At 72.6% G+C, this 111,759-nt stretch carries 102 protein-coding genes and 1 riboswitch (1 of these 103 only partly in view); of the genes, 59 read left to right on the forward strand and 43 right to left on the reverse strand.

What is annotated here, in order from left to right; all coding sequences use genetic code 11:
- The first annotated feature begins 104 nt into the window (after positions 1–104).
- On the forward strand, positions 105–3,062 hold the full coding sequence (locus tag ACFC1X_RS20355; protein ID WP_376355542.1) for a hypothetical protein: 2,958 nt from the start codon (positions 105–107) through the stop codon (positions 3,060–3,062).
- On the opposite strand, the gene ACFC1X_RS20360 is transcribed toward ACFC1X_RS20355, so the two are convergent.
- Positions 2,998–3,996 carry a recombinase family protein gene (locus ACFC1X_RS20360; RefSeq protein WP_376355544.1) on the reverse strand — a complete coding sequence of 333 codons (999 nt, stop codon included), beginning with the start codon at positions 3,994–3,996 and terminating at the stop codon, positions 2,998–3,000. The genes ACFC1X_RS20355 and ACFC1X_RS20360 overlap by 65 nt on opposite strands.
- 84 nt (positions 3,997–4,080) lie before the next feature.
- A complete protein-coding gene (locus ACFC1X_RS20365; protein WP_376355546.1) occupies positions 4,081–4,503 on the reverse strand; it encodes a secondary thiamine-phosphate synthase enzyme YjbQ in 423 nt (140 codons plus the stop codon).
- Between the two features lie 55 nt (positions 4,504–4,558).
- Here ACFC1X_RS20365 and ACFC1X_RS20370 point away from each other — a divergent pair, with 55 nt between their 5' ends.
- Complete coding sequence (locus ACFC1X_RS20370) at positions 4,559–5,638, forward strand: NAD(P)-binding domain-containing protein (RefSeq protein WP_376355548.1); 1,080 nt, start codon at positions 4,559–4,561, stop codon at positions 5,636–5,638.
- A 12-nt stretch (positions 5,639–5,650) separates the two neighbouring features.
- Here ACFC1X_RS20370 and mltG read toward each other — a convergent pair whose 3' ends face one another.
- Together mltG and ACFC1X_RS20380 are read right to left on the reverse strand one after the other, a co-directional pair.
- Positions 5,651–6,403, reverse strand: coding sequence for an endolytic transglycosylase MltG (gene mltG / locus ACFC1X_RS20375; protein WP_376355904.1), 753 nt, complete (start codon positions 6,401–6,403; stop codon positions 5,651–5,653).
- 202 nt (positions 6,404–6,605) lie between these two features.
- Entirely contained in the window at positions 6,606–8,408 is a 1,803-nt protein-coding gene (locus ACFC1X_RS20380; RefSeq protein ID WP_376355550.1) for an ABC transporter ATP-binding protein, read from the reverse strand.
- 120 nt (positions 8,409–8,528) lie between these two features.
- On the opposite strand from ACFC1X_RS20380, the gene ACFC1X_RS20385 reads away from it, so the two are divergent.
- A complete protein-coding gene (locus tag ACFC1X_RS20385; RefSeq protein ID WP_376355552.1) occupies positions 8,529–8,996 on the forward strand; it encodes a MarR family winged helix-turn-helix transcriptional regulator in 468 nt (155 codons plus the stop codon).
- 17 nt (positions 8,997–9,013) lie between these two features.
- Here ACFC1X_RS20385 and ACFC1X_RS20390 read toward each other — a convergent pair whose 3' ends face one another.
- Entirely contained in the window at positions 9,014–9,769 is a 756-nt protein-coding gene (locus ACFC1X_RS20390) for a L,D-transpeptidase family protein (RefSeq protein ID WP_376355554.1), read from the reverse strand.
- A 194-nt stretch (positions 9,770–9,963) separates the two neighbouring features.
- Here ACFC1X_RS20390 and ACFC1X_RS20395 point away from each other — a divergent pair, with 194 nt between their 5' ends.
- The 4 genes from ACFC1X_RS20395 to ACFC1X_RS20410 all read left to right on the forward strand — a co-directional run bounded on the left by ACFC1X_RS20395 (position 9,964) and on the right by ACFC1X_RS20410 (position 14,871).
- On the forward strand, positions 9,964–11,853 hold the full coding sequence (locus tag ACFC1X_RS20395; protein WP_376355556.1) for an ABC transporter ATP-binding protein: 1,890 nt from the start codon (positions 9,964–9,966) through the stop codon (positions 11,851–11,853).
- Complete coding sequence (locus ACFC1X_RS20400; protein WP_376355558.1) at positions 11,850–13,631, forward strand: ABC transporter ATP-binding protein; 1,782 nt, start codon at positions 11,850–11,852, stop codon at positions 13,629–13,631. The genes ACFC1X_RS20395 and ACFC1X_RS20400 overlap by 4 nt, the downstream gene beginning before the upstream one ends.
- Before the next feature lie 436 nt (positions 13,632–14,067).
- Positions 14,068–14,538, forward strand: coding sequence for a DUF5709 domain-containing protein (locus ACFC1X_RS20405; protein WP_161328255.1), 471 nt, complete (start codon positions 14,068–14,070; stop codon positions 14,536–14,538).
- Positions 14,539–14,601: 63 nt separating this feature from the next.
- Complete coding sequence (locus ACFC1X_RS20410) at positions 14,602–14,871, forward strand: type B 50S ribosomal protein L31 (protein ID WP_376355560.1); 270 nt, start codon at positions 14,602–14,604, stop codon at positions 14,869–14,871.
- A 20-nt stretch (positions 14,872–14,891) separates the two neighbouring features.
- Here ACFC1X_RS20410 and ACFC1X_RS20415 read toward each other — a convergent pair whose 3' ends face one another.
- Positions 14,892–15,686 carry a metal-dependent hydrolase gene (locus ACFC1X_RS20415; RefSeq protein WP_352153590.1) on the reverse strand — a complete coding sequence of 265 codons (795 nt, stop codon included), beginning with the start codon at positions 15,684–15,686 and terminating at the stop codon, positions 14,892–14,894.
- Between the two features lie 145 nt (positions 15,687–15,831).
- Between ACFC1X_RS20415 and ACFC1X_RS20420 the strand changes: the two genes are divergently transcribed.
- Together ACFC1X_RS20420 and ACFC1X_RS20425 are read left to right on the forward strand one after the other, a co-directional pair.
- Positions 15,832–18,345, forward strand: a complete 2,514-nt coding sequence (locus ACFC1X_RS20420) for a DEAD/DEAH box helicase (RefSeq protein ID WP_376355562.1) — start codon at positions 15,832–15,834, stop codon at positions 18,343–18,345.
- A 19-nt stretch (positions 18,346–18,364) separates the two neighbouring features.
- Complete coding sequence (locus ACFC1X_RS20425; protein ID WP_234957471.1) at positions 18,365–19,231, forward strand: acyl-CoA thioesterase II; 867 nt, start codon at positions 18,365–18,367, stop codon at positions 19,229–19,231.
- A 21-nt stretch (positions 19,232–19,252) separates the two neighbouring features.
- Here ACFC1X_RS20425 and ACFC1X_RS20430 read toward each other — a convergent pair whose 3' ends face one another.
- Both ACFC1X_RS20430 and ACFC1X_RS20435 read right to left on the reverse strand, forming a co-directional pair.
- Entirely contained in the window at positions 19,253–20,176 is a 924-nt protein-coding gene (locus tag ACFC1X_RS20430) for a DUF6397 family protein (RefSeq protein ID WP_376355564.1), read from the reverse strand.
- Positions 20,177–20,315: 139 nt separating this feature from the next.
- Positions 20,316–20,729: a roadblock/LC7 domain-containing protein gene (locus ACFC1X_RS20435; RefSeq protein WP_122620844.1), complete on the reverse strand. Its 414-nt coding sequence runs from the start codon at positions 20,727–20,729 to the stop codon at positions 20,316–20,318.
- A gap of 108 nt (positions 20,730–20,837) precedes the next feature.
- Here ACFC1X_RS20435 and ACFC1X_RS20440 point away from each other — a divergent pair, with 108 nt between their 5' ends.
- Positions 20,838–21,266 (forward strand): PPOX class F420-dependent oxidoreductase, encoded by a 429-nt coding sequence (locus ACFC1X_RS20440; protein WP_161328261.1) that lies wholly within the window; start codon positions 20,838–20,840, stop codon positions 21,264–21,266.
- 6 nt (positions 21,267–21,272) lie between these two features.
- Here ACFC1X_RS20440 and ACFC1X_RS20445 read toward each other — a convergent pair whose 3' ends face one another.
- The 5 genes from ACFC1X_RS20445 to ACFC1X_RS20465 all read right to left on the reverse strand — a co-directional run bounded on the left by ACFC1X_RS20445 (position 21,273) and on the right by ACFC1X_RS20465 (position 26,340).
- Positions 21,273–21,986, reverse strand: a complete 714-nt coding sequence (locus tag ACFC1X_RS20445) for an ATP/GTP-binding protein (RefSeq protein ID WP_376355567.1) — start codon at positions 21,984–21,986, stop codon at positions 21,273–21,275.
- Positions 21,987–22,049: 63 nt separating this feature from the next.
- Positions 22,050–22,463 carry a DUF742 domain-containing protein gene (locus ACFC1X_RS20450; protein ID WP_376355569.1) on the reverse strand — a complete coding sequence of 138 codons (414 nt, stop codon included), beginning with the start codon at positions 22,461–22,463 and terminating at the stop codon, positions 22,050–22,052.
- 18 nt (positions 22,464–22,481) lie between these two features.
- Complete coding sequence (locus tag ACFC1X_RS20455; protein ID WP_161328264.1) at positions 22,482–22,919, reverse strand: roadblock/LC7 domain-containing protein; 438 nt, start codon at positions 22,917–22,919, stop codon at positions 22,482–22,484.
- Complete coding sequence (locus ACFC1X_RS20460; protein WP_376355571.1) at positions 22,916–25,504, reverse strand: nitrate- and nitrite sensing domain-containing protein; 2,589 nt, start codon at positions 25,502–25,504, stop codon at positions 22,916–22,918. The genes ACFC1X_RS20455 and ACFC1X_RS20460 overlap by 4 nt, the downstream gene beginning before the upstream one ends.
- Positions 25,505–25,566: 62 nt before the next feature.
- The gene (locus tag ACFC1X_RS20465; protein ID WP_376355573.1) at positions 25,567–26,340 is read right to left on the reverse strand and encodes an MHYT domain-containing protein; all 774 of its coding nucleotides are present in this window, start codon (positions 26,338–26,340) and stop codon (positions 25,567–25,569) included.
- 152 nt (positions 26,341–26,492) lie between these two features.
- On the opposite strand from ACFC1X_RS20465, the gene ACFC1X_RS20470 reads away from it, so the two are divergent.
- Complete coding sequence (locus ACFC1X_RS20470) at positions 26,493–27,092, forward strand: class I SAM-dependent methyltransferase (RefSeq protein ID WP_376355576.1); 600 nt, start codon at positions 26,493–26,495, stop codon at positions 27,090–27,092.
- A 72-nt stretch (positions 27,093–27,164) separates the two neighbouring features.
- Here ACFC1X_RS20470 and ACFC1X_RS20475 read toward each other — a convergent pair whose 3' ends face one another.
- A complete protein-coding gene (locus ACFC1X_RS20475; RefSeq protein ID WP_376355578.1) occupies positions 27,165–28,061 on the reverse strand; it encodes an oxygenase MpaB family protein in 897 nt (298 codons plus the stop codon).
- 97 nt (positions 28,062–28,158) lie between these two features.
- Between ACFC1X_RS20475 and ACFC1X_RS20480 the strand changes: the two genes are divergently transcribed.
- The 3 genes from ACFC1X_RS20480 to ACFC1X_RS20490 all read left to right on the forward strand — a co-directional run bounded on the left by ACFC1X_RS20480 (position 28,159) and on the right by ACFC1X_RS20490 (position 31,029).
- The gene (locus ACFC1X_RS20480; RefSeq protein WP_376355580.1) at positions 28,159–28,455 is read left to right on the forward strand and encodes a hypothetical protein; all 297 of its coding nucleotides are present in this window, start codon (positions 28,159–28,161) and stop codon (positions 28,453–28,455) included.
- 141 nt (positions 28,456–28,596) lie between these two features.
- Positions 28,597–29,511, forward strand: coding sequence for a hypothetical protein (locus ACFC1X_RS20485; protein WP_376355582.1), 915 nt, complete (start codon positions 28,597–28,599; stop codon positions 29,509–29,511).
- 144 nt (positions 29,512–29,655) lie between these two features.
- Positions 29,656–31,029: a tannase/feruloyl esterase family alpha/beta hydrolase gene (locus ACFC1X_RS20490; protein ID WP_376355584.1), complete on the forward strand. Its 1,374-nt coding sequence runs from the start codon at positions 29,656–29,658 to the stop codon at positions 31,027–31,029.
- Between the two features lie 25 nt (positions 31,030–31,054).
- Here the strand turns inward: ACFC1X_RS20490 and ACFC1X_RS20495 are convergent, their stop codons facing one another.
- Entirely contained in the window at positions 31,055–31,237 is a 183-nt protein-coding gene (locus ACFC1X_RS20495; RefSeq protein ID WP_122620855.1) for a hypothetical protein, read from the reverse strand.
- A 296-nt stretch (positions 31,238–31,533) separates the two neighbouring features.
- Here ACFC1X_RS20495 and ACFC1X_RS20500 point away from each other — a divergent pair, with 296 nt between their 5' ends.
- A complete protein-coding gene (locus ACFC1X_RS20500) occupies positions 31,534–34,410 on the forward strand; it encodes a DEAD/DEAH box helicase (protein WP_376355586.1) in 2,877 nt (958 codons plus the stop codon).
- The gene (locus ACFC1X_RS20505) at positions 34,407–35,675 is read left to right on the forward strand and encodes an SWF or SNF family helicase (RefSeq protein WP_376355588.1); all 1,269 of its coding nucleotides are present in this window, start codon (positions 34,407–34,409) and stop codon (positions 35,673–35,675) included. Before ACFC1X_RS20500 ends, ACFC1X_RS20505 begins: the two co-directional genes overlap by 4 nt.
- Before the next feature lie 112 nt (positions 35,676–35,787).
- Here the strand turns inward: ACFC1X_RS20505 and xylA are convergent, their stop codons facing one another.
- On the reverse strand, positions 35,788–36,951 hold the full coding sequence (xylA, locus tag ACFC1X_RS20510; RefSeq protein WP_376355590.1) for a xylose isomerase: 1,164 nt from the start codon (positions 36,949–36,951) through the stop codon (positions 35,788–35,790).
- Positions 36,952–37,097: 146 nt separating this feature from the next.
- Here xylA and xylB point away from each other — a divergent pair, with 146 nt between their 5' ends.
- The 6 genes from xylB (at position 37,098) to ACFC1X_RS20540 (ending at position 45,006) form a co-directional block, all read left to right on the forward strand.
- Positions 37,098–38,543 (forward strand): xylulokinase, encoded by a 1,446-nt coding sequence (gene xylB, locus ACFC1X_RS20515; RefSeq protein WP_376355592.1) that lies wholly within the window; start codon positions 37,098–37,100, stop codon positions 38,541–38,543.
- A 45-nt stretch (positions 38,544–38,588) separates the two neighbouring features.
- Positions 38,589–39,797 carry an ROK family protein gene (locus ACFC1X_RS20520; protein WP_376355594.1) on the forward strand — a complete coding sequence of 403 codons (1,209 nt, stop codon included), beginning with the start codon at positions 38,589–38,591 and terminating at the stop codon, positions 39,795–39,797.
- A gap of 284 nt (positions 39,798–40,081) precedes the next feature.
- A complete protein-coding gene (locus ACFC1X_RS20525) occupies positions 40,082–40,714 on the forward strand; it encodes an N-acetylmuramoyl-L-alanine amidase (protein ID WP_376355596.1) in 633 nt (210 codons plus the stop codon).
- Between the two features lie 45 nt (positions 40,715–40,759).
- On the forward strand, positions 40,760–42,055 hold the full coding sequence (locus tag ACFC1X_RS20530) for a GAF domain-containing protein (protein ID WP_376355598.1): 1,296 nt from the start codon (positions 40,760–40,762) through the stop codon (positions 42,053–42,055).
- Between the two features lie 96 nt (positions 42,056–42,151).
- Positions 42,152–43,675 (forward strand): aldehyde dehydrogenase family protein, encoded by a 1,524-nt coding sequence (locus tag ACFC1X_RS20535; RefSeq protein WP_376355600.1) that lies wholly within the window; start codon positions 42,152–42,154, stop codon positions 43,673–43,675.
- 110 nt (positions 43,676–43,785) lie between these two features.
- Complete coding sequence (locus ACFC1X_RS20540; RefSeq protein ID WP_376355602.1) at positions 43,786–45,006, forward strand: metallophosphoesterase; 1,221 nt, start codon at positions 43,786–43,788, stop codon at positions 45,004–45,006.
- A gap of 42 nt (positions 45,007–45,048) precedes the next feature.
- Here the strand turns inward: ACFC1X_RS20540 and ACFC1X_RS20545 are convergent, their stop codons facing one another.
- Both ACFC1X_RS20545 and ACFC1X_RS20550 read right to left on the reverse strand, forming a co-directional pair.
- Entirely contained in the window at positions 45,049–45,183 is a 135-nt protein-coding gene (locus ACFC1X_RS20545; RefSeq protein ID WP_376355604.1) for a hypothetical protein, read from the reverse strand.
- A 35-nt stretch (positions 45,184–45,218) separates the two neighbouring features.
- Positions 45,219–45,962, reverse strand: coding sequence for a YqjF family protein (locus tag ACFC1X_RS20550; protein ID WP_376355606.1), 744 nt, complete (start codon positions 45,960–45,962; stop codon positions 45,219–45,221).
- Positions 45,963–46,074: 112 nt separating this feature from the next.
- On the opposite strand from ACFC1X_RS20550, the gene ACFC1X_RS20555 reads away from it, so the two are divergent.
- From ACFC1X_RS20555 to ACFC1X_RS20600, 10 genes are all read left to right on the forward strand, one after another.
- A complete protein-coding gene (locus ACFC1X_RS20555) occupies positions 46,075–47,160 on the forward strand; it encodes a MerR family transcriptional regulator (RefSeq protein WP_376355607.1) in 1,086 nt (361 codons plus the stop codon).
- 109 nt (positions 47,161–47,269) lie between these two features.
- A complete protein-coding gene (locus ACFC1X_RS20560; RefSeq protein WP_376355609.1) occupies positions 47,270–48,124 on the forward strand; it encodes a DUF4132 domain-containing protein in 855 nt (284 codons plus the stop codon).
- Positions 48,121–53,226, forward strand: coding sequence for a hypothetical protein (locus ACFC1X_RS20565; protein WP_376355611.1), 5,106 nt, complete (start codon positions 48,121–48,123; stop codon positions 53,224–53,226). The genes ACFC1X_RS20560 and ACFC1X_RS20565 overlap by 4 nt, the downstream gene beginning before the upstream one ends.
- Before the next feature lie 146 nt (positions 53,227–53,372).
- Positions 53,373–54,542, forward strand: a complete 1,170-nt coding sequence (locus ACFC1X_RS20570) for an AAA family ATPase (protein WP_376355906.1) — start codon at positions 53,373–53,375, stop codon at positions 54,540–54,542.
- Positions 54,543–54,547: 5 nt separating this feature from the next.
- Complete coding sequence (locus tag ACFC1X_RS20575; RefSeq protein ID WP_376355613.1) at positions 54,548–58,255, forward strand: DUF5682 family protein; 3,708 nt, start codon at positions 54,548–54,550, stop codon at positions 58,253–58,255.
- Positions 58,252–60,129: a hypothetical protein gene (locus ACFC1X_RS20580; protein ID WP_376355615.1), complete on the forward strand. Its 1,878-nt coding sequence runs from the start codon at positions 58,252–58,254 to the stop codon at positions 60,127–60,129. The genes ACFC1X_RS20575 and ACFC1X_RS20580 overlap by 4 nt, the downstream gene beginning before the upstream one ends.
- A 96-nt stretch (positions 60,130–60,225) precedes the next feature.
- Positions 60,226–61,251, forward strand: a complete 1,026-nt coding sequence (locus ACFC1X_RS20585) for a LacI family DNA-binding transcriptional regulator (RefSeq protein WP_376355617.1) — start codon at positions 60,226–60,228, stop codon at positions 61,249–61,251.
- Positions 61,252–61,489: 238 nt separating this feature from the next.
- Positions 61,490–62,638 (forward strand): cellulose binding domain-containing protein, encoded by a 1,149-nt coding sequence (locus ACFC1X_RS20590; RefSeq protein ID WP_376355619.1) that lies wholly within the window; start codon positions 61,490–61,492, stop codon positions 62,636–62,638.
- A 148-nt stretch (positions 62,639–62,786) separates the two neighbouring features.
- Positions 62,787–63,878: a lytic polysaccharide monooxygenase gene (locus tag ACFC1X_RS20595; RefSeq protein ID WP_376355621.1), complete on the forward strand. Its 1,092-nt coding sequence runs from the start codon at positions 62,787–62,789 to the stop codon at positions 63,876–63,878.
- A 112-nt stretch (positions 63,879–63,990) separates the two neighbouring features.
- Positions 63,991–64,380: a luciferase family protein gene (locus ACFC1X_RS20600; RefSeq protein ID WP_376355623.1), complete on the forward strand. Its 390-nt coding sequence runs from the start codon at positions 63,991–63,993 to the stop codon at positions 64,378–64,380.
- A gap of 51 nt (positions 64,381–64,431) precedes the next feature.
- Here the strand turns inward: ACFC1X_RS20600 and ACFC1X_RS20605 are convergent, their stop codons facing one another.
- Both ACFC1X_RS20605 and ACFC1X_RS20610 read right to left on the reverse strand, forming a co-directional pair.
- Entirely contained in the window at positions 64,432–66,024 is a 1,593-nt protein-coding gene (locus ACFC1X_RS20605) for an MFS transporter (RefSeq protein WP_376355625.1), read from the reverse strand.
- 129 nt (positions 66,025–66,153) lie between these two features.
- Positions 66,154–66,627, reverse strand: a complete 474-nt coding sequence (locus ACFC1X_RS20610; RefSeq protein ID WP_376355627.1) for a MarR family winged helix-turn-helix transcriptional regulator — start codon at positions 66,625–66,627, stop codon at positions 66,154–66,156.
- 109 nt (positions 66,628–66,736) lie between these two features.
- On the opposite strand from ACFC1X_RS20610, the gene ACFC1X_RS20615 reads away from it, so the two are divergent.
- Positions 66,737–67,105, forward strand: a complete 369-nt coding sequence (locus ACFC1X_RS20615) for a DUF779 domain-containing protein (protein WP_376355629.1) — start codon at positions 66,737–66,739, stop codon at positions 67,103–67,105.
- A gap of 24 nt (positions 67,106–67,129) precedes the next feature.
- On the opposite strand, the gene ACFC1X_RS20620 is transcribed toward ACFC1X_RS20615, so the two are convergent.
- From ACFC1X_RS20620 to ACFC1X_RS20645, 6 genes are all read right to left on the reverse strand, one after another.
- A complete protein-coding gene (locus tag ACFC1X_RS20620; RefSeq protein ID WP_376355631.1) occupies positions 67,130–67,324 on the reverse strand; it encodes a hypothetical protein in 195 nt (64 codons plus the stop codon).
- Positions 67,325–67,440: 116 nt separating this feature from the next.
- On the reverse strand, positions 67,441–68,304 hold the full coding sequence (locus ACFC1X_RS20625) for a phosphatidylinositol-specific phospholipase C/glycerophosphodiester phosphodiesterase family protein (protein ID WP_376355633.1): 864 nt from the start codon (positions 68,302–68,304) through the stop codon (positions 67,441–67,443).
- A gap of 184 nt (positions 68,305–68,488) precedes the next feature.
- Positions 68,489–69,577: an acyl-CoA dehydrogenase family protein gene (locus tag ACFC1X_RS20630; protein WP_376355635.1), complete on the reverse strand. Its 1,089-nt coding sequence runs from the start codon at positions 69,575–69,577 to the stop codon at positions 68,489–68,491.
- Entirely contained in the window at positions 69,574–70,755 is a 1,182-nt protein-coding gene (locus ACFC1X_RS20635) for an acyl-CoA dehydrogenase family protein (protein WP_376355637.1), read from the reverse strand. The genes ACFC1X_RS20630 and ACFC1X_RS20635 overlap by 4 nt, the downstream gene beginning before the upstream one ends.
- Positions 70,752–71,732 (reverse strand): NADPH:quinone oxidoreductase family protein, encoded by a 981-nt coding sequence (locus tag ACFC1X_RS20640; protein WP_376355639.1) that lies wholly within the window; start codon positions 71,730–71,732, stop codon positions 70,752–70,754. The genes ACFC1X_RS20635 and ACFC1X_RS20640 overlap by 4 nt, the downstream gene beginning before the upstream one ends.
- Positions 71,733–71,857: 125 nt before the next feature.
- Complete coding sequence (locus ACFC1X_RS20645) at positions 71,858–72,433, reverse strand: helix-turn-helix domain-containing protein (protein ID WP_376355641.1); 576 nt, start codon at positions 72,431–72,433, stop codon at positions 71,858–71,860.
- Positions 72,434–72,510: 77 nt separating this feature from the next.
- On the opposite strand from ACFC1X_RS20645, the gene ACFC1X_RS20650 reads away from it, so the two are divergent.
- From ACFC1X_RS20650 to ACFC1X_RS20670, 5 genes are all read left to right on the forward strand, one after another.
- Positions 72,511–73,476, forward strand: a complete 966-nt coding sequence (locus ACFC1X_RS20650; protein ID WP_376355643.1) for an NAD(P)/FAD-dependent oxidoreductase — start codon at positions 72,511–72,513, stop codon at positions 73,474–73,476.
- A 322-nt stretch (positions 73,477–73,798) separates the two neighbouring features.
- On the forward strand, positions 73,799–75,337 hold the full coding sequence (locus ACFC1X_RS20655; RefSeq protein WP_376355645.1) for an ATP-dependent DNA ligase: 1,539 nt from the start codon (positions 73,799–73,801) through the stop codon (positions 75,335–75,337).
- Positions 75,334–75,795, forward strand: coding sequence for an NUDIX domain-containing protein (locus tag ACFC1X_RS20660; RefSeq protein WP_376355647.1), 462 nt, complete (start codon positions 75,334–75,336; stop codon positions 75,793–75,795). Before ACFC1X_RS20655 ends, ACFC1X_RS20660 begins: the two co-directional genes overlap by 4 nt.
- Positions 75,796–75,904: 109 nt before the next feature.
- Complete coding sequence (locus ACFC1X_RS20665) at positions 75,905–77,290, forward strand: NADP-dependent succinic semialdehyde dehydrogenase (RefSeq protein ID WP_376355649.1); 1,386 nt, start codon at positions 75,905–75,907, stop codon at positions 77,288–77,290.
- A gap of 25 nt (positions 77,291–77,315) precedes the next feature.
- On the forward strand, positions 77,316–77,552 hold the full coding sequence (locus tag ACFC1X_RS20670) for a DUF6213 family protein (protein WP_064726681.1): 237 nt from the start codon (positions 77,316–77,318) through the stop codon (positions 77,550–77,552).
- 96 nt (positions 77,553–77,648) lie between these two features.
- Here ACFC1X_RS20670 and ACFC1X_RS20675 read toward each other — a convergent pair whose 3' ends face one another.
- Entirely contained in the window at positions 77,649–78,875 is a 1,227-nt protein-coding gene (locus ACFC1X_RS20675; RefSeq protein WP_376355651.1) for an acyl-CoA dehydrogenase family protein, read from the reverse strand.
- A gap of 169 nt (positions 78,876–79,044) precedes the next feature.
- Here ACFC1X_RS20675 and ACFC1X_RS20680 point away from each other — a divergent pair, with 169 nt between their 5' ends.
- On the forward strand, positions 79,045–79,701 hold the full coding sequence (locus tag ACFC1X_RS20680; protein ID WP_122620889.1) for a TetR family transcriptional regulator: 657 nt from the start codon (positions 79,045–79,047) through the stop codon (positions 79,699–79,701).
- A 39-nt stretch (positions 79,702–79,740) separates the two neighbouring features.
- Here ACFC1X_RS20680 and def read toward each other — a convergent pair whose 3' ends face one another.
- A complete protein-coding gene (gene def, locus ACFC1X_RS20685) occupies positions 79,741–80,280 on the reverse strand; it encodes a peptide deformylase (protein WP_376355653.1) in 540 nt (179 codons plus the stop codon).
- Between the two features lie 169 nt (positions 80,281–80,449).
- Between def and ACFC1X_RS20690 the strand changes: the two genes are divergently transcribed.
- The 5 genes from ACFC1X_RS20690 (at position 80,450) to ACFC1X_RS20710 (ending at position 85,007) form a co-directional block, all read left to right on the forward strand.
- The gene (locus tag ACFC1X_RS20690) at positions 80,450–81,688 is read left to right on the forward strand and encodes a MurT ligase domain-containing protein (protein ID WP_376355655.1); all 1,239 of its coding nucleotides are present in this window, start codon (positions 80,450–80,452) and stop codon (positions 81,686–81,688) included.
- Between the two features lie 23 nt (positions 81,689–81,711).
- On the forward strand, positions 81,712–82,440 hold the full coding sequence (locus ACFC1X_RS20695; protein WP_376355657.1) for a type 1 glutamine amidotransferase: 729 nt from the start codon (positions 81,712–81,714) through the stop codon (positions 82,438–82,440).
- Positions 82,441–82,606: 166 nt separating this feature from the next.
- Positions 82,607–83,632 carry a 6-phosphofructokinase gene (locus tag ACFC1X_RS20700; protein ID WP_376355659.1) on the forward strand — a complete coding sequence of 342 codons (1,026 nt, stop codon included), beginning with the start codon at positions 82,607–82,609 and terminating at the stop codon, positions 83,630–83,632.
- 162 nt (positions 83,633–83,794) lie between these two features.
- A complete protein-coding gene (locus ACFC1X_RS20705) occupies positions 83,795–84,745 on the forward strand; it encodes a cytochrome c oxidase assembly protein (protein ID WP_376355661.1) in 951 nt (316 codons plus the stop codon).
- A gap of 91 nt (positions 84,746–84,836) precedes the next feature.
- A complete protein-coding gene (locus ACFC1X_RS20710) occupies positions 84,837–85,007 on the forward strand; it encodes a hypothetical protein (RefSeq protein WP_107291848.1) in 171 nt (56 codons plus the stop codon).
- A 21-nt stretch (positions 85,008–85,028) separates the two neighbouring features.
- Here ACFC1X_RS20710 and ACFC1X_RS20715 read toward each other — a convergent pair whose 3' ends face one another.
- From ACFC1X_RS20715 to ACFC1X_RS20730, 4 genes are read right to left on the reverse strand one after another with little or no spacing between them, the layout of a single operon-like run.
- Positions 85,029–86,234, reverse strand: a complete 1,206-nt coding sequence (locus ACFC1X_RS20715; RefSeq protein WP_376355908.1) for a sensor histidine kinase — start codon at positions 86,232–86,234, stop codon at positions 85,029–85,031.
- A gap of 8 nt (positions 86,235–86,242) precedes the next feature.
- Positions 86,243–88,042 (reverse strand): cation acetate symporter, encoded by a 1,800-nt coding sequence (locus ACFC1X_RS20720; protein WP_376355663.1) that lies wholly within the window; start codon positions 88,040–88,042, stop codon positions 86,243–86,245.
- On the reverse strand, positions 88,039–88,398 hold the full coding sequence (locus ACFC1X_RS20725; RefSeq protein WP_376355910.1) for a hypothetical protein: 360 nt from the start codon (positions 88,396–88,398) through the stop codon (positions 88,039–88,041). Before ACFC1X_RS20725 ends, ACFC1X_RS20720 begins: the two co-directional genes overlap by 4 nt.
- 2 nt (positions 88,399–88,400) lie before the next feature.
- Positions 88,401–89,159 (reverse strand): LytTR family DNA-binding domain-containing protein, encoded by a 759-nt coding sequence (locus tag ACFC1X_RS20730; protein ID WP_122620897.1) that lies wholly within the window; start codon positions 89,157–89,159, stop codon positions 88,401–88,403.
- Between the two features lie 77 nt (positions 89,160–89,236).
- Here ACFC1X_RS20730 and ACFC1X_RS20735 point away from each other — a divergent pair, with 77 nt between their 5' ends.
- The 3 genes from ACFC1X_RS20735 (at position 89,237) to rocD (ending at position 91,920) form a co-directional block, all read left to right on the forward strand.
- Positions 89,237–89,740 (forward strand): Lrp/AsnC family transcriptional regulator, encoded by a 504-nt coding sequence (locus tag ACFC1X_RS20735; protein WP_122620898.1) that lies wholly within the window; start codon positions 89,237–89,239, stop codon positions 89,738–89,740.
- A 123-nt stretch (positions 89,741–89,863) separates the two neighbouring features.
- Positions 89,864–90,703 (forward strand): dimethylargininase, encoded by an 840-nt coding sequence (gene ddaH, locus ACFC1X_RS20740; protein ID WP_376355666.1) that lies wholly within the window; start codon positions 89,864–89,866, stop codon positions 90,701–90,703.
- On the forward strand, positions 90,700–91,920 hold the full coding sequence (gene rocD / locus ACFC1X_RS20745; RefSeq protein ID WP_376355668.1) for an ornithine--oxo-acid transaminase: 1,221 nt from the start codon (positions 90,700–90,702) through the stop codon (positions 91,918–91,920). The genes ddaH and rocD overlap by 4 nt, the downstream gene beginning before the upstream one ends.
- 56 nt (positions 91,921–91,976) lie before the next feature.
- Here rocD and ACFC1X_RS20750 read toward each other — a convergent pair whose 3' ends face one another.
- Positions 91,977–92,432 carry an RpiB/LacA/LacB family sugar-phosphate isomerase gene (locus ACFC1X_RS20750; protein WP_376355669.1) on the reverse strand — a complete coding sequence of 152 codons (456 nt, stop codon included), beginning with the start codon at positions 92,430–92,432 and terminating at the stop codon, positions 91,977–91,979.
- 141 nt (positions 92,433–92,573) lie between these two features.
- Here ACFC1X_RS20750 and proP point away from each other — a divergent pair, with 141 nt between their 5' ends.
- From proP to ACFC1X_RS20765, 3 genes are all read left to right on the forward strand, one after another.
- Complete coding sequence (gene proP / locus ACFC1X_RS20755; RefSeq protein WP_376355670.1) at positions 92,574–94,088, forward strand: glycine betaine/L-proline transporter ProP; 1,515 nt, start codon at positions 92,574–92,576, stop codon at positions 94,086–94,088.
- Positions 94,089–94,227: 139 nt separating this feature from the next.
- Positions 94,228–94,950, forward strand: a complete 723-nt coding sequence (locus ACFC1X_RS20760) for a 1-acyl-sn-glycerol-3-phosphate acyltransferase (protein WP_307010103.1) — start codon at positions 94,228–94,230, stop codon at positions 94,948–94,950.
- An 88-nt stretch (positions 94,951–95,038) separates the two neighbouring features.
- Positions 95,039–96,073, forward strand: coding sequence for an NAD-dependent epimerase/dehydratase family protein (locus ACFC1X_RS20765; RefSeq protein ID WP_376355673.1), 1,035 nt, complete (start codon positions 95,039–95,041; stop codon positions 96,071–96,073).
- A gap of 57 nt (positions 96,074–96,130) precedes the next feature.
- Here the strand turns inward: ACFC1X_RS20765 and ACFC1X_RS20770 are convergent, their stop codons facing one another.
- The 8 genes from ACFC1X_RS20770 to ACFC1X_RS20805 form a co-directional block, all read right to left on the reverse strand.
- Positions 96,131–97,744, reverse strand: coding sequence for an alpha/beta hydrolase (locus ACFC1X_RS20770; protein ID WP_376355675.1), 1,614 nt, complete (start codon positions 97,742–97,744; stop codon positions 96,131–96,133).
- 116 nt (positions 97,745–97,860) lie between these two features.
- Entirely contained in the window at positions 97,861–98,637 is a 777-nt protein-coding gene (locus ACFC1X_RS20775) for an urease accessory protein UreD (RefSeq protein WP_376355677.1), read from the reverse strand.
- Complete coding sequence (gene ureG, locus ACFC1X_RS20780; protein WP_376355679.1) at positions 98,625–99,302, reverse strand: urease accessory protein UreG; 678 nt, start codon at positions 99,300–99,302, stop codon at positions 98,625–98,627. Before ureG ends, ACFC1X_RS20775 begins: the two co-directional genes overlap by 13 nt.
- A 171-nt stretch (positions 99,303–99,473) precedes the next feature.
- Complete coding sequence (locus ACFC1X_RS20785) at positions 99,474–100,148, reverse strand: urease accessory protein UreF (protein WP_376355681.1); 675 nt, start codon at positions 100,146–100,148, stop codon at positions 99,474–99,476.
- An 8-nt stretch (positions 100,149–100,156) separates the two neighbouring features.
- Positions 100,157–101,878 (reverse strand): urease subunit alpha, encoded by a 1,722-nt coding sequence (locus ACFC1X_RS20790; protein ID WP_376355683.1) that lies wholly within the window; start codon positions 101,876–101,878, stop codon positions 100,157–100,159.
- The gene (locus ACFC1X_RS20795) at positions 101,871–102,182 is read right to left on the reverse strand and encodes an urease subunit beta (protein ID WP_376355685.1); all 312 of its coding nucleotides are present in this window, start codon (positions 102,180–102,182) and stop codon (positions 101,871–101,873) included. Before ACFC1X_RS20795 ends, ACFC1X_RS20790 begins: the two co-directional genes overlap by 8 nt.
- Positions 102,183–102,196: 14 nt before the next feature.
- Positions 102,197–102,499, reverse strand: a complete 303-nt coding sequence (locus ACFC1X_RS20800) for an urease subunit gamma (protein WP_064726706.1) — start codon at positions 102,497–102,499, stop codon at positions 102,197–102,199.
- A gap of 266 nt (positions 102,500–102,765) precedes the next feature.
- A complete protein-coding gene (locus ACFC1X_RS20805; RefSeq protein WP_376355687.1) occupies positions 102,766–103,047 on the reverse strand; it encodes a type II toxin-antitoxin system Phd/YefM family antitoxin in 282 nt (93 codons plus the stop codon).
- 114 nt (positions 103,048–103,161) lie between these two features.
- Between ACFC1X_RS20805 and ACFC1X_RS20810 the strand changes: the two genes are divergently transcribed.
- The 4 genes from ACFC1X_RS20810 (at position 103,162) to ACFC1X_RS20825 (ending at position 105,577) form a co-directional block, all read left to right on the forward strand.
- Positions 103,162–103,530: a VOC family protein gene (locus ACFC1X_RS20810; protein WP_376355689.1), complete on the forward strand. Its 369-nt coding sequence runs from the start codon at positions 103,162–103,164 to the stop codon at positions 103,528–103,530.
- Positions 103,531–103,632: 102 nt separating this feature from the next.
- The gene (locus tag ACFC1X_RS20815; RefSeq protein ID WP_376355691.1) at positions 103,633–104,268 is read left to right on the forward strand and encodes an ATP-dependent Clp protease proteolytic subunit; all 636 of its coding nucleotides are present in this window, start codon (positions 103,633–103,635) and stop codon (positions 104,266–104,268) included.
- Positions 104,269–104,275: 7 nt separating this feature from the next.
- Entirely contained in the window at positions 104,276–104,584 is a 309-nt protein-coding gene (locus tag ACFC1X_RS20820; RefSeq protein WP_376355693.1) for a hypothetical protein, read from the forward strand.
- Between the two features lie 368 nt (positions 104,585–104,952).
- Positions 104,953–105,100, forward strand: a riboswitch (cyclic di-AMP (ydaO/yuaA leader).
- A 3-nt stretch (positions 105,101–105,103) separates the two neighbouring features.
- Positions 105,104–105,577 (forward strand): C40 family peptidase, encoded by a 474-nt coding sequence (locus ACFC1X_RS20825; RefSeq protein ID WP_376355695.1) that lies wholly within the window; start codon positions 105,104–105,106, stop codon positions 105,575–105,577.
- A 43-nt stretch (positions 105,578–105,620) separates the two neighbouring features.
- On the opposite strand, the gene ACFC1X_RS20830 is transcribed toward ACFC1X_RS20825, so the two are convergent.
- On the reverse strand, positions 105,621–106,127 hold the full coding sequence (locus ACFC1X_RS20830; RefSeq protein ID WP_376355696.1) for an ATP-binding protein: 507 nt from the start codon (positions 106,125–106,127) through the stop codon (positions 105,621–105,623).
- Positions 106,128–106,341: 214 nt separating this feature from the next.
- Between ACFC1X_RS20830 and ACFC1X_RS20835 the strand changes: the two genes are divergently transcribed.
- On the forward strand, positions 106,342–107,202 hold the full coding sequence (locus ACFC1X_RS20835) for a helix-turn-helix transcriptional regulator (RefSeq protein ID WP_125490862.1): 861 nt from the start codon (positions 106,342–106,344) through the stop codon (positions 107,200–107,202).
- A gap of 21 nt (positions 107,203–107,223) precedes the next feature.
- Positions 107,224–107,454, forward strand: coding sequence for a DUF397 domain-containing protein (locus ACFC1X_RS20840; RefSeq protein WP_376355912.1), 231 nt, complete (start codon positions 107,224–107,226; stop codon positions 107,452–107,454).
- A gap of 45 nt (positions 107,455–107,499) precedes the next feature.
- Here ACFC1X_RS20840 and ACFC1X_RS20845 read toward each other — a convergent pair whose 3' ends face one another.
- Positions 107,500–108,627 (reverse strand): 8-amino-7-oxononanoate synthase, encoded by a 1,128-nt coding sequence (locus ACFC1X_RS20845; RefSeq protein ID WP_376355698.1) that lies wholly within the window; start codon positions 108,625–108,627, stop codon positions 107,500–107,502.
- A gap of 150 nt (positions 108,628–108,777) precedes the next feature.
- Between ACFC1X_RS20845 and bioB the strand changes: the two genes are divergently transcribed.
- The 3 genes in view from bioB to bioD are tightly spaced (at most 1 nt apart) and all read left to right on the forward strand, a layout consistent with a single transcriptional unit that may run on beyond the window.
- Positions 108,778–109,983 (forward strand): biotin synthase BioB, encoded by a 1,206-nt coding sequence (gene bioB, locus ACFC1X_RS20850; RefSeq protein ID WP_376355700.1) that lies wholly within the window; start codon positions 108,778–108,780, stop codon positions 109,981–109,983.
- Entirely contained in the window at positions 109,976–111,262 is a 1,287-nt protein-coding gene (locus tag ACFC1X_RS20855) for an adenosylmethionine--8-amino-7-oxononanoate transaminase (protein WP_376355702.1), read from the forward strand. Before bioB ends, ACFC1X_RS20855 begins: the two co-directional genes overlap by 8 nt.
- A gap of 1 nt (position 111,263) precedes the next feature.
- Positions 111,264–111,759: the 5' portion of a dethiobiotin synthase gene (gene bioD / locus ACFC1X_RS20860; protein WP_376355704.1), read on the forward strand. Its footprint extends 221 nt past the window's final position; 496 of the gene's 717 nt are visible here — the first part of the coding sequence; its start codon is at positions 111,264–111,266; its stop codon lies off the right edge, out of view.

Here is a 111,759-nt window from a genome sequence, read left to right on the forward strand (position 1 = left end):
AACAAGGACCTCGACAATCCTCATTCTTGCTGGTCAGAGGCACTTTCTGCTTTCCTGCCCGTCTGCCGGACAGCCCGCTTGATGAAAGCGCGAGGCTAGCCAGCGTGCGCAGCCTGCTGGCTGATCCGGCCCATCCTGAGCGCGTTCTTCCTCAGCTGGCCGGCACGGCAATGTGGCTGGCCGCCCTGCGACCGGATGTGACCGATTGGCTGGTGGATACTGATCCCGAGGTATTAATGCAGGCTGACCTGCAGGATTTCACCGATCCTGTACGAGCACAGGTCGCCGAGAAGATCGTGTCGAGGCTTGCCTCGGCTCTGGCTCCGGCGCCGCGCCTCCGTTCCGGCTATGCAGGCTTGCTTCTCCCAGGTCTGGCGTCGCAGCTTGCCAAGTTGCTGGGAAGCGACGAGCCGGCTTGGCGCCAGCAGGAGGTTGCTTTGATCATCCAGGCGACCGGACTGAGGGAACTCGACGGATCTCTTGTGGATCTGCTCGAGGAGTCCGTCACTGGCCGGGAGCGAGAGGAATACGACGATCACGTCCGTACCGCAGAGTGGGCCGGCCGTGCCCTGTGTGGGACTGAGGAAGCGGCCCTCCTGGAACGGGTCAAGCGCCTCGCAACCGACGCCGCCTGCCCGTGGCCGGTGCGGGCTGAGCTGCTACCTGTGCTGTGGCCGCGGCACGTGGACATGGCCTGGCTACTGGAGACGATCGCCGAGGCGGACCGGATGCCGCATAGCCCCATGGGCCGACGGTTCGTGGCCATGCTGGCGCGTCGCACCGCGGCCGGTGAGTGCGGCATCGACGACCTGGATGCGTGGGCCGCGTCCCTTCCCTCCGCTGCGCACGGTGATCCAAGGGTGCGGCGTATGCTCAGCAGCGCCGCGTGGGCTGCTGTCACCACCAGCGCCATCGGCTCTGCCACATGGCAGTCCGGCGGACGGTTGCTGCAGGCGCAGTGGTCCGCCAACTCGGCGCTGCACGGGGTCAGCCCTGAAGAGATCTCGGCGCTGGAGCCGCAGCGACGCCGACACCTGGTCAAGGACCTGCTGCAGGACATTGACTCCGGCCACATGGTGGCAAAACGCCTTCACGACACGGGCCTGCTTAGTGCGGACGATTTCGAGTGGTGGCTGGAGGATCTGCGCAGTACCGATGCGCAGCAGACGACCAGCGTGCCGGCGTTCTTCGCGGTGTATGCGCTGGCTAACACGGTCGATGACGAAGGCGCCGCGAGCGTCATGGCCGCGGCAGAAGCGGCGGAGCCGCGATGGCACGCTTTGGCAGAGCGGTTCACGGCGTCCCGTACCGAGCGGGTTGTGCCCGTTCACGAGGATGCGCGCAACAGCGGATCATGGTCCGCCGATCAGGTGCTGGCGGAGCGGCAATTTGCTTGCATGGTGCAGGGCCTGCAGCATCCTGTGCAGGGGACCCGCTCGTCGGATCCCATTCCAGCTTGGGCGGCACTGACGCCCGCGCAGCACCACATTGTGGCCGAACGAGCCTTGTCATTCTTGTCATCCGGCCCGGACGCTGAGGACGAGGTGAACGCCAGCCTCATCGAAGGCGCCTGCCGCCTGATCACAGCCGTCGACAAGGGCTGGCTCGACCGTGTCCCGGCGGACCACTGGCTGGCATGGCTACCCGGCCTCTGGAACCTGCCCGGCGGCTACACAGTCGTCTCCCAGGCACTTGAACGGGCAACCGCGCATAATGAGGCCGCCACTGTCGACTTCCTCATCCGCAACATGCACCAGGACGCCGCCATTGTCGCCTTCCATCAGCGGCGCATCAAGAGCACGGAGCTCAGCTCCCAAGCCCTGGCGCGCCTGAGCAACGGTGTCTACCCCGCACATACGCTCAGCGGCCTTTTCGACATCGCTGCTACGACGCTGCCTTCTCCCACCGCAGAGTTGGCCCATACTCTCCTGCAGGCAAACGCGCTCACGCCCCCTGAACGAGGCGTCGGCGAGTCGATCCACCGAGACACTGCGGTGACAGCCGGCAGCCGCCTTGCCGCATGCCCCATGACTCCAATACAGTTCGGCGGCCTGCTGACCGTCTTCGAAAACGACCACGCTCTCTCGCGGGACATCATCTACCAGGCCCATCACAACGCCTCCGACGCGTGGTCGACCCTCACCGCGTCCCAGCGCGGGCAGCTCTACCTTTGGGCGTACCAAGCCCTGCCACGGAAACCGGTCGCCTCCGGACGCGTAGTGCGCAGCGATCCCGCCGAGGAGTTCTCCTCCCAGATCCTGCGCCCGCTGACCGAGCATGCCTCGATCGAGCACGCCACGATCCTGGAGGAGCTCGCAGACAAGACCGGCAGCGTGTGGCTGCGCGCCGAAGCTGTCGACATGCGGAACACCATGCGCGCCCAGGAGTGGCGACCGCCATCCGTAGCAGAAGTACGCGAGATGCTGACCAACCCCTCGCGCCGGATCATCGCGTCCAGAGAGCAACTCGCCTGGGTCACGGCCGAAGTCCTGGACGACATCGGCAAGAGCTTGCGTGCCGACCGCGCCCTGCGCGCCCAACTGTGGCACCGCCAGCGCAGAGACAACGTCTGGGTTGGGTATGTGCCGGCAGAAGAACGAGAGGTGTCGACCTGGCTCGCCCGGGAGATACAGCGCAGATTGCGGGAGCGAGCCGCCGTGCTGCGTGAGGTAGAGATCAACCCGCGCCTGGGTGACACACCTGGCGACATCCCCGACCTCCTGGTCGAAGCCCGCACCACCAGTGGCCAATCGCTGACAGTACCTGGCGAGGTGAAGTGCAGCTGGCACAACGAAGTCGTCACCGCCATCGCCGACCAACTCGGCTGGCGTTACCTGAAAGGCCCACTGGGGTCAGCAGGCGTATACATCGCTGTCTACTTCGGCGGCAATGCCTGGAGCGACGACGACAGCCGCCAAGCCAAGTCGGCTCGTAACACACCCGAGCGGCTCCGTAGAGACCTCCACCAACATGCGGCAACGCTAACCGACTGCGGCATCACCGCCCATGTATGCGTGCTCGACGCCTCACTAGACCACGGACCCAACACAGCGGATCCGTAAGGGGCGTGGCCGCTGGAGCGGGTTCCGGGGTGCGAAGACGCTGCCCTTCACATCCGCCATAAGCGCTGTAGTCGGCACGTGTGCGTCTGGCAAGCAAGGAGCCATTTCTCTTGGAGATCGTGTCCTGGTCGATCACCGGCTTGCCCTGGTGCATCAAGTAGCCCAGTGCCGCCTCGGAAAGGAGGATGTTCTTCAGACTCGTCGGCTGCCAGGGGTGGCCGCCTGCCGGCTTCCCGTACATGACGGCCAAGTGGTCGGCGGGCGAACGCTCCCCCACTCGGCTCAGGCGTGCGGCTTCACTACTGGGTGTGATGTTCTCCGGGTCGGCCAGAATGCGGCGGGCGACTGTTCGGATGACAGTCGAGGCCTGGGGATGCAGGGCGACGTGATCGATCTTGCCGCCCATTACGGTCCGTATGTACTGGAATCCGTAGGAGGGCTTTCCCTTCGGGCGTCCCGCTGCCCGCGTCTTCTGCGTAGCGCTGCGGTTTCGGCGCTGGATGGCCCGCAGTTCCATCTGCGCACCCCATGCCTCCATGGTGAAGCGGTTCTCGTCGACCTGGTCGTCCAGGTCCCAAGGACCGTCGTGGCCGTAGGTGACGAGCAGCTTCCCCTCGTCACGCATCTTGTAGCCGGTATTCAGGCAGTCCACGACGTTGCGACCGAGCCGGTCCACGGCTGCAGCCACCAACCCGTCGTACGGGCCCCTCTCATCGCGAAGCCAGGGGCCCAGTTTGGGCCGGGTCATCGGGTCGGTGGCACCCGAGACTTCCCAGTCGTCGGCCCAGCCGATGATGTGCCCCCCGACAGACTCGGCGACGGTCAGCACGTCCTCGCGCTGCCGTTCCGGAGACGACGTGGCGAGCTTCATCCGCGACAGCCGTCGCACGCCGAGCAGGCACTTCCCGCATCCGTCGTAGGGGCGTTCGATCATGTTCAGGTCCGTACCGCGCAAGACTTCTCCGTTCCGAGCACGCAAGGTACGGAGAATCGGCGGCCACACCCAGGACGATCTTGCTCAGCCCAGGAAGCTCAGTCGAACCTGACGGTTGACATTGTCTTTATTGGTGTCCACCAGGCACACCGACTGCCAGGTTCCCAGTTCCAGGCGGCCGTCGATCACCGGCAGGGTCGCGTGCGGGGGTACAAAGGCGGGCAGGACGTGGTCGCGGCCGTGGCCCGGGCTGCCGTGGCGGTGCTGCCAGCGGTCGTCGGCCGGGAGCAGGGTGTGCAGTGCGGCGAGCAGGTCGTCGTCGCTGCCGGCGCCGGTCTCGATGATCGCGATCCCGGCGGTGGCGTGCGGCACGAAGACGTTGAGGAGGCCGTCGCGGCCGGCCGCCGCCTCGCGCAGGAAGGACTCGCAGTCACCGGTGATGTCGGCGACCCGCTCCGCCGAGCCGGTGGCGAGGTTCAGGACGCGGGTGGTGAAGGCATCTGACATGGCACCATCCTGACACCGCGGGAAGATCCGCACCCTCGGCGCCGTTGGTAGAAGCGTGAACTACACGCGCGAGGTCGAGGTCGTCGTCATCGGGGCCGGTCAGGCGGGACTCGCCGCGGCCTATCACCTGCGGCGCACCGGCTTCGAGCCGGAACGCGACTTCGTGGTGCTGGACCACGCTCCCGGCCCCGGGGGCGCCTGGCAGTTCCGCTGGCCGTCACTGACGTACGGCAAGGTGCACGGCATGCACTCGCTGCCGGGCATGGAGCTGACCGGCGCGGATCCGGCGCGGCCGTCCGCCGAGGTGGTGGGCGGGTACTTCGCCGACTACGAGCGGACCTTCGACCTGCGGGTACGGCGGCCCGTCGACGTCCGTGCGGTGCGCGAGGGGACGGGCGGGCGGCTGCTCGTGGAGACCTCGGCCGGGTCCTGGTCCACGCGGGCCCTGATCAACGCGACCGGCACCTGGGACCGGCCCTTCTGGCCGCGCTACCCCGGGCAGGAGACCTTCCGGGGACGGCAGCTGCACACCGCGCACTACGCGGGCCCCGAGGAGTTCGCCGGGCAGCGCGTGGTCGTGGTGGGCGGGGGCGCCTCGGGGACGCAGCATCTGCTGGAGATCGCCCCGTACGCCGCTTCCACCACCTGGGTGACCAGGCGGCCCCCGGTCTTCCGCGAGGGGCCCTTCGACGAGGACGCGGGCCGGGCGGCGGTGGCGCTCGTGGAGGAACGGGTGCGGCAGGGGCTGCCGCCGAAGAGCGTGGTGTCGGTGACGGGGCTGCCGCTGAACGACGCGATCCGGGCCGGGCTGGAGTCGGGTGTGCTGGACCGGCAGCCCATGTTCGACCGGATCACGCCCGAGGGGATCGAGTGGGGCGACGGGCGGCGCGTGGCCGTGGACGTCATCCTGTGGGCGACCGGGTTCCGGCCCGCCATCGATCATCTGCGGCCGCTGCGGCTGCGGGAGGCGGGCGGCGGCATCCGGGTCGAGGGGACGCGCGCGGTCGCCGATCCGCGGGTCCACCTCGTCGGCTACGGGCCGTCGGCCAGCACCATCGGCGCCAACCGGGCGGGACGCTCGGCCGTGCGGGACATCAGGCGACTGCTGGCCGAGGAGGCGCCGGTGGCCGCGTGACGCCCCGCCCGGTCACCCGGCCCCTGCCGCCTTCGAGGCGCTCTCCCGGGCGCGGTTGAACTCGGCGACGCTGCGCTGGTGTTCGGCGTAGTCGGCGGTGAAGCGGGTGTCGCCCGGCTTGACCGTGACGAAGTACAGCCAGTCCCCGGGGGTCGGATTGATCGCGGCGGTCATCGCGACGTCGCCCGGGTTGGCGATGGGCGTGGGCGGCAGGCCCATGCGCTGGTACGAGTTGTAGGGGCTGTCGATCCGGGTGTCCTTGGTGGTGGTGTCCAGCGTGGAACGGCCCAGGGCGTAGTTGATGGTGGAGTCCATCTGGAGCGGCATCCCGCGTTCCAGCCGGTTGAAGACCACCCGGGCCACCTTGCCCATGTCCTCCTTGGCGGCGGCCTCCGCCTGCACGATGCTGGCGATGGTGACGGCCTGATAGACGTTCAGCGCGTTGCGCTGGGCGCCCGCGGCGACCGGCGCGCCGGTGAACTTCTCGTTCGCCGCGTCGACCATGGCCTCCAGCAGCTTCTCCGGCGTCGGGGACTCACCGAGCGGATAGGTGGCCGGGAAGAGATAGCCCTCGGGATTTCCCTCGGCGTCGTTCGGCAGCTTGAGATCGGCCTTGGCCAGGGACTTCTTGGTGGTGCCCGCGGGCAGCTCGAGCGTCTTGTCGACGGCCGCGTAGACCTGCGTGGCCCGCCAGCCCTCGGGGATCACGAGGGAGGTGGGGCGGGACTCGCCCTCCTCGTCCGTAGTCAGCAGTGGCACCGCCACGGCGGTGGCGGCCACGACGGCGCCGGCCGCGATCAGGGCGACACGGCCCCGGCGCGTCAGCCGAATCGTCCTCCTCGGGCTCCTCGGGCTCCTCGGTCTCCTGGTGCTGCTGGCGCTCCTCGCGCGCCTCGCGCTTCGTCGCGGAGTGTTCGTCTGCATGCGGGCACGGTAACCCTGATTTGCGTACAAACCCGGCATATCGTCATCTTGTCGGCTCCAGTCGGGCGTCTCTGCGGACCAGGGCCGCGTAGCGTCCGTCCCGCTCCAGGAGTTCCTCGTGCGTGCCCTGTTCGGCCAAGCGCCCGGAGTCGAGGACGACGATGCGGTCGGCGTCCCGGACGGTGGACAGGCGGTGGGCGATGGTGACCGTGGTGCGGTTGGCGGAGAGCGCGTCGATGGCGTCCTGCACGGCGGCCTCGGTACGGGTGTCCAGCGCGCTGGTCGCCTCGTCGAGGACCAGAACGGGCGGGTCGCGCAGGATGGTGCGGGCGATGGCCAGGCGCTGCTTCTCCCCGCCGGAGAAGCGGTGGCCGCGCTCGCCGACCACCGTGTCGTAGCCGTCGGGCAGGGCGGCGATGTGGTCGTGGATCTGGGCCGCCCGCGCGGCCGCCTCCATTTCGGCGTCGGTGGCGTCCGGCTTGGCGAAGCGCAGGTTCTCGGCGACCGAGGCGTGGAAGAGGTACGTCTCCTGCGAGACCACGCCGATTCCCCGGGCGAGGGTGTCGAAGTCCAGGTCGCGCACGTCGACCCCGTCGAGCGTGACCCGGCCGTCCGTCGCGTCGTACAGGCGCGGCACCAGGTGGCCGAGGGTGGACTTGCCGGCGCCGGTCGGGCCGACGACCGCGAGGCTGCTGCCCGCAGGGACGGTGATGTCAATGCCGTCGAGGACTGCGGAGCCCTTGCCGTCGTAGCGGAACCCGACGTCCTCGAAGCGGACCTCGCCCTTGATGTGGTCGAGGTGGACCGGCTCGTCGCGTTCGGTGATGTCGATCGGCAGGTCGAGGTACTCGAAGATGCGCTGGAAGAGCGCGAGCGAGGCCTGGATCTGGACACCGGTCGACAGCAGGCTCACGGCCGGACGGAACAGGCCCTGCTGGAGCGAGACGAAGGCGACGATCGTGCCGAGGGAGACCTCCGGCCCGCCCAACTGGAGGGCGATGCCGGCGGTCCAGTAGATGACGGCCGGCATGGCGGCCATGACGATCGTGATGACGGCCATCCGCCAGCGGCCCGCCATGTTCGACCGCACTTCGAGGTCGACCAGCCCCTCGGACTCGTCCGCGAAGGCGCGGGTGAGCGAGTCCGAGCGGCCCATGGTGCGGCCGAGCAGGATGCCGCTGACGGAGAGCGACTCGGTGACCGTGGCGGCCATCGCGGCCATCTGCTTCTGGCGCCGGGTGGTGATCTTCCGGCGCTCCTTGCCGACGCGGCGGCTGATCCACACGAACACCGGGAGCAGGAGCAGCGAGACGACGGTGAGGCGCCAGTCGAGGACGACCATGGCGGCGACGGTGGCGACCACGCTGGTGAGGTTGGAGACCAGGGAGGTCGCCGTGGAGGTGACGGTCGCCTGCATGCCGCCGATGTCGTTGGCGATGCGGGACTGGACCTCGCCCGTGCGGGTGCGGGTGAAGAAGGCGAGGGACATCTGCTGGAGCCGGCCGTAGACGGTGGTGCGCAGGTCGTGCATGACGCGCTGGCCCACGGTCGTGGAGATCAGCGTCTGCAGTACGCCGAAGACGCTGGTGAGGACGGCGCCGAGGATCATGCCGAGGGCGAGCAGGCTCAGCAGGCCGGTGCGCCCCTCGGGGATCGCGACATCCAGGATCTCCTTCAGGAGGAAGGGCGTGGCGACCGAGACGAGCGAGGCGGCGCCGACCAGCAGTCCGACGACCGCGAGACGGCCCCGGTAGGGGCGGAACAGCTTCAGGATGCGTCGCACCTGCCGAGGCTGTTCCTCGGCGTCGGCGGGTGCGGTCCAGGCGGACGCGCGGTCGGGTTGCATGGGCTCCTACGGGGGTGTCGGCAGTGGAGGGCCGGCGGATCCCTCGGATCGCCGGCGTTGCGGAGCATAGGGCATTGTTACCTATACTCACAATGAATATCGTCCTGATATTGTTCCCGCATGACCGCCCCCGATCCCGACGGCCTGCTCGCCGAGCAGTTGCTGCGGCTCACCCGCCGGGTGCACCGCATCCAGAAGCGCCACCTGGAGCACCGTGCCCTCGGCATCACGCCGGCCCAGTCCCGACTGCTGCGCACCCTGGCGCACTACGGCTCGCCGCCGCGCATGGCCGACCTGGCCGAGCGCCTTGAGGTGGTGCCCCGGGCCGTGACGACGCTGGTCGACGGGCTGGAGGCGGCCGGGAAGGTGCGCCGTGCCCCGGATCCGGCCAATCGCCGGGTCATCCGGATCGAGCTCACCGACGAGGGACGCACGGCCCTGAGCGAACTGCGCGGCGCCCGCCGCTCGGCCGCGGAGGAGATCCTCGCGCCGCTGTCGGACGAGCAACGCGCGGTGCTCGGCGGTCTGCTGGACACACTGGTCGACGGCCCCGGCTGCGGACCGGACCGGGGCGCCGCCCGGAGCTGAGGCGTTCCCGGGCCCTGTCAGGCCTTCAGGCGAGCCTTGTCCCCCATCACCACCACGGGACGTGCGTCCGGATCCAGCGTGCGCAGCAGGTACTCCATCGCCGGCTTGGGCAGGCTGACACAGGCCGACGTGCCGCTCCCGTGGTCCATGTGCAGCCAGATCCCGCCGCCCTTGGACGCGCCCTGGGGACGGGTCGGATCGTTCGGCGAGGTGCCCTTGACGCGGTTGTAGTCGATGGCGATGACGTAGTCGAAGTCGTGCCAGTACGGCTTCGCCCACCACCGCGGCGCCGCGAAGGACGCGGAACGGGTGTACGGCAGCCCGGTACCCGGGGCGGGATCCGGGTCGGGGAGCACTCCGCCGGCGTCGCTCAGGGTGAAGACGCCTACGGGGCTGCGCTTGTCGTTCTCGCGGTGGTCGGTCGTCCACCCCTTCGTGCCGTTGTGCGCGGCCCAACTGCGGGCGCGGTGCCAGGCGGAGCCCTGCTTCGTGTAGAGCACCACGGTGGCGTCGGCCGAGTCCGGGCCGTCGCCGTACACCGCCACGACCTGCCGGGAACCGGCCGGCACCAGCCGCTGGTACCGGTCGCCGACGCCGGGGAGCCGCGTCGGGTCGGCCGTGGCACTCGCGTGCCCGGCCCCGTCGGCCGGTCCGCTCCCCCGGGCGTCCGCGCCGCCCCCGGAGGGGCCGCCGCAGCCGGCCAGCGCCGCCGCCGTCAGGGATCCCATTGCCGCCATCGCGACCGCCGTACGCCGTGCGCCACCACTTCCCATCGGTCCATGGTCGCACTCGCGTCCACAACCCCGTCCCCAACGCCCGGCGCGAGTACGGCGGAAGCAGCCTGATCCGTGCCCCACCGCGGAAAACCGCTTGATTTTGGGCATGCCGCGACGCGAACCTTTCACGGTTTGCAGCCTCTCGATGCCGTGTGGCAACGGCACCCCCTGACACGAGCCACTGGGACGTCATGCAGATCCAAGACCTTCCGTATCCCGACCCGGGCGTGCCGGACGCACGCTCGGGCTCCCGCTTCCTGTGGTGGCTGTTCCGCAACCAGCTGGGCGGCCAACTCAGGTCACTGGCCTGGGGCCTGCTGCACTTCGCCTCCGTCTCCGCCCTGCCCTTCTGCGTCGGGCTCGCCATCCAGGCCGTCGTCGACCGGTCCGGCACCCGGCTCGCCCTCGCGGGCGGCCTCATGGCACTGTGCTGTGCCGGCAACGCGCTCGGCGACACCTTCCTGCACCGCGCCGCCGTCACCAACTGGATCACCTCAGCGGCCAGAGTCCAGCAACTGCTCGCCCGCAAGGCCGCACTGCTCGGTTCGGCACTGACCCGGCGCGTCGCGGCCGGCGAGGTCGTAGCCGTGTCCACCGGCGATGTCGAGAAGATCGGCTGGTTCGTGGAGGCCGTCTCCCGCTTCACCGCGGCCGCGCTCACCATCGTGCTGGTCTGCGTGGCGCTGGTCGTCTACCAGCCGGCGCTCGGCGTCGTCGTGATCGTGGGCCTGCCGGTGCTGGCCCTCGCGGTACTGCCCCTCCTGCCCCGGGCCACTCAGCGGGCCGACGTCCAGCGCGAGAAGGCCGGCCGGGCCACCGAACTCGCCTCCGACACCGTTGCCGGCCTGCGTGTGCTGCGCGGCATCGGCGGCGAGGCACTCTTCCTCGACCGCTACCGGAGCGCCTCCCAGGAGGTGCGCCACGCGGCCGTGCGCAGCGCACGCATGTGGTCCCTGATCTCCGCGATCCAGGTGCTGCTGCCGGGCCTGCTGCTGATCGCGGTGGTCTGGCACGGCGTCCACCTGGCCCGCGAGGGCCGCATCGGCATCGGCGAACTCGTCACCGTCTACAGCTCCGTCATGCTCCTCACCTACCCGCTGCGGCACTTCGAGGAGATCGCCATGGCGTACTCCTTCTCCAAGCCCTCGGCCAGGCGGGCCGCCCGGGTGCTGGCGCTGGAACGGGTCACGGACACCGCGGGCACGCGCACCGCCGAGATCCCGACCGGCGATCTGTACGACCCGGCCACCGGTCTCCTCGCCCCGTCGGGAAGGTTCACCGCCGTGGTGTGCGGCGACCCGGACACGGCCGGACGCCTGGCGGAACGACTCGGCGGACACCCCTCGGAGGAGGGCACATCGGCCCTGCTGGGCGGGGTGCCGCTCGACGAGCTGCCCCTCGGATCCGCGCGCACGGCCGTGCTGGTGCAGGACAAGGACCCGGTGCTGCTCTCCGGCACCCTCCGCGAACTGCTCGACGTACCCGCCTCCGGCGCGGTGAGCGCGGGGGACGCGCTGGCCGCCGCCCAGTGCGGCGACGTGCTGGCCGCGCTCGCGCAGGGCTCGCTCGATGTGGAGGACCCCCTGGACGCTCGCATCACCGAGCGGGGCCGCTCGCTGTCGGGCGGCCAGCGCCAGCGGCTCGCACTGGCCCGGTCCCTGATCACGGACCCGGAGGCGCTCGTCCTGGACGAACCGACCTCCGCCGTCGACTCGCACACCGAGGCGCGGATCGCGGAGGGCGTACGAGAGCTGCGCGCGGGGCGCACCACGGTGGTGTTCACCTCGTCGCCACTGCTGCTGGACCGCGCGGACCGGACCGTGTTCCTGCACGAGGGCGAGGTCGCCGCGACCGGCACGCACCGGGACCTGCTGCACACCGAGCCGCGGTACCGGGCGGTGGTGACCCGCGAGACCGACGAGGAGACCACGGCCCGCACGGACGTGCCTCCGGTCGGCGGGCGCACGGCCGGCGGCCGCCCGGCGAAGACCCCGGACGACGACGTCCTGGGCGAGGACGACGTACTGCGCCGGGACGGCGACGTACTGCACCGACTGGAAGAGATCGAGGAGACGGCATGATCGGCGTCGCACCACCGTCGTACGACCCGGCGGCCCCCACGACGGCGAACACCCTCCCCGTCGGCGCGCCCGCGACCGTCCGCGCCTACACGGGCGAACTGCTGCGCCGGCACCGCCGGGCGTTCCTGCTCCTCGTCACCGTCAACACCGTCGCCGTGATCGCCTCGATGGCGGGCCCCTACCTGCTGGGCGGGCTCGTGGAACGGGTGTCGGACGGCGCCCGCGAGCTGCATCTCGGCCTCACGGCCACGTTCTTCGTGCTCGCGCTCGCCGTGCAGGCGCTGTTCGTGCGCGAGGTGCGGCTGCGCGGGGCCATGCTCGGCGAACGGATGCTGGCCGATCTGCGCGAGGACTTCCTCGTGCGGTCGGTCGGCCTGCCGCCCGGCGTGCTGGAACGGGCCGGTACCGGGGATCTGCTCTCCCGGATCACCACGGACATCGACCGGCTCGCCAACGCCATGCGCGAGGCGGTGCCCCAGCTGGCGATCGGCGCCGTGTGGGTGGTGCTGCTGCTCGGCGGACTGGTGGTCACCGCTCCGCCGCTGGCACCGGTGGTGCTGATCGCGGTGCCGCTTCTGGTGATCGGCTGCCGCTGGTACTTCCGGCGGGCGCCCTCCGCCTACCGGTCCGAGGCCGCCGGGTACGCCGCGGTGGCCGCCGCGCTCGCCGAGACGGTGGACGCCGGACGCACCGTCGAGTCGCACCGTCTGGACGCCCGGCGCATCGAGCTGTCGGAGCAGCGGATCAGGGAGTGGACGGCCTGGGAGCGCTACACGCTCTGGCTGCGGTCGGTGCTCTTCCCGGTCATCAACGTCACCCATGTGACCGTGCTCGCCTCCGTCCTGCTGATCGGCGGTGTGTTCGTGCTGCAGGGCTGGATCGGGGTCGGTCAGATGACCACGGCCGCCCTGATCGCGCAGATGCTGGTCGACCCGGTCGGCCTCATCCTGCGCTGGTACGACGAGCTCCAGGTGGCCCAGGTCTCCCTGGCCCGGCTGGTGGGCGTGCGGGACATCGAGCCGGACGCCGGTGACGGCGCCCTGTCCCCCGAGGGACGGGACGTGCACGCCGACCGCGTGCACTTCGGCTACGTCGAGGGCGTGGACGTCCTGCGCAAGGTGTCGCTGGAGGTCGCCCCCGGTACACGGCTCGCCCTGGTCGGGCCCTCGGGCGCCGGCAAGTCCACACTGGGCAGGCTGCTCGCCGGCATCTACGGTCCGCGTGACGGCCGGATCACCCTGGGTGGCGCCGAGCTGTCCCGGATGTCCGCGGAGCGGGTCCGCTCCCACGTCGCCCTTGTCAACCAGGAGCACCACGTCTTCGTGGGCTCCCTGCGCGACAACCTCCGGCTGGCCAGGACCGGTGCCACCGACGCCGAGCTGTGGGCGGCGCTGGGCGCGGTCGACGCGGACGACTGGTCCCGCGCACTCGACGACGGCCTGGACACCGAGGTCGGCTCGGGCGGCTTCGCTCTCACTCCCGCGCAGGCCCAGCAGATCGCCCTGGCCCGGCTGGTGCTGGCCGACCCGCACACCCTGGTGCTGGACGAGGCGACGTCGCTGCTCGACCCGCGGGCCGCACGTCATCTCGAACGGTCCCTGGCCCGGGTCCTGGACGGTCGCACGGTGATCGCGATCGCCCACCGGCTGCACACCGCACACGACGCGGACGTCATCGCCGTGGTCGAGAACGGCAGGATCAGCGAGCTTGGCAGCCACGACGAGCTGGTAGCGGCGGACGGGGCCTACGCGGCACTGTGGCGGTCCTGGCACGGGTGAGCCCGGGGCGCCCTCCGGGGGTGGGGGCGGAATTCGGGATCGGGTTCGGGTGCGGTCGGGCACGGACATCGCTCCGGCCCGGTCGGCCCCTGCCGGTGCCGGACGGCAGCCCATCGGTGCCGGACGCCAGTCCATCGGCCCTGGACCGCAGCTCACCCGTGCCGGACCACGCGGCCGCGGGCCGGCCCGGAGCGAGGGTGGCGGACGGGGCGGCGATGTGACGAGGAACGGGGGGGACAGGGAGGGCGGGCACCCTGGCGGGGCCCGTGCCGTTGCGCGGTCCCGAACCGGAGTGGAAGGCTGGGGGTAGGCACCGGCTCGAGGTGAGCCCGGGGACCGTGCGGTTCCGCGACGGGCGAGGCTTGTGCCCCGTGCAGCGGCGGCCCGCCGCGGTGCGCGGCGAGAAGGGGCCGGTCCCCACCCCCTGGAGGTACCCGTGAACAGCGCCGACGGATGGGGAGACGACGTCTACCAGCCGGACGGATCCGAGCAGCGGGAGGACACCGGGCTGCTCGACAGCGAGGACACGCTCGAGAACGACGGTGTGGGCGATCCCCTCGATCGCGGCTGGTCCCCGCCGGAGCGCCCCTGGGCGGTGGAGCACACCGGCGTGACGGCAGCCGAACGTCACGAGGGCGAGACCCTCGACCAGCGGCTCGCCGAGGAGCGGCCCGACGTGCTCGCACCCGAGGGCGACGGGCTGGGGGACGCCGACGGCACCGACGGAGAACTGCTGGACGGCGAGGTGGGCGCCGACCGTTCCGGCCGGCTCGTGGCACCTGACGAGGGGGCGCACGAGGACGAGGAGCCGGCGCTGGTGGCCCTGGACGTGGGCATCGACGGCGCGGCCGCCTCCGCCGAGGAGGCCGCGATGCACGTCGTCGACGAGGACTCGCTGCCCGGCTGACACCACCCGGGGCGGCACATCCGCGTCGTCCGCTCCATGATCCGCGCGGTACGAGGAGCAGCCATGCAGCAGGACAAGCACCCCGAGTACCGGCCCGTGGTCTTCCGCGACCGCAGTGCCGGATACGCCTTCCTCACCCGGTCCACCGCGACCAGCGACCAGACCATCGCGTGGGACGACGGCGAGACCTACCCGGTGGTGGAGGTGGAGATCTCCTCGGAGAGCCACCCCTTCTACACGGGCAAGGCGCGAACGGTGGACTCGGAGGGGCGGGTGGCCCGCTTCGAGCGGCGTTACGGCGACGAGGGGCCAGGCGCCGGGGCCTCCGGCTGAGGTGACAGGGCCCGCTTGCCTCAGATGAAGTTGAGGGCCGACGCGCAGCCCACTCCCCCGAGCAGCATGAACGCCGGCATGAGCACCTTCAGCTCCACCCAGCTCCCCGCCCGGAATCGCATGGGCTTCGGCGGCCCGATCGGGTACCAGCGCTTCCGGCCCACCGGTATCGGCCAGAGTATGGGGCAGCCCGAGACGGTCAGCGCGTCCCCGATGTCGTGCACCAGCGCGCCGAGGACGACCGGCAGCCCCAGCCACAGGTACTCCTGGCCAGGCGCGGTGAACAGCCAGTCCGCGCCACCGTCCGGCTTGTCCAGTATCCCGGCGATGATCCACGCGCTCGTCCCGGCCAGCAGCCAGACCAGCACGTCGCTGCTGGATCCCCGGGTGGCCCGCCACAGCAGACCCTCGATGGCCAGCACCATGTGCACGAAGAGGATCGCCAGGACCGCCCAGCGGCCACCCGTGATGGCCAGCACCGACGTGCCCGCGCCGATCAGGACGGCCCACAGCCAGGTGTGCGTGAGCGTGCGGTGACCGCCCGAGCGACGCGGATCGGCCGGCTTCTTCGTGGCCTTGTAGACGGCATACGACAACTTGTCCACGATCTCGCACAGCCCCCGGGAGAGCGGCCCGAAGGCCCGGGAGATGGTGGCCGCCTTGTGGTCGAGGTCCGGGGCCAGCGCCGCGCCCGCACAGATCAGGGCCCCGGCGAGCAGCACCGGCCAGGGCATCGGGTGTCCCGCGGCGGCGGCCGCCGCCCCGACGCCGAGCCATGCCGCGGCTCCCGAGAGTGAGTGTGCTGGTCCCATCATCGCCGTTGCCCGCCCCATTCCTCGTGTGCCGCTGTGCAGTTGTCCGGGTCCACTGATGCCTCGTCGGCGACCCAGCGTAGCGTTCGTGATCTTCATGCGGACAGCCGATTCCCCCATCGCGACGCGGGGCAGGCAAGATGGGGGCGTGACCCTCATCGATCAGCTGCCGCGGACCGCCGACCCCGATGCCCTGTACGAAGCCTTCGAGGCGTGGGCCCAGGAGCGCGGTCTCACGCTCTACCCCCATCAGGAGGAGGCGCTGATCGAGGTGGTCTCCGGGGCGAACGTGATCGTCTCGACGCCCACCGGCTCCGGCAAGAGCATGATCGCGGCGGGCGCCCACTTCGCGGCGCTGGCGCGGGACGAGGTCACCTTCTACACGGCTCCGATCAAGGCGCTGGTGTCGGAGAAGTTCTTCGAGCTGTGCAAGATCTTCGGTACCGAGAACGTCGGCATGCTGACCGGCGACGCGTCCGTGAACGCGGACGCGCCCGTCATCTGCTGCACCGCCGAGGTCCTGGCGTCGATCGCGCTGCGTGACGGGAAGCACGCGGACATCGGCCAGGTCGTCATGGACGAGTTCCACTTCTACGCGGAGCCGGACCGCGGCTGGGCCTGGCAGATTCCGCTGCTGGAACTGGAGCAGGCCCAGTTCGTCCTGATGTCGGCGACCCTCGGCGACGTCTCCTTCTTCGAGAAGGACCTGGCCCGCCGCACCGGCCGGCCCACCGCGGTGGTCCGCTCGGCCACCCGCCCGGTGCCGCTCTCCTACGAGTACCGCTACACCCCGCTGACCGAGACGCTCACCGATCTGCTGGCCGCCCGGCAGGCGCCCGTCTACATCGTGCACTTCACGCAGGCGCAGGCCGTGGAGCGGGCGCAGGCGCTGATGAGCATCAACATGTGCACGCGTGAGGAGAAGGAACGGATCGCCGACCTGATCGGCAACTTCCGCTTCACCACGAAGTTCGGCCGCAATCTCTCCCGCTACGTCCGGCACGGCATCGGCGTCCACCACGCCGGCATGCTGCCCAAGTACCGGCGGCTGGTGGAGAAGCTCGCGCAGGCCGGCCTGCTGAAGGTGATCTGCGGGACGGACACCCTGGGCGTGGGCGTCAACGTCCCCATCCGGACGGTGCTGTTCACGGCGCTGACCAAGTACGACGGCACCCGGGTGCGCACGCTGCGGGCCCGGGAGTTCCACCAGATCGCGGGCCGGGCGGGCCGTGCCGGGTTCGACACGGAGGGTTTCGTCGTCGCCCAGGCGCCGGAGCACGTCGTCGAGAACGAGAAGGCGCTCGCCAAGGCCGGTGAGGACCCGAAGAAGCGGCGGAAGGTCGTCCGCAAAAAGGCTCCCGAGGGCTTCGTGGCCTGGTCGGAGAGCACGTTCGACAAGCTCATCGGCTCCGATCCGGAGCCGCTGATGTCCCGGTTCCGGGTCACGCACACCATGCTGCTGTCGGTGATCGCCCGCCCGGGAGACGCCTTCGCCGCGATGCGGCACCTGCTGGAGGACAACCACGAGCCGCGCAAGCAGCAGCTGAGGCACATCCGGCGGGCCATCGCCATCTACCGCTCGCTGCTGGACGGCGGCATCGTCGAGAAGCTCGACCGGCCGGACGCGGAGGGGCGCGACGTGCGCCTCACGGTGGACCTGCAGCAGGACTTCGCGCTGAACCAGCCGCTGTCCACGTTCGCCCTGGCGGCCTTCGAGCTGCTGGACCCGGAATCGCCGTCGTACGCGCTGGACATGGTGTCCGTCGTGGAGTCCACGTTGGACGACCCGCGGCAGATCCTCGCCGCCCAGCAGAACAAGGCGCGCGGTGAGGCCGTGGCCGCGATGAAGGCCGACGGTGTCGAGTACGAGGAGCGCATGGAGCGCCTCCAGGACATCACGTACCCGAAGCCGCTGGAGGAGCTGCTCTTCCACGCCTACGACACGTACCGCAGGAGCCACCCCTGGGTCGGTGACCATCCGCTGTCGCCCAAGTCGGTCATCCGTGACATGTACGAGCGGGCGCTGACGTTCACGGAGCTGGTCTCCCACTACGAACTGGCCCGCACCGAGGGCATCGTGCTGCGCTACCTGGCGAGCGCCTACAAGGCCCTCGACCACACCGTCCCGGACGACCTGAAGTCCGAGGACCTGCAGGACCTCATCGAGTGGCTCGGCGAGATGGTGCGCCAGGTCGACTCCAGCCTGCTGGACGAGTGGGAACAACTCGCCAACCCGGAGGAGATGACCGCCGAGGAGGCGCAGGAGAAGGCCGATCAGGTGCGGCCGGTCACCGCCAATGCGCGGGCCTTCCGGGTGCTGGTCCGCAATGCCATGTTCCGCCGGGTCGAACTCGCCGCCCTCGACCATGTCGACGAGCTGGGCGAGATGGACGCCGAGGCGGGCTGGGACGCGGACGCGTGGGGCGAGGCGATGGACAAGTACTGGGACGAGTACGACGACCTCGGCACCGGTCCCGACGCCCGCGGCCCCAAGCTGCTGGTGATCGAGGAGGAGCCGCAGAACGGTCTGTGGCGCGTGCGGCAGATCTTCGACGACCCGAACGACGACCACGACTGGGGCATCAGCGCTCAGGTCGACCTCACGGCCTCCGACGCGGAGGGCCGGGCTGTCGTCAGCGTCACCGATGTCGGCCAGCTGTGAGCACAGGAGAAACCCACCGATGACGAATCCGGCCGAGAGCCTCGTCGCCCTGCTCGACCTGGAGCAGATCGAGGTCAACATCTTCCGTGGCCGCAGCCCCGAGGAGTCGCTGCAGCGGGTCTTCGGCGGACAGGTGGCCGGCCAGGCGCTGGTCGCGGCCGGCCGCACCACGGACGGCGACCGCCCGGTGCACTCGCTGCACGCGTACTTCCTGCGTCCTGGACGTCCGGGCGTGCCGATCGTGTACCAGGTCGAACGGGACAGGGACGGACGGTCCTTCACGACCCGTCGGGTCACCGCCGTACAGCAGGGCCGCACGATCTTCACGCTCACCGCCTCCTTTCACAAGCCTGAACAGGGGAGTTTCGAGCACCAGCTGCCACCGGCCCGCGAGGTCCCGCACCCGGAGTCGCTGCCGACGGTGGCCGACGAGGTGCGGGAGCACCTGGGCGCGCTGCCCGAGCAGTTGGAGCGGATGGCCCGCCGTCAGCCCTTCGACATCCGCTACGTCGACCGCCTGCGCTGGAGCGCCGAGGAGGTCAAGGGCGCCGAGCCGCGCAGTGCGGTGTGGATGCGGGCGGTCGGGCCGCTCGGCGACGACCCGCTCGTGCACACCTGCGCACTGACCTACGCCAGCGACATGACCCTGCTGGACGCCGTACGCATCCCGGTGGAACCGCTGTGGGGTCCCAGGGGCTTCGACATGGCGTCGCTGGACCACGCCATGTGGTTCCACCGGCCGTTCCGCGCGGACGAGTGGTTCCTGTACGACCAGGAGTCCCCGATCGCGACCGGCGGCCGGGGCCTGGCGCGCGGGCGGATCTACGACACCGAGGGACGCATGCTGGTGTCCGTCGTCCAGGAGGGGCTCTTCCGGGCCCTCTAGGTCATCGGGCGGGCCATGGGGTCACGCGTCTCTGCGCCACAGCCTGCCGAGGAGACCACGCAGCCGCCCGGGCTCCTCAGTGTCGTCCGGCGTGGACTCCGGTCCCGGCGGGACCGGAGCGGCGCGCAGAGCCGGGCCGGGCGCGGGGCGCTGGTCGCGGGCGGCTGCCACCGCGTCCGCCAGGTCCGCGCGCAACCAGTCGATCTCGTCCGGGTCCGCCGCCGTCATGATCTCCTCGGCGAGCTGTGCGGCGGGGGAACCGGGCGAGCCGTTGGCCGGCCGCACGGGGTGGAACCGGCGCAGGTACGAGCGCTCGTAGGGATCCCTGACGACCCCGGCGACCTCGACCGCGTCGAGCAGCGACGCCACGGCCGCCGCCCGGGCCCAGGGGTCGTCGGCCTGGCGGAGCAGGAATCCCAGGTGCCGCCCCCTCCAGTTGCGGGGGCGCAGGTCCAGCCCCTCCACCAGCTGGCCCCGCAGCCCCTCGGGTGTGCGGCCCTTGAGCAGTGAGGCGTTGCGCTCGTCGGCGGCGAACTGCCGCAGTTCGTCGGCGAGGTACAGCCAGACGACGGCTCGATACCGGTTGACGTAGAACTTGACGGGGACCAGCAGCCCCAGCCGTGCGAGGCGGGTGAACCGGGCCTTGGTCACGTCCATGAGGGCCGCGCCCTCCGTGGTCCCCACGGTCCGGACGCCCGCCCTCAAGGTCTCGGGGAAACCGTCCGCCGCCCGGATCCGCTCGATCTCGTCGCGGGTGACGCGCCCGCCGCCTCCTCCGTCGTCGGGTACGGTGCGGATGCGGCCGAGGTGGACGGCGAGGTCGAACTCGCCGCGCTTGAGGCCCAGTACTCGTGCCGCGCGCCCCGGCGCGAGAGGGGCGTCGCGGGTACTGCCGGTCTGCTCGGTGGCCGCTGAGAATTCGCGCGTGACGGTGTTGCTGGACATGCTCGTCTCCCCCGTGGAGTGTTCGGCCGGCACCGTGCGTGCCCGCCTGACACGAAAAACCGTAGCCGCTGCGACGGCATCCGCGTCCGGCCTGTGGAAAACTCCGCCGCCCACCCCACGACGGCATTGAATATGCAGGTCAGAGGTCTGTGGGCGATATTCGTCCCGGCTGCCGTGCGTCGACGTCGAGGTGCTCGCCGACCCGGTTCACGAGCAGCGTCATCTCGTACGCGATCTGCCCGATGTCGACCTCGGCCCCGCTGAGCACGCACAGGCAGCTGCCCGAGCCCGCCGCCGTCACGAACAGCACGGCGTCGTCGAACTCGACCATCGTCTGCCGCACCTGACCGGCACCGAAGTGCCGACCCGAGCCCTTGGCCAGGCTGTGCAGCCCGGACGAGACGGCCGCGAGGTGTTCGGCGTCCTCGCGTCGCAGTCCCGTACTGGCTCCGGTCACCAGCCCGTCGTTGGACAGGACCAGCGCGTGCCGGACGTGCTCGACGCGCGCGGTCAGGTCGTCCAGCAGCCAGCCGAGTCCCTGGTTCTGCACCATTGATCCGAACTCCCCGTGTCGTCCCCGTATGCCTTGCCTCCCCCTGGCCGGGGGATCTGTCCGCCAGCCTTCCCCACGCCCGTGCTCCGGGCAAGGAGGATGGGGTGCATGGCACAGAAGATGACCGATGAGGAATGGCGGGCGTTCGTCTCGGACGGCACCCGCACCGGAAAGCTCTCGACCGTCCGGGCGGACGGCAGTCCGCATGTGGCGCCGATCTGGTTCCTGCTGGACGGGGACGACATCGTGTTCAACACCGGCAAGGACACGGTGAAGGGGCGCAATCTGGCCCGCGACGGACGGATCGCCCTGTGCGTGGACGACGACCGGCCGCCGTTCCACTTCGTGGTGCTGCAGGGACGTGCCCGGATCTCGGAAGACCTCGACGAACTCCGGCACTGGGCCGGCCGCATCGGGGCGCGGTACATGGGTGAGGAACGCGCCGAGGAGTTCGGGGCGCGCAACGGCGTCCCGGGCGAACTCCTCGTCCGTGTAGCCGTGGACAAGGTCCTCGCCCAGAAGTCCGTCGCGGACTGAGGCACGTCAGCGCACGGAGTCGAGCAGCCGGGCGGTGTGCATCCGCCCGGCGTACTCGACGAGCCGGATCAGGACCTCCTTGCCCGAGTCGCGGTCCCGGGCGTCGCACAGCACCACGGGCGTTCCGGAGTCCAGGTCGAGGGCGCGCAGTACGTCCTGGGCCTCGTGTCGGCGTGCTCCGGTGAAGCAGTTGACCGCCACCACGAACGGGATGTGCCGGTGCTCGAAGTAGTCGACCGCCGGGAAGCAGTCCGCCAGCCGCCGGGTGTCCGCGAGGACGACGGCCCCGAGCGCGCCCTGCGACAACTCGTCCCAGAGGAACCAGAAGCGGTCCTGCCCCGGTGTGCCGAAGAGGTAGAGGGAGAGGCCGGACCGGATGGTGATGCGCCCGAAGTCCATCGCGACGGTGGTGGTGACCTTGCGGTCGATGCCGCCGGTGTCGTCCACCAACCGACCGGCCTCGCTGAGCAGTTCTTCCGTGCGCAGCGGCCTGATCTCGCTGACCGCGCCCACCAGGGTGGTCTTGCCCACGCCGAACCCTCCGGCGACAAGGATCTTCAGCGCCAGCGCGGCCGACTCGCCGTCCGTGGCGTCGGAGTGTGCGGTGTGCGCGGTGTGTCCGGCATGTTCGGCGTGTTCGGCGTGTTCGGCGTGTTCGGCGTGTTCGGCGTGTTCGGCGTGTTCGGCGTGTTCGGCGTGTTCGGCGTGTTCGGAGACCATTGATCACTTCTCTCGGTCCGGGTGGTCGTACGCGTGCGTGCCGGTCATGGTCTTCGGCCTTCTCTACAGTGCGCGCAGTCCGTCGATCACTTCGCGCAGAATCCGTTCGTCGGGCAACTGGGCGGGCGGCACCGGACGGCTGACGGTCACACAGCCCAGTTCCACCAGGTCCCCGAGGAGCACCCTGACGACGCCGACCGGGAGGTCGGCGTCCGCCGCGAGTTCGGCGACCGACTGGGTCTCGGTGCGGCACAGCTCGATCAGGGTCCGGTGTTCCGGTCCGAGCACGGTGGCGTCGCTGCCCGGCGCGCCCGGGACCCGCGTCACGAGGGCGATGAGGTCGAACCGCACGCCCGTGGGTCCGGGCCGGGTGCGTCCGCCGGTCATCGCGTAGGGGCGGACCAGGGGCCCCGCCTCGTTGTCGTACCACTGGCTGCCCGGCCGTTCCCGGCCGCCGTCCGTGCTCTCGTCGGTCATCCGTGCGGCCCTTCCGGGTCATCCGCCGAAGGGTGGCCGTGCGGCGGCGCGCGGCGCGGTGTGGAGGTGCTCGCCGACGCGTCTGACCAGCCGCGCCATCTCGTAGGCCACCAGGCCGATGTCGGCGCTCACGGCGGTGAGTACGGCCAGGCAGGAGCCGTCGCCCGCGGCGGCCACGAACAGGAAGCCGTCGTCCATCTCGACCATGGTCTGGCGCACGCCCCCGGCGCCGAAGTGCCGGCCCGCGCCCTTGGCCAGGCTGTGGAAACCGGAGGCGACCGCGGCCAGGTGTTCGGCGTCCTCCCGCCCGAGGCCGGCCGACGCGCCCACGGCGAGCCCGTCGTTCGACAGCACGACGGCATGCCGTACTTCGTGTACGCAGCCGACGAGGTCGTCCAGCAGCCAGTCGAGTTCGCGGGTCCGCCGGGCGGTCCCCGTGCCGGGGTCGTGGATCATGCGAGGTCTCCTTCGCTGCTGTGGCCGGCCTGCGGGGCCGGCTGCTCCGCGTGGCCGGGCCGGCGTCCACCGCCGCGCGTCCAGCCGTCGCGGTAGGCGGTCATGCGGTCCCGCACCACTTCGGGCGTGCGCTCTTCGTCTCCGCGCGCCTGGGGCGGCTGTGCGGGTTCTGCGGGGCGCCCGTCCCGCAGTTGGGGTGCGAGGCTGGCCTGGCGTACCCGCCGGGGCAGGTTGTCGGACTCCTCGGCCGGGTCCGGTGTGCCGACGCGGTCGCCATAGCCATCGCCGTCAGTGGAGTCGGCGGAGTCTTCGGGGACGTCAGGGGATCGGTGAAGTCGCAAGGCGGGGGCTCCTGGGGGCCGGTTCGGCGCCGCCGTCTCCACAGTCACCGGTGCGGCGGACGTCAGTGCCGGACGCCCGGACGGTGCGGGCACGGTCTCCCGGTGTGCGGCGGCGTGCGGCACGCGCGCGTACAGGCGATCCGCGGGTGGGGCCGCCTCGTGTGCCGCCCCTGGGGAGCGTTCCGCGGTTCCGCTGTGCAGGAGCACGGTGGGCAACAGGACGACGGCGGTGGTACCGCCGTAGGGCGAGGTCTTGAGGTGGACCTTGATGTCCTGCCGGGCGGCGAGCCGGCTGACGACGAACAGGCCGAGCCGATCGCTGTCGAACAGGTCGAGTGCCTCGGAGCGGGTGATGCGGTGGTTGGCCTCGGCGAGGGTGTCCTTGCCCATGCCGAGGCCGCGGTCCTCGACTTCGATCGCGTAGCCGTTGCCGACGGGTTCTCCGGTGACACGCACGCGCGTGTGGGGCGGGGAGAACTGCGCGGCGTTCTCGATGATCTCGGCCAAGAGGTGCGTGAGGTCAGCGACGGCCGCGCCGACGACGAACGCCTCGGGGAGCTGTCGTACCTCCACGCGTGCGTAGTCCTCCACTTCGGAGACGGCCGCACGGACCACGTCGGTGAGGGAGACCGGCATGCGCCAGGCCCGTCCGGGCGCCGCGCCGGAGAGGATGATCAGGCTCTCGGCGTGGCGCCGCATGCGGGTGGTGAGGTGGTCGAGGCGGAAGAGGTCGCTCAGTTCGTTCGGGTCGTCGGAGCGGCGTTCCATGCTGTCCAGGAGGCTCAGTTGGCGGTGGACGAGGACCTGGCTGCGGCGGGCGAGGTTCACGAAGACGCCGGAGATGCCACTGGCGAGTTCGGCGCGCTCCACCGCGGCCCGCAGCGCCGCCCGGTGCACGGTGCCCAGGGCTTCGGCGACCTGGCCGGCCTCGTCCTCGGCGGCCGGTTCGGGTGGCGCCTCGGACCGGATGTCGATCTCCTCCCCCGCGCGCAGTCTGCGCATGGCTTCCGGGAGCTTGTGCCGGGCGATCTCCAGGGCGCTGTTGCGCAGGCTCACCAGCTCGACCACCAGGCCACGGCCGATGCGGACGGAGATGACGAGCGACGCGACGACGGCGAGAAGTCCGAGGAGGACCGCGGCCCCGGCCGGGGTGAGCGCACCGCGGGTGAACGGATCGGCCCGGTCGGCCACTCCGCGCGCGGCGTCCTGCTCGATCGTCCGCATGCCGTCACGCACGCGCGCGTGGGCCCCGTCCCAGGCGGCGCGGGGTGCCGCCGCCTCGACCGGGCGGTCCTGCGCCGAGGGGTCCAGCAGGCCGTCCTCGGTCCGCCCCACGGTCGTGTAGGCGGCGTCGCGGGCGAGGTCCTGCCAGGCCGCGCGTTCGGAGCCGCGCAGGTCGGCGACGGCGGACTCGGTGAGACTCCGTCGCGTGTCGACGGCGCCGGTGAACAGCCGCAGCCGCTCGCCGTCGAGGCCGCCGGCGAGGCGGGCGGCGGCGAGCAGGGCGTTCTCCTGGGCCAGCGCCTCGCCCGCGCGGGCGAACTCGACCAGCACGCGCCCGTCGGAGCCCAGATCCGCGTCCTGGATTCCGCTCAGCGCGCCGCCCACCCGGAAGGCGGCCGAGATGGCCGTCGTGTACCGGCGGTAGGTCTCCTCCCAGTCGGTGCGGCGGTCCAGGACGGCGGTGCGCAGCGGTTCCAGCCGTTCGGCGCCGGTCACGAACGCGTCGAGCCGCCCTGCCACTCCGGCGGGCAGTTCCTCACCGTCGGCGACCGTGTGGCGGTCGCCGAGCCGCAGCTTCGCCACGGCGCGGTCGGTGCGCTCGGACAGTTCCCGGTAGTCGGCGTCCGGCACCGCCGACGGGTCGGTGGCGTGGCGCACGGCCGCGAGGCGCTCGGCCTGCAGGGCGGCCACGGCCGCGCCGACGGGGGCCCGGACGCCGGCGTCCACGCGCTGCACCTGCCGCAGCCGGGAGATGTCCTGAGCGGTGGTGACGGTGGCGTACCCCCACAGGGCCAGCAGGGAGACGACGGGCACCATCAGCAGGCAGACGATCCTGGCGCGCACGGTGCGGGGCTGGACGCGCCCGCGCCACTCGCGCGTGGCGGCCGTTTCGGGTGCCTCACCCGTGGGCTCCGCCGGGCCCTCGTCGGCGGGTGGTCCGGCGTGCGCGCGACGTCCGCGCGCGGGTCGCCGGGACGGCGTGTCGGCGCCGTTTGCGGGGGTCGTACGGGGTGTACGCATGGCCTCCTCGCTCGGGACGGGGGTCGGGACGTGGTCGCCGGGCCGTTGGCGCGGGTCCGCCGTCACCGGGCGGTGCTGCCGACGGGGCGGCGGGCCGCGGCGGACGCGTCGCGTTCCCCCGCCGTCGGTGACAGCGCGACGAAGGCCGAGGTCAGAAAGAGGTAGGACCCGAGGCCGACGGCGAGGGGGAAGATGAACTGCATCGCCGTGGCCCCGGGGAGCGTCTCGCCCGAGGGGGTGACCCGCAGGCTCACCGCGAACATGCCGGTGTAGTGCATGCTGCTCACCGCCGCCCCCATGATCAGTGAGGCAACGGTGACCGCGAGGGGCGACCTGATGTTGAGCGCGGCCCAGAGTGCCGCGGTGGCCGCGGCGACGGCGATGAGGACGGAGAGTGCGACGCGTACCGGGTCGTAGCTCACGGCTCCGTGCAGGCGCACGGCCGCCATGCCCAGATAGTGCATGCTCGCAACGCCGATCCCCGTGGTGAGTCCGCCGAGCAGGAGTGCCCGCGCGCGGTCGCGGCCGTAGCCGACCGCGAAGACGCCGGCGCAGACGACGAGCATCGCGACGAGCAGACTGGCGAGGGTGAGCGGCACGTCGTAGCGGATGTCGGTGCCGCTGACCCGGAAGCCGAGCATGGCGACGAAGTGCATCGTCCAGATGCCCGTGCCGATGGCCGAGGCCGCGGTCAGCAGCCAGTTGCGGCGCGAGCGCCCGGTGGTGGCGAGGGCGCGCACGGTGCAGCGCAGTCCGAGGGCCGCGCCGGTGCAGGCCATCGCGTACGACAGCACCGGGGTCAGCCAGCCGAGGGCGGCGTGGTCCAGGTGTCCCATGACCCCGGGACGCTAGTACCGGGAAGGGCGCACAACGGGGGCGCGTTTCGAAAGGTGTTGCTATCTGACACAGAGAAGCGATGGAACGATCGCGTCACGCTCGAACGTGTGCGCCTCGGCATCCCCCGCGCGTTTGGGGAATCATGCGGACCATGAGCGACGACCACACGCACGTCCAGGAGTTCTTCGGCGCCCGCGCGGCCGACTGGGACAGCCGGTTCCCCGACGACGGGCCCGCCTACGCGGCCGCGGTGGCCGAGCTGGGGTTGCGGGAGGGTGACCGGGTGCTCGACGCGGGCTGCGGCACCGGACGTGCCCTGCCGCCGCTGCGGGCGGCCGTGGGGCCGTCGGGGCTGGTCCTCGGGGCCGATCTGACACCTGCCATGCTCCAGGCCGCCGTACGGGCCGGGAGGGACCGTGACGGACGGTTGCTGCTGACCGATGTCGCCGCGCTGCCGTTGCGCTCGCGGTCGCTCGACGCCGTGTTCGCGGCGGGCCTCATCGCGCACCTCCCCCAGCCCGGCGGGAACCTGCGGGAACTGGCGCGCGTCGTGCGTCCCGGCGGAGTGCTGGCGCTGTTCCATCCGATCGGCCGGGCGGCGCTCGCGGCACGGCAGGGGCGGCGGATCACGCCGGACGACCTGCGCGCGCAGGCCAACCTGCGGCCGCTGCTGGCCGGTTCGGGGTGGCGCATGACGTCGTACGCCGACGAGGACGACCGCTTCCTGGCCCTGGCCGTGCGCGAGAGCTGAAGGTCCCCGCGCACGCCCGCGGCCTCCGGAGCCTCCCGGGCCGGCCTCGGCTCGCTGCGTGAGACGTTCGGCTCACTCGGCGGACGACGTGTCGATCTGGCGGACCGGGCAGCCCCGCACGCCGGGGACCGGGCGGGTGCCCGGCTCGGTCAGCAGGTAGCCCTTCGGGTAGCCCTTGATCTCCCGGTTCTGCCGGGCGTGGTGCGGGGCGCGCCGCGGGGGCATCAGCCGGACGGCGCGCCCGCGCAGCCGCACCGCGCGGCGCACGATCGCACGCGTGGTGGGGCTCGGCGGGGTGTACCGGAAGGCGCGCAGCAGGGGCTCGTCGAGCAGGGCGAGTGTCCCGGCGCGCAGGAGGGGCGCGAGGGGGCGCGGATACCAGGAGGCCATGAGGTCGAGGGTGGCGTCGGAGACCCGGCGGGCGCTCTCGTCCCAGGCGAAGTGGGCCGCCTCGTAGGCGTCGAGACAGTCTTCGAACTCCTCGTAGGACCCGGGGATGTCCTGGATTCCCATGTGCCGTCCCAGCGTGCGGTAGTGGACGGCGGAGGCGACGGTCTCGTGCCGCGACATCCTGCGCCATGCGTAGGCGTCGATCCAGCGTTTGGGAGTCACGACGAACGTGCACAGGACGTACCGCATGTCGTCGTTGCGGATGTCGTAGCTGCGGTGCATCCGGTTGATGCTGCGGATGGCGGTGCGGCCCTGCTCGCTGCCGAAACCGTGCTCGATGACGGCGTCGAGCAGCAGTGCCGTGTCGTCGTACCGCTTCTGCGTCCGGTCGGTGAACTCCGCCGTCTCGACCAGCAGCCGCCCGATGCTCGGCACGGCGTACGTGCGGAAGAGGGCCAGCTCCAGGGCACGGGTGAAGTCCCAGGGGAACTCGTAGGCCGAGGACAGCCGGTAGATCTCGGAGGCGTCCTCGTGGGGGTCCATACGCCGGATCTCCGCCAGCCGTTGGAAGCGCTTCACCGTGGCCGTCCCCTTCTGCCGCCGAGGCTTCAACTCTACGTTGAGTAGCAGGAGATGCACGATCGGCCATAGTGATCGGCAGGGGAGGGTGGTCCGCTTGTTCAGCAGGATCCGCGAAACTTGGGACAGATCTCGCGCCGCCCGGCGCACGGAGGGCAAGGCGGGAGGGGAACCGAGGTCGCACAATCTGTTCGAGGCCGCGGCCGCGTACGTCTCCGCGTGTGCGGACGACGATCAGGACCGGATCGACGAGGCGGCGGGGTGGGTGTCGCCGGAGGCTCTGTCGTTCGGGGTGAACGAGCTGGCGTGCCGCGCCGTGGTCGCGCTCGCGCGGGAGCGCGACCAGTCGCCGCGGGACGTCGCCCGCGCGCTCCTGGGGCTGCCCGCGACCTGACCGTCGTATCCCCGCGACGCGTGGTCGATTCGCCCCCGTCCAGCCGGAAAACTGCAGCTCGGGTGCGTCTGGGAGTCGTGACAAGGCATTCCCGGGCGCACTAGGGTGCGCGCCATTGGACGAACCGATGGGGAGGCTGGGATGGCCGGGACGGATGAGGACGCCGTCGCCGCCGCGGACGATGCGCTCTATGTGCTCACGGCGGTGCTGCTGACGCCGGCGAAGTTTCCGAGCGTGCTGGGCGACGACTACCCGGAGGCGTGCGCCGCGCTCGGTCTCCCGCCACTGGCCGACGGCTACGGACTGGTGCTCGGCCAGGACGGTGACGGTGCCCGGTGGACCGTCGTCGTCGACGACGTGTCGCTGGTGGCCGTCGCCGTGGCCTCCTGGGACTGCGGCATGGAGTACGACCTGTCGCCGGACGAGCGCACGGTCGTCGCGGCGCTGCCCGGCTGGCCCCTGGCGGTCGCCGTGGCGGCACCCGGCGTACCGGCGCCGCACGACCCCGGGCCCGAGACCGCCGACCAGCCCGCGCTGTGCCCGCCGGACACCACGGTGTGGGGGCCCGCCCAGCGGCGTCTGGGGGCCGACGAGATCGCCCTGCAGTGGGCGCAGTGGCGGGAGCAGATCGACGACGCGGAGTTCCCGACGGCGGGCGGCGGCGGTACCTCGTCCGACGCGCCTTCCGACGGCGTGGCGGCCGAAGCGAGCACCGGGGAGGTCACGCGCGACGACGCGCCGGTCTCGACCGGCGTCGCGGACGGCGAGGACGACGCGGCGGCCTCGGGGCACGGCGGAGTCCGGAGGGTGCTCGCGGAGGCGCGCTCCTACGTCGACACGCCCCCGCCGCTCGGCCGGGTCCGGTCGTCGTTCGCGCCGGGGGACGCGCGGACGCTGCGGGCCGACGGCCCCGGCTGGTCGCTTGTCGCCCGGACCGACGACATCGCCTTCATCCTGCTCGACGAGGAACCCGGTGAGGTCCTGCCGGTGGGCCGGGGGCCGTCGCTGCCCGGCCTCCTGGAAGCCCTCGACAAGATGGCCGTACGTCCGAGCTGACCAGGGGCGCCTGGGTCCCGACTGTCTTCAACCGCCATGACCGGCCTCCTCTCCATGTGGCTCCAGCCCATGGAAGGGGTCGTGGCGGGCCCCCACCATGGGGCAGCCCTCGACCTCACTCCCCCGTCGCGTCCGGAGGCCCTGATGCGTCTGCCCCGTGGTGTCCCGTTCCTCGCCGCCGTCCTGACGGCCGTCACGCTCACCGGACCGGCTCCCGCGGCCGCCGCCGCGGCGGAGACGGGCGGACACTGTGCCCGGCTGGAGCGCGTGCGGGTGCCGGGCGCCGCCCTGCAGCGCGGCGCCTGCCTGGACGATCTGACCACCACCGGGCTGGCGGGCACCCGGTACACCGACCTGGCCGACCAGGCCGGACTGACGGCCGCCGGCACCAGGACGCCGTCCGGCGTTCCGGGCATCCAGGTCGACGGGTACTTCCCGGACTCCTCCCGCTTCAACACGACGCACGGCTGGCGGCACGACGCGCAGTTCGTGATCCGGCTGCCGGACCACTGGAACGGTGGCCTGGTCGTGACGGGAGCGCCCGGGAACCGCAAGCAGTACGCCACGGACAAGGCGATCTCCGACCGGGTCCTCGCGCAGGGGTACGCGTACGCCGCCACCGACAAGGGGAACAGCGGAACCGACTTCTACCGGGACGGCGTCCGTCCCGGAGACGCGGTCGCCGAATGGAATGCGCGCACCACCGAGCTGACCCGGGCCGCCCGGCGGGTGGCGGCCCAGCGCTACGGCCACGCGCCACGTCGCACGTACATCACCGGCATCTCCAACGGCGGCTATCTCACCCGCTGGCAGCTGGAGAACCACCCCGGGCTCTACGACGGCGGCGTGGACTGGGAGGGAGCCCTGTGGACGGCGGACGGGCCCAGCCTGCTCACCTCGCTGCCGACCGCGGTCGCCCGGACGCTCGGGTCGGCCCGGGACGAGGACCTGTACGCGGCCGGGTTCGCCCGTGGCTCCGAGTTTCTGTGGCCGTACCACGAGAACGCCTACTGGGGCGTGACGCAGAAGATCTACCGGGCCGAGTTCGATCCGGCGTACGACCCGCGCTGCCCGGGCCCCTCGGCAGGATCCTCCTTGGAGGAGATTCTCGCGCCGTGCGCCTCCGACGCCGCCTATGACTACGCCGCACGTCCTGCCTCCGTCCATCGCGCGGTGGCCCGGGTGGCACTGACCGGACGCATCGGGAAGCCGTTGATCACGCTGCACGGCGATCTGGACGCGCTGCTGCCCAAGGCCGCCGACTCCGACGTGTACGCGCGCATGATCGACCGGCGCGGGCGAGGCGTGCTGCACCGCTACTACACGGTCCGGGGCGGGACCCATGTCGACGGGCTGTACGACACGTATCCCGACCGGCTGCGGCCGATCCTGCCCTGCTTCCGGTCGGCCTTCGACGCCCTGACCGCGTGGGTGGAGCGGGGCACGCCGCCGCCCGCGGACCACACGGTCGGCGAGCCCGCGGACGGCGACGTGATCGACTCCTGCCCCTTGCGCTAGCCGGGCACGCAGCGGCGCCGGCGCGTCAACGCCCTATCTCCCTGCGCGTGGTCCGACGCAGCCTGCGCCGCTGGGAGGGGTCCAGGGTGAGGTAAGCGGCGGCCGGGACTCCCAGAACTATCAGCAGGGCGGCCCACCAGGGCAGCCAGATCAGCAGGATGAGCCCGACCGCCACACCCCCTGCTGCGACCTTGGCGTTCTTCGACATGGTGTCGCCTCCTTCGCGGCCACTGCCGCTCTCTGTCCTGAAAACGGGCCCGCGCTCCCGGCGGTTCCGTACCGCGACCCTGAGACGTCCCTGAGTCCGGACCCCGACAACCCTGAGAGACCCGTCGGCGTATCCGCCCGCTCGTCGGCGCATCCATCCGTCCATCCGGGGAGAGAACACCTCTCCACTTGAATAGTGACCCATGCCACAGCTCATCCACACCCCGTGACCTCAGGAGTGGTGTACAGTCGGCCGCCGCATACTGGCTAGTCAAATTTGAGGAATACATCATCACCGTGCAGACCGCCCTCCCGGAAACCCCTTCCGAGATCTCCGCACTCGTCGGCTGCTGTGCTGTCTTCCTGCCCGGTGAACCCGGCCGCACCGGCGCCGTGGCGTTCTGGCGGCCCGACGGCGCCGCACCCGGAAGCGCCCCGCCGGGCGGCCGGGAGAACCCGACCGCCGAGGACCTCACCGTCGTCCTGCCCGACGGCGACGCTGTGGGACGGGTGAGCGTGCCCGCGGTGGTGCTGCCGCTCCGGGCGGCCCTGCCGGTCCTCACGCGCGCGCGTACCTCCGCGCACGCCCACCGGTCGTCGGTGTTCTGGGGCGCCGTCACCGTCGAGGCACTGCACCTGGTCGCGCGCGGGCTGCTGCTGCCCGGCCTGTCCACGGCCGACCACGATGCCTGGCGGGCCGGCCCGCTGGGCGCGGAGGAGACCGAGCGGGTCCGCCACCTCGCCGCCGCCATGCCGCCGGAGGCGCACGCGGTCCCGGTCGACGACACCGAACCGCCGCGGCTTCACGACCCGGAACGGCTGGTACGCGCCTTCCTGGACGCCGTGGCGGACACGCTGCCCCGCTCCCCCGCCGCCGCACTGGTGACGGCCGGGCCCGCCTACGCCTCGCGGGAACCGCGGCGGATGCCCGAACTGCGCGAGTGGGCCGCCGATGTCGCGGCGGGACACGACGCGGGTGTACGGCTGTCGTTGCGCGTGGAGGTGCGGGGCCTGTCGGCCGCCGCTCCCGCGGAGGAGAAGCCGGCGTTCCGGGCGGTGCTCCAGGTGCACAGCGTCAGCGACCCCGCGCTCGTCGCCGACACCGCCGAGGTGTGGGCCGGCACCGTGGGTGAGGCGTTCGGCACGCGCGCGCGTATGGACGCCCTGCTCGCCCTGCGCCGTGCGGCACGGGCCTGGCCGGCGCTCACACCACTGCTGTCGGCCGCGGTGCCGGACGCCGTCGAGCTCGCGGACGCGGACGTGACCGAGTTGCTCGGCACGGGGTCCCGGGCACTCGCGGGCGCGGGGGTCGACGTGCACTGGCCGAGGGAGCTGGCCCGCGATCTGACCGCACGCGCGGAGGTCGGACCGCCGGACGACGAGCGGGCGCCCCTTGCGGCCGTCGCAGAGGGCGGCTCTTCGTTGCTGTCCGCCGACGCGCTGCTCGCCTTCAACTGGACGTTCGCCCTGGGCGACAAGAGCCTCACGCGCGAGGAGCTGGACCTGCTCGCCGAGGCCGGCCGGCCGCTCGTGCGCCTGCGCGACCAGTGGGTGCTGGTCGACCCCGGGGAGGTCCACCGCGCCCGCGCCCGGCAGGACCACAAGGTCGCGCCGGTGGACGCGCTCGCGGCCGTTCTGACCGGCTCGACGGACGTCGACGGACACCGCGTCGAGGTGCGCCCCACGGGCTGGCTGGCGGCGCTGCGGGAGCGGCTGGCCGACCCCGAGGCGCAGGAGGCGGTCCCGCAACCCGCCGCCCTCGACGCCACGCTGCGCGACTACCAGCGGCGAGGGCTCAACTGGCTGGTCCGCATGACGTCACTGGGCCTCGGCTGCTGCCTCGCCGACGACATGGGCCTCGGCAAGACCATCACGCTGATCGCCCTGCACCTGCACCGGCAGACCGACCCGGCCGCCGCCGGACCCACCCTGGTGGTCTGCCCGACCTCCCTGATGGGCAACTGGCAGCGGGAGATCGAGCGGTTCGCGCCCGGCACACCGGTTCGCTGCTTCCACGGCACCCGACGTGACCTGAACGGCCTCGCGGACGGCGAGTTCGTGCTGACCACCTACGGGACCATGCGCCTGGACACCGAACGTCTCTCCGCCGTGCCGTGGGGCATGGTCGTGGCGGACGAGGCCCAGCACGTGAAGAACCCGTACTCGGAGACCGCGCGCCAACTGCGTTCCCTCGGCGCACGCGCGCGTGTGGCGCTCACCGGCACTCCGGTGGAGAACAACCTCTCGGAGTTGTGGGCCATTCTCGACTGGGCCACGCCGGGCCTGCTGGGCCGGCTCGGCACCTTCCGCCGTCAGTACGCCCAGGCCGTCGAGAGCGGCGAGGACCCTGCCGCGGCGGAGCGACTCGCCCGGCTCGTACGGCCCTTCCTCCTGCGACGCCGCAAGTCGGATCCGGGGATCGCACCGGAGCTGCCGCCGAAGACCGAGACCGACCGTCCCGTGTCGCTGACGGCGGAACAGACGGGCCTGTACGAGGCGGTGGTGCGCGAGGCGCTCGCGGAGATCGCCGGGGCCGACAGCATGGCGCGACGCGGCATGATCGTGAAACTGCTGACGAGCCTCAAGCAGATCTGCAACCACCCGGCGCAGTTCCTCAAGGAGGACCGGCCGCGGATCGGGGGCCGCTCGGGGAAGCTGGAACTGCTCGACGAGTTGCTCGACACGATCCTCGCCGAGGAGGCGAGCGTGCTGCTCTTCACGCAGTACGTGCAGATGGCCCGTCTCCTCGAACGGCACCTGGCCACTCGCGGCGTGGCGTCGCTGTTCCTGCACGGCGGCACGTCCGTCACGGCACGCGAGTCGATGGTCCGCCGGTTCCAGGACGGGGAGGTGCCGGTCTTCCTGCTGTCGCTGAAGGCGGCGGGCACCGGGCTCAACCTCACACGCGCGGAGCACGTCGTGCATTACGACCGCTGGTGGAATCCGGCGGTCGAAGCGCAGGCCACCGACCGCGCCTACCGCATCGGCCAGACCCGCCCCGTGCAGGTGCACCGGCTGGTCGCCGAGGGGACGATCGAGGACCGCATCGCCGCCCTGCTGCACCGCAAGCGGGAACTCGCCGACGCGGTACTGGGCACGGGCGAGGCGGCGTTCACGGAGCTGACGGACGCGCAACTGGCCGACCTGGTCGAACTGCGAGGGGGTACCCGATGACCCGGTACGACGACGACACGGAACGGACGTTCACCGCGCTGCCGCCCGCGCACGGACGGGGCTTCGCCCAGACCTGGTGGGGCCTGGCCTGGCTGAAGGCGCTGGAGGACGCGGCGATGGACGCGGCCCAGGTGAAGGCGGGCCGCCGTCTCGCACGCGCGGGAGCGGTCGGCGCCGTGTCGGTGCGGCCGGGGCGCATCACGGCCGTCGTCCAGGACCGCGATGGCACGGCACATCGGGCCGACGTCCTGCTGGAGCAGCTGTCCGACGCACAGTGGGATCGTTTTGTCGACATGGCGATCGAACGCTCCGGGCATGTCGCGGCACTGCTGGACCGGGACATGCCTCCGCACCTCGTGGAGGACGCGGCGACCGCCGGCATCGATCTGCTGCCCGGCATGGGCGACTTGGAGCCGGAGTGCGACTGCGGCGCCTGGGACCACTGCGGGCACACCGCCGCCCTCTGCTACCAGGTGGCCAGGCTGCTGGACCAGGACCCGTTCGTCCTGCTGCTGATCCGAGGCCGCACGCAAGGCGCCCTGCTCGAAGCACTCCAGGCGCAGGGCAGCGCACCCGCGCGGGAGTCCGCGTCCCGCAGGGAGGGCGTGGACGCCGGCGAGGCGTACGCGGCGGGGGACGTACTGCCTCCGCTGCCCGCGCCACCCGGACTCGGGGACGGCCCCGGCGTGCCGCCGTCCCTGGACACCGAGACGCCACCCCCGTACGGCGTCGATCCGTCCGCCGTGTCCTATCTGGCCTCCAGGGCGGCCGCGGACGCACACCGTCTGCTCGCCGAAGCCCTGCGCGGCGGGCACGAGCAGCAGGCCGCGGGCAGGGAGGCGACGGCGTCGCAGGACGCGGTACGACTGGCGGCGGGCGAGCCCGGACCCGACGTGCTGCACCGCCTCGGCGAGGGTTCGGGGCGCACCCCGGAGGCGCTGGCCGTCGCCGTAGGCGCGTGGCGGCTCGGCGGCGTGACCGCCCTGTCCGTGCTCGAGGAGGAGTGGGCGCCGGAGGGCGAGGCGCTCGCACGCGCGCGTGCCGCGCTGGAGTCGGCCTGGGAGGACGAAGAACGACCGTCGCTGCGGGCCCGGGCCAACCGGTGGACCGTCGTCGGGGAACCGCGGCAGCTCCGCCTGGACCACGACGGCCGTTGGTGGCCGTACCGCAAGGAGCGCGGTCGCTGGGTGCCCGTGGGCGGGCCGGTCCAGGACCCGGCGACGGCGCTGGCCTCGGCCGCCCTGGGGACGGTGGACCAACCCTGACGTCCCGGCCCCCGCGCGGCGGCGCGCTTCCCGCGTGAGGGCTCCGGCCTCCTTCCGGCACACGGAAGGAGGCCGGAGCCGCCCCGTCCGCGACGGGCCCCTCCGTGGCGCCTCAGCGGGCGCCGAGGAGGTGATCCATGGCGAGCTGGTCGAGGTGCTCGAACGCCATACCGCGCGCGGCGGCCGCGTCCACGTCGAAGGTGTCGTACGCGGTCGGGTCGGCCAGCAGTGCCGCCAGGCCGTCCTCGGCGGTCGGGCGGGCCAGCTCGTCCAGGCGGGCCGCGGCCAGGGCCTCCCGCACCTGCGGGTCGGCGCGGAAGGAGGCCGCGCGGTCCTTGAGGATCAGGTAGTTGCGCATGCAGCCGGCCGCGGACGCCCACACGCCGTCGAGGTCCTCGGTGCGGGGCGGCTTGAAGTCGAAGTGCCGCGGGCCCGCGTATCCGGCCCGCTCCAGCAGGTCGACGAGCCAGAACGCCGCCCGCAGGTCGCCCGCGCCGAACCGCAGGTCCTGGTCGTACTTGATGCCGGACTGGCCGTTGAGGTCGATGTGGAACAGCTTGCCCGCCCACAGCGCCTGCGCGATCCCGTGCGGGAAGTTCAGGCCCGCCATCTGCTCGTGGCCGACCTCCGGGTTGACGCCGTACAGCTCCGGCCGCTCGAGGCGCTCGATGAACGCCAGCGCGTGGCCCACCGTCGGCAGCAGGATGTCACCGCGCGGCTCGTTGGGCTTCGGTTCGATCGCGAACCTCAGGTCGTAGCCCTGCTCGGTGACGTACTCGCCCAGCAGGTCGAAGGCCTCCTTCATCCGATCCAGGGCGTCCCGTACGTCCTTGGCCGCACCGGACTCCGCGCCCTCCCGGCCGCCCCAGGCGACGTACACGCTCGCGCCCAGCTCGACCGCGAGGTCGATGTTGCGGATCGTCTTGCGCAGGGCGTACCGGCGCACGTCCCGGTCGTTCGCCGTGAAGGCGCCGTCCTTGAACACCGGGTGCGTGAACAGGTTCGTCGTCGCCATCGGCACCTTCATGCCGGTGGCGTCCAGGGCCTGCCGGAAGCGCTTGACGTGCGCCTCCCGCTCCGAGTCGCTCGACCCGAACGGGATCAGGTCGTCGTCGTGGAACGTGACGCCGTGGGCGCCCAGCTCGGCCAGACGACGCACCGATTCCGCCGGGTCCAGGGCGTGCCGGGTGGCGTCGCCGAACGGATCACGGCCCTGCCAGCCGACCGTCCACAAACCGAACGTGAACCTGTCCTCGGGAGTGGGCTGGTAGTTCATTCCGCGGCTCCTCACTCGCTGCCGATCACTCGCTGCAGACTATTTCGTCATGGCGCTTTACAAATTAGTATGCACACACGGTCCTGGGAAGGGACAAGGTGTGCCAGTGCCCGAAGCAGTGCAGTCCGGGAAGAGGGAGTAGACCGATGTCAGCAGCCGAGGGTCCGCTCGTCGTCGGTGTGGACACATCCACTCAGTCCACGAAGGCGCTGGTCGTCGACGCGGCCACCGGCCAGGTCGTCGCGAGCGGCCAGGCCCCCCACACCGTGTCCTCCGGAGCCGGCCGTGAGAGCGATCCGCGCCAGTGGTGGGACGCGCTGGGTGAGGCGCTGCGCCAGTGCGGCGACGCCGCCCGCGAGGCCGCCGCGGTGTCGATCGGCGGGCAGCAGCACGGGCTCGTCACCCTGGACGCCCAGGGCGAGCCGGTGCGCCCGGCGCTGTTGTGGAACGACGTGCGTTCCGCCCCGCAGGCCCGGCGTCTGATCGAGGGGCTGGGCGGGCCCAAGTCCTGGGCGGAGCGCACGGGCAGCGTGCCGAGCGCGTCCTTCACGGTCACCAAGTGGGCCTGGCTGGCCGAACACGAGCCGGACGCGGCCCGCGCGGTGAAGGCCGTACGCCTCCCGCACGACTACCTCACGGAGCGGCTCACCGGCGAGGGGACCACCGACCGGGGCGACGCGTCCGGCACCGGCTGGTGGGCGTCCGGCACGGAGGCGTACGACGAGGACATCCTCGCGCGCGTGGGCCTCGACCCGGCGCTGCTGCCCCGGGTGGTCCGGCCCGGCGAGGTGGCCGGCACCGTCCGCGACGGCCACGGCCTGCCGTTCACGAAGGGCACCCTGGTCGCCGCGGGCACCGGTGACAACGCGGCCGCCGCTCTGGGACTCGGGCTCCGTCCCGGTGTGCCGGTGATGAGCCTCGGCACGTCCGGCACCGTGTACGCCGTCTCGCGGCGGCGCCCCGCGGACCCGACCGGCACGGTGGCGGGTTTCGCCGACGCGCGCGGCGACTGGCTGCCGCTCGCCTGCACCCTGAACTGCACGCTCGCCGTGGACCGCGTGGCGACCCTGCTGGGCCTGGACCGGGAGGCAGTCGAACCCGGCACCGAGGCGACGCTCCTGCCCTTCCTGGACGGCGAACGCACCCCCAACCTCCCGCACGCCTCCGGCCTCCTGCACGGACTGCGGCACGACACGACCGCCGGTCAGCTGCTCCAGTCCGCGTACGACGGTGCGGTCCACTCGCTGCTCAACGCCCTCGACCTGGTGCTCGACGCCGACGCCGACCCGTCGGCGCCGCTGCTCCTGATCGGCGGCGGTGCGCGTGGGGGCGCCTGGCAGGAGACGGTACGGCGGCTGTCGGGGCGTCCCGTCCAGATCCCCGAGGCGAAGGAACTGGTCGCGCTCGGCGCCGCGGCACAGGCCGCCGGCCTGCTGACCGGCGAGGACGCCGCCGCGGTCGCCCGGCGCTGGAACACGGCGGCCGGACCGGTGCTCGACGCCGTGGAGCGGGACGAGGCGACGCTGGCGAGGATCACCGGGGTACTCTCCGACGCGGCACCGCTGCTGGAGCGGTCCACGGATTCCCGCTGAGGACGCGGTGACCCGGGCGACGACCGACCGAGGAATGACGGAGGCATGACCGCACCGCCGCACGAAGCCGAACCGGCCCGGCACGGGCGCACGCTTCCGGACACCCAGCAGGGGATGCGCCGCCGGAATCTCGCCCGGGTGATGCACACCGTCAGCGCGGAGGGACCGCTGTCCCGGGCCGCCGTCGCCTCTCGGATCGGGCTGACACGCGCGGCGGTCTCGACCCTAGTCGACGAACTCATCCGCTCCGGCCTGCTCGAAGAGCTGGGTCCCGAGCGGCCGGGCCGGGTGGGGCGGCCCGGGTCGGCGCTCGCCGTCAGCGCGCGGGGCCCGGCGGGCATCGGCGCGGAGGTCGGCGTCGACCATCTCGCGGTCTGCGCGGTCGATCTGCGCGGCCAGGTGCGGTCTCGTGCCGTGCGGTACGGCAGCAACCGGGACAGCTCCATCGAGCCGGTGGTCGAGCGGCTCACCGCTCTGGTGCGGCAGGTCGTCACGGAGGCCGAGTCCGAAGGGCTGTGGCCGGCCGGGCTGGCGGTGGCCGTGCCGGGTCTCGTGGCGCGCGACGGCCGCACCGTCGTACGCGCCCCGAACCTGGACTGGCACGACGCCGACCTCGGCGCGCTGCTGCCCGCGGACCTGCCGCTGACCGTGGACAACGAGGCCAACTTCGGGGCGCTCGCCGAACTCTGGCTCGGCGACGGGACGCCCCGGGACTTCCTGCACGTCTCGGCCGAGATCGGTATCGGCGCGGGCGTGGTCTTCGACGGACGGCTGCTGCGCGGTACGCGCGGATTCGCGGGCGAGTTGGGTCATGTGCCGGTCCGGCCCGACGGCCCGGAGTGCCCCTGCGGCGGGCGCGGGTGCCTGGAGCAGTACGCGGGTGAGAAGGCGGTGCTGCGCGCCGCCGGCGTGGAGCCGGGCGAGGACCGTGTCGGGCTGCTCGCCGGACGGGCCGCGGAGGGCGACGAGGACGTGCGGCGCGCCCTGCGCGAGGCGGGCACGGCGCTCGGCATCGCGCTGACCGGCGCGGTCAACCTGCTGGATCCCGAGAGCGTGGTGCTGGGCGGCGCGCTGGCCGGACTCGCGCCCTGGCTGCTGCCGTCGTTGCGCGACGAACTGGCCCGGCGCACGGCCGGACCCGCCTGCCCGGTCTCGGTGTCGGACCTGGGACCGCAGGGGCCGCTGCTCGGCGCGGCGCACTCGGTGGTGCGGGCGGTCCTGGACGACCCGGCGGTGGTGGCGGAGCGCGCCTGAGCCGTTCAGGGGCTCGGCGAGGGGTCCACTCACGCCTCTCTTTCACTCGATCGAGTGAGCGTGATGTCCACAAGGCGGTGGCCGTCCACGGAACGGCGCGGCGTTCTTCTGCGCAATCCCCGTCCCCCGTACGGTGATTGCGCGGACGCACCCCGCAGGCAGGGTGGACGGACCGTCGGCGTTGCCCTCCTCGGCAGGGCCGGACTTCTCCTCAGCATGACCGAACAGCTGAGCACCCACTCCCCCCACCGGGCTCCAGGGCCCACCGAAGAAAGGGCAGTCCCATGGACAGGGAAAGGACAGCTCCGGTTCCGACCAGGCGGCGGATTCTGATGGGCGCCGCGCTCGCCACCGTCCCGTTCACCCTGCTCTCCGGTACGCCGGCCGCCGCGCGGGCCCGGGCGGTCGACTACCCCTCCGCCGAGTGGCAGCCCGCGACGACGTCCAACTACAGTCGGTCCAGCAGGCCCACGGCCTATCCCGTCGACTACGTGGTCATCCACGTCACGCAGGAGACGTACGCCGACACCCTCTCCATCTTCCGCGACCCCGAGAGGCAGGTCTCCGCGCACTACGTCGTCCGGTCCGCCGACGGACACGTGGCGCAGTGCGTCCGTGAGGTGGACATCGCCTGGCACGCGGGCAACTGGGACTACAACACCCGCAGCATCGGCATCGAACACGAGGGGTGGGTGGACCAGCCGGCGTACTTCACGGACGCGATGTACGAGCAGTCGGCCCGGCTCACCGCGGCGATCTGCACCACGTACGGCATCCCCATGGACCGCACGCACATCATCGCGCACCACGAGGTTCCCGGCAGCGACCACACGGACCCGGGGCCGAACTGGGACTGGACCCGCTACATCAGACTGGTCAACCTGGCCTCAGCCCCGGCGGATCCCACGTCGCGCTGATCCGGCTGGTCGAAGAGGTTGTCCGCGCGTATCGGCGGAGTGACGATGTCTCCCATCCCATCACTGTCCGGGGAGGCCGAGTTGACTGATTCATGGCTGGCTCTGGAACCGGGGGCCGACCCCGCCGAACGTGCCCGGACGCTGCGCCGCGCGCACGAGACGTTCACCGCGGCGGGCACGGTGTCGCGACCCGTGCGCGCCGTGGTGGCGGAGTCCTGGCGGCGGTCGGTCCGGGCGGGGGTGGGGCCGGACGGCACGGCGAGCGTGGAGCTGATGGACGGCGACCTCGGTGCCTACCGTGCCGAGCATCCGCTGGCGCGCGTGATGCCGCTGGTCCGGGAGCTCCTGGGCACCTTCGCCGCCGACGGCGAGCATCTGCTCGCCGTGTGCGACGCGCACGGCAGACTGCTCTGGGTGGAGGGGCATCCGGCCACTCGGCGGCGCGCGGGACGGATGAACTTCGTGCCGGGTGCGCGGTGGGCGGAGTCGGCGGTCGGGACGAACGCGCCGGGCACGGCGATATCCGTCGGCCGTCCGGTCCAGGTCTTCACGGCGGAGCACTTCATACGCCGGGTGCAGCCGTGGACGTGCGCGGCGGCCCCGGTGCACGATCCGCGCACCGGGCGGGTGCTGGGCGCCGTGGACATCACCGGCGGGGACGGGCTGGCGCACCCGCACAGCCTGGGCTTCGTACAGGCGGTGGCGCGTGCCGCCGAGTCACAGCTGGCCCTGCTCGCTCCGGAGACACCCGCGGGCGAGGCCGCCGAGCTGACCGCGCTGGGCCGTGACGAGGCTCTGCTGAGCGCGGACGGCCGCAGGGTCCGGCTGAGCCGACGGCACAGCGAGATCGTCGTGCTGCTGGCCCAGCATCCGGAGGGCCTGACCGGCGACGAGTTGCTGTGCGCGCTGTACGAGGACGAGACGGTACCGCCGGTGACCCTGCGGGCCGAGCTGGCCCGGCTGCGCGGCATCGTGGGGCCCGGCCGGCTGGCGTCCCGGCCGTACCGGCTCACGATGCCCGTGGAGTCCGACGCCGCCGTCGTCGAGCGTCGGCTGCGGGCGGGTGCGGTCACCGGGGCGGCGACGGCGTACGCCGGTCCGCTGCTGCCCGGGTCCCAGGCCCCGGCGGTGGTGCGGCTCCGGCGCCGCCTCGCCGACGGGCTGCGGGCCGCGCTGATCGCCCGCCGCGATCCCGACCTGCTGGCCGACTGGGCGCACGCACCGTGGGGTGAGGACGATCTCGACGTCTGGCGCGCGCTCGCCACGGTCCGGCCCACGGCGGCGACCCGGTCCCGGCTCGCCGCGCTGGAGTCGGAACTGACGGCGCCGGGCCGGTGGTGACCGTCGTCCACGCAACGTGTCTGCAACGTCCCGCTGCCTAGCCTCACGCGCAGAGCTGTCCAACGGCGGGCAGCGCTCGACGAGGAGGCAATCAGGATGACCCGTTACACGGCGCCCGGCACCGAGGGCGCGATCGTCTCCTACCAGTCGCGCTACGACCACTTCATCGGCGGCGAGTACGCACCTCCGGCCCGCGGGCATTACTTCGAGAACCCGTCCCCGGTGAACGGTCAGCCGTTCACGGAGATCGCGCGGGGAACGGCGGAGGACGTGGAGCGGGCGCTCGACGCGGCACACGAGGCCGCCCCGGGCTGGGGCCGCACCTCGGTGACCGAGCGTTCCGACATCCTGCTGAAGATCGCCGACCGCATGGAGGCGAACCTGGAGCGTCTGGCGGTCGCCGAGAGCTGGGAGAACGGCAAGCCGGTGCGCGAGACGCTGGCGGCCGACATCCCGCTGGCCATCGACCACTTCCGCTACTTCGCCGGAGCGGTCCGCGCCCAGGAGGGCTCGCTCAGCGAGATCGACGACGACACCGTGGCGTACCACTTCCACGAGCCACTCGGTGTCGTCGCCCAGATCATCCCGTGGAACTTCCCGATCCTGATGGCGGCCTGGAAGCTCGCTCCCGCGCTCGCGGCCGGGAACGCGGTGGTGCTCAAGCCCGCCGAGCAGACCCCGGCGTCGATCCACTACTGGCTGAGCCTGGTCGCCGACCTGCTGCCGCCCGGTGTCCTCAACGTCGTCAACGGCTTCGGCGTGGAGGCGGGCAAACCGCTCGCGTCCAGTCCTCGGGTGGCGAAGGTGGCGTTCACCGGGGAGACCACCACCGGGCGGCTGATCATGCAGTACGCCTCGGAGAACATCAAGCCGGTCACGCTGGAGCTGGGCGGCAAGTCGCCGAACATCTTCTTCGACGACGTCTGGGCGCGGGACGACGACTTCCGCGACAAGGCGCTCGAGGGCTTCACGATGTTCGCGCTCAACCAGGGCGAAGTCTGCACCTGCCCGTCCCGGGCCCTGATCCAGCGCGGCAACTACGCCGAGTTCATGGAGGCCGCCGTCGCCCGCACTCAGTCGATCAAGCCGGGGCACCCGCTGGACACGGACACGATGATCGGCGCGCAGGCCTCCAACGACCAGTTGGAGAAGATCCTGTCCTACCTGGACGTCGGCCGGCAGGAGGGCGCCAAGGTACTCACCGGTGGCGAGCGCATCGAGCACGACGGCGAGCTGAAGGGCGGCTACTACGTCCAGCCGACCATCTTCGAGGGCCACAACCGCATGCGGATCTTCCAGGAGGAGATCTTCGGCCCGGTCGTGTCGGTCACGTCCTTCGACGACTTCGACGACGCGATCAAGACCGCCAACGACACGCTGTACGGCCTCGGCGCCGGGGTGTGGACCCGCGACATGAACACCGCCTACCGCGCGGGACGCGCGATCCAGGCGGGACGCGTGTGGACCAACTGCTACCACGCGTACCCGGCACACGCCGCCTTCGGCGGGTACAAGCAGTCGGGCATCGGCCGGGAGAACCACAAGATGATGCTGGAGCACTACCAGCAGACGAAGAACCTTCTTTGCTCCTACAGCCCTCGGAAGCTGGGCTTCTTCTAGAGCCTCAAAGCGGGTTCCTGACGTGCGGTGCCCCTCACCGCCGGTCCGGCCTGCCCGAGGGCGACCGGATACAGTGCGCGGGACGGCCGCCTTGGTCAGAGAGGGGCAGCGTGACCGACGCCAGCGACACCCGACCCGCCGACAGCGAAGCGCAAGCTACGCGGCAGAGCCGACTGCACCGCCTGATGCGCTACCTCCCCCTGGTCGCCCCCGTACTCCTGTGGGCCGTGCCCTGCTGGGTGCTCCTGTACGCCGGGCAGCACTGGCCGCTGTCCGTCACGCTGATCGCCAGCGCGCTGTTCGTGCTCGGTCTCGTCGGGATGCCGCTCGCGATGGCGCGCGGCCACGGCCGACGTCAGCAGGACCGGGCGGCGATCGTCGGAGACACCCTGCTGGGCGCCGGCTGGGTTCTGTTCACGTGGTCCGTCCTGCTCGGCGTCCTCCTGCGGCTCGCCCTGGCCGTGGCGGGCGTAGGCGAGGGTCAGGATCGGGCGCGCATCGTCACTTGGGCCGTCCTCGGCACAACCGCCGTGCTCCTCGCCTGGGGGTACGTCGAGGCCCGCCGCGTGCCACGCGTGCGCCGTCTCGACGTGCGACTCCCCCGGCTGGGAGCCGGGTTGGACGGCACTCGCGTCGCCCTCATCACCGACACCCACTACGGTCCACTCGATCGCGCCCGCTGGTCGGCACGGGTGTGCGAGACGGTGAACACCCTGGAAGCCGACCTGGTCTGCCACACCGGCGACATCGCGGACGGCACGGCCGAACGCCGCCGCGCCCAGGCCGCCCCGCTCGGAACCGTCCGGGCCACCCATGCTCGCGTCTACGTCACCGGCAACCACGAGTACTACAGCGAGGCCCAGGGCTGGGTCGACCTGATGGATGAGCTGGGCTGGGAGCCTCTGCGCAACCGCCATGTGCTGCTCGAACGCGGAGGCGACACCCTCGTGGTCGCCGGCGTGGACGACGTCACCGCCGAGTCCTCCGGCCTGGCGGGCCACCGCGCCCACCTCGCCGGGGCCTTGGACGGCGCCGACCCCGAGCTTCCCGTCCTGCTCCTGGCACACCAGCCCAAGTTCGTCGACCGGGCGGCAGCCGCCGGCATCGACCTCCAGCTCTCCGGCCACACCCACGGCGGCCAGATATGGCCCTTCCACCATCTCGTCCGCCTCGACCAGCCCGCCCTCGCCGGCCTCAGCGAGCACGGCTCCCGCACGCTCCTCTACACCAGCCGCGGCACCGGTTTCTGGGGCCCGCCGTTCCGCGTCTTCGCCCCCAGCGAGATCACCCTGCTGGTGCTCCGTTCCCCGGGCCCGCCCACGTCGACGTAGGACTCAGTAGGGGATGCACACGGGCACACGGGCTTCCAGGGTTCAGGCCGGTTGCCCGGAGGCCGGTGGGACGATGCCGCGCGCGTCCGGGTCGAGCCAGGAGAACGTGGTGGTCGTGCCGAAGGTGGCGAAGTCGACGCCCATCAGGTCCTGCATGCGCGAAGCGGTCGTTGGCATGGGCGCACCCTAGGAGCGAGCTGTCGCGGCGTGCATCACCCTTTCGCCGCGAGGGCGGGGCGACCGAGGCGGACGGGGACGCCGGGCGAGTACAGGACGCTCACCGGGGCACCGGTGGGGGCCTCGATCCCGGCGCCCGCGACCAGGTCCTCGTCACATGTGACGAGCTGGGCTCGGTGCAGAGGCCAGCGGGGATGGTGGTTGGGCAGGTACGCCGCCCCGCCGAAGAACATGTTGTGCATGCCCCAGCGGGCGGTGAGGAAGTGCTCCAGGGCGGTCGGCTCGTGGATGCGTTCGCCGGGCCGTACGGTGATGCGGCTGTAGGCGCCGCGCGGCCCGGGCCAGCGGCGGGAGCTGGTGTAGGTCACGGTGTCGCCGACGGTGCGGACGCTCATGCGGGACCACAGGTAGGGCAGCCGGAAACCGACGCGCCCCATCACCACCGGGATCAGCCGCGAAGCGTCCATCGACCGGAAGACCACGCCACGGCGGCCATGGGCGTCGACGCTGTACAGGCGGACGTTGGTCTCCGGGAACGAGCCGAAGTAGGGAACCCCGGGCAGCCGGAACCAGCCGACCCTGTGCATCCGGAAGGCGACCAGCCCGACGTACGTGAGCCCCTCGTGCGTGTCGGGGACGGTGCCGCGCGGCATGAGTCCCGCCACGTCGGCGGGGTCCACGGCCCAGTGGACGAAGGCGAGGTCGAGCCACTCCTGGGTGAGGAGTGGCATGCGTATCGGTGCGGGGGCGTCGGGGGTGACGGCGCTGGGCTTCTGCACGGCGCAAGAATGGCAGACGCGAGGGCGCGTCCTCCGAGGGGTCCGGTGCCTCCGGGTCGGGATTGACCCTCGACCTGGTCAAGGGCCCAGAGTTCCGGACGTGGAGAGCGAGATGCGCAGCATTGGGGAGATGGCCCGCGACAGCGGACTGGGCGTGAGCGCCCTGCGGTTCTACGACCGCGCCGGTGTGCTGGTGCCCGCCTGGGTGGATCCGGTGAGCGGCTATCGCTGGTACGCGCCGGGGCAGCTGGACGAGGCCCGGCTGCTGGCGCGGCTGCGGCGGGCCGGGATGCCGTTGGCGGACGTCCGGCTGGTGCTGGCCGGCTGGTCCGGCTCGGACACGGACCTCGTGCGCGGGCTCCTCCAGGCGCACGTGCGCCGGCTCGAACGAGGGCTGGCCGATGCGCGCAGCGAGTTCTCCGCACTCCGAGTCCTGCTCGACCAGAGGGAGAATCCCATGACCGCTTCGCCCCGTACCGACGCCGTCCGGCTGTCCGTCCCCGCCGACGGACTGGCCGCCGCGCTCGACGCGGTCCGTTTCGCCGTCGGCGCCGACCCCGAGCTGCCGATGCTCGGCGGGGTCCTGTTCGACGTGGAGGGCGACACGCTCCACGTCGTGGCCACCGACCGGTACCGAATGGCCGTCGCGCGTACGACTGCCACCGGGCACGGCGGGCCGCGTGACCAGGTCATCGTGCCCGCACCGCTCGTGGACGCCATGCGCGCCCTGCTGGGCGGCGACGAGCCCGTCCACCTGGGTGTGGAGGGTGACCGTGTGACGCTGGAGGCCGGGGACCGCCAGGCGGCAGGACCGCGCCTCGCGTACGACTTCCCCGACTACCGGCGTCTGGTGCGACTGCCGGCCGGACGGCGGGCCGTCGTCGATGTGGCCGCCTTCCGGAAGGCCCTGGCGGACGGGCCCGTCCGCGCCGGTGAGGTGCGCGAAGAGGGCGGGACCGCGCAGGAGATGAGTGTGCTCGACGTGGCCGATGACGGCACCGTGACCGTGTGCGGGGAGGGCGACGAGGGCCGGGACGTCGTCGCCGTCGACCGCGGGTTCCTGCTGGACGCGCTCGCCGCCGCGGGGCGGGACCGACTGGTCCTGGAGCTCGGCGCCCCCACGGCGCCCCTCGCGATCCGGCGGACCGACGACGAGGCCACGTTCTCGCTGCTGATGCCGGTCCGCCTGGACAACTGAGGGCAGGCCGGGGACCTCTCCGCCCCGGCCGTCCCCTGCGCCGACGGCGTTGTCAGTGGTCTCGCCTACAGTTTTCAGCAGTTGATCACTGCGGTGCGGGGAGGCACTCATGGGGTGGGTGACGGCCGGGGACTACGAGGTCGCCCTGGACGACGGGAAGGTGGTCTGCCGCAACGCGGCGGGACGACGGCTGAAGTCGGTCCCGGCGAAGCTCGCGGACGATCCGGCCGTGGTCGGGCTGCGGCAGCTCGTCGAGTGGCTGGAGCGGCACGAACGCCAGTGCCTCACCGACGTCGAGCGGTGGATGGTGCGGTCGCTGCCCGTCCCCCTCGACGTTCTCACCCGGGTGTGGGCCGACCCCGCCTGGCGGTCCGCGCTGCGCGATCTCGTCGTCACCGGCGCCGACGGCGAGGTCGCGGGCTTCCTGCGGGACGCCGACCCCGAGCGCGGCCTCGGCCTCGTCGACCTCGACGGGGACACGGTGCGCATCTCCCCCGCCCTCGTCCACCTGCCGCACCCCGTGCTCCTCGAAGACCTGGAGGACCTGCGGGAGTTCGCCGTCGAACTCGGCGTCGAGCAGCGGGCCCAGCAGCTCTTCCGCGAGGTGTGGCACCGCCCCGCCGCGCTCGACGCCGACGCCACGTCCGTCGAGGAGTACGCGGGCGGCACGTTCAAGGAACTGCGCTTCCTGCACGGGCGGGTCACCCAGCTCGGCCACCGCGTGCGCGGCGGGTACGCCGTCTGCTCCGCCTGGGAGGACGGCCGGAGCGTGGAGGCCCGGGTGTGGGTCGGCGACTACGACAGCTACGAGGAGACCGAGACCGGCCCCCTGACCTGGGCCGACGCCGCGGGACGGGAGCTGAGGCTGGGCCGGATCGGGCCGGTGGCCTGGTCGGAGGGCATGCGCATGGCCGCCGCGCTGTACGCCGGCCGCGACATCGAGGACGAGGAGCGCGCCGCGTGAACACCGTGAACACCGTGAACGACACCGACGCGGCCGACGTCCGCACCACCGCCCCCGGGGACACCGTCGCAGGTGGGAGCACCGCCCACGACGACGCCGCCATCGCCGCCCTGCTCGACGCCGGGGCGCTCCTGCCGCCGGGCAGTACGGGGCGGGAGGACGCCGACACCCTCACCGTGCGGACCTACAGCCACGCCGCGCTCGGCGACCGCAGCGTCGTCCGGCTCGTGCCCGGCACCCTCGGTGAGGCGGAGGACCTCGCACTGGACTTCCTCGGACTCGTGCGGGACGCGGAGACCGAGGAGGTCGGGCAGATCAGGCGGGAGACCCTCGGCTTCCCCGCCTGGGCGCTGGTCAACGACCCGGCCAACGGGCACCACGCGCTCGCCCTGGTCAAGGACGTCGAGCGGCTCGCGCGCCAGGCCAAGTCCCGCCCAGGCACCGCCAAGGAGGGCTTCGAGCAGCTCGGCGAACGGCTCGGCCGGGCCGTGCCGCACTTCCTGCCCACCTTCTACGAGCAGGCCGCGCGGATCTTCCTCCAGTACGACAACACCACCTACGCCGCGGCTTTCTTCGGCAAGGCCCGTGACGCCGAGCGGGTGCACGCGCTCACCGTCGACGAGGACCGGCAGCGGGCGGTCTTCCTGGAGTTCGCCTTCGCCGGGGCGCTGACGGTCAAGGCGCTGAAGCAGCATGTGAAGGATCTCGCCGACCGGCTGGACGCCTCCGAGGCGTGGGCCCAGTTCCGGCAGTTGGCGGTGGAGCGCTGTGCGGCCGGCATGCCGCCGTACGCGTCGCTGCCGCAGGACGCGCGTGTGCTGATCAAGGCGGCCGGACTGCCCAAGGTGGAGACGGAGTGCGATCTCGTCGCCGACCTGGTCTCCTCGCCCGCCGCCGTCCGAGCGCCCGCCTCCTTCTGGACCGCCTACCGGGCGACCCTGACCGTCCTGGCCGAGCGGCGGCCGGCCGTCCGTGAGCGGCTGCTGGAGATCATGCCGGCCGGGCTCGATCGCAACGCCAAGAGCGACGAGTTCTGGCTGGCACTGCTGACCGAGTGCGGCGCCGACCGGCTGCTCACCGGGGAGGACACGGCGGTCGTTGTCGACGCCGCGGACTGGCTCGGCCGTTGGGCCGCCCACCGCAAGCACGGTGCCTCGACGTGCGACAGCTCCCCCGCCACGCTCGCTCTCGTCTCCCGGATGGCGGCCCGGCTGCGGACCGACGGGCGGACCGTCGACCTGTTCACCGGCCGTCGGCAGGTGGGTGCCGACATCGGCCTGCTGGACCTGTGCGTGGCGTTGAACATCCCCCTCGCGCTGCCGGATCCCGGCACCGAGGTCCACCTCGGGCTGGAGCGCTGGGTGCGCGACACCGATCCCGAACGGCGCGATCTGGCAGCCCTCGCGGCGGACCCGCGACTGCGGCCCCTCCTGCTGAGGGCCGTCGGTGCCGCGGGCCACAACCGGCAGTCGGGCTCGGTACTGGAGCACCTCGCCGACCACCCCGTACTCCGCGACGTACTGCGGGAGTGGCTGGACGGCGCGGTCGGGCAACTGGCCGCCGCGAGGGGACTGCCCGGCGCCCGTGAGGCGCTGCACCGGCTGAGCCCCTTCCGGCCGGTCGCGCCCCGGGTCAACCCGGCAGCCGTCGCCCGAGCCGCCGCCTACGAGACGGCGCCGCTGCTCGCGCGCACCCTGCGGGCCGGCATCCTCGACGAACTCGGCTGGCCCGCCCTCGAAGAGGCCCTGCGGGTCCTCGACACCGAGACCCGCCCGAGCAAGGACCGCGACAACACGCTCATCGTGAACGAGGCGTGGCCCTGCCTGATCCTCAGCCGCGGGCACAAGGCGGTCGTCGTGGGCCCGGACGCGATTCTCCTCGAACACGACTTGCGCCTCCCGGCCGACCTGGATCGCTGGCAGCGCCCGCAGTTCCGCTACAGCGACGGCGAGTTGCTGGTGGTGTGGTGGCACGACGGCAAGCAGCGCGGTTACTGGTCCAACCGACCGTCCGAGGTGGTCACACTCACCGGTGAGCGGATCTCGCACTGGTGGCGCAACGACGACGCGGTCGCCCCGTCCATCCCGCTGCCCGATGGGGGCCGGGCCACCGGCGGTCGCACCCTGCACGCCGGCGACACGGTCCTGCCCACTACCCGTCCGGTGATCGGGGACGGCACGTTGTACTGGCGCCAGGGCCGGCACGGGCGGCAGCACGTGTGGCTGGAGTACGACCCGGCGACGGGCTCGCACGGGCGCGCGTCCCTGCCCGTCTTCCTGCGCTCCGGCATCCGGGACGGCGCGACGCTGCTGCAGGACCGGTGCGAGGTGCTGCCCCTGCAACCCGGTTTGGAGCAGAGTCCGTTCGGCACCGACGGTGCGGTGCTCGGCCGCTGGGTGCGTGCCGAGGACGAGGCCGACGAGGCGCGCACGACCGCGGGGACGCCCGACGGCCGGACCGTCACCCTGACCGCCGACCGGCAAGGCGAACGTCTCGTCCCGCTCGGCGCGCTGCGGCTGCCCGGCGGCGCCGTCCCCGTCGTCGCCCGGACGCGACGCCAGATCACGCTGTTCGCGCAGGAGGACGGTACGCGGGCCGGTGAACTCGGCCGGGTGACACCGCACGAGCGCGGCGGTGAGTTCGCCGCCGGTACCCCGCTGGTGCCGCCGGTCGCCTTCTGGCACGCCCTGCGCCCCCGGGACGAGAGCGCGTCGGCGGTACTGCGGGCCTGCACCGACGAACAGGCCGCCCAGGTACTGGGCGAGGCGGCGCGTGCACTCGTCGACCGGCAGGCGCTGGTGAAGGCCGCGGGCGAGGGTGACGGGTCGGACGGCGGCGCCACCGCGGTCAAGCCCACCATGCCGTCCGTCGAGGAGGTCGTGCGGCAGGCCGTGTCCCGGTCTCTGCCCGGTCTCACGGACGAGCGGATCCTGGCCGGTGTGGCGGCCCTGGTCCGCACGACTCTGCAGATCGCCGACACGGTCACCCGGTTCGTGACGCCGCCCGTCGAGCAGCCGCAGCGGGAACGGAAGCGGACCGAGGGCATGTTCGCGGACTACCGCCCCGAGCACGGCGACGACCACACCCTGCGCACGGCCACCGGCGGTCTGGCCCACATGTGGGGGTCCTGGGGCGGCGACCACCAGTGGACGGCACTACGCCAGATCCGTGCCGTGAACCACGTGCTCTCGGGGCATCCCGCCGACGGCAGGCAGTTGCCCGACCGCACCCGTCTGGACGCCCTCGGCGACGGATGGCACAGCGACGAGCACACCATCCCCCGCATCGGCCTGGTGTGGCCGTCCCTGCTGACCGTGCTGCGGCCGCTGGCCTACCGCGCGGCGGCGCCCACCGTCCCCGCTGCCGAAAGGGAGGCGCTGCTCCTGCTGTTCGAGGCCCTCGGCGAAGGGCCGCTCGCCGCACCCGGGCACGGACTCCGGGAGATCGTCCTGAGCGAGCCGCACGACAAGCGCCGGCAGCGGGAGCGGGGCGGGCAGGTACTGCGCCGGGACGGCCGGACCGTGGTCGTCCTCGGCTGCCAGAACATTGACTACGGGCGTGAGCGGATCAACTGGCTGGCTTTCGACCACGATCCGGCGGGCATGTTCGGGGCCGTCGCCCACTTCACGCTGGAGCGCGAGACGCGGCACACCCCGGCGCTCCCCGCCGACACCCTCGCTGCCGTCACCCGGTTGGTCCGGGACAAGGGGGCCGCGCCCTGGCAGCCGGAGGCGCCCACCGCACTCGCCACGTCGACGCACGCCGGGGTGGGACCGCTCCAGGCCACGATCCTCCTCGCCGGACAGCCGGAGAAGCTCGACGCCGAGGCCCTGGCCACGGTGGGGCTCAAGCCCCGTCAACTGGACGCGGGCAATGCCATGCTGAACACGCTCCCCGCCACGGAGCGGGCCGCGCTCGTCGGCGCTCTGCTGCCCGACGACCCGGCCGAGCTGTGGACGAGCGGGCCGGACACGGGTGCCGCGGGCCGGACGTGGGCCGCGCGCCTCGGTTCTCTCGTCCGTGTGCCCGAGGACCTGGCTCCCGCGCTCGACGGTTTGCCGGCCGGGTCCGCGGAGGCGATCCTCAACCCGGCACGCACCGCGTGGCTCAGCCGCACCACGGTGCAGCGCCCCGACAACGACGGCCGGCTCGTCGCGGAGGACCCCGCCGCGGTGCCCGGACGTCACGCTCTGACCGGCGCGGTCGCCACCCTCACCTCACTCGCCTACGCCCTGCCCTACGGCCACCCCCTGCGCGCGGCCCTGCCGGAGGGCCTGGCCGCGCTGCGCCGCCGCCTCGCCGACCCGGGGCTGCTGCTCGACCTGGACGTCGGGTGGACGGAGAAGGGCGGAACCACCGCCGCCGAGCTGCGGAAGGCCTACGGTCTGCCCACCTCCGGGGGCGCCGACGCGGACGGGACGGTCCGGGTCGGTGAGGCTCTCGTCCTGCGCCCCTGGCACGGCGACAACGAGACCGTGCTGGTGCGTCCGGCGGGCCTCACCGGGCCGGACGACGCCGTGTTCGGGCTGCTGGAGGGGCTGGTGGGTGCCGCGCGCGGTTCCGGCATGCGGGCCTTGCGGTCCGTCCTGGGTGAGGAACTCGCCCGGGCCCTGGCCGCCGGTCAGGACCCCGCGGGGCCCGCCGGACCCGCGCAGGATCCCACGGTCAGTGTTCCGGCGCTCGTCGCGGAGGTCGCGTCGGAGCACGGCCTGAGCGAGGACGCGGCGGCGCTGTACCTGCAACTGCTCGCGCTGCCCGACCCGACGGACCGCAACTGCGCCCGGTGGACCGAGTGGCGGCCCGCCCGGATGAAGAGGGCCCGGGCCGAACTCGCGGCCACGGAGCTGGTGGTCGAGGCCAAGCGGTCCCGAGCCGGCCGTTCCCTCTTCCTGCCATGCGGCTGGCGCGACCTCAAAGCGCCCGCCCTGCCGGTGGAGACGTGGAAGGAGGGTCTCTACCCGGTCCGCGAAGGGCTGCGCGCCGTTCCGCCGTTCCCGGTACCCGAGTTGTTCGCCCGTGCCTGGGACCGGGTGCGGGCCCAGGACGCGCCCGCCTACGAGGAACTCACCACCCGCGCCACGCGGAAGGGACGCCGCCGATGACGACCGCGCACGCGACCGGCCAGGCACTCGCACCCCGCGTCTACGTCCTCACTCGCACCCGCACCCGCACCCGCATCGGCGACGTGCCCGCGCCCGCCACGCGACCGCTCCACTCCCTCTGTCCGAGCCCACCGGAAGATCCCTCGATGACCGCCACCCTCTCCCCCGACACCACCCGCCAGATCGTCCCGCCCGAGGACCGGTACGCCACCGAACTGGCCTTCCTCGCCGCGTACGACGACGGCCCGCGCCCTCCCGCCTGGCGGCTCACGCCCCGGGCCGTGGTCACGTTCGTCATGGGCAGCGACGGCCGTGCCCTGCGGCTGCCCGATGACGCCGGGGCACCCGAGGGTGTACCCCGCCGGCTGGTGGTGGAGGGCAAGTTCGTCGGCGACCGGGCGCTGGTGGAGCGGTGCGTGGTCACGCTCGCCGGGGAGCGCGGACTGCTGCTGGTGGGCGAGCCGGGTACCGCAAAGTCCATGCTGTCCGAGTTGCTGTCGGCGGCCGTCTGCGGCACGAGCGGGCTGGTCGTGCAGGGCACGGCGGGTACGACCGAGGACCAGCTCAAGTACGGCTGGAACTACGCCTTGCTGCTGGCCCAGGGGCCCAGCCGTACGGCCCTCGTCCCGTCCCTTGTCCTGACCGCCATGACCCGGGGCGGCATCGCCCGTGTCGAGGAGGTGACCCGCTGCCTGCCGGAGGTGCAGGACGCCCTGGTCTCCCTGCTCTCCGAACGGCGCATCGCCGTTCCCGAACTCTCGGGCACGGACGACGCCTTGGCGCACGCCACGCCCGGTTTCAACCTGATCGCCACCGCCAACCTGCGCGACAAGGGAGTCTCCGAGATGTCGGCGGCCCTCAAGCGCCGGTTCAACTTCGAGACGGTCGGCCCCATTCCGGACCTCGACGCCGAGACGGCACTGGTCCGCAGTCAGGCGCGGGCCTCGGTCGAGCGCGCCGGAGCGCCGTTCCAGGTGGACGAGGCCGTCCTGGAGGCGCTTGTCGTCGCCTTCCGTGACCTGCGTGAGGGCCGTTCGGCGGAGGGCTGGGAGGTCGAGCGGCCGTCCACCGTGATGAGCACCGCCGAGGCCGTGTCCGTCGCGGGCGCGCTCGGGTTGGCGGCGGCCTACTTCCCCGGGGACCGGGATGTGCTCGGGCTGCTCCCGGGGCACCTCCTCGGCGTGGTTCGCAAGGACGACCCGGCCGACGCGGCCCGGCTGCGCGGCTACTGGGACGGTCCGGTCCGGCGCCGCGCGGAGCAGGGTTCGGCGACCTGGCGCACCCTGTGGGACCTGCGCACGGTTCTGGAGGGCTGACACCCGTGTCCGACTCTCCGCCCACCCCGCTCTCTTCGTCGCCGTCCCCGGACGCAGCGGTCGCCGCGCTCACCGACCCGGCCGCGCCCTACCTCATCGGCGTACGGCATCACGCGCCGTCGCTGGCCGCGGCCGTGCCCGCGCTGCTGGACGCGGCCGCGCCGGACGTGCTCCTGGTCGAGCTGCCCGCCGAGATGCAGGACTGGCTGCCGTGGCTGGGACACGAGGAGACGCGGGCGCCGGTGGCCCTCGCCGCGGCCGGTCCGCGGGAGGGCGGGGGGCCGGCCTTCTATCCGTTCGCCGACTTCTCCCCCGAACTGGCCGCCGTGCGCTGGGCCGCCCGGCACGGCGTCCCGGTCGTCGCGTGCGACCTGCCGTTGGCCGACCGCGCGTGGCGTGCGGGGAGGCGGCCGGGCGCGCCTGCCTCGCCCATGGCACCGGAGGCCCACTGCTCCGGGCTCACCACCGCCCTCCGGGCCCGGCTCACCGGTCGCCCCGGTGAGGACCTGTGGGACCGTCTCGTCGAGGCCACCGCTCCGGGATCCGAGCCGGAGGCGCTGCGCCGTGCCGCGCTCCTCACGGGGTGGGCACTGCGCGAGGAGGCCGTGTCCTCGGGAGGGGTGCCCGAACTGGATCTGCGGCGTGAGGGCTGGATGCGGTCCCGTCTGGCCGCAGCCACCGTCGACGGCGCGCGGGCCGCCGTGGTGGTCGGCGCCTTCCACGCACCGGCGCTGCTGTCCCGGGCCGGTGCGGCGGATGAGGCCGGTGCCGTACCGGGTACGACCGGCGACGCCGACCAGCCCGAGTGGGCCACGTCCCTCATCCCGTACACGTACGCCCTCCTGGACGAACGGTCCGGGTACCCGGCGGGCATCCGGGACCCCGAGTGGCAGCATCTGGTGGTGCGGGCGGGGGGCGACCCGGCCGCGCTGGAGGAGGCGCTGACGCGCGCGGCCGTACGGGTCTGTGCGGAGCTGCGCGGCCTCGGGCATCCGTCGGGGCCCGCGGACGCGCGCGAGATCACGAGGTTGGCCTCGGACCTGGCCCGGTTGCGAGGGCTGCCCACGGCGGGCCGGGGCGAACTGGTCGAGGCGATTCAGACGGTGCTCGCGCAGGGCGAGCCGTACGGCAGGGGGCGGGCCGTCGCCCGCGCGACGGAGCGGGTCCTCGTCGGCAACCGCGGCGGTCGTCCGGCGCCGGGCGCGCCGCGCAGCGGACTCGCCCCGGCGGTCGAGACCGAGTTGTCGAGACTGGGACTGCCCGGCCCGAGGCCCAGTGGGACAACCGGTGGGACGTCGGGTGGGACAAGTGGGCCGGGTACGGCGGCCAGGGAGCTGCGGCTGGACCCCCTGCGCTCCGACCTCGACCGTGACCGCGACCTGCTGCTGCGGCGCCTGACGGTGTGCGGGGTGCCGTACGGCGAGCTGAGGGGCGTCGTCGGTGCGGGCGGCGCCGAGGCGTTGACGACGCGGTGGGAGGTGCGTTGGACCCCGGCGACCGAGGCCGTGCTGTCCGCGATCGGTGTGCACGGCGTCACGCCTGCTCAGGCGGCCGAGGGTGTCCTGCGCGAGCGCCGGCGGACGGAGCGGGACGAGGGCGGTCCCATGGCGGCGCAGACGCTGGACGGACTTCGGCAGGCGGCGGAGTGCGGCCTGCCCGAGCTGACGGACGCCCGTCTGGCGGAGGCCGCCGACGTGCTGCCCGCCTCGGCCACGCTGCCCGAACTCCTCACCGGGCTGGGTCTGCTGGACCGTTTGCGCGCAGGGCACGTCGCGGGGCTCGGCCTCGACAAGGACCGGGCAGTCCGGGCCGATGCCGTGGCCGACGTTCTCACCGCCGCCGCGGTGCGCCAGGTGGACGGTCTCGCCGGTGCCGAGGACCCGGCGGACGGGCACGCGCTGCTGGAACTCGCGCACCGGGCGGACGTCCTCGGCGGTGTCCGCCTGACCGACGCCCTGGCCCGGCTCGCGCGGGAGGGATCGCCCCTGATGCGTGGCGCCGCCGGGGCGGTCCGGGTGCTCCTGGGGCACGAGGACCCGGACGTCTTCGGCGGCCGCGTCGCCTCCTGGGTCGACACGGCGACCGACCGCGAGTCCCGCTCCGCCCTCACCGCGCGGCTCACGGGTCTGCTCACGGCCGCGGGCCCGCTGCTGGAGTCGGCGGCACCGGCGCTGGAGCCGCTGCTCGACCGGGTGTCCGGGTTGTCCGACCGGGGCTTCCTGCACCGGCTGCCGGCCTTGCGCGGCGGCTTCGACACGCTGAGCCCGGCCGCCCGCGACCGGCTTCTCTCGGCCGTCGAGGAACGCCTGCACATCGGTGGTCCGGCCGACCGGGCGAAGAGGGGCCACTTGGCCGACCTGGGTCGGATGGACCCCGCCGCCCTCGCCCTGTGGACCCGCGCGGACCTCACGGCGCGGGCCACGCTGGGCAGCCTCGGTCTACTGCCCTCGCCCACCCCGCCTGCGGCCCCGGCACCGCCCTCCCCTCAGCCCTCAGCACCGGCCTCGACACCGGCACACACCTCCACGCCACCCTCGATCCGACCCCCGACCCCGCACCCTCTCCCAACAGAGAAGACCGACGACCCCGCGCTTCACCACCTCGCCCCCGTCGACCGCTGGCGGCTCGTACTCGGCCGCCGTACCGACCAGTTGCCCCCGTCGGCTAGCGCACCGGCCACCGCGCTCGACGAGTTGTACGGCAGCGGGCGCGGCGAGGGCAGCCGGGGTGAGCTGAACGGCCCCGGCCGCGACGGCGGCGGTGGCGGACGGGAAGCCTCCTACCCGAGCGTGCGGGAATGGTCGGAGGAGCTGAGGGCGCTGTTCGGGCCGGGTGTCCGCGAGGAGGTGCTGGCGGCAGCGGCCGCGGCGGGCCGACCGGACGTCCTGGCCGAACTCGACCCGGACAGCGTGCGACCGTCCGTCGATCTGCTGCGCACGGTCCTCAGGCACGCGGGCGGTCTGCCCGAGGCACGGCTGGCCGCGCTGCGGCCACTCGTCCGGCGTCTGGTGGAGGCGTTGACCAGGCAGTTGGCCACGCGGCTGCGCCCCGCGCTGCACGGCGCCGTCCTGCCGCGGCCCAGCCGCCGTCCGGGCGGCGGCCTCGACCTGCCCCGCACTCTGCGGGCCAACCTGGCCTCCGCACGCCGTGGACCGGACGGCAAGGTGCTGGTCGTTCCGGAACACCCCGTGTTCCGTACCCGGGCCAGAAGGGCCGCCGACTGGCGGCTGATCCTCGTGACGGACGTGTCGGGGTCCATGGAGGCGTCCACGGTCTGGGCCGCCCTCACCGCGTCGGTACTGGCCGGAGTACCCACACTGTCCACGCATTTCCTGGCCTTCTCCACGGAGGTCATGGACCTCACGGACCACGTCCACGACCCGCTGTCCCTGCTGCTCGAGGTGAGCGTGGGCGGCGGCACCCACATCGCCGCGGGGCTGCGGCACGCCCGCGAACTCGTCACGGTGCCGTCCCGCACACTCGTGGTGGTCATCAGCGACTTCGAGGAGGGCTACCCCGTGGGCGGCCTGCTCGCCGAGGTCCGCGCCCTGGCCGGGAGCGGCTGCCACGTCCTGGGCTGCGCGAGCCTCGACGACACGGGCCGGCCCCGGTACTCCACCGCGGTCGCCGGGCAGCTCGTCGCGGCGGGCATGCCGGTCGCCGCCCTCAGCCCTCTCGAACTCGCCGGCTGGGTAGGGGAGAAGATCGGATGAACGCGCACCTTCCGCAGGTGGCTCCCTCGGTGACGGCCCACCTCGTCGCGGCACTGACGCCCAGGCTGCGCAAGCGGCTGGACGCGGGTGTCGAGAAAGTGGCGGTACGGCCTGTGGTCCGGGAGGGCGACATGGTGCGGATCGCCCTGGACGACGACACCAACCTCGAACTGCACGCCCCCGAAGGGGTCGTGACCAGTGCCGAGGCGATCCGCTGCGGGTGCCTGCTCGCGCCCGACTGCCTGCACCGGGCCGCCGCGGCATCCGCGGCCCCGGTCGCCGACCCCACGGCCCCGCCCACCACGGAATCCCCCGCGACGGACCTCAAGGAGCCCGCACCCCCCAATCAGGACTCCGCCCCTCCCGAAACGGCCACGCCCGCCCAGCGCACCGCTTCGGCCGCCCTGTACGACGCGGCGGCCGCGGTGCTGGAGGCCGGTACCGACGGAGCGGGCGCCGTGCTCCAGGCGGAGTTGCTGCGGGCGGCGCACACCGCGCGGCTCGCGGGGCTGCCCAGGGCCGCGGGCCGGGCCGTCGCCGTGGTCACGGCGTTGCGGGCGGCGCGCGGCGGCGACCCCGACTACCGACTCACCGATCTCACGGCCGCCCTGCGCGACGTCCTGGTGCTCGCGCACCGCCTCCCCGACGCCACCGGTCCGGAACTCGCCGGACTGCGCGGCAGCGTACGGCAGCCGTACAGCCCGGACGGTTCCCTGCGCCTGTACGGGGTCTTCGCCGAGCCGATCCTCTCCGCGACCGGGTACGCGGGCGCCGTCGCGTGGACCGCCGATGCGGCGGGCCGCCTCTACACGGTCTCCGACGTGGCTCCGGGCGGCGCCGAGCGGGCCACGGGTGCGGCGGACCGAGCCGTGCGCCTCGGCGACACGGCCCTGACGCACCGTGAACTCTCCCGCGCGGGAATCGCCGTGTCCGGGGCGACCGTCTCCCCGACGGGCCGCCTCGGCGCGGGCGCGGGCGTACGGGCCGTGCGCGCGTCCGGCGTCGACTGGGACGCCGATCCTCTGGACCGCCTTTGGGCGGTACCGGTGCCGGAGCAGATCTCCCGCTGCCTGACGGACGACCGGGACGGCCGGGATGCGCGGGAAGACCGGGACCTGCTCTTCCTCGACGTCACGCTCGTCGGCACGGTCCGCGAGGCGGCGGGTGAGTGCCTGGTCGCGGACTGCGGCGGACTCCGGCTCCGGCTCGCCGCCGCCCACGACCATCCGGCGCTGCCCCACCGCGAGAACCTGCGGCTCCTCGCCTCGGTGCCGGGCGCCCGGCTGCGCGTGGTCGCCCGGCTCACACCGGGCCCGCTCCCCCGCGCCACGTTGCTGGCCGTGAGCCATCCCACCGACCCCGGCAGACGCGTCGATCTCGGTCTGGACCGCCTCCGCCGCGCCGACCTACCCACCACACCGACCCCCCAGGCCCACCAGGCCCATCAGGCCCATCAGGCCCACCAAGCCCAGCCATCGACCGAGCCCCCGCCCACCATCGACGACGCCCCGGTCCACCTGCTGCGACGCCGGGTCATGCAGGCCGTCTCCGGAGGGCGCCGCGTGCTGGCGTTCCCCGGCGGCCGGGACGCCGAGGTCGCACGGTTGCGGCGGTACGGCCTGGGCACCGCGGGTGAGTTGCTCGCCGAGTTGCACGCCACGGCGGCGGACCGCGCACGCGACCCCTTCGGCCGGCTGCTCCCGGCCGACACCGGCCGCTTCGTCCGCGCCTGGCTCGGCGCCGCCGTCTACACGGAGTCACTCGACCGCGCCCTGTGCGCCGCCGCGTGGGGCGCGGACCTCACCGCGGACCTGTCCGCCGACCTCTCCGCGGACCTCACCGGCCCGGACGAACCCGCGCCCGGGCCGCCGTGAGGTAGTGGGCTCAGCGGCACCACCCGCACGATCCGCCCGCTGAGCGGCGCGGGTCGCCGTAGTATCGGATGATCTCGTGGGGGAAGGCGGGCGGACATGGGCAGACAGCGTCCCGGTACGCCGACGCTGGAGGAGGTGGCCGCCCTCGCCGGCGTGGGGCGGGGCACCGTCTCAAGGGTCATCAACAACGCGGCCGGCGTGCGGGACTCGACGCGCCGCGCCGTGCAGCGGGCCATCGCGGAGCTGGGGTACGTCCCGAATCTCGCGGCGCGTTCGCTGGCGGGGCACCGTGCGGACGCGGTCGCGCTGGTGATGACGGAGACGGACTGGCGGCTGTTCGGGGAGCCGTTCTTCACGGAGATCGTGCATGCCGTCGGCGATGCGCTCACCGACACCCCGGTGCAGTTGCTGCTCACGCTGGTCCGCACGGACACCGAGCGCCGACGCTTCGTGGAGTACGCGCGAGGCGGGCGGGTCGACGGTGTGCTGCTGATGTCCGTGCACGCCGCGGATCCGCTGCCGGACATGCTGGCCAAGGCGGGGCTGCCCACCGTGATGCTCGGGCGGCGTTCCGGCGACGAGAGTGTCACCTACGTCGACGCCGACAACACCGGAGGCGCGCGCGGCGCGGTCACGTATCTGCTCGACGGGGGCCGGAGCGCGATCGGGGCCATCAGCGGGCCGCTGGACATGTACGTCGCCCAGTGCAGGCTGCGCGGATACCGGGAGGCTCTGGAGCTGGCCGGTGTGACGGCCGACCCGTCGCTGGTCGTCGAGGGCGCCGACTTCACGGAGGAGAGCGGGCGCCGGGCGATGACCAGCCTGATCGGCCGTCACCCGGAGCTGGACGCGGTCTTCGCCGCCTCGGACACCCTGGCCGCCGGGGCACTCGGCGCGCTGCGCGCCGCGGGCCGGCGGGTGCCCCAGGACGTGGCGGTGATCGGCTTCGACGACTTCCAGCCGGCCCGGCCCACGGACCCGCCGCTGACGACGGTCCGGCAGCCGCTGGAGGAGATCGGCCGCACCATGGTGCGGCTGCTGCTGGAGGAGATGGAGGAGTCGCCCGTTGCCTGGCGGCACGTCATCCTCCGTACGGAGCTGGTACTCCGGGACTCTGCCTGACCGAGGCCTGACCGAGGCCTGACCGAGGCCGAATGCGGGAGCGCTCCCGTCGGCGGCCCGGCTCCCACCTGGGGCTTCGAGATTCGTTCAACGGCTCCGTTGCGCACAGTCTTGTCAGGAACATGAACGGCTCCTACAGTCCCCAGTCAACCGGTAGTTGGGAGCGCTCCCATCAGTGGGGAGTTGGGAGCGCTCCCGCACCGGCCCCTTCCCCCCGCACTCTCCCGGAGAGGCCCCCATGCGAACGCCACCGCCCCAAGTCCGCGCCTTACGCGGCCTCTTGTCGGCCCTGATCGCGACGCTCGCGAGCTTCGCGGCCGTCGCGGCTCTGGTGACCGCTGCGCCGCCGGCCCAGGCGGACACCACGATCTGCGAACCCTTCGGAACGACGACGATCCAGGGACGGTACGTCGTCCAGAACAACCGCTGGGGATCCAGCGCCACCCAGTGCGTCACCGCGACCGACAGCGGCTTCCGGGTCGCCCAGGCCGACGGCTCGGTGCCGACCAACGGGGCACCGAAGTCGTACCCGTCGGTCTTCAACGGCTGTCACTACACCACCTGTTCGCCGGGCACCAGCCTGCCCGCCCGGCTGAACACCGTCTCCAGCGCGCCGTCCAGCATCTCGTACGGATTCGTCGGCGACGCCGTCTACAACGCCTCCTATGACATCTGGCTGGACCCGACGCCCCGGACCGACGGCGTCAACCAGACCGAGATCATGATCTGGTTCAACCGGGTGGGCCCGATCCAGCCCATCGGCTCCCCGGTCGGCACGGCCACCGTGGGCGGCCGGAGCTGGGAGGTGTGGAGCGGCAGCAACGGCTCCAACGACGTGCTGTCCTTCGTGGCTCCGTCGGCGATCAGCAGCTGGAGCTTCGACGTCATGGACTTCGTCCGGGCGACCGTCGCGCGCGGCCTCGCCGAGGACGACTGGTACCTGACGAGCGTTCAGGCGGGCTTCGAGCCCTGGCAGAACGGCGCGGGCCTGGCCGTGAACTCCTTCTCCTCCACCGTGCAGACCGGCACCGAACCCGGTCCGGACCCCGATCCCGGCGAGCCGGGCGAGGCGGCGTGCGAGGTGTCGTACGGCACGAACGTCTGGCAGAACGGCTTCACCGCGGACGTCACCGTCACCAACACCGGAACGGCGCCCGTCGACGGCTGGCGGCTCGCCTTCACCTTGCCCTCCGGCCAGCGGATCACCAACGCCTGGAACGCCTCGGTCGCCCCGTCCGCGGGCGCGGTCACGGCCACCGGCGTGGCGCACAACGCCCGGATCGCTCCCGGCGCCAGCCTGTCGTTCGGCTTCCAGGGCGCGCACGGCGGGACGTTCGCGGAGCCGGACGGCTTCCGCCTGAACGACGCCGCCTGCACCACGGCGTAAGCACTCCCCCGCCCGTCCGGTCGAAGCCCCGTCCCCGGACGGGCGGGGGCTCCACCTCCGCACCTCCCCACCCCCCACCCTCTCTCCCCCAGACCTCGCTTGATTGTCATGGACCGATCATGAATAGCCGGCGGAATCAGGAGACCCCATGGCTCGACGCAGCAGACTCCTCTCCCTCGCGGCGGTGCTGGCCACCCTGCTCAGCGCGCTCGGCGTGACCCTCCTGCTCGGGCAGGGGCGCGCCGAGGCGCACGGCGTGGCGATGATGCCCGGCTCCCGCACCTACCTCTGCCAACTGGACGCCAAGACCGACACCGGCGCCCTCGACCCGACGAACCCGGCCTGCCGGGCCGCCCTCGACGAGAGCGGCGGGACGGCGCTGTACAACTGGTTCGCCGTGCTCGACTCCAACGCGGGCGGACGCGGCGCGGGTTACGTGCCGGACGGCACCCTGTGCAGCGCCGGCGACCGTTCCCCGTACGACTTCTCCGCCTACAACGCGGCCCGCGCGGACTGGCCCCGGACGCATCTGACGTCCGGCAAGACGATCAAGGTGCAGTACAGCAACTGGGCTGCCCACCCGGGTGACTTCCGGGTCTATCTGACCAAGCCGGGCTGGTCGCCCACGTCCGAGCTGGGCTGGGACGACCTGGAGCTGATCGAGACGGTGACCAATCCGCCGCAGCAGGGCTCGCCGGGTACCGACGGGGGCCACTACTTCTGGGATCTCGCGCTGCCCTCGGGCCGCTCGGGCGACGCGCTGATCTTCATGCAGTGGGTGCGTTCGGACAGCCAGGAGAACTTCTTCTCCTGCTCGGACGTCGTCTTCGACGGCGGCAACGGCGAGGTCACCGGCATCCGCGGTTCGGGAAGCACTCCGGGCCCGGACCCGACGCCCACGCCGACCCCGACGACGCCGCCCACGCACTCCGGTTCCTGCATGGCGGTCTACACCGTGGAGAACTCCTGGAGCGGTGGCTTCCAAGGCTCCGTGGAGGTGATGAACCACAGCAGTGAGGCCCTCAACGGCTGGGCGGTGCAGTGGCGGCCGGGCAGTGGGACCACGCTGGGCGGGGTGTGGAACGGTTCGGTGTCCAGCGGCGGCGACGGCACGGTGACGGTCCGGAACGTGGACCACAACCGCGTCATACCACCCGACTCCAGCGTGACCTTCGGGTTCACCGCCACGTCCACGGGCAACGACTTCCCCGCGGGGACGATCGGCTGCGTCGCGCCCTGACCCTTTCGAGTGAGGTCGGCGGTGCCCCGCACCGGGCCCCGCCGACCTCACGTACCGGTTACGAATCGCTCAACCTCTGGTTGCGAAGCGGTGATCGGGCGACGATGGGGGCATGACTCCGGCCCAGCACGCCTTTGAGCGGCTGCAAGCCTGGCCCGACCTCACCGCGGGTTCGGCCAGCTGTGGAACCGGACGGGCACTGTGCTCCGTCCGCGACGAGATCGTCCACTTCCATTCGGACCGGGACGTGGACCTCCACCTCACCCACCGGGCCATCCAGCGCTTCCAGTACGACCTCAGCGGCTCCAGCGCCATCCGGCTGGTCGCCGACTCACGCTGGGTGACCGTGCACCTGGACTGCGATGCCGACGTCGACCTGTTGCTGAGCCTGGTGAGCATCGCGCTCAAGGCGCATCAGTCCCGTCCGGCCGGCGACCCGCCCTCGGGGTGCAACTTCCGCCGGGTCACGGTGCTGCCCCGCACGGTGGCCGAGGAGGTCTGACGGACGCCGACGGCGGTGCGCCCGCCGTAGGCACACCGCCGTGACCTCATGTCAGTGGTCCGCCGGGCCCTCCGGGGCGCGCCGGACACCGGCCGCGGCGAGGACCGCGCCGAACAGGCAGAGGACGCCGGTGACGACCACGGCCAGGTGGACGCCGTTCATGAACGCCTGCCCGCTGCCCTCCACCACGGCGGCCCGCAGGTCGGCCGGCAGGTCGCCGGAGACGGGTGCCACGCCCATCGCCACGGCGTCCTCGGCCTCCCGCAACCCGTGGGCCACGGCGGACGGCACGCCCGCGCCGGTCAGCTCGCCGGTGAGCGTGGCGCCGACCCTGGCACTGATCAGCGAGACCAGGACGGACGTACCGAGCGCCCCGCCGATCTGCAGGGTGGTCGCCTGAAGGCCGCCGGCCACACCGGCGTACCGGACGGGGGCGTTGCCCACGATGGCGTCCGAGGAGGCCGCCATCACCATGCCGACGCCGAGGCCGAGCGCGATGAACGGCGGCCACATCGTGGCGTAGGCGGAGTCGGTCTGCCAGGTGAGCATGCCGAAGCAGGACGCCGCCTGGAGCAGCATGCCCACCGGCATGGTCAGCCGCGGTCCGAAGCGCTGGGTCAGGGCCGCGCCCAGCGGCGAGGCGACCAGCGAGGCGAGGCTGAGCGGGAGCGTGCGCACGCCCGCCTCGACCGGGGTGAAGCCGCGCACGTTCTGGAGGTACAGCATCACGAAGAAGATCACTCCGAGCATGACGAAGAAGTTCAGCGCGGTGATGACCGCGCCGATCGTCAGTGCCCGGCTGCGGAACAGGCTCATCGGCAGCAACGGGTGCGCGGTCCGGGTCTCGTGCCGCCCGAACACGAGCAGCAGGACCAGTCCGGCGGCGACGGCGCCCAGCGTTCCGGCGGAGGTCCAGCCCCAGGTCTCGCCCTTGACGACACCGAAGACCACGGCCAGCAGACCGAGGGCGAGCAGCACGAGGCCGGGAAGGTCGAAGCGCTCCCGGCCGGCGGCCCCACGGCTCTCCGGGAGGACGAGGACGCCGAAGACGATGGCGGCGACGCCTATGGGGGCGTTGATGTAGAAGACGGACTCCCAGTCGACGTGTTCCACGAGGAGTCCACCGACGATGGGCCCGAGGGCGGTCGCCACGGCGGAGACCATGGCCCAGATGCCCACGGCCATGCCGAACCTCTTCGGCGGGAACACGGAGCGCAGCAGGCCGAGGGTGTTGGGCATCAGCAGTCCGCCGAAGGCGCCCTGGAGCGCGCGGAAGGCGACCACGCCCTCGACGGAGCCGGAGAGGCCGATGGCGACGGAGGCGAGGGTGAAGCCGGCGACGCCCACGAGGTAGTAGGTGCGCCGTCCGAACCGGTCGCCGAGCTTGCCGCCCAGGATGAGGGTGGCGGCCAGCGCGAGCAGGTAGGCGTTGGTGACCCACTGGAGTTGGGCGGTCGACGCGTGCAGGTCGCTGCCGATCGCGGGGTTGGCGATGGCGACGACGGAGCCGTCGAGCTGGACCATGAAGAGTCCGAACGCGACGGCGAGCAGGGTCAGCCACGGATTGGACCGCCGACGGCCGGCCGCCGGTGGGGCGGTCTCGGCCGCGGGCGCGGTGGGGTCGGCCACGGAGGTGGAGGGCATGAACGGGCCTTCGCTTCCAGGTTCGGGAGAGTGGTGCGCCAAGACATGGCGGTCCGCGGGAGCACGGCGGACCGGCCGCGGGCACGACGGTGCGCCTGCGGCCGGCGAGTACGCGCGGGTTCCGCCCGGTCAGCGGGCGGTGGGGTGGAGGTGGCGCGCCAACGCGTCGAGCGCGTCCAGGGCGGAGCCGAGCGCGCCCTGCTGCCCCTCGGTGAGGGAGGTCAGGGCGTGGCGGATGAACGCGGTCTCGAGTGCCTGCACCTCGGACACCCGCTGACGAGCCATGGCCGTGAGGTGGAGGTGGGCGACCCGCTTGTCGGCGCTGTCCTGCCGGCGCTCCAGATCACCCCGCTCGGTGAGCTGGGAGACCAGGGCGCTGACGTTGTTCGGCTTCATCAGCAGGGCCTCGGCGGCCTCGCGCACCGTGGCGCCCTCACGCTGCGCGACGAAACGCAGCAGGGCGAGCTGCCCCTCCGTGGGCTTGGGGTGCGGGTATGCGGCGGCGACCTGCCGGTCCAGCGCCCGGTGCAGCGCGGGAAGGCACGCCGCGAGCCCGGAGGCCACGCGGTCGATGTCCCGGCGAGGGGTGCTGGAGTCGGTCACCCGCGGATAATAGGTATGGCCATATAGGTATGTCAAAGGACTAAAGTCCGAGCCCGCGCCACCACCGGCGCAACGCACTCGCAACCTTCCCCGTGCTGGGATGCGCCCCATGGGCGACACATACGAGGAGACCCCCCGCGTCGAGCTGACCCCCGAGGCCGCCGTACTGCTGCGGCGGCTCCGCGAGGCGCACGGCCCGCTGATGTTCCACCAGTCCGGCGGCTGCTGCGACGGCAGCGCCCCCATGTGCTACCCCGCCGGCGAATTCCGCACCGGCGGTTCGGACGTCCTGCTCGGCGAGCTGGTGGTCGACGGCGTCGGGGAGCCGGTGGAGTTCTGGATGTCGCGCAGCCAGTACGAGGTGTGGAGTCACACCCGGCTGACCGTGGACGTCGTCGCGGGCCGCGGCAGCGGCTTCTCCCTGGAGGCACCCGAGGGGGTGCGGTTCCTCATCCGCTCGCGCGTCGTCGACGCCTAGCCCGCCCGCGGCCCGGTCTGCGGTCTACGGTCTGAGGCTGCTCACGATGTCCGCCGTCGCGGCCAGACCGCTGTTGATGGTCGGGGCGATGCTCGTGCTCGCCAGGTAGAAGCCGAGCAGCAGGCACACCAGCGCGTGCGAGATCTTCAGCCCGCCGTTGCGGAGGAAGATCACCGCGAGGACGAACAGCAACAGCACCACAGAGATGGAAACGGCCATCGTCAACCTCCTCCGCCACGTCCACTTCGCGGCGTTCGGCCGCAAGTGTGGCGTAGCGGAGGGTTCGTCCGGGCGGCTGACCTGTCCTCCGAACGAGTGGTGTTTCCGCCGGTGCCCTACGCGCCCCGGTGGGCGTCGAGGAACGCCTCCAGGCCCGCGAGGTCGTCGGTGTTGAGGTGATCGACACCGGCGGCGACCAGTTCGGTCCACACGGCGTCCCGCGCGGGGCCCGCGATGTCGGGCGTGGCCCAGAACCGGACCCGCTGGCCGCGGGCGTGTGCCGCGCCGACGATGCCCCGCAGCCTGCGCCGTTCGGCGGGCGGGAAGGCGCCCACGCCCTGCCAGGTGAAGTTGAGCGTCCAGTTGTCGCTGATCAGCGGGACGAAGGAGGCGGGTGCGGTGGAGCCGAGGTCGGTGAGCCGGCCGTCGTAGAAGGCGCGGCGGGTGCGCTGGGCCTCCATGGGGGCGCGGGCCGCCCGGTCGCCGGAGACCACCGCGGTGACCGCGCCGGGGAGGACCCGTCCGTGGGCGTAGGTGGTGAACAGGTGCCGGTGGCGGCGCAGCTGCCGGTCGAGTTCGAGGTACGTCGACGCCCCCTCGGTCTTGATGTCGATGAGGAGTTGCAGGGCGCGGCGGTCCCGCCGGTAGACCCGGCCGTGGTTCGCGCGGACCCGGGCGGCGAGGGGGTCAAGGTAGAGGGATTCCAGGGTGCGGGCCGGGTCGAGGTCCTCGGGGTCGTGGGCGACGAGGAGTTGGCCGTCGACCAGGTAGATGTCGGCCTCGACGCTGCCGAAGCGGTGGTCGAGGGCGTCGAGGAGCGGGCGGGGGTGTTCGTAGTCGTTGTGGGCGTGCGCGCGCCACAACGGGCGCGGTCCGCGCCCGCCTTCGCTCGCCAGCGCGTTGCCTGCGGGGAGGGCGACCGCGCCCGCGAGGGCGGCGCCGAGGGTGGTGAGGGCTCTGCGTCGGGTGGTGAGGGCCATGCTCTGCCTCCCTGGATGTGCCGTACGGGACGCCTGTGAGTATGCGGTCCCGGTGCCCTCAGGGAGCAGAGCCGTGCGGGGAGTTGGCCGGACCGACCTCGGTCGTTCACCTCGACGGAGCCGGTCGCACGGAGAGTGCCCGCCCCCGGAGGGGACGGGCACGCGCCGACGGGACGGAGAGCCGTCAGGGGGCTCGCAGGTCGACCAGGTCGGCCAGGGCCGCGCGGTGGGTGCCCGCCGCGCCGTAGGCGATCGAGTCGGCCTTGGCCCGCTTCAGGTACAGGTGGACCGGGTGTTCCCAGGTCATGCCGATGCCGCCGTGCAGTTGCAGCGCCTCCTCGGCGGCGTGGACGGCCACCCGGGCCGCGTACGCCTGGGCCACGGCGACGGCCACGTCGGTGTCCTCGCCGGTGGCCAGGGCGTCGGCCGCGTTGCGGGCCGCGGCGCGCAGCCCGGCCACTTCCAGCCACAGCCCGGCGAGCCGGTGCTTGAGCGCCTGGAAGCCGCCGACCTGGCGGTTGAACTGCTTGCGTTCCTTCAGGTAGCGGACGGTCTCGGTGAGCAGCCAGTCGGCGAGGCCCAGTTGCTCGGAGGCGAGCAGCCCGGCACCGGCCCGCAGGGCGCGCCGCACGGCGGGCCCGGAGTCGCCGAGCCGGCGCCCGGGGGCGCCTTCGAGGGTGACGCGGGCGAGGGGCCGGGTGAGGTCCAGGGACGTCTGCGGGGTGACGGTCACGTCGGCGGCCCGGACCGCGTACAGTCCCCCGTCGTCCGCGGGCACCAGCAGGACGTCGGCCACGGCCGCGTCGGCGATGCCGGTCAGTTCACCGTGCAGGGTGCCCGCTTCGAGCCGCACGTGCGGGACCGGGCCGCCCGGTGCGACGTGCAGTCCGACGGCGAGCGCGGCGACGGAGGTCGCGGACGCCAGCTCGGTGAGCAGGTCGTCGGCCGCGCAGGCCAGCAGCGCCTCGGTGGCGACGACGGCGCTCGTCAGGTAGGGCACCGGCGCTACCGCGCGCCCCAACTCCTCCAGCACCACGGCGGTTTCCCGGTGGGTGGCGCCCTGACCGCCCAGTGCCTCCGGGATCAGCAGGCCGGCGAGGCCCATGGAGTCGGCGAGCGCCTTCCACAGCGACACGTCGTGCGGGGTGCCCGATTCGGTGCGGGTGATGACGCCCGCCGGGTCGCAGTGGTCGGTGAGCAGGTCCCGGACGGCGGCGCGCAGCGCCTCTTCCTCCTCCGAGTAGAGCAGAGCGGGTTCCGGCTGAGCGCTCATCGGGCGAGGTCCTTCCATGCGACGTCCTTGTCGGTGCGCGGCTCGGCGGGCAGGCCCAGGACGCGTTCGGCGACGATGTTGAGCAGGACCTCGCTGGTCCCGCCCTCGATGCTGTTGCCCTTGGAGCGCAGGTAGCGGTACCCGGCGTCGCGGCCGGTGAAGTCCACCAGTTCGGGGCGGCGCATCGTCCAGTCGTCGTACAGCAGGCCCTCCTCGCCGAGGAGTTCGACCTCCAGGCCGCTGATCTCCTGGTTGAGCCGGGCGAAGTTCAGCTTCATGCCGGCGCCCTCGGGTCCGGGCTGGCCGGCCACCAGTTGCTGGCGCAGCCGTACGCCGGTGAGCCGCGCGACCTCGGCGTCGACCCACAGGCCGAGCAGCCGCTGGTGCAGGTCGTGGGTGCGCAGGTCCGGGCGCTCGCGCCAGGTCCCGGCGATCTTGCCGATCATGCCGCCCTCGCGGGGGATCGGGGTACCGCCGATGGCGACGCGCTCGTTGTTCAGCGTGGTCTGCGCGACCCGCCAGCCGTCGCCGACGTCGCCGAGGCGCCGGGAGTCGGGGATGCGGACGCCGGTGAGGAACACCTCATTGAACTCGGCCTCGCCGGTGATCTGGCGCAGCGGGCGGACCTCGACGCCCGGGTCGGTCATGTCGCAGACGAAGTAGGTGATGCCCCGGTGCTTGGGCAGGTCCGGTTCGGTTCGGGCGATGAGGATGGCCCAGCGGGCGAGGTGCGCGCTGGAGGTCCACACCTTCTGCCCGTCGACGACCCAGCCCTCGCCTTCACGGACCGCCCGGGTGCCGAGCGCGGCGAGGTCGGACCCGGCGCCCGGTTCGCTGAACAGCTGGCACCACACCTCCTCACCGGTCCACAGCGGGCGCAGCAGTCGGCGCTTCTGCTCCTCGGTGCCGTACTGGAGGATCGTCGGGGCGGCCATGCCGAGGCCGATGCCGATCCGCCGGGGGTCGTTGTCGGGGGCGCCCGCCGCCGCCAACTCGGCGTCCACGACGGCCTGGAGGGAGCGGGGGACGCCGAGTCCGCCGAGGCCCTGCGGGTAGTGCACCCAGGCGAGTCCGGCGTCGAAGCGGGCCCTCAGGAAGTCGAGGCGTTCCGTGGTGGCCGGCGGATGCGCGGCCAGCAACTCCTTGGTACGGGTGCGCAGTTCGGTCGCGTCGGTCATGCGGCGGCTCCCTTCTCCAGCGTCTGGGGTACGACGGCCACCCGGCCGGTCGTCCTGCCGTCGGCGACGCGCTGTACGGCGTCCGCCGCCCCGTCGAGCGGGACCCGCTCGCTCACCAGCGGCTTGATCGCGCCCCGCGCGGCGAGGTCGGTGAGCTGTTCGTGGCAGTGCTGGACCAGCTTCGGATCCTTGGTGTTGTACAGGCCCCAGTGCAGGCCGAGGATCGCGTAGTTCTTCACCAGGGCGTGGTTCAGCGCCGGGCTGGGGATGGTGCCGCTCGCGAAGCCGACGACGACGATCCGGCCCTCGAAGGCGACAGTCTTGGCGGACTGGGTGTACGCCTGGCCGCCCACCGGGTCGTAGATCACGTCCGCGCCCCGGCCGCCGGTGGCCTCCTTCACCGCGGCGACGACGTCCTCGGCGTGCCGGTCGACGACCACGTCGCAGCCCAGTTCCCGGGCGACGGCGGCCTTCTCGGGGCCGCCCACGACACCGACGACGGTGGCGCCGGCGGCCTTGCCGAGCTGGACGGCCGCGCTGCCGACCCCTCCGGCGGCGGCGTGCACCAGCAGGGTCTCGCCGGCCTCCAGCCGCGCGCGGCGGTGCAGGCCGAACCAGCCGGTCTGGTAGCCGATGTGCAGGGCCGCGGCCTCGGCGTCGTCCAGCGCGTCCGGCGCGGGCAGCAGGGCCCGGGCGTCCGCGAGGGCGTACTCGGCGAAGCCGCCGTGCGGCAGCGCGGGGTTGGCGATGACGCGGCGCCCGTCCTCGGTCTCGCCGCAGACCTCCACGCCCGGCGTGAACGGCAGCGGCGGCCTGATCTGGTACTGGCCCCGGCAGAGCAGGGCGTCCGGGAAGTTGATGTTGGCGGCGCGGACCCTCAGCAGGACCTGGCCGTCGCCGGGCGTGGGCGGCGCCACGTCCGCGAGGCGCATCACCTCGCCCGGCTCGCCGTTCTCGTGCACCTGCCATGCCTGCATGCGGGGCCTCCACCGACTGCGTCGTCCGACCGGGTCACTCGCATACTAAGCGGTCGCTTGCCGATCGGGGAACAGCTCGGGCGCAGTCGTACGTCACGTACCGCCGCCGCGCGCCGGGCGAGCCCTCACTGGCGGGCGGCGGGCCGCGCCCGTACGTGCATCCGCTCCCCCTGCGGGCCGAAGAGGCTGAGGAACTCGGCGGGCCCCTCCCCCGTCGACCCGAACCAGTGCGGCACCCGAGTGTCGAACTCGGCGGCCTCCCCCGCCGACAGCACCACGTCGTGGTCCCCGAGCACGAGCCGCAGCCGGCCCGAGAGGACGTAGAGCCACTCGTACCCCTCGTGGGTGCGCGGGTCCGGTTCCTCCTTGCGCGCGGGCTCCAGCACCTTGAACGCCTGGAGCCCGCCCGGCTGGCGGGTGAGCGGCCAGTGCGTGCGGCCGTGGCGCACGATCGGCTCGGACCGCACGCGCGGGTCGCCGACCGGCGGGGCGCCGACGAGTTCGTCCAGCGGCACCTGGTGGGCCTGGGCGATCGGCAGGAGCAGTTCGAGGCTCGGTTTGCGCAGGCCCGACTCCAGCCGCGACAGGGTGCTGACGGAGATGCCGGTGGTCTCGGACAGGGCCGCCAGGGTCACCTCGCGCTCCTTGCGGACCTGGCGGAGCCGGGGGCCGACACCGGCGAGGACGTCGTCTGCAGTCATGTGAATATTGCAGAATCGGCAACAAGATTTGTCAATACCGGGGTGGTGGGGCGACCTTCTGGGTGGAGGTGGTCACCATGACCCAGAACGTCATCCCTACCCAGAGCGAGGACCCGAGCGGGACCTACGACGTGGTCGTCGTGGGCGGCGGTGCCGCCGGGCTGTCCGCCGCGCTCGTCCTTGGCCGGTCACGGCTGCGCACGCTGGTCGTCGACGCCGGGGAGCCCCGCAACACGCCCTCGGACCACATGCAGGGCTACCTGACGCGGGACGGCATGGCGCCCGCCGAGTTCCTGGCGCTCGGCCGGGAGGAGATCGCACGCTACGGCGTGGAGCTGGTCCGCGACCGGGCCGTCGACGTGTCCCGGGACGGGGACTTCGCCGTGCGGCTGGCCGGCGGGGACACCGTGCGGGCCCGCCGTCTGATCGTCACCACCGGGCTCCAGGACGAGCTGCCGGCCGTGCCGGGGGTCGCCGAGCGGTTCGGCCGGGACGTACTGCACTGCCCGTTCTGCCACGGCTGGGAGGTGCGCGACGGACACTTCGGCGTGCTCGCCACCAGCCCGCTCAGCGTGCACCAGGCGCTGATGGTGTCCGGCTGGTCGGACGACGTGACGCTCTTCCTGCACACGGTCGCCGAGGAGGAGCTGACCGACGACGACCTGCGCCGCCTCGCCGCGGCCGGGGTCAAGGTGGTCCCCGGCGAGGTCGCCGCCCTGCGGGTCGAGGACGACCGGCTCACCGGGGTCCGGCTGGCGGACGGCTCGGCCCACGACCGCTCGGTCGTGTTCGTCGCCCCGCGGGCGGTACCGCAGACCGGCCTGATGGAGCGGCTGGGCGCGGACCTCCAGGAGACCCCGTTCGGCGCGTACCCGGTGGTCGACCCGACGGGCCGCACCTCCGTCCCGGGCGTGTGGACGGCCGGCAACGCGATGGGCTTCGGCGAGCAGGTCGTCCACGCGGCCAGCGGCGGCTACCGCGCAGCAGCGGCGATCGTCGGCGACCTGATCATGTCGAACCTGGACGCGACCCTGGCGGAGTGAGGGGGCGTACGAGGGGGACGCCGGGGGCGCCAACCGCGGTGGATCCCGGCCCCGGGTCGGCCCACCCGGGGGCACACGCCTACGAACACGGCCTCCCCCGCCCGAGATCTCCAGGACCAGGGACGATGGCCGTCCCCGGCGCGGCCGTCGCCGACGCCGAGACCCACAGGGCGCGCGCCGTTCCGCGGGCGGCAGTCACCCGCGGACCAGGCGCCGTCAGGCGGACAGGGATCGCCCGGGACGCCCGCCGCGCGAGCCCTACCCGCCGGTCCCGCCCCGCCCGCCAGGTGTGTCCCCGCCCTCCCCGGTGCACCATGACTGCATGCTGCTTGCCCGGTTGGCCCAGGTGTCCCGGGAGGTCGCCGAGACGTCGGCGCGGTCCCGGAAGACCGTCCTGCTCGCGGAGTTGTTCCGGGAGGCGGAGGCGGCGGACGTGCCGGTCGTCATCCCCTACCTGGCGGGACGCCTCCCGCAGGGCAGGATCGGCGTCGGCTGGAAGGTGCTGAGCCGCGAGGTGGCGCCGGCCGCCGAGCCGTCGCTCACCGTGCGCGACGTGGACGCCCGGCTCACCCACCTCGCCTCGGTGACCGGCACCGGTTCGCAGGCCGAGCGGGCGCGGCTGGTCGGCGAGCTGATGGGCGCGGCCACCGAGGACGAGCAGCGCTTCCTGGTCGGGCTGCTCACCGGCGAGGTCCGGCAGGGCGCCCTGGACGCGGCCGCGGTGGAGGGCCTGGCCGCGGCGACGGACGCGCCCCCGGCGGACGTACGGCGGGCGGTGATGCTCGCGGGCTCCCTGCAGACGGTGGCCGAGGCCCTGCTCGCGGACGGGCCCGGCGCCCTGGAGGGGTTCCGGCTCACCGTCGGCCGACCCGTGCTGCCGATGCTGGCGCACAGCGCCTCCTCGGTCGCGGAGGCGGTCGGCAAGCTGGGCGCCTGCGCGGTCGAGGAGAAACTGGACGGCATCCGCGTCCAGGTGCACCGCGACGGCGGCACCGTCCGCCTCTTCACCCGCACCCTGGACGACATCACCGACCGGCTCCCCGAAGTCACCGAGGCGGCCCTCGCGCTGCCCGGCGAGCGGTTCATCCTGGACGGCGAGGTGATCTCCCTGGACGCGAGCGGTCGTCCCCGTTCCTTCCAGGAGACCGCCGGACGGGTCGGCTCCCGCACGGACGTGGCGACGGCGTCGCGGGCGCTCCCCGTCTCCGTGGTGTTCTTCGACGCGCTGTCCGTCGACGGCCACGACCTGCTCGACCTGCCCCTGACCGAGCGGCACGCGGCGCTGGCCCGGCTGGTCCCCGAGCCCACGCGGGTGCGGCGCGCGCTGGTGGGCGGGCCCGAGGAGACACCGGCCGCCGAGGAGTTCCTCGCCGAGACGCTGCGCCGCGGCCACGAGGGCGTCGTCGTCAAGGGGCTCGACGCCGGCTACAGCGCGGGGCGCCGCGGCGCGTCCTGGCTGAAGGTCAAGCCCGTCCACACGCTCGACCTGGTCGTGCTGGCCGCCGAGTGGGGCCACGGCCGCCGCACCGGCAAGCTGTCCAACCTCCACCTGGGCGCCCGCACCGCCGACGGCTCCTTCGCGATGCTCGGCAAGACCTTCAAGGGCATGACGGACGCGCTGCTGGCCTGGCAGACCGAGCGCCTCGGCCAGCTGGCCGTCGAGGAATACCCCTGGGGCGTGACCGTCCGCCCCGAACTCGTCGTCGAGATCGCCTACGACGGCCTCCAGCGCTCCACCCGCTACCCGGCCGGCGTCACCCTCCGCTTCGCCCGCGTGGTCCGCTACCGCGAGGACAAGCGCCCCGAGGACGCGGACACCGTGGACACCCTGCTCGCCGCGCACCCCGGGATCACCCCGTGAGGCGCAGCGCGGGCCTGCTGCTGCACCGCCGCGGCCCCGGAGCGGAACTCCAGGTGCTCCTCGGGCACATGGGCGGCCCCTTCTACGCCCGCCGGGAGGCCGGCGCGTGGACGGTCCCCAAGGGCGAGTACGACCCCGCGGAACCGGCCTGGGACGCGGCCCGACGGGAGTTCGAGGAGGAGCTGGGGCTGCCGCCGCCCGACGGCGAGGCGGTCCCGCTGGGCGAGGTGCGGCAGGCGGGCGGGAAGGTCGTCACGGTCTGGGCCGTCGAGGCCGACCTCGACCCGGCGACGGTCGTACCCGGCACCTTCCGCATGGAGTGGCCGCCGCGATCGGGCCGGACCCAGGAGTTCCCCGAGCTGGACCGGGTCGCCTGGTTCCCGGTGGACCGGGCGCGCGAGGTGATCGTGAAGGCACAGGCCGCGTTTCTCGACCGGCTGGCTGAGCACTCGCACTGACAAGAGGCGACGCGGTGCGGAAAGAGCCCGCACCGGACCCGTCCGCGTTGCGGCACCCCGCGCCACGCGCCAGGGTCGAAGCACGAGCCACCACCCAGGGAGGTCGGTCATGCCCATCGCGACGGTGAATCCGGCGAACGGCGAGACGCTCAGGACGTACGAGGCCATGGGCGAGGAGGAGATCGAGCGCCGGATCCAGCTCGCGGAGGCCACCTTCCGCACGTACCGGACGACGGCGCTCGACGAGCGCGCCCGGCTCATGCACCGGGCCGCGGATCTCCTGGAGGCGGACCAGGAGGAGATCGGCAAGGTCATCACGACCGAGATGGGCAAGCCGGTCAAGCAGGCCCGCGCGGAGGCCGCCAAGTGCGCCAAGGCGATGCGCTGGTACGCCGACCACGCGGCCGGGCTGCTCGCCGACGAGGAGCCCGCGGAGTCCGACGTGAAGGACTCCGGCGCCTCCCGGGCCCTGGTCCGCTACCGGCCGCTGGGCCCGGTACTCGCGGTGATGCCGTGGAACTTCCCGCTCTGGCAGGTGATCCGGTTCGCCGCGCCCGCGCTGATGGCGGGCAACGTGGGGCTGCTCAAACACGCCTCGAACGTGCCGCAGACCGCCCTGTACCTGGAGGACCTGTTCCACCGGGCGGGCTTCCCCGAGGGCTGCTTCCAGACCCTGCTGATCGGCTCCGCCGCCGTCGACGGCGTCCTGCGCGACGAGCGGGTGCGGGCCGCCACCCTCACCGGCAGCGAGCCGGCCGGCCGCGCGGTCGCCGCCACGTCCGGGGAGATGATCAAGAAGACGGTGCTGGAGCTGGGCGGCAGCGACCCGTTCGTCGTCATGCCGTCCGCCGACGTGGACCGGGCCGCCGAGGTCGCCGTCACGGCGCGCACGCAGAACGCCGGGCAGTCCTGCATCGCCGCCAAGCGGTTCATCGTCCACACGGACGTGTACGACGCGTTCGTGGAACGCTTCACCGCGGGCATGAGGGCGCTGACGGTCGGCGACCCGCTGGACGAGAAGACCGAGGTCGGGCCGCTCTCCAGCGAGCAGGGCCTGAACGACGTGGTGGAGCTGGTCGACGACGCGAAGCGGGCCGGTGCGACGGTGCTGTGCGGTGGCGAACGCCCCGAGGGCCCGGGCTGGTACTACCCGCCGACCGTACTGGCCGACGTGACGCGCGAGATGCGCATCCACCGTGAGGAGGCCTTCGGCCCCGTCGCCACGCTGTACCGGGTGGCGGACCTGGACGAGGCGGTGCTGATCGCCAACGACTCGGACTTCGGGCTCAGTTCCAACGTCTGGACCCGCGACGACGCCGACGTGGACCGCTTCGTACGGGATCTGGAGGCGGGCGGCGTGTACGTCAACGGGATGACCGCGTCCCATCCGGCGTTCCCGTTCGGCGGGGTCAAGCGGTCGGGCTACGGGCGTGAGCTGTCCGGGCACGGAATCCGGGAGTTCTGCAACATCACCACCGTATGGCACGGAGCGTGAGCCTTCCGCGACTACGATCCCCTTTGTGAACCGCGAAGTGACCCTGCCTCTGATCGTCGACGACCGCGGCACCCTGCAGGTCGCCGCGTCCGACGTGAGCAAGCTGCTGCGCACGGTGGGTGGGCGGTGGCTGCGGCTGGTGGAGGCGGGCGAGGTGAGCCTGGACGAGGACACGGTCGCGGCGCTCACCATCGAGCTGGCCAAGCTGGCCGACCGGATCGACGTGGCGTGCATCGCCCACAGCAGCGGCCCGTCCTCCTGACCTCCTGAGGCCGTTCCCCGGAACGGACCGACCCGGCGAGAGATCGCCGGGCTCCGGCCCGCACCATTGCCCGGGCGCCATGCTCGCCCCCAGGCGCTACCGAATCGGCACCCCCGCCAGCGTCCGCGCGATGACGAGCCGCTGGATCTCGCTCGTCCCCTCGAAGATGGTGTAGATCGCGGCGTCCCGGTGCATCCGCTCCACGGGGTACTCCCGCGTGTAGCCGTTGCCGCCCAGGATCTGGATCGCCTGCGCGGTCACCTTCTTCGCCGTCTCGCTCGCGAACAGCTTGGACATCGACCCCTCGGCCGCCGTGAACGGCTTGCCGTTGATCGCCATCCAGGAGGCCCGCCACACCAGCAGCCGGGCCGCGTCGATGGACGTCCGCATGTCGGCGAGCTGGAAGGCGACGCCCTGGTTGTCGATGATCGGCCGCCCGAACTGCTCACGGGTCCGGGCGTACTCCAGCGCCTCCTCGTACGCGGCGCGGGCGGTGCCCACCGCCATGGCGCCGACGGCCGGGCGCGAGGCCTCGAACGTGGCCATCGCGGCGTTCTTCACACGCTCGCCGCCCTGCTTGGCCTTCTCCCGCGCGCGGGCCAGCCGGGCGTCCAGCTTCTCCTTGCCGCCGAGCAGGCAGGAGCCGGGGACGCGCACGTTGTCCAGGACCACCTCGGCGGTGTGCGAGGCGCGGATGCCGTGCTTCTTGAACTTCTGGCCCTGGGACAGCCCCGGGGTGGCCGGCGGGACGATGAAGGAGGCGTGCCCCTTGGAGCCCAGCTCCGCGTCCACGACCGCGACGACGACGTGGACGTTGGCGATGCCGCCGTTGGTAGCCCAGGTCTTGGTGCCGTTGAGCACCCACTCGTCCTTGGCCTCGTCGTACACGGCGCGCGTGCGCATGGAGGCCACGTCGGAGCCGGCGTCCGGCTCGGAGGAGCAGAAGGCGGCGACCTTCACGTCGTTCACGTCGCCGTACATCTGGGGGATCCAGGTGCCGATCTGCTCCTCGGTGCCGTTGGCGAGGACACCGACGGCGGCGAGACCGGTCCCGACGATGGACAGGGCGATGCCGGCGTCCCCCCAGAACAGCTCCTCCATCGCCATGGGGATGCCGAGGCCGGTGGAGTCGAAGTACTGCTGGGCGTAGAAGTCGAGGGAGTAGATGCCGACCTTGGCGGCCTCCTGGATGACCGGCCAGGGAGTCTCCTCACGCTCGTCCCATTCGGCGGCCGCGGGGCGGATGACGTCGGCCGCGAAGCCGTGCAGCCAGTCCCGGACCTCCTTCTGTTCGTCGCTCAGCTCCATGGTGAACTCGGCCATGTCCCCTCCAGTGACCCACGTGCGTGTTACTTGCGGTAACCCGAGTCTGTTACCGGTCGGTAGGAAAAGTCAACTCCCGAGGCCCCGTCGCCCTCCCGTTCGATGCCGGGCGCCCTGTGGGTGTTAGTTTGCGACGGCGTCACCGAAACAGCACGGGTGGGGAGAGCACATGGACACCACACAGCGGACCGACCAGCAGCGGTCCGCCGACCGCAGACGGCGCGAGCTGCTCGAGGCCGCCGACCGGGTGGTGCTGCGCGACGGTCCACAGGCCTCGATGAACGCCATCGCCGCCGAGGCCGGCATCACCAAGCCGATCCTCTACCGCCACTTCGGCGACAAGGGCGGACTGTACGCCGCCCTCGCCGTCCGGCACACCGACGCCCTCCTCGCCTCGTTGCGGGCCGCCCTGGACGCCCCGGCGGAGCGGCGGCAACGCGTCGAGGCCACCCTGGACACCTATCTGGCGGCCATCGAGGCACGCCCGCAGGTGTACCGCTTCCTGATGCATCCGGCGGAGGGCATCGCCACCCCGGCCGACCAGGCCGACCAGGGTTTCGACGTCGGCAAGCACTCGGCCCCGCTGCTGCGCCGGATGGGCGAGGAACTGGCCCAGGTCATCGAGGAACGCCTCGACGTCGGCCCCGGCACCCAGCAGTTGGCCCGGGTGTGGGGACACGGCATCGTCGGCATGATGCACGCCGCGGGCGACTGGTGGCTGGGCGAACGCCCCTGCTCCCGGGCGGAGTTGGTGAGCACCCTGGCCGACCTGCTGTGGGGCCGGCTGGCGGCCGCCGGGGACAAGGCGGGCGGGCCCGGCTTCTGACCGCCCCGCGGGCGTACGGGCTCCCCCGGCCCCGCCCGCTCAGCGGTGCCAGGAGGCGCGCGCCACCTGCCGCGCCAGCCGCCGGTGCCGCCATCCCGACAGGCGCTCGGAGTACACCCGCCCCTCCAGGTGATCGCACTCGTGCTGGAGGCACCGCGCGAAGAACCCGGTGCCGCGCACGGTGACGGGCTCCCCGGTCACCGTGAGACCCGTCACGACGGCCTCGTCGTGCCGCTCGGTCCCGGCCTCCAGACCCGGCAGCGACAGACAGCCCTCCGGCCCGCGCACCACCACCCCGCCGGTCTCGACGAGCCGCGGGTTCACCAGGTGGCCGAGGTGGCGCTCGTCCTCGTCGTCCGGGCAGTCGTAGACGAAGACGCGCAGCCCCGTACCGATCTGGTTCGCGGCCAGGCCCACGCCGTGGGCGGCGTACATGGTCGCGAACAAGTCCTCCACGAGCCCCGCGAGTTCCGGACCGAAGTCCGTCACCTCCTCGCACGGAGCGTGCAGGACGGGATCGCCGAGGAGGCCGAGGGGACGGACGCGCCCGTGGGCGCCCGGGATGGAGCCGTGTCGCATGGCGGCAAGAGTAAGGTCCCTGTGTCCCCCGGCGGGTCGCGCCCACCGCCGGAGCCCCGTGGCCGGTGCCGCGATTCGGGAGTGCGAACGGATCTCGATAGGCTGAGGTCCACACCACGTGGCCGTCAGGCTTCAGGCGCGGCGCGTACGCAAGGAGGATCGAGAACTGATGGCAGGCAACTCGGACCCGCTCTCGCCCCGGGCCAAGATCGCCGTGACCGCGGGCAAGGCGGTCGCGGCGGCTTCGCGCGCCGCGGGGCGCGGCAGCGGTTCGGTGATCGGCGGCAAGGTCGCGCTGAGACTCGATCCGGACCTCCTCGCCCGGCTCGCCCAGCACCTGGACGTGACCCTGGTCTCGGCGACCAACGGCAAGACCACCACCACCCGGCTGATCGCCGAGGCGCTGCGTGCCGCGGGGCCGGTCGTGTCCAACGCGCTCGGCGCCAACATGCCGGCCGGCATCACCTCGGCCCTCGCGGCCGGCTCGGACGCCCGCTACGGCGTCATCGAGGTCGACGAGAAGTACCTCGTCGGCGTCGCCCAGGCCACCGAGCCGAAGTGCATCGCGCTCCTCAACCTCTCCCGCGACCAGCTGGACCGCGCCGCCGAGACCCGCATGCTCGCCGAGAACTGGCGTGAGGGCCTGACCGGCTCGAAGGCCGTGATCGTCGCCAACGCCGACGACCCGCTGGTGGTGTGGGCCGCGTCCTCCTCCCCCAACGTGATCTGGGTCGCCGCCGGCCAGATGTGGAAGGACGACGCCTGGTCCTGCCCGGCGTGCGGCGGCGTGATGCAGCGTCCCGGCGACGACTGGTTCTGCGGCGAGTGCGGCTTCCGGCGCCCGACGCCGAGCTGGGCGCTCTCCGGCGACCACGTCCTCGACCCGCACGGCTCCGCCTGGCCGATCCACCTCCAGCTGCCGGGCCGCGCCAACAAGGCCAACGCCGCCTCCTCGGCCGCCGTCGCCGCCGTCTTCGGCGTGCCGCCGCAGGTCGCCCTGGAGCGCATGTACCAGGTGCAGGCGGTCGCCGGACGCTACGACGTGGTGCAGTTCCAGGGCCGCGACCTGCGTCTGCTGCTCGCCAAGAACCCGGCGGGCTGGCTGGAGACCTTCTCCCTGATCGACCCGCCGCCCACGCCGGTGATCCTCTCGGTGAACGCGCGCGGGGCCGACGGCACCGACACCTCCTGGCTGTGGGACGTGGACTACACCCGGCTGACCGGCCACCCGATCTGCGTGATCGGCGACCGCAAGCTGGACCTCGCGGTGCGCCTGGAGGTCGCCAACCAGCAGTTCCAGGTGTGCGAGGACCTCGACCAGGCGGTGCAGCTGTGCCCGCCCGGCCGGATCGAGGTCATCGCCAACTACACCGCCTTCCAGGACCTGCGCCGCCGCGTCGGCAACTGACCGCGAGACTTCAGGGGACTTTCGTGAGCGACAACCAACTGCGGATCGTCTGGATCTACCCGGACCTGCTCAGCACGTACGGCGACCAGGGCAACGCCCTCGTGGTGGAGCGCCGGGCCCGCCAGCGCGGCCTCGACGTGGCCCGGCTCGACGTGCGCAGCGACCAGCAGATCCCGACCTCCGGCGACATCTACCTGATCGGCGGCGGCGAGGACCGCCCGCAGCGGCTCGCGGCCGAGCGGCTGCGCCGCGACGGCGGCCTGCACCGGGCCGTGGAGAACGGCGCGATCGTGTTCTCCGTCTGCGCCGGCTACCAGATCCTGGGCCACGAGTTCATCAACGACCTGGGCCACCGCGAGCCGGGCCTCGGACTGCTCGACGTGGTCTCGACGCGCGGCGAGGGCGCCCGGTGCGTCGGCGACGTCCTCGCCGACATCGACCCGCGCCTCGGGCTGCCGCCCCTGACCGGCTTCGAGAACCACCAGGGCGTCACCCACCTCGGCCCCACCGCGCGCCCGCTCTCCCAGGTCCGCTTCGGCAACGGCAACGGCACGGGCGACGGCACCGAGGGCGCGTACAACGACACGGTCTTCGGTACGTACATGCACGGCCCGGTGCTGGCGCGCAATCCGCAGATCGCGGACCTGCTGCTCAAGCTGGCCCTCGACGTGAACGCGCTGCCGCCGACGGACGACCGCTGGTACGAGGCGCTCCGCAACGAGCGCATCGCGGCGGCGCAGCAGCCTGCGTGACCTTCCCGGGGCGGCCCGTCTGATGGGTCATCCGCACAGGTGAGCGGGCAGGTCCAGTAGGCGGACGCGTGGTTCGGTCCCGGCCCCCGATGCCGCTAGGGTGGCGGGGATCGAGCCGGACAGCGCGGTCCGGACCCGTGCCACGTTTGAGAAGGTATTTCGGGCTATGCGCATTGGTGTCCTCACGTCCGGCGGCGACTGCCCCGGCCTGAACGCCGTCATCCGGTCCGTCGTGCACCGCGCCGTCGTCGACCACGGCGACGAGGTCATCGGCTTCCGGGACGGCTGGAAGGGCCTCCTGGAGTGCGACTACCTGAAGCTCGACCTCGACGCGGTGGGCGGCATCCTGGCCCGCGGCGGCACCATCCTCGGCTCCTCCCGGGTCCGCCCCGAGCACCTGCGGGACGGCGTGGAGCGCGCCCGCGGCCACGTCGAGGAACTCGGCCTGGACGCGATCATCCCGATCGGCGGCGAGGGCACCCTGAAGGCGGCCCGCCTGCTGTCGGACAACGGCCTGCCCATCGTCGGCGTGCCGAAGACCATCGACAACGACATAGCGGTCACCGATGTGACGTTCGGCTTCGACACCGCCGTGACCGTGGCGACCGAGGCCCTGGACCGGCTGAAGACCACCGCCGAGTCCCATCAGCGGGTGCTGATCGTGGAGGTCATGGGCCGTCACACCGGGTGGATCGCGCTGCACTCGGGCATGGCGGCCGGCGCCCACGCCGTGGTCGTCCCGGAGCGGCCCTTCGACATCGACGAGTTGACCGCGAAGGTCGGCGAGCGCTTCTCGGCGGGCAAGCGGTTCGCGATCGTGGTGGCCGCGGAGGGTGCCAAGCCGAAGGCGGGCTCCATGGACTTCGACGAGGGCGGCAAGGACGTCTACGGTCACGAGCGCTTCGCCGGGATCGCCCGCCAGCTCTCCATCGAGCTGGAGGAGCGGCTCGGCAAGGAGGCCCGGCCGGTGATCCTCGGACACGTCCAGCGCGGGGGTACGCCGACGGCGTACGACCGGGTGCTGGCGACGCGGTTCGGGTGGCATGCGGTGGAGGCCGTGCATCGTGGGGAGTTCGGGATGATGACGGCCCTGCGTGGGACGGATATCGCGATGGTGCCTCTCGCTGACGCGGTCGAGTCGTTGAAGACGGTGCCGGATGCGCGGTACGCGGAGGCGGAATGCGTTCTCTGAGGTTGACGTAGTTCGCCGACTGCGGGTGGTTCGTGGTTGCTCGCGCAGTTCCCCGCGCCCCTGGGGGGCGCTTGCCGCCCCCGGTGATTGATGGTGCCGGGGGCGGTTCTAGTCTTGCTTCGGACAGACTGCGTTCAACCCCCACGAATCAGGAGCCGGCGGATGGATCACAGCGGGCACGGCATGACGATGGATCTGCCGCCGTTCACGCTGGGGCGGGGGCTCGCCTGGTCGGCGGACCCGTTCTTTCTGATCGCCTGCCTGGTGGGACTGGCGCTGTACGGCTGGGGTGTGGCGCGGCTGGTGCGGCGCGGTGACAAGTGGCCGGTCGGCCGGACCGTGGCCTTCGTCATCGGTGTGCTGAGCATCGTGCTGATGATGTGCACCAAGCTCAACGACTACGGCATGGTCATGTTCAGCGTGCACATGGTGCAGCACATGATCATCAGCATGGTCTCGCCGATCCTGATCCTGCTCGGCGCCCCGATCACCCTGGCCCTGCGCGCGCTGCCGCCGGCGGCCCGCGGCAGCAAGGGTCCCCGCGAGCTGCTGCTGATGCTGCTGCACAGCCGCTACATGCGGATCATCACGCACGCCGCGTTCACCATCCCGCTGTTCATCGCCAGCCTGTACGCCCTGTACTTCACGCCTCTCTTCGACTTCCTGATGGGCTCCCGGGCCGGGCACATCGCGATGATGGTGCACTTCCTCGCCGTCGGGCTGGTGTTCTTCTGGCCGATCATGGGTGTGGACCCGGGCCCGCACCGGCCGGGCTACCTGATGCGGATGCTGGAGCTGTTCGCGGGCATGCCGTTCCACGCGTTCTTCGGCATCGCGCTGATGATGGCGTCGGCGCCGATGGTGAAGACGTTCGAGAACCCGCCCGCGTCGCTCGGCATCGACGCGCTCTCCGACCAGAACGCGGCGGGCGGCATCGCCTGGGCCTTCAGCGAGGTCCCGTCCGTGCTGGTCCTGCTCGCCCTGCTGTTCCAGTGGTACGCCTCCGAGCAGCGCCAGGCCCGCCGTACCGACCGGGCCGCCGACCGGGACGGCGACAAGGAGCTGGCGGCCTACAACGCCTATCTGGCCTCGCTGAACACACGCGGCGGCTGAAGCGAACCGGGACCGTATCCCGTGGTCCGTGCTCCATGGAGGCAGAACCGGGGCACCATGGAAGGCAACGGACCACGAGGAGGGTGTTGCGATGCCCGGTTCCACGGACAGTTCGACGAAGACGATGGGGGCGCTCACCATCGGCGGCCTGGTCGCGGTGACGGCCTACACGGTGGCGCTCGGAAGCAACGGCTGGCTGTGGTTCGGCTGGGTCGTGCTGGGACTGATCACCCTGGGGATGGTGGCCACCCGCAGCGCCTGAGCCCGCGGAGCGCCCGCCCCCTCACTCGCGGCCCAGCCGGCCCGCCGAGTGCACGCCCGGCTGGTACTTCGGCAGCCGGACGGTGATCTTCATGCCCGCGCCGACGGCCGTCTCGATGACGAGGCCGTGGTCGTCTCCGTAGACCTGGCGGAGGCGGTCGTCGACGTTGGACAGCCCGATGCCGCCCGACGGGCTGACCTCGCGCGCGAGGATGCGGCGCAGCAGGCCCGGGTCCATGCCGGCGCCGTCGTCCTCGATGACGACCAGGGCCTCGGCGCCCGCGTCCTGCGCGGTGATCTGGATGCGGCAGCGGTCCGCCTTGCCCTCCAGACCGTGCTTGACGGCGTTCTCGACCAGCGGCTGGAGGCACAGGAAGGGCAGGGCGACCGGCAGCACCTCGGGGGCGACCTGGAGGGTGACGGCGAGGCGGTCGCCGAAGCGGGCCCGCACCAGCGCAAGGTAGTGGTCGATGGCGTGCAGCTCGTCGGCGAGGGTGGTGAAGTCACCGTGCCGCCGGAACGAGTAGCGGGTGAAGTCGGCGAACTCCAGCAGCAGCTCGCGGGCGCGCTCGGGGTCGGTGCGGACGAAGGACGCGATCACCGCGAGCGAGTTGAAGATGAAGTGCGGGGAGATCTGCGCCCGCAGCGCCTTGATCTCGGCCTCGATGAGCCGGGTGCGGGACTGGTCGAGGTCGGCCAGCTCCAGCTGGACGGAGACCCAGCGGGCGACCTCCCCGGCGGCCCGGACCAGGACGGCGGACTCGCGGGGCGCGCAGGCGACCAGGGCGCCGTGCACCCGGTCGTCGACGGTGAGCGGGGCGACCACCGCCCAGCGCACCGAACAGTCGGGGATGTCGCAGGTCAGCGGGAACGCCTCGCCGCGGCCCGTCTCCAGCGGCCCGGCGAGGCGTTCCATGATCTCCGTGCGGTGATGGGTGCCCACACCGTCCCAGACCAGGACCTCCTTGAGGTCGGTCAGGCACAGCGCGTCCGTGCCGAGCAGGGAGCGCAGCTTGCGGGCGGACTTGCCGGCGGTCTCCTCGGTCAGGCCCGCCCGCAGCGGCGGCGTGGCCAGGGACGCGGTGTGCAGGGTCTGGAAGGTGGCGTGCTCGACCGGGGTGCCGAGGCCGCCGAGGCTCTGCGGGCGGGCGGTGCGCCGCCCCAGCCAGAAGCCCGCCGCCAGCAGGGGCAGCAGGGCGACGGCGAGGCCCGCCAGGAAACCGCCCAGGGAGCCGCTCACGGCGTCGCCTCCTTGCGCGGCGCCCGAAGATCGCCCGAGGGAGGGCCGCCGGCGGTCAGCGCGTCGGCCGGGCGGCCCTCCCCGCGCAGCTCCTCCGTGCCCAGTTCCTCCGGAAGGTGGAAGCGGGCCAGGATCGCCGCGGTCCCGGCCGGTACCCGGCCCGGTGTGGCCAGGGAGACCAGCACCATGGTGAGGAAGCCCAGCGGTACCGACCACAGGGCCGGCCAGGCCAGCAGCGCGTGCAGCGCCCCGCCGCCGCCCGGGAAGCCGCCCATGGTGGCGGCGACGGCGAGCAGGGCGGAGCCGCCGCCCACCAGCATCCCGGCCGCGGCGCCTGGCGGGGTCAGCCGGCGCCACCAGATGCCGAGGACGAGCAGCGGGCAGAAGGACGAGGCCGACACGGCGAAGGCGAGACCCACGGCGTCGGCGACGGGCAGCCCGCCGACCAGCGCGCTCGCCGCCAGCGGCACGGCCATGGCGAGGAGGGTGCCAAGGCGGAAGTGCGGCACGGCGCGGGACGGCAGCACGTCCTGGGTGAGGACGCCCGCGACGGCCATGGTCAGCCCCGACGCGGTGGACAGGAACGCGGCGAAGGCGCCGCCCGCGACCAGCGCGCCGAGCAGGTCGCCGCCCACTCCCCCGATGACGCGGTCGGGCAGCAGCAGGACGGCGGCGTCGGCGTCGCCGGTGAGGGTCAGCTCGGGGGCGTAGAGGCGGCCGAGGGCGCCGTAGACGGGCGGAAGCAGGTAGAAGGCGCCGATCAGGCCGAGCACGGCGACGGTGGTGCGGCGGGCGGCGACGCCGTGCGGGCTGGTGTAGAAGCGCACCACGACGTGCGGCAGGCCCATGGTGCCCAGGAAGGTGGCGAGGATCAGGCCGTACGTGGCGTACAGCGGGCGTTCCGTGCGGCTCTCGGCGCGGGAGGGCGACAGGGCGTCGTCGGCGCCGCGTCCGGCGGCCGGGACCGGGGTGTCCTTGGCGAAGGTGAGGCGGGTGCCGGCCTCGATGCGGTGGGTGCCGGTGGGCAGGCTCAGCCGGGTGCCGTCGTGGGCGCGGCCGTCCACGGTGCCGTCGACGGTGACGGTCAGCGGGCGGTCGAGCTTGAGGGTGAGGCTGTCGTCGACCCGCACGGAGCGCTGCTCGCGGAAGGTGGCCGGTTCCTCGAAGGGGCGGCCGGGCGCGCCGTCGCCCTGCCAGGCGAGGACCAGGAAGAGGGCGGGGACGAGCAGGGCGGTGAGTTTCAGCCAGTACTGGAAGGCCTGGACGAAGGTGATGCTGCGCATGCCGCCGGCGGCGACCACACCGGTGACGACGACGGCGACGATCACCCCGCCGAGCCAGTCGGGGGCGCCGCTGAGCACGGTGAGGGTCAGTCCGGCGCCCTGGAGCTGGGGCAGCAGGTACAGCCAGCCGACGCCGACGACGAAGGCGCCCGCGAGCCGCCGCACCCCCTGGGAGGCGAGCCGGGCCTCGGCGAAGTCGGGCAGCGTGTAGGCGCCGGAGCGGCGCAGCGGGGCGGCGACGAAGAGCAGCAGGACCAGGTAGCCGGCGGTGTAGCCGACCGGGTACCAGAGCATGTCGGGGCCCTGGACGAGGACCAGGCCGGCGATGCCGAGGAAGGAGGCGGCGGAGAGGTACTCGCCGCTAATGGCGGCGGCGTTCAGGCGGGGGCCGACGGTGCGGGAGGCGACGTAGAAGTCGGAGGTGGTGCGGGAGATGCGCAGGCCGAAGGCGCCGACCAGGACGGTGGCCACGACGACCAGGGCGACCGCGGGTATGGCGTAGCTGGAGTTCATCGGTCCTCGACGAGGCGGACGAAGTCCCGTTCGTTGCGCTCGGCGCGGCGCACGTACCAGCGGGCGAGGAGGACCAGCGGGGCGTACAGGCCGAAGCCGAGGACGGCCCATTCCAGGCGGCGGGCGTCGGGCAGCGCCGCGAAGAGCAGGGGCAGCGGTCCGACGAGGAGACCGAGGACCGCGAGGGCGGTGAGGCCGGCGCGCAGCTGGCTGCGCATGAGGGAGCGGACGTAGGTGTGGCCGAGGGTGGTCTGCTCGTCGATCTCGGTGCGCGGGCGGTAGTAGCCGGAGGCCCGTCCGGTGCGCCTGGGCGGGCCGGTGACGGTGACGCGGCGCTCGCCGGGGTCCTGGGGCACGGTCACGGCCTCCGCATGAGCAGATCCCGCAGTTCGCGGGCGTGGCGGCGGCTGACCTGGAGTTCCTCGGTGCCGACCAGGACGCTGACGGTGCCGGCGTCCAGGCGGAGTTCGCCGATGTGGCGCAGGGCGACGAGGTGGCGGCGGTGGATGCGGACGAAGCCGCGGGCCCGCCAGCGTTCCTCCAGGGTGGACAGCGGGATGCGGACGAGGTGGCTGCCCTTGTCGGTGTGCAGGCGGGCGTAGTCGCCCTGGGCCTCGGCGTGGGTGATGTCGTCGACGGGGACGAAGCGGGCGACGCCGCCGAGTTCCACGGTGATGTGGTCGGGGTCGGGTTCGTGGACGGGTATCCGCGGTGAGGGGAGCGTCGCGCCGCGCTGCTCGACGGCGCGGCGCACCGCCTCGGCGAGCCGTTCCCGGCGCACGGGTTTGAGGACGTAGTCGACGGCCTCCAGGTCGAAGGCCTGCACGGCGAAGTCCTCGTGCGCGGTGACGAACACGATCAGCGGAGGACGCGCGAACCCGGTCAGCAGCCGGGCGAGGTCCAGTCCGTCGAGGCCGGGCATCTGGATGTCGAGGAAGACGACGTCGATGGCGTCCGGCCCGTCGGGGCCCGACTCCAAGGCCCGGTTGATGCGGCGCAGCGCCTCGGTCGCGTCGCTCGCGCCCTCCGCCGCGCCGATGCGGGGATCGGCGTTGAGCAGGTACACGAGTTCTTCGAGCGTGGGGCGTTCGTCGTCGACAGCGAGGGCGCGCAGCATGAGGCTGGAGTGTAGGAGTAATCCGTACGCCTGCACACGGGCCGGGCGTGGACGTATCCGCTGGATACAGTGCCCGCATGAACAGCAGGCCCACTCCGTTCGACGAACTCGACCGGAAGATCGTCACCGCCCTGATGACGAACGCCAGGACGTCCTTCGCCGAGATCGGCGCGGAGATCGGGCTCTCCTCGACGGCGGTCAAACGCCGGGTGGACCGGCTGCGCGAGACCGGGGTGATCACCGGGTTCACGGCGACGGTGCGGCCCGCCGCGCTGGGCTGGCGCACCGAGGCGTACGTGGAGGTGTACTGCGAGGGGGCGGCGCCGCCGCGGCGCCTGGCGGAGGTCGTGCGGGGCTATCCGGAGATCAGGGCGGCGATGACGGTGACCGGTGGCGCGGACGCCCTGCTGCACGTGCGGGCGCGGGACGTGGAGCACTTCGAGGAGGTGCTGGAGCGGATCCGTGCGGAGCCGTTCATCCGGAAGACGATCAGTGTGATGGTGCTGTCCCACCTGATCCCGGACAGTCCGGAGGCGGGCGCGGGTCTGCTGGCTCCGGAGGGCGCAGCAGACGTGCGCTGACCTGGTGGCAGACGCAGCGATCGTGCGGCAACACGCAGCCTTTGTCGCTTGTCGGGCGTGGTCGTCGGTTTCTACCGTGGTGTCAACCCAGTTACACACCGTGAGGAGCGGAGGTACCCCTCTGTGCCCGAGTCCCGTGTGCCGCGCCGACGGCGCTTCCTGGTCTGCGAACCCAGACACTTCGCCGTGCAGTACGCGATCAATCCGTGGATGAGCACCGACCGACCGGTCGATGTCATACGCGCCCTCGACCAGTGGCAGGCGCTGGTCGACGTCTACCGTGCCCACGGCCACACCGTCGACGGCGTCGACCCGGTCCCGGGCCTGCCCGACATGGTGTTCGCGGCGAACTGCGCGGTCGTGGTCGAGGGGCGGGTCTTCGGCTCGCTCTTCCACGCGCCCGAGCGACGCCCCGAGTCCCTGCCCTTCATGGCGTGGTTCAAGACGCGGGGCTTCGAGGTCCAGCTTCCCGAGTCGGTCTGCGAGGGCGAGGGCGACCTGGTCCCGGCCGGCCGCTGGATCCTGGCCGGCACCGGGTTCCGCACCACCCGTGAGGCGCATCGCGAGGTGCAGGAGTTCTTCGGCGTGCCGGTGGTCTCGCTGACGCTGGTGGACCCGTACTTCTACCACCTGGACACGGCGCTGTTCGTGCTCGACGACGGAGCCGACGGCTCCGAGGCGAACATCGCCTACTACCCCGAGGCGTTCTCGCCGGGCAGCCGCGAGGTGCTGGAGCGGCTCTACCCGGACGCGGTGCTCGCCACCCGCGAGGACGCCATGGCGTTCGGGCTGAACTCCGTCTCCGACGGGCGGCACGTGTTCATCGCGCCGGAGGCCCGGGCCCTGGCCGACCGGCTCGCCGGCCGCGGCTACGTGCCCGTCCCCGTCGACCTGTCCGAGTTCCACAAGGCCGGTGGCGGCATCAAGTGCTGCACCCAGGAGATCCGGGAGACCCGCTCATGACCGCACCCGCCCCCACCCGCGGCTCCGCGGAGCTGATCCGCGCGGAGGAGCCCGTCCTCGCGCACAACTACCACCCGCTGCCCGTGGTCGTGGCCCGCGCGGAGGGCGCCTGGGTCGAGGACGTGGAGGGCCGCCGCTACCTGGACATGCTGGCCGGCTACTCGGCGCTCAACTTCGGGCACCGCCACCCGGCGCTGGTCGAGGCCGCCCACCGCCAGCTGGACCGGCTCACCCTCACCTCACGCGCCTTCCACAACGACCGGCTCGCGGGCTTCGCCGAGCGGCTGGCCGCGCTGACCGGCACGGACATGGTGCTGCCGATGAACACCGGCGCGGAGGCGGTGGAGAGCGGCATCAAGGTGGCCCGCAAGTGGGCCTACGACGTGAAGGGCGTCCCGGCGGACCGGGCGACGATCGTGGTCGCGGCGGACAACTTCCACGGCCGTACGACGACGATCGTCAGCTTCTCCACGGACGAGACGGCGCGCGCGGGCTTCGGCCCGTTCACGCCGGGTTTCCGGGTGGTGCCGTACAACGACCTGGCGGCGATGGAGGCGGCCGTCGACGAGACGACGGCGGCCGTGCTGATCGAGCCGATCCAGGGCGAGGCGGGGGTGCTGATCCCGGACGACGGCTATCTGGCCGGGGTGCGGGAGCTGACCCGTCGGGCGGGCTGCCTGTTGATCGCGGACGAGATCCAGTCGGGTCTCGGCCGCACCGGGCACACGCTCGCCGTCGCGCACGAGTCGGTCGTGCCGGACGTGGTGCTGCTCGGCAAGGCGCTGGGCGGCGGCATCGTCCCGGTCTCGGCGGTGGTCGGCCGCCGGGACGTGCTGGGCGTGCTGCACCCGGGCGAGCACGGTTCGACGTTCGGCGGCAACCCGCTGGCGGCCGCGGTCGGCACGGCGGTGGTGGAGCTGCTGGAGACCGGCGAGTTCCAGCGCCGGGCGGCGGAGCTGGGCGCGGTGCTGCGCGAGGGTCTGGCCGCGCTGGTCGGCAGGGGCGTCGTCGGCTTCCGCGCGCGGGGGCTGTGGGCGGGGGTCGACGTGGACCCGGCGCTGGGCACCGGCCGTGAGATCAGCGAGCGGCTGATGCGCGAGGGCGTCCTCGTCAAGGACACGCACGGCTCGACGATCCGGCTGGCGCCGCCACTGACCGTCACCGCCGCGGAGCTGGAAGGGGCGCTCGGGACGCTGGAGAAGGTCCTGACGTCCTGACGGAGCGTCCTGCGAGGAGTACGTCCTTCCTCGCGACGTCCTTCGTCGCGTACGTCCTACGGAGCGGTTCGACCCCGGTCGAGCCGCTCCACGCGCGTGACGTTCTCGCGGTCCTCGGCGTCCTCGCTCGGCCCGCCCGCGAACCAGGCGTCGAGGATCTCCCGCAGCAGCGGCGCCGACGTCAGCCGCAGGCTGAGAGCGAGCACGTTCGCGTCGTTCCACCGGCGGGCCCCGTCCGCCGTGTACGCGTCGGCGCACAGGGCCGCGCGGACACCCGGCACCTTGTTGGCGGCGATCGACGCGCCGGTGCCGGTCCAGCAGCACACCACGGCCTGGTCGGCCCGCCCGTCGGCGACCTCACGGGCCGCCCGCTCCGAGCACACGGCCCACCGCTCGTCCGCCCCGGCACTCAGCGCGCCGTGCGCGAGCACCTCGTGTCCGCGTCCGCGCAGCTCCTCCACGAGGAGCCGGGCCACGGGTTCGTCCATGTCGGAGGAGACGGCGATGCGCATGTGCGCAGGGTACCCACCCGCCGGCTCACCTCATCGGCTCAACCGCATGACTGAAGTCACGACCATACCCAGCATGATCGGGGGAACGGTACGACCTGAGAATCGTACGACCGAGCAGCGCTCCGCCAGGAGCGACTGCGCGTGGAAAGGGAGGCCGCCACGTCCCCCACCGACAACGGCCAGGAACCCGACGCCGCGGCGGTGCGCCGCCACCGGGCCCTGTTCCGGGCCATCAAGCGCCGGCAGAACCCGCGGCTGCGCCGCTCGGACATCACCGTCACGGACGAGGCCGCGGTCAAGCGTGCCGTGAAGGCGGCGTCCCTCGGCAATGCCATGGAGTGGTTCGACTTCGGCATCTACGCCTATCTGGCCGGCACCATCGGCCGGGTGTTCTTCCCGTCCGGGAGCGACACGGCGCAGCTGCTCTCCTCGTTCGCCACGTTCGCCGTGGCGTTCCTGGTGCGTCCGCTGGGCGGCATGTTCTTCGGTCCCATGGGTGACAAGATCGGCCGCAAGAAGGTGCTCGCGCTGACGATGATCCTGATGGCGATCGGCACCGCCGCCATCGGCCTCATCCCCAGCTACGCCTCGATCGGCTTCTGGGCCCCGGTCCTGCTGATCCTGTTCCGTCTGCTCCAGGGCTTCTCGACCGGCGGCGAGTACGGCGGTGCCTCCACGTTCATCGCCGAGTACGCGCCCGACAAGCGGCGCGGTTTCTTCGGCAGCTTCCTGGAGCTGGGCACGCTCGCCGGGTACACCGGCGCGGCGAGTCTGGTCACCGGCCTCACGGCCTGGCTCGGCACCGACGCGATGGACGCCTGGGGCTGGCGCATCCCGTTCCTGGTCGCGGCGCCGCTGGGCATCGTCGGTATCTACCTGCGGCTGAGGCTGGACGACACGCCCGCGTTCCTGAAGCTGGAGGACTCCAACGTCCACATCTCGGAGGCGGCGACGGCGGTGGAGACCACCGCCCGGGGGGACCTCGCCAAGATCTTCCGGACCCACTGGCGGTCGCTGGTGCTGTGCATCGCGCTGGTCGGCGCGTACAACATCACCGACTACATGCTGCTGTCGTACATGCCGACGTACCTGTCGGACGAGCTGCACTACAGCGAGAGCCACGGCCTGATGATCCTCGTGGCGACCATGGTGCTGCTGATGCTGATCATCAGTCAGGTCGGGAAGCTGTCCGACCGCTTCGGCCGCAAGCCCCTGCTGATGACCGGCATGATCAGCTTCTTCGTCCTGTCCGCACCGGCCTTCGTGCTGGTCCAGGAGGGCAGTCTGCTCGCTGTCTCGGCGGGCATGCTGATGCTCGGTCTGTCCCTGGTGTGTCTGCTCGGCACCATGTCGGCGGCGCTCCCGGCGATGTTCCCCACCAACGTCCGGTACGGGTCCCTGTCGGTCGGCTACAACCTCTCGGCGTCCCTGTTCGGCGGCACCACGCCGCTGGTCATCACCGCGCTGATCAGCGTGACCGGCTCCGACATGATGCCCGCCTACTACGCGATGGCCGCGGCCCTGATCGGTGTCGTGGCGGTGGCCTGCATGAAGGAGACGGCCCAGCAGCCGCTCGAAGGCTCCCCGCCCTCGGTGCAGAGCGAGGAGGAGGCCGCGGAGATGGTCGAGGCACAGGCGCCGACGCCCAAGTTCTGACGGGAAGTACGGCCGGCGGGCCGGGCACGTCCGGTTCCGGGCGGGCCCGGCCCGCACCTACACTGGCAGCCCGGCAGACGCCGGTCGACCAGTGAGAACACGGCGATCGTGCCGTCCCACCGGGCTGAGGAGCGACGCCTTGTTCTACTACGTCCTCAAATACGTGCTGTTGGGCCCGCTGCTGAGGCTGGTCTTCCGGCCCCGGATCGAGGGCCTGGACCACGTACCGGCGTCGGGGGCGGCCATCGTGGCGGGCAATCACCTCTCCTTCTCGGACCACTTCCTGATGCCGGCGGTGCTCAGACGCCGCATCACCTTCCTCGCCAAGGCCGAGTACTTCACAGGGCCGGGTCTGAAGGGCAGGCTGACGGCTTACTTCTTCCGCAGCGCCGGGCAGATTCCCGTCGACCGCTCCGGCAAGGAGGCGGGGCAGGCCGCGATCCGCGAGGGACTGGGCGTGCTGGGCAAGGACGAGCTGCTGGGCATCTACCCGGAGGGCACCCGCTCGCACGACGGGCGGCTGTACAAGGGGAAGGTCGGCGTCGCGGTGATGGCGCTGAGGGCGGGGGTGCCGGTCGTGCCCTGCGCGATGATCGGCACGTTCGAGGCGCAGCCGCCGGGCCGGAAGATCCCCAAGGTGCACCCGGTGGTGATCCGCTTCGGCGAGCCCCTGGACTTCTCCCGCTACGCGGGCATGGAGGGCGAGAAGGCCGTGCTGCGCGCCGCCACCGACGAGATCATGTACGCGATCCTGTCGCTGTCCGGTCAGGAGTACGTCGACCGGTACGCCGCGGACGTGAAGGCTGAGGAGGCGGAGAAGGCGGCGCAGGGACGCCGGTTCCCCCGTCTGCCGCACCGCTAGGGCCTGTTGACGACAGGGCCTGGGGCAGGTCGTCTGCTGTCGGCAGAAGGCCGTGGCCGGTGCCGGGACACACGCCTACGGTCGGCGTATGACACGTGCACTGGTGATCGGGGCGACGGGACAGATCGGACGCGTGGCCGTGGGGGCACTGGCCCGGGACGGCTGGGAGGTGGCGGCCGTCTCGCGGGGCGGCGACCGGGACGCGCGGTGGCCGCAGGACGTACGGGTGGTACGCGCCGACCGGGAGGACGACGCGGCGCTGTCGGCGGCGGTCGGTGAGGGCTGTGACGTCCTGGTGGACACGGTGGCCTTCGACGCGAGGCACGCACGGCAGTTGACCGCACTCGCCGGGCGGGTCGGCTCGGCCGTGGTGGTCTCCAGCGTCTCGGTCTACGAGGACGACAAGGGCCGGAACTTCGACACCCAGTCGGAGCCCGACGGCTTCCCGCACTACCCGGTGCCGCTCACGGAGGCGCAGCGCACCGTCGAGCCGGGCGACGCCTCGTACAGCACCCGGAAGGCGGCGCTGGAGCGTGAACTCCTCGCGGCGGGCGACCGGTTGCCCGCGACCCTGCTGCGCGCGGGCGCGGTGCACGGTCCGTACTGCCGGACCCCGCGAGAGCTGTACTTCGTCAAGCGCAACCTCGACGGCAGGCGCCGGCGGGTACTCGCGTACGGGGGCGAGAGCCGCTTCCACCCGGCGGGTGTGCACACCATCGCCGAGCTGATCCGGCTGGCCGCGCCCCGGCCGGGCAGCCGCGTCCTGAACGCGGTCGACCCGGACGCGCCGACGGTGGCGGAGATCGCGGCGGCCGTCGACGGGGTGATGGGCGTGGAGACCGAGGACGTCCTGGTGGACGGGGAGCCGCCCGCGGAGACCGTGGGCGACACGCCGTGGTCGGTGTCCGCGCCCGTCGTGTGCGACATGAGCGAGGCGGAACGCCAGTTGGGCTACCGCCCGGTGGGCCGGTACGCCGACAACCTGGCGGAGACGGTCGCCTTCATCGAGGAGCGGCTGGCCGGACGCGACTGGCGGGAGGCGTACCCCAAGATGTTCGAGGCGTACGGCGACCTCTTCGACTACGCGGCGGAGGACGCCTGGTTCGCGGCGCGCGAGGGCTGAGAACGGCCGAAGGGGCGGCCGGTCGGACCGGCCGCCCCCCATTGCCTGCCGCGAGGGTCAGGGCTTGGGCGTGGCGTGCGGGGCGCAGGTCACGTCCTTGGTGTCCACCTTCCCGGTGAGCAGGTAGGTGTCGACCCGGTCGTTGACGCACGGGTTGACCAGCCCGGTGACGCCGTGCGAGCCGGCGTCCCGCTCGGTGATGAGGCGGGATCCCTTGAACCGCTTGTGCAGTTCGACGGCGCCGCCGTACGGGGTGGCCGCGTCCCGTTCGGACTGGACGATCAGCACCGGCGGGAGGCCCTTGCCGGTCTTCACGTCCACCGGGGTGCGCTGCTTGACCGGCCAGGTGGCGCAGGGCAGGTTCATCCAGGCGTTGGCCCAGGTCATGAACGGGTGGTCGCGGTGCAGCTTGGTGTTGTCGGTGTCCCAGGTCCGCCAGTCGGTGGGCCACTGGGCGTCGGCGCACTCGACGGCCGTGTAGACGGCGTTGCCGTTCTCCGACGAGGCGTTGCCCGCGGTGTCGGAGAGGTCCGGCGCGGCCGCGTCGACGAGGGCCTGGGTGTCACCGGCGACGTACTTGCCGAAGATGGTCGCGGTGGGCACCCACGCGGAGTCGTAGTACGGGGCGCTCTGGAAGAACGAGATCAGCTCGGCCGGGCCGACGACGCCGCCGAGGGGTTCCTTCGCGGCGGTGGCGCGCAGCTTCAGCCACTGCTCCTGGACCTCGGCGCGGGTGTCACCGAGGTGGAAGGTGGCGTCGTTCTTCGCGACCCAGTCCTGCCAGTCCTTCCAGCGCTGCTCGAAGGCGACGTCCTGGTCCAGGTTGGCCTGGTACCAGATCTTCTCGCGGGACGGGTTGACGACGCTGTCGACGACCATGCGGCGCACGTGGCCGGGGAAGAGGGTGCCGTAGACGGCGCCGAGGTAGGTGCCGTAGGAGACGCCGAGGAAGTTGAGCTTCTTCTCGCCGAGGGCGGCCCGGATGACGTCGAGGTCGCGGGCGGTGTTCGGCGTGGTCATGTGCGGGAGCATCTCGCCGCTGCGCTCGAAGCAGCCGTCGGCGTACTCCCGGGCGAGCTTGCGCTGGGCGAGCTTGTCGGCCTCGGAGCCGGGCACGGGGTCCATCTTGGGCGCCTTGACGAACTCCTGCGGGTCGACGCAGGAGATCGGCGCGGACTTGCCGACGCCGCGCGGGTCGAAGCCGACGAAGTCGTAGGCCTTGGCCGTCTTGGCCCACACCGCGCTCTTGCCGGTGACGCGGGCCGGGAAGCGCAGTCCGGAGCCGCCCGGGCCGCCGGGATTGTAGAGGAGGGCGCCCTGGCGCTCGCTCTTCGTGCCGGTGTTGCCGATGCGGTCGACGGCGATCTTGATCTGCTTGCCGAACGGCTTGGCGTAGTCCAGCGGCACGGTGACGTAGCCGCACTGGATCGGCTTGGGGAGGTTCCAGTCGGCGGGGCAGTCCTGCCAGTCGACCCCGGCGCGGGCGGCGCGGGCGGCGGCGATGACGGCACCGCGGGCCTCGCGGTCCCAGCCTTGCGCGGAGGGCTGCCCGGACGCGGGTGCGGCGCTCGCGGTGGGTGCCGTGACGGCGCCGGCTATCAGCGTGGCGGTGACCAGCGCTCCGGCCGTGCCGAACGCCGTCGCCCTCCGCCGCACTCTGCTCTTGCTCAAGTGGCCCTCCCCGTACGTGTTCGTGACAAGTACGGGGATCCTCGCGGCTGTGCGTCGGCTGAGAACAGACCAAGTACTACTTCTTTGCCAATCCGATAAACGGAGAAAGGCGTTCGCTAGTCGCGTCCCAGCGAGGCCAACGCCCCGTCCAGCAGCCGCCGCAGCCGCAGCGCGTCCGGAGCCACGGCGGTCACCAGGGCCGCGGGCCCGGCCAGCGGCATGACGGCCGCGCCCTCCTCGAACACCCGGGCGGCCGGCGGCTCCGTCGCGAACCCGGGCCGTACGACGACCAGCTGGCCGACGGCACGGTGTCCGGCGAGCCCCGCGGGCCCGTCCCAGCCGCCCGGGGCGCCCGGTCCGCAGGCCAGTTCCTGGTCGAGGACGCGGCGGCCCTCGATCCGTACCGTCAGACGGCTGGTGAGGCGGCCTGGTTCCTCCCCGGCCCGACCGAGCACCTGCTCCTCGCGCAGCAGCAGCCTGGCTCCGGCGGCGAGGTCGACGCGCGTGCCGACGTACAGGTCGCTGCCGTGCGCGGAGATCAGCTGCTCGGGCAGCCAGCGCAGTTCGGCGTCGTCGCCGACGGTGAGCCGGACGTCGTAGCGGGAGTCCGCCTTGTCCTGCCCCGGCAGGGCGAGGGTGGCGGCGGCCGAGCCGAGCCGCAGCCGGGCGCCCCGGGCCGCCTCGGCCGTCACCGTGAAGTGGTCGCCGCCGAGCGGCCCGCTCATCGCCCCGACCAGCATCACCCGGGCCTCGGCACCGCTCCCCCGGGTCCGCCGCACCGCGAGCGGCCCCTCGCCCTCCAGCACGGGCAGGACGGTGCCGCCGCGCCCGTCGCCGCGGGCGAGGACCCGGGCCCTCGCCCGGACGCCGCCCGGACTGGTCACGCGGTCCACGCGGCGATCCGCCCCCGTACCCAGTCGGCGACCTCCGCCACCCCGTCCTCCCCGCGCAGCGACTGCAGGACGACGGGCAGTTCACCGCGCTGCGCCTTGGCGTCGGCGGCCATCCGCGCGAGGTCGGAGCCGACGTAGGGCGCGAGGTCGGTCTTGTTGACGATCAGCAGGTCGGCGGTGGCGACGCCGGGCCCGCCCTTGCGCGGGATGTCGTCGCCGCCGGCCACGTCGATCACGAAGATCTGGGCGTCGACGAGCCCCTTGGAGAAGGTGGCGGTGAGGTTGTCCCCGCCGGACTCCACGAGGACCAGGTCGAGCGGCCCGACCTCGTCCTCCAGGTCCTCCACGGCCTCCAGGTTGGCGGAGATGTCGTCCCGGATGGCGGTGTGCGGACAGGCCCCGGTCTCCACGGCGGTGATCCGCTCGGGCGGCAGCACCGCCTCCCGGAGCAGGAACTCGGCGTCCTCGCGGGTGTAGATGTCGTTGGTCACCACGGCGAGCGACAACTCCTCGCGCAGGGCCCGGCAGAGCGCGGCGACGGTGGCGGTCTTCCCGGACCCGACGGGCCCACCGAGCCCGATCCGCACCGCCCGGCGCGTACCGTCGGGCCGCCGGGCATCGGCGGAGACGGCGGCGGGGAGTCCGTGGTGGTGGTCAAGATGCATTCGGGTCTCCTGTCAAAATCGGGGTCCGCGTCATTCAGCCCGTCCGGCGTTTGAGGACGAGGCCGTCCAGGCCGAAGGGGGGTCCAGGGGGGCGAAGCCCCCTTGGCGGGGTCGAAGGGGCAGAGCCCCTGGGGTCGGGAATGGGAAGGGGCGGCGGGGGCGAACAACGCTCTACGAGGCGAACAACCGAACCGCCCACTCCGCATGCGCCTCCGCCGCGATCTCCAGCAACGGCGCCGACCGCGCGGGCAGCACATCCACCCCGTCGGCCAGGACGCGCCCCGCCGCCTCCACCGCGTCCCGCGCCACCAGATCCACGTCGCCCGCGAGCCGCGCCAGCACCCCCGTCGCGTCGAACGGATCGAGGCTGAGCAGCCGCACCACCGCGGTGGCCGGCCCACTCACCCCCTCGTAGGCGGAGCAGTACGCCGCGTCCAGCGCCCCCAGCCCGGCGGCACGGGCGGCGACCCCCAGCACGACGGGCTGATGCGCCCCCTTGGGGAACCTCCCCGCCAGCGCGTCGAGTTCGGGATGCGGCCAGGTCGCCCGCGCGGCCCGCATCAACTGCCGCCCGAGCCTGCGCGCCACCCCCCGCAGGGCGGGCGAAGGGGTACGGGCGTCGGCGGCCCGGTCGAGCCCGACGGGGTCCGCACCGAGGGCCGCGGCCGCCGCGAGGGACGCCGCGACGGCGCCGCTCGTGTGCAGCCGCCCCCGGCAGAACTCCTCCAGGCTCGCGGCGTCGGTCACGCGTCCCGCCCGGACGGCGGCCTCCGCCCCGCCGGAGTGGGCGTGCCCTCCGGCGGGGAAGCGGCCGTCCGCGAGGACGAGCAGTGCTGCGCGGCTCATCCCGGCGCTCAGAAGAGGAAGTACCGCTGGGCCAGCGGCAGTTCGGTGACGGGCGCGGGCTCGACGAGTTCGCCGTCGATGGCCACCGCGAAGGAGTCCGCGGCGACCTCCACGCGGGGCAGTGCGTCGTTCTCCCGCATGTCGGCCTTGGTACGGCCGCGGGTCGACCGGATCGGCACCAGTTCCCGCCCGAGTCCCAGCCGTTCCGCCAGTCCGTCCTCGACGGCCCGCTCGGCGACGAAGGCGACCGAGTTGCCGGCCGGCGCCGTCCCGTACGCGCCGAACATCGGGCGCGGCAGGACCGGCTGTGGGGTGGGGATGGAGGCGTTCGCGTCGCCCATCTGCGCGTAGGCGATCTGACCGCCCTTGAGGACGAGCTGCGGCTTCACCCCGAAGAACCGTGGTTCCCAGAGCACCAGGTCGGCGAGCTTGCCGGTCTCGACGGAGCCGACCTCGTGCTCGATGCCCTGGGCCACGGCGGGGTTGATGGTGTACTTGGCGACATATCGACGGGCGCGGTGGTTGTCGGCCCGCGTGTCGCCGGGCAGGAGGCCGCGGCGCCGCTTCATCACGTGCGCGGTCTGCCAGGTCCGCATGATCACCTCGCCGATGCGGCCCATGGCCTGGGCGTCCGACGCCATGATGGAGATCGCCCCCATGTCGTGCAGGACGTCCTCGGCGGCGATGGTGCTGGGCCGGATGCGGGACTCGGCGAAGGCCAGGTCCTCGGGGACGGCCGGGTTCAGGTGGTGACAGACCATCAGCATGTCGAGGTGTTCCTCGACGGTGTTGACGGTGTGCGGCCGGGTCGGGTTGGTGGAGGCCGGGAGCATGTTGGGCAGCGACACCGCGGTGATCATGTCGGGCGCGTGGCCGCCGCCCGCGCCCTCCACGTGGAAGGCGTGCAGGGTGCGGCCCGCCACCGCGGCGAAGGTGTCGCCGACGAAGCCCGCCTCGTTCAGGGTGTCGGTGTGGACGGCGAGCTGGACGCCGGACTCCTCGCAGACGTCCAGGCAGGCGGAGATGACGGCGGGGGTGGCGCCCCAGTCCTCGTGGATCTTGAAGCCGAGCACTCCGGCGCGGAGCTGGTCGCGCATGGACTCCTTGGACATGGTGCTGCCCTTGCCCAGGAAGCCGATGTTGACGGGGCTCGACTCCAGGGCGGCGAACATCCGCGCCAGGTGCCACGAACCCGGGGTGACGGTGGTCGCCTTGCTGCCCTCGGCCGGGCCCGTGCCGCCGCCGATAAGGGTGGTGACACCCGACGCCAGGGCCTCGTCGACGGCGGTCGGCGCGATGAAGTGCACGTGGGTGTCGATGCCGCCCGCGGTGAGGATCTTGCCGTTGCCCGCGATGACCTCCGTCTCGGGGCCGATGACGAGGTCGGGGTGGACGCCGTCCATCGTGTCCGGGTTGCCGGACTTGCCGATGCCGGTGATCCGTCCGTCGCGGATGCCGACGTCGGCCTTGACGACGCCCCAGTGGTCGATGATCACGGCGCCGGTGACAACGGTGTCGGGGGCGCCTTCGGCGCGGGTGGCGCGCGACTGGCCCATGGACTCGCGCAGCACCTTGCCGCCGCCGAAGACGGCCTCGTCCCCGGAGTGTCCGGGGCCGGCCGCGCGGTCCTCCTCGATCTCGACGAAGAGGTCGGTGTCGGCGAGGCGGACCCGGTCGCCGGTGGTCGGGCCGAACAGGTCGGCGTAGGCGCCGCGGGACAGCTCAGGCATCGAGGGCACCTCCGGTCTCGCCGCGCAGGCCCATGACGACGCGGGCTCCCGCGAGGGGGACCAGCTCGACGTCGACGGGGATGCCGGGCTCGAACCGGACGGCGGTGCCGGCGGCGATGTTCAGGCGGGTGCCGTGCGCGGCGGTGCGGTCGAACTCGAGACCGGGGTTGGCCTCGGCGAAGTGGTAGTGGGAGCCGACCTGGACGGGCCGGTCGGCGGTGTTGAGGACGGTCAGACGGGTGACCGGGCGCCCCTCGTTGAAGGGGACCGGCGCGTCGGCGAAGAGGATCTCTCCGGGAATCATGGCCGCCGTCCCCGTCAGACGATCGGTTCGTGGACGGTGACCAGCTTGGTGCCGTCCGGGAAGGTGGCCTCGACCTGCACGTCGTGGATCATCTCGGGGACGCCCTCCATGACCTCGTCGCGCTGGAGCACCTTGCGTCCGGAGGACATGAGTTCGCCCACGGTCCGCCCGTCCCGGGCGCCTTCGAGGATGTGCGCGGTGATCAGCGCGACGACCTCGGGATGGTTGAGCTTCACGCCTCGCGCGCGGCGCTTCTCCGCCACGTCCGCGGCCACATGGATGAGCAGTCGCTCCTGCTCGTGCGGGGTCAGTTGCATGTACCACCTCACAGGACATGACGCCGGGACCGGGCGGTCCGGGCTGCCGCGGCCACCGCGACGGCTCTAGATGTAACACACACGAATGGGCCGCAGCGCACCCGCCAGTTGTTCGAAAACCGCAGGTGAACAGGGGTGGAGAGTACGGCTACAGTGTTTCCGCCGTGTGACCCGGTTTTGACCGACTGATTACCGGGGCCGTCGGCGGACTCCCGCCTGCCCGCGCACCGCCGGGGCACTCGGGCGGCGCGCTCGGGCGGCGGGCCCTAGGTCGGGTTCGGTCCCCTGTGCTCCGCCGCGATGCCGAAGCGGTGGCGTTCGCGGGGTGTCGGGGCGGCCGTGTCACGGACCCCGGTGACCGAGGTGACCACCTGCCCCTCCGACGGCTCCCCGGCCTCCTCCAGGCGCTCCAGGTCGGCGGCGGAGACCAGGGCGACGAGAGGCTTGCCGTGCCGCGTCACGACGACGCGTTCGCCGCCGTACACCACCCGGTTGATCAGGTCGGCGAGCTCAGCCCTGGCTTGCGTCACCGGAATCTCGTAGGCCATGTCCCCAGCTTACGGTTCACCCCCCGCCGACCGGCTGCGCCGCCGCCGGGCCGGGTGGACGATGAGAACGGGGGCGACCCCTCGACCCATGGCCACGTCCCACGGGAGGTACCCATGACCGGCGAACCGTCGTTCTTCGAGCTCGGCGTGGCGGACCCCGAGCGCGGGCGGGTCTTCTACGGCACCCTGTTCGGCTGGGCCCTCGAGGCGGGCCCCACGGGGCGCGGGTTCTCCATCGGCACCGCCGGGCTGCCGGGCGGCATGCACGGCGGTGACCCGGGCGCCTCCCCGTACCTGTTCTTCCGGGTCGACGACCTGGACGCCGCCGTGGCCCGGGTGCGTGAGCTGGGCGGCTCCATCGAGGAGCTCGGCGAGGAGGGCGAGGAGGACGCGGAGTCGGTGGCCCGGTTCGGCCGGTTCAAGCTGTGCCGGGACGACCAGGGCTCCCTCTTCGGCCTGCACGAGCCGCCGCACGGGAAGTGATCGCGGGTTACGCGATTCCCATCCCCTCTCAATGTACGTCCTGTACATTTTATACGGAGCCAGTGCAGCCGAAGAGGGTTCCGCCACGAGGAGGGGTTCGCCATGACCCGACCGTCCGCCCGCCACGTCCTGCCCGAGTTCACCGAGCGCACGAGCGCCGGAGCCCGGACGTCGGACCCGTACTCGAAGCTGCTGGAGGAGCGGATCGTCTTCCTCGGGACGCCGGTCGACGAGACCTCCGCGAACGACGTGATGGCGCAGTTCATGTACCTGGAGCACCAGGCCCCGGACCGGGACATCGCCCTCTACATCAACTCCCCCGGCGGCTCGTTCACGGCCATGACGGCGATCTACGACACGATGCGCTACGTCGCCTGCGACGTGGAGACGACCTGCCTCGGACAGGCCGGCGCGTCCGCCGCGCTGCTGCTGGCGGCGGGCACGCCGGGCAAGCGCGCGATGCTGCCCGGGGCGCGGGTGGTGCTCCGTCAGCCGTCGCTCACCGGGCCGATGGAGGGGCAGGCGAGCGACCTGGCCATCCAGGCCGAGGAGTTGACCCGGATCCGCGCCCGCCTGGAGGAGATCCTTGTACGGCACACGGGCCGCACTCCGGCGCAGGTGACCGAGGACATCGAGCGGGACACCGTCCTGAACGCCCAACAGGCCCTGGAGTACGGGCTGGTGGACCGGATCGTGTCCGACCGCTCCGCCGCGCCCGCGACGCCCGGCACCCGGTGAACGGCCGATGCTGCCACCGGAACTGCCGCCCCTGCCCGCCCTGACCCGCGCCGAGGCGGAGCTGATCGACCGCTACCTGGACGTCGTCGACCTGCTCGGGCGCATCAACCCCGCGCAGGACGGCGACACCTACCGGGGACTGCGGGCCGCCCAGGCGCTGGTCGGCAAGGCCGCGGCCCTGCGCGACGCGCTGGAGCTGATGCACGCGCGCGGCGAGACCGAACTGCACGCGCCCACCCTCGCCCGTGCCCTGCGCGTGCTGGACGGCGAGCGGCGGACGGGACGTCTCAGTCTTCCGCCGTGTTCCGAGAGTTGAGCGGCGGGGTTCGAAACGCACCAAAAGACGTACCCCCTTTCGGCGTAGGAACACACCCGGTTGACGACCGGTCCGGGTTGCGCGGCCCTCCTGTCCCGACGTCCGCGCCCACCGCTGCGCCGCTGGTCCCGGGGTCGTCACCGCCTACGGCCCCGGCTCGAACACAGGGGTGTCCACCCGAACGGGTGGGTGGTGAGTAACAACACAAAAGGCACGTTCCGTTGGGAATTCCCCCTCCGGCGAGACAAGATCCGTGACTGACGACAAGCCCCCGCCGCAGCGGCGGGGCGGTCCGGGCGGACGCCGAATCCTGCCGCCGCCCGGACGACCGGTCGCGAGGGAAGTGGATCGGCAGGAGTGGAGGACCCGAGCACGACGGGTCGCAGGAGCGGTCGCCTCCGTGGGAGAGGCGCCGGACCGAGCAGCCCTTGGGGTGAAGCCGCACTCGTGCGGCCGGGCAACTTCGCCAGCCCGAATCCGACAGGTCATCCTTCACAGGCGGCTGACGAAGGGTTGCGCATGTCCGCGCTCAATCGTGTCCCGTCCCTGATGGCTCGCGCCGGTACGGCCTCGGCCCTCACTCTCGCCGCGGTAGGCGGCTCCGTCGTGGTCCCCGGTTTCTCCTCGGAGGCGGCCGCGGCGCCTCATGCGACGAAAGCCCTCAAGGTCGCGGCCTCCAAGAAAGGTTCCCCCTACAGGTGGGGCGCCGTCGGGCCCCGCAGGTTCGACTGCTCAGGCCTGACGCTGTACTCGTTCAAGAAGGCCGGCAAGAAGCTGCCGCGCACGGCGGCCCAGCAGTACAACAAGACCCGTCACATCTCGGCCAAGAAGCGCAAGGCGGGAGACCTGGTCTTCTTCCACTCGGGCCGCAGCGTCTACCACGTCGGCATCTACGCCGGGAAGGGCAAGCTCTGGCACGCCCCGAAGACCGGGGACGTGGTGCGCCTGCAGAAGATCTGGACCGGGAGCGTCTCCTACGGCCGGGTCAAATAGCCCTTGGGGGGGGTCAACCGGCCCGTGCTCGAGTGACACGGGGTCAAACAGCCCGGGGGCGAGTAGCTCTCCCGAGGGGGATGACGGTGTTCTGCCCCGCCGTCACCCCCTCGGCGGCGGCCGGCGGGCCGGGGGCGGTCCAGGGCAGTTCGATGGAGACGGTCTTGCCGCCCTCCCGTGTGGGGCGGACCCGCAGCTTGCCGCCGCATTCGGCCGTCAGCCAGCGGATGATCACCATGCCGCGGCCGTTGTCCTGCTGCACGGCGGCGGGCAGGCGCTTGGGAAATCGCGGATGGCTGTCGGTGACTCCGATGCGCAGCCGCTCGTCACGGTCGAGGACGAGGTCCACCGTGAAGGTGGGCGACTGCCCGAGCGTGTGCTGGACCGCGTTGGTCGCCAGTTCGGAGACGATGAGCCGGACCGTGTCGGACACGTCGGCGTCCGCCGGCAGGCCCCACTCCACCAGCGTGCCGACCACATAGGTGCGCGCGGCGGCCACCGAAGCGGGATCGCTCGGCAGAGTGACGGATGCTTCCAGGTGATCTGCCATGGCGACGTCGTCCCTTTCTCACGGGACCGTGGTCCGACACGAAGCGGATGGTTCGAGTACGGTCCCGGACTGGTGCTTCGCCGCCAGACTGCCACCACCCGGCCCGTGAAGGACGGCGATCCACCAAGATATGCATATATCTGTCGCTCGAAGCGGTGAACTCTGCGACGGCAGAGCGGATTTGGGCGGCCCATAAGGAGTAAGGGAGTGGCCCATGCAGCACGGTCCGGTGGTGCGCCGCAGGAAGCTGGGCGCGGAACTGCGCGCCCTGCGCACGACGGCGGGCATCACCAGCGGGGAGGCGGCCCGGCTGGTGGGCTGGCACCAGTCGAAGGTCAGCCGCATCGAGACCGGGACGAGCGGGGCGAAACCGGCCGACGTGCGGTTACTGCTCGACGCCTACGGCGTGGACGACGACCAGCTGCGCGGCCTGCTGGTGATGCTGGCGCGCTCCGACGACGCGGGCGGCCGGCACCACTGGTGGCACGCCTACCGCGGGGTGCTGCCGCCCACCTATCGCGACTTCATCAGCCTGGAGTCCCAGGCCGGCGCCATGCGCACGCTGGAGACCACGGTGGTCCCCGGACTCCTCCAGACACCGGAGTACGCCCGCGAGGTGACGCGGGCCGCCGTGGACGGCATGCCGGAGGAACGGCTGGACGCGCTGGTGGAGGTCAGGCTGGCCCGGCAGGACGTGCTGCGCGGCGAGCCGCCGCTGGAGCTGAGCGCGGTGCTGGACGAGGCGGTGCTGCGCCGGCAGGTGGGCGGCCCGGGGGTGATGGCCCGTCAGCTGGAGCGGCTGGTGGAGGCGGCGCGGCTGCCCCATGTCCGGCTCCAGGTATTGCCGTTTGCCGCCGGGGCGCACATCGGTGTCACCGGCCCTTTCGTAATCTTCTCCTTTTCGAGCACTTCTGATCTGGACGTGGTTGTTCTCGACCACTTGACGAGTAGCCTGCACCTCGAACGGAAAGAAGACCTAGAGGCCTATACCGAGGCCTTCAACGCCCTTCTGATCCATGCCCTTTCGCCCGAGGACTCGTTGGACTTCATCGCCGCGACCGCGGCAGGCGCGTAAGGAGGCACCATGTCAGGCTCCATGTCCGAACTCCCCCGGAGCATCTCTGCCGGCACTGATCTGACCGGCGTCCGGTGGCTGCGCAGCAGCTACAGCACCGGCGCGAACAACTGCGTGGAGACGGCCCGGCCGCCGGCCGGCCGCTGGGCCGGACTGCTCGCGGTGCGCGACTCCAAGAACCCCGCCGGGGCCGCCCTGCTCTTCTCCCCCGAGAGCTGGACGTCCTTCACCGCCGGGATCCGCCGGGGCTGACCACCCCACGAGACGTCGGACGACGCACGGCCATGCCACGCCGACTCATGGTCGCGTCTCGCCGATCACCCGCACCGCGCGTTCGATCTGTTCCCCGGAGAGGTCCGCCCGAGCGGTCAGCCTGAGCCGTGAGACGCCGTCCGGCACGGAAGGAGGACGGAAACAGCCCACGGACAGGCCGGCCGCACGGCAGTCGGCCGCCCACCGCACCGCCCCCTCCGGGGAGGGCGCGCGCACCGAGACCACCGCGGCGTCCGGACGCACCGCCTCCAGACCCGAGGCGGTCAGGCGGGTGTGCAGTTCGGCGGCGACGGCGCGGGCCCGGGCCGCGCGTTCCGGCTCGCGGCGCAGCAGGGTCAGCGCGGCCAGCGCCGCGCCCGTGGCGGCGGGGGCGAGGCCGGTGTCGAAGATGAACGTCCGGGCGGCGTTGACCAGGTGTGCGATCACCCCGGCCGGGCCCAGCACCGCGCCTCCCTGGCTGCCCAGCGACTTGGACAGCGTGACCGTGGCGACGACGTCCTCCCGGCCTGCGAGGCCCGCCGCGTACGGGGCGCCCCGGCCGCCGTCGCCGAGGACGCCCAGTCCGTGCGCGTCGTCCACGACCAGACCGGCGCCGTGCTCCCGGCACACGTCGGCGAGGGCGGCCAGGGGCGCGGCGTCGCCGTCGACCGAGAAGACCGTGTCGGAGACGGCGACGGCGGGCCCGTCGTGCGTCGCCAGCGCCTTGCGCACGGCGTCCGGTTCGGCGTGCGCCACGACCTGGGTCGTGCCCCGGGCCAGCCGGCAGCCGTCGATCAGCGAGGCGTGGTTGCCCGCGTCGGAGACGACCAGGCTGCCGTGCGGCGCCAGGGCGGTGACCGCGGCGAGGTTGGCCGCGTAGCCGGAGGAGAACACGAGCGCGGCCTCGAATCCGCAGAACGCGGCCAGTTCGCGTTCGAGCGCGGCGTGCAGTTCGGTCGTGCCGGTCACCAGCCGGGAACCGGTCGCACCGCCGCCCCAGGTGCGCGCCGCCCGGGCCGCTCCCTCGGTGATCTCCGGGTGCCGGGCCAGTCCGAGGTAGTCGTTGCTCGCCAGGTCCAGCAGCGGCGAGTCGGCCGGACGGGGGCGCAGAATCCGTACGAGTCCCGCCTCGTGGCGCGCCCGGGCCTGCTCGTCGATCCAGCCGAACGCCATGCGTCGCTCCTCGGGGAATTTGTAGGCAATGGACAGACACTAGCGGCATCGCCACCCCCGCGAGGTGTGGCAATACCCACACGTCGATCTGTCAGTGTTGTGCAAACTCTCCTTGGCCCCGGGCGGCCCCTTAGGACAGGATCGGCTCTCATGGACCTGCTGAACACGCTGGTGGACAAGGGGCTTCGGCGCGAGTCGCCGACCCGCGAGGAGGCGCTGGCCGTCCTCGCCACTTCCGACGACGACCTGCTCGATGTGGTGGCCGCGGCCGGCAAGGTGCGCCGGCACTGGTTCGGCCGACGGGTGAAACTCAACTACCTCGTCAACCTCAAGTCGGGCCTGTGTCCCGAGGACTGCTCCTACTGCTCGCAGCGGCTGGGCTCCAAGGCGGAGATCCTCAAGTACACCTGGCTCAAGCCCGACCAGGCCACCGCGGCCGCCGCGGCCGGGGTGTCCGGGGGCGCCAAGCGGGTGTGCCTGGTGGCCAGCGGACGCGGCCCGACCGACCGGGACGTGGACCGGGTCTCGGACACCATCCGGGCCATCAAGGAGCAGGACGGGTCCGTCGAGGTGTGCGCCTGCCTGGGCCTGCTCTCCGACGGTCAGGCGGAGCGGCTGCGCGAGGCGGGCGCCGACGCCTACAACCACAACCTCAACACGTCCGAGGCGACGTACGGGGACATCACGACCACGCACACGTACGCCGACCGGGTGGACACGGTGCAGAAGGCGCACGCGGCCGGGCTGTCGGCCTGCTCCGGGCTGATCGCGGGCATGGGCGAGACCGACGAGGACCTGGTCGACGTGGTCTTCTCGCTGCGCGAGCTGGACCCGGACTCGGTGCCGGTCAACTTCCTGATCCCGATGGAGGGCACGCCGCTGGCCAAGGAGTGGCACCTCACCCCGCAGCGCTGCCTGCGCATCCTGGCGATGACCCGGTTCGTCTGCCCGGACGTCGAGGTGCGCATCGCCGGCGGACGCGAGGTCCACCTGCGCACCATGCAGCCGCTGGCCCTGAACCTGGCCAACTCCATCTTCCTCGGCGACTACCTCACCAGTGAGGGCCAGGCCGGCCACGCCGACCTGGAGATGATCGCGGACGCCGGCTTCGAGGTGGAGGGCGCCGACCGGGTGACCCTGCCGGAGCACCGGGTCACGGCCGGCGGCGGCTGCGGATCGCACGCGGGCGGCGGCTGCGGATCGCACGGGGACGGCGAGGAAGGCGGGGGCTGCGGGTCGCACGCCGACGGCGGGGTCTGCGCCCCGGCGCCGGCGGCCCGGACCGAGGAGCCCCGGACGGATCTGGTGGCCGTACGCCGCCGCGGTGCCGGAACGGATCTCGCGCCCAATGCCTGAGCCCGCCCTGACGGTGGACGAGCTGCTGGCGCTCGACCGGCGGCACGTCTGGCACCCGTACGGCCCCATGCCGGGGCGGCAGGACCCGCTCGTCGTGGAGTCGGCGAGCGGGGTGCGGCTGCGCCCCGCGGACGGCTCGGCGGAGCTGGTGGACGGGATGTCGTCCTGGTGGTCGGCGATCCACGGCTACAACCACCCGGTGCTGAACGAGGCCGCCCGCGAGCAGTTGGAGCGGATGAGCCACGTGATGTTCGGCGGGCTCACCCACGAGCCCGCCGTCCGGCTGGCGAAGCTCCTTGTCGACATGTCGCCGGATGGACTCGAGCATGTCTTCCTCGCCGACTCCGGTTCGGTGTCCGTCGAGGTCGCGGTCAAGATGTGCCTCCAGTACTGGCGTTCGCTGGGCCGCCCCGCCAAGCGCCGCCTGCTGACCTGGCGCGGCGGCTACCACGGCGACACCTGGCAGCCCATGTCGGTGTGCGACCCCGAGGGCGGGATGCACGAGCTGTGGTCGGGCGCCCTGCCGCGCCAGGTCTTCGCCGACGCGCCGCCCGCCGAGTACGACGAGACGTACGCCGACCATCTGCGGTCGACGATCGAGCGGCACGCCGGCGAACTGGCCGCGGTGATCGTCGAGCCGGTGGTGCAGGGCGCCGGCGGGATGCGGTTCCACTCCCCCGCGTACCTGCGGGTGCTGCGGGAGGCGTGCGACGCGCACGGCGTGCTGCTGGTGTTCGACGAGATCGCGACCGGCTTCGGACGTACCGGCGCGCTGTTCGCGGCGGAGCACGCCGCGGTGACGCCGGACGTGATGTGCGTCGGCAAGGCGCTGACCGGCGGCTATCTGACGATGGCGGCCACCTTGTGCACGCCGGAGGTGGCCGACGGCATCTCGCGCGGCGAGGTGCCGGTCCTGGCCCACGGACCGACGTTCATGGGCAATCCGCTGGCCGCGGCCGTGGCGTGCGCGTCGATCGGGCTGCTGCTCGGCCAGGACTGGCTCGCGGAGGTCAAGCGGATCGAGACCGGCCTGCGCGACGGTCTGGCCCCGGCCGCCGAGCTGCCGGGCGTGACGGACGTACGGGTGCTGGGCGCGATCGGCGTGGTGCAGCTCGACCACGCCGTCGACATGCGGGCGGCGACCGCGGCGGCCGTCCGCGAGGGCGTGTGGCTGCGGCCGTTCCGCGACCTGATCTACACCATGCCGCCGTACGTCACGGGCGACGCGGACGTGGCACGCATCGCCCGCGCGGTGTGCGCGGCGGCAGGGGAGGGATGACATGCCGGTACTGGTGATCACGGGCACGGGCACGGAGATCGGCAAGACGGTCGTGACGGCCGCCGTCGCCGCCACGGCGCTGGCGGGCGGCCGGTCGGTGGCGGTGCTGAAGGCCGCGCAGACGGGCGTGGGGCCGGACGAACCGGGGGACGCGCGGGAGGTGGCGCGCCTCGCCGGGGCCGTGACGGCGGCCGAAGTGGCCCGCTATCCGGAGCCGTTGGCGCCCGGCACGGCCGCGCGCCGGGCCGGACGGGCGCCGGTGCGCCCGGCGGAGGTGGCCGAGGCCGCGGACAAGCTGGCCACCGAGCACGATCTGGTGCTGGTCGAGGGGGCGGGCGGGCTGCTGGTCCGCTTCGACGCGGACGGCGGGACGCTGGCGGACGTCGCCGCCCTGCTGGGCGCCCCGGTGCTGCTGGTGACGGCGGCGGGCCTCGGCACGCTCAACACCACGGAGCTGACGGCGCGTGAACTGCGCTCCCGCGGTCTCGACCTGCCCG

The sequence above is a fragment of the Streptomyces sp. NPDC056128 genome (assembly GCF_042263835.1).
GTDB lineage: Bacteria > Actinomycetota > Actinomycetes > Streptomycetales > Streptomycetaceae > Streptomyces.

What these genes read in the sequence shown, in the direction of transcription:
- ACFC1X_RS20800 (WP_064726706.1), bottom strand. Translation starts at nt 102,499, where the DNA reads ATGCAACTGACCCCGCACGAGCAGGAGCGACTGCTCATCCATGTGGCC.
- ACFC1X_RS20785 (WP_376355681.1), bottom strand. Translation starts at nt 100,148, where the DNA reads ATGAGCCGCGCAGCACTGCTCGTCCTCGCGGACGGCCGCTTCCCCGCC.
- ACFC1X_RS20435 (WP_122620844.1), bottom strand. Translation starts at nt 20,729, where the DNA reads ATGGTGCAGAACCAGGGACTCGGCTGGCTGCTGGACGACCTGACCGCG.
- xylA (WP_376355590.1), bottom strand. Translation starts at nt 36,951, where the DNA reads ATGAACTACCAGCCCACTCCCGAGGACAGGTTCACGTTCGGTTTGTGG.
- ACFC1X_RS20485 (WP_376355582.1), top strand. Translation starts at nt 28,597, where the DNA reads ATGGCCGGGACGGATGAGGACGCCGTCGCCGCCGCGGACGATGCGCTC.
- ACFC1X_RS20795 (WP_376355685.1), bottom strand. Translation starts at nt 102,182, where the DNA reads ATGATTCCCGGAGAGATCCTCTTCGCCGACGCGCCGGTCCCCTTCAAC.
- ACFC1X_RS20400 (WP_376355558.1), top strand. Translation starts at nt 11,850, where the DNA reads ATGATCGGCGTCGCACCACCGTCGTACGACCCGGCGGCCCCCACGACG.
- ACFC1X_RS20430 (WP_376355564.1), bottom strand. Translation starts at nt 20,176, where the DNA reads ATGTCCAGCAACACCGTCACGCGCGAATTCTCAGCGGCCACCGAGCAG.
- ACFC1X_RS20380 (WP_376355550.1), bottom strand. Translation starts at nt 8,408, where the DNA reads ATGCAACCCGACCGCGCGTCCGCCTGGACCGCACCCGCCGACGCCGAG.
- ACFC1X_RS20535 (WP_376355600.1), top strand. Translation starts at nt 42,152, where the DNA reads ATGACCCGTTACACGGCGCCCGGCACCGAGGGCGCGATCGTCTCCTAC.
- ACFC1X_RS20410 (WP_376355560.1), top strand. Translation starts at nt 14,602, where the DNA reads ATGCAGCAGGACAAGCACCCCGAGTACCGGCCCGTGGTCTTCCGCGAC.
- rocD (WP_376355668.1), top strand. Translation starts at nt 90,700, where the DNA reads ATGACCGCACCCGCCCCCACCCGCGGCTCCGCGGAGCTGATCCGCGCG.
- ACFC1X_RS20580 (WP_376355615.1), top strand. Translation starts at nt 58,252, where the DNA reads ATGAACGCGCACCTTCCGCAGGTGGCTCCCTCGGTGACGGCCCACCTC.
- ACFC1X_RS20700 (WP_376355659.1), top strand. Translation starts at nt 82,607, where the DNA reads ATGCGCATTGGTGTCCTCACGTCCGGCGGCGACTGCCCCGGCCTGAAC.
- ACFC1X_RS20465 (WP_376355573.1), bottom strand. Translation starts at nt 26,340, where the DNA reads ATGGGACACCTGGACCACGCCGCCCTCGGCTGGCTGACCCCGGTGCTG.
- ACFC1X_RS20815 (WP_376355691.1), top strand. Translation starts at nt 103,633, where the DNA reads ATGACCCGACCGTCCGCCCGCCACGTCCTGCCCGAGTTCACCGAGCGC.
- ACFC1X_RS20805 (WP_376355687.1), bottom strand. Translation starts at nt 103,047, where the DNA reads ATGGCCTACGAGATTCCGGTGACGCAAGCCAGGGCTGAGCTCGCCGAC.
- ACFC1X_RS20855 (WP_376355702.1), top strand. Translation starts at nt 109,976, where the DNA reads ATGCCTGAGCCCGCCCTGACGGTGGACGAGCTGCTGGCGCTCGACCGG.
- ACFC1X_RS20425 (WP_234957471.1), top strand. Translation starts at nt 18,365, where the DNA reads ATGACGAATCCGGCCGAGAGCCTCGTCGCCCTGCTCGACCTGGAGCAG.
- ACFC1X_RS20640 (WP_376355639.1), bottom strand. Translation starts at nt 71,732, where the DNA reads ATGCAGGCATGGCAGGTGCACGAGAACGGCGAGCCGGGCGAGGTGATG.
- ACFC1X_RS20470 (WP_376355576.1), top strand. Translation starts at nt 26,493, where the DNA reads ATGAGCGACGACCACACGCACGTCCAGGAGTTCTTCGGCGCCCGCGCG.
- ACFC1X_RS20680 (WP_122620889.1), top strand. Translation starts at nt 79,045, where the DNA reads ATGGACACCACACAGCGGACCGACCAGCAGCGGTCCGCCGACCGCAGA.
- bioB (WP_376355700.1), top strand. Translation starts at nt 108,778, where the DNA reads ATGGACCTGCTGAACACGCTGGTGGACAAGGGGCTTCGGCGCGAGTCG.
- ACFC1X_RS20630 (WP_376355635.1), bottom strand. Translation starts at nt 69,577, where the DNA reads ATGAGCGCTCAGCCGGAACCCGCTCTGCTCTACTCGGAGGAGGAAGAG.
- ACFC1X_RS20530 (WP_376355598.1), top strand. Translation starts at nt 40,760, where the DNA reads ATGTCTCCCATCCCATCACTGTCCGGGGAGGCCGAGTTGACTGATTCA.
- ACFC1X_RS20570 (WP_376355906.1), top strand. Translation starts at nt 53,373, where the DNA reads ATGACCGCCACCCTCTCCCCCGACACCACCCGCCAGATCGTCCCGCCC.
- ACFC1X_RS20525 (WP_376355596.1), top strand. Translation starts at nt 40,082, where the DNA reads ATGGACAGGGAAAGGACAGCTCCGGTTCCGACCAGGCGGCGGATTCTG.
- ACFC1X_RS20655 (WP_376355645.1), top strand. Translation starts at nt 73,799, where the DNA reads ATGCTGCTTGCCCGGTTGGCCCAGGTGTCCCGGGAGGTCGCCGAGACG.
- ACFC1X_RS20615 (WP_376355629.1), top strand. Translation starts at nt 66,737, where the DNA reads ATGGGCGACACATACGAGGAGACCCCCCGCGTCGAGCTGACCCCCGAG.
- ACFC1X_RS20830 (WP_376355696.1), bottom strand. Translation starts at nt 106,127, where the DNA reads ATGGCAGATCACCTGGAAGCATCCGTCACTCTGCCGAGCGATCCCGCT.
- ACFC1X_RS20810 (WP_376355689.1), top strand. Translation starts at nt 103,162, where the DNA reads ATGACCGGCGAACCGTCGTTCTTCGAGCTCGGCGTGGCGGACCCCGAG.
- ACFC1X_RS20495 (WP_122620855.1), bottom strand. Translation starts at nt 31,237, where the DNA reads ATGTCGAAGAACGCCAAGGTCGCAGCAGGGGGTGTGGCGGTCGGGCTC.
- ACFC1X_RS20825 (WP_376355695.1), top strand. Translation starts at nt 105,104, where the DNA reads ATGTCCGCGCTCAATCGTGTCCCGTCCCTGATGGCTCGCGCCGGTACG.
- ACFC1X_RS20440 (WP_161328261.1), top strand. Translation starts at nt 20,838, where the DNA reads ATGGCACAGAAGATGACCGATGAGGAATGGCGGGCGTTCGTCTCGGAC.
- ACFC1X_RS20750 (WP_376355669.1), bottom strand. Translation starts at nt 92,432, where the DNA reads ATGCGCATCGCCGTCTCCTCCGACATGGACGAACCCGTGGCCCGGCTC.
- ACFC1X_RS20545 (WP_376355604.1), bottom strand. Translation starts at nt 45,183, where the DNA reads ATGCCAACGACCGCTTCGCGCATGCAGGACCTGATGGGCGTCGACTTC.
- ACFC1X_RS20765 (WP_376355673.1), top strand. Translation starts at nt 95,039, where the DNA reads ATGACACGTGCACTGGTGATCGGGGCGACGGGACAGATCGGACGCGTG.
- ACFC1X_RS20675 (WP_376355651.1), bottom strand. Translation starts at nt 78,875, where the DNA reads ATGGCCGAGTTCACCATGGAGCTGAGCGACGAACAGAAGGAGGTCCGG.
- ACFC1X_RS20560 (WP_376355609.1), top strand. Translation starts at nt 47,270, where the DNA reads ATGGGGTGGGTGACGGCCGGGGACTACGAGGTCGCCCTGGACGACGGG.
- ACFC1X_RS20445 (WP_376355567.1), bottom strand. Translation starts at nt 21,986, where the DNA reads ATGGTCTCCGAACACGCCGAACACGCCGAACACGCCGAACACGCCGAA.
- ACFC1X_RS20505 (WP_376355588.1), top strand. Translation starts at nt 34,407, where the DNA reads ATGACCCGGTACGACGACGACACGGAACGGACGTTCACCGCGCTGCCG.
- ACFC1X_RS20600 (WP_376355623.1), top strand. Translation starts at nt 63,991, where the DNA reads ATGACTCCGGCCCAGCACGCCTTTGAGCGGCTGCAAGCCTGGCCCGAC.
- ACFC1X_RS20450 (WP_376355569.1), bottom strand. Translation starts at nt 22,463, where the DNA reads ATGACCGACGAGAGCACGGACGGCGGCCGGGAACGGCCGGGCAGCCAG.
- ACFC1X_RS20735 (WP_122620898.1), top strand. Translation starts at nt 89,237, where the DNA reads ATGAACAGCAGGCCCACTCCGTTCGACGAACTCGACCGGAAGATCGTC.
- ACFC1X_RS20490 (WP_376355584.1), top strand. Translation starts at nt 29,656, where the DNA reads ATGCGTCTGCCCCGTGGTGTCCCGTTCCTCGCCGCCGTCCTGACGGCC.
- ureG (WP_376355679.1), bottom strand. Translation starts at nt 99,302, where the DNA reads ATGCATCTTGACCACCACCACGGACTCCCCGCCGCCGTCTCCGCCGAT.
- ACFC1X_RS20710 (WP_107291848.1), top strand. Translation starts at nt 84,837, where the DNA reads ATGCCCGGTTCCACGGACAGTTCGACGAAGACGATGGGGGCGCTCACC.
- ACFC1X_RS20555 (WP_376355607.1), top strand. Translation starts at nt 46,075, where the DNA reads ATGCGCAGCATTGGGGAGATGGCCCGCGACAGCGGACTGGGCGTGAGC.
- ACFC1X_RS20605 (WP_376355625.1), bottom strand. Translation starts at nt 66,024, where the DNA reads ATGCCCTCCACCTCCGTGGCCGACCCCACCGCGCCCGCGGCCGAGACC.
- ACFC1X_RS20645 (WP_376355641.1), bottom strand. Translation starts at nt 72,433, where the DNA reads ATGACTGCAGACGACGTCCTCGCCGGTGTCGGCCCCCGGCTCCGCCAG.
- xylB (WP_376355592.1), top strand. Translation starts at nt 37,098, where the DNA reads ATGTCAGCAGCCGAGGGTCCGCTCGTCGTCGGTGTGGACACATCCACT.
- ACFC1X_RS20365 (WP_376355546.1), bottom strand. Translation starts at nt 4,503, where the DNA reads ATGTCAGATGCCTTCACCACCCGCGTCCTGAACCTCGCCACCGGCTCG.
- ACFC1X_RS20650 (WP_376355643.1), top strand. Translation starts at nt 72,511, where the DNA reads ATGACCCAGAACGTCATCCCTACCCAGAGCGAGGACCCGAGCGGGACC.
- ACFC1X_RS20835 (WP_125490862.1), top strand. Translation starts at nt 106,342, where the DNA reads ATGCAGCACGGTCCGGTGGTGCGCCGCAGGAAGCTGGGCGCGGAACTG.
- def (WP_376355653.1), bottom strand. Translation starts at nt 80,280, where the DNA reads ATGCGACACGGCTCCATCCCGGGCGCCCACGGGCGCGTCCGTCCCCTC.
- ACFC1X_RS20520 (WP_376355594.1), top strand. Translation starts at nt 38,589, where the DNA reads ATGACCGCACCGCCGCACGAAGCCGAACCGGCCCGGCACGGGCGCACG.
- ACFC1X_RS20790 (WP_376355683.1), bottom strand. Translation starts at nt 101,878, where the DNA reads ATGCCTGAGCTGTCCCGCGGCGCCTACGCCGACCTGTTCGGCCCGACC.
- ACFC1X_RS20595 (WP_376355621.1), top strand. Translation starts at nt 62,787, where the DNA reads ATGGCTCGACGCAGCAGACTCCTCTCCCTCGCGGCGGTGCTGGCCACC.
- ACFC1X_RS20360 (WP_376355544.1), bottom strand. Translation starts at nt 3,996, where the DNA reads ATGATCGAACGCCCCTACGACGGATGCGGGAAGTGCCTGCTCGGCGTG.
- ACFC1X_RS20590 (WP_376355619.1), top strand. Translation starts at nt 61,490, where the DNA reads ATGCGAACGCCACCGCCCCAAGTCCGCGCCTTACGCGGCCTCTTGTCG.
- ACFC1X_RS20840 (WP_376355912.1), top strand. Translation starts at nt 107,224, where the DNA reads ATGTCCGAACTCCCCCGGAGCATCTCTGCCGGCACTGATCTGACCGGC.
- ACFC1X_RS20665 (WP_376355649.1), top strand. Translation starts at nt 75,905, where the DNA reads ATGCCCATCGCGACGGTGAATCCGGCGAACGGCGAGACGCTCAGGACG.
- ACFC1X_RS20385 (WP_376355552.1), top strand. Translation starts at nt 8,529, where the DNA reads ATGACCGCCCCCGATCCCGACGGCCTGCTCGCCGAGCAGTTGCTGCGG.
- ACFC1X_RS20625 (WP_376355633.1), bottom strand. Translation starts at nt 68,304, where the DNA reads ATGGCCCTCACCACCCGACGCAGAGCCCTCACCACCCTCGGCGCCGCC.
- ACFC1X_RS20415 (WP_352153590.1), bottom strand. Translation starts at nt 15,686, where the DNA reads ATGATGGGACCAGCACACTCACTCTCGGGAGCCGCGGCATGGCTCGGC.
- ACFC1X_RS20845 (WP_376355698.1), bottom strand. Translation starts at nt 108,627, where the DNA reads ATGGCGTTCGGCTGGATCGACGAGCAGGCCCGGGCGCGCCACGAGGCG.
- ACFC1X_RS20620 (WP_376355631.1), bottom strand. Translation starts at nt 67,324, where the DNA reads ATGGCCGTTTCCATCTCTGTGGTGCTGTTGCTGTTCGTCCTCGCGGTG.
- ACFC1X_RS20705 (WP_376355661.1), top strand. Translation starts at nt 83,795, where the DNA reads ATGGATCACAGCGGGCACGGCATGACGATGGATCTGCCGCCGTTCACG.
- ACFC1X_RS20820 (WP_376355693.1), top strand. Translation starts at nt 104,276, where the DNA reads ATGCTGCCACCGGAACTGCCGCCCCTGCCCGCCCTGACCCGCGCCGAG.
- ACFC1X_RS20690 (WP_376355655.1), top strand. Translation starts at nt 80,450, where the DNA reads ATGGCAGGCAACTCGGACCCGCTCTCGCCCCGGGCCAAGATCGCCGTG.
- ACFC1X_RS20390 (WP_376355554.1), bottom strand. Translation starts at nt 9,769, where the DNA reads ATGGGAAGTGGTGGCGCACGGCGTACGGCGGTCGCGATGGCGGCAATG.
- ACFC1X_RS20635 (WP_376355637.1), bottom strand. Translation starts at nt 70,755, where the DNA reads ATGACCGACGCGACCGAACTGCGCACCCGTACCAAGGAGTTGCTGGCC.
- ACFC1X_RS20730 (WP_122620897.1), bottom strand. Translation starts at nt 89,159, where the DNA reads ATGCTGCGCGCCCTCGCTGTCGACGACGAACGCCCCACGCTCGAAGAA.
- ACFC1X_RS20460 (WP_376355571.1), bottom strand. Translation starts at nt 25,504, where the DNA reads ATGCGTACACCCCGTACGACCCCCGCAAACGGCGCCGACACGCCGTCC.
- ACFC1X_RS20395 (WP_376355556.1), top strand. Translation starts at nt 9,964, where the DNA reads ATGCAGATCCAAGACCTTCCGTATCCCGACCCGGGCGTGCCGGACGCA.
- ACFC1X_RS20720 (WP_376355663.1), bottom strand. Translation starts at nt 88,042, where the DNA reads ATGAACTCCAGCTACGCCATACCCGCGGTCGCCCTGGTCGTCGTGGCC.
- ACFC1X_RS20455 (WP_161328264.1), bottom strand. Translation starts at nt 22,919, where the DNA reads ATGATCCACGACCCCGGCACGGGGACCGCCCGGCGGACCCGCGAACTC.
- ACFC1X_RS20585 (WP_376355617.1), top strand. Translation starts at nt 60,226, where the DNA reads ATGGGCAGACAGCGTCCCGGTACGCCGACGCTGGAGGAGGTGGCCGCC.